Below are 115,343 nucleotides of genomic sequence, written 5' to 3'. Positions count from 1 at the left end.
CTGCCCTGCACGATGGCACGCACTTCTTTGCGCAGCACCTTGCCAACAGGGGTTTTGGGCAGCTCATCCCAGAACACCACTTTTTTGGGAACCTTGTAGGCGGCAAGCTCTGTTTTACAGTGCCGGATAACGTCCTTGGCGCTTAGCCCCTGTTCACGCAGCACGACGTAGGCGTGAACCGCTTCGCCTGTCTGATCGTCGGGGACACCAATGACGGCGGACTCTTGCACTTGAGGTAAGCGCGCAATGCTGTCTTCTACTTCGTTGGGGTAAACGTTAAATCCGCTGACCAGAATCATATCTTTTTTACGGTCGACGATTTGAAAGTGACCATCCTCTGACATGGTTCCCACATCGCCGGTGTAAAGCCAGCCACCTTTCAGCGTTTTGGCAGTCTCTTCCGGGTTGTTCCAGTAACCTTTCATGATTTGTGGGCCGCGCGCGATAATCTCGCCAGGCTCGCCCGGGGCAACCGTCACGCCCTGTTCATCGACGATGCGCACCTGAGTAAACGGCGCGGGAATGCCGATGCTGTTAGCACGCTCATGCCCAATCGGGTTGAAGCAGATCACCGGAGAGCTTTCTGTTAGCCCGTAGCCTTCGGCAATCGGTGTGCCGACCACCGCGCGCCAGCGCTCAGCGACGGATTTATGTAGCGCGGTGCCGCCCGCCATCGCCACTTTCATGTTTTTAGGCGGGTACACGGTGAACCACTCTTCGTTGAGCAGCGCGTTGAACAGCGTATTGACGCCTGCAATCCAGGAGATCGGGTAGTTATCAAAAGCGCGCTGGCAGTTCTGAATAGGCCGCGGGCTGGGCACGAGGACGTTGTGCGCCCCTTTGCTGTAGAACGCCAGCAGGTTCACCGTGAACGCGAAAATATGGTAGATGGGCAGCGCGGTGAGAACGCACTCTTTGCCAACCTCTATGTGGCTGCCAACCACCAGATCGACCTGTTCTAAATTGCTCAGCAGATTGCCGTGCGTCAGCTCTGCGCCTTTACTGACCCCGGTGGTGCCGCCGGTGTACTGCAACAGCGCGGTGTCTTCACGCGCGATAGCCTGCCAGTAGCGCGCCACGTCAATGCCTTGTTCGGCTTGCCGTGCACTGCCCGTTTGAATGGCCTGGCTCAGCGTCACGGCGTTCAGCGAGTGTTGGGGGATGGCTTTGTTCCAATATTTCAGTACGGCATCCAATACCGTGCGCACGACTGGTGAAAACCATTGCGAAAGCGAAGTGAGTACGACGTGCTGAATGCCAGTGTTGGGGAGCACGTCCTCCAGCTTGTCGGCAAACATATCCATGATGACAAGCGTCTTGACGCCAGCATCGTTGAACTGATGCTCCATTTCTCGACGCGTATAGAGCGGATTGACGTTCACCAGCACACAGCCCGCTTTCAAAACGCCGAAAATGGCCACCGGAAGCGCGAGACAGTTGGGCATTTGCACCGCAACGCGGTCGCCTTTGGCAAGCCCCAGGGTGTCACGCAGGTAAACCGCAAACGCATCGGAGAGAGTATCCGTTTGCCGATAAGCAAGCGTGCCATTCATGCCGTTGGGCATGCAGGTGGTGAACGCGGTGTGGGAGCCAAACTGCTGGGCTGCCGTAGTGACCATCGCGGGAATACTGGCAAAGCGCGGCTGCGGCTGGTCACCTATCGCGTGATGGTTGGTGCCATAAAGATGTGCCCACGGCGCGCTGTCATAGAAGTGATCATTTGACATGCACATTCTCTTCGTTGGGGCCCTTTCATGAAGGGGCCATTGTTTTTATTAGCTTTCTACATGTTTTTCTACCGCACAGGCTCTCCATGGAATAACGCAGCCGCTGAGTTTAAGTCAACCGTTTTAATTTTTGCTTTCGCCAGGTGGGGCGTCAAATAAAAAACGGGCCAAGCGCAAGACGCACTGGCCCCGTCAGTTCGGCCCTCACACAACCCTCTGACATCTAGTTCCCGCGCCTGCCCTCCGGCTGAACCTGCTGATTCAGAAACGCGATACCTGCCTCGATGGCACTGCCACGCAGCAGGAAGCTGGCGAAATGGCCTCGGCCACGCTGAAGATACAGCTCGCTGGGCGTACCTTGCGCCTGAAGCGCGGCATAAAAATCGGTGGCGTGATCGACGGGCACGAGCCGATCCCAGCGGCCGTGAAACAAGAAGAACGGCGGTGCTTGAGAAGTGATTTGCCGCGCGGGCGATGCCAGGGCATACGCGTCACGCTTCTCTGCGCGCGTACCACCAATGAAGTCCACCACCAGCCGCCCATCGTTGAACTTCAGCAAGTCGCTGGGCAAACCGCCGGCCAGCACCGCAGCAAGCCGGGCATGCTCGCCGCCGTAGGGGTCTGCCAGGGGGCCTTCACTGCCCGCCAGCGCCAACAGGCTCACCAGGTGAGCCCCTGAGGAAAAGCCCACGCCGACAATGCGGTTCGTATCCACTTGCCACTCGTCGGCATGGCGATGCAGCCAGGCCATGGCCTGCTGCAAGTCGTGCAGCTGGGCGGGGAAACGATATTCCGGTACGAAGCGGTGTTCGATATTGACGGTGACGTAGCCCTGTTCAGCCAGCTGCCGGGCAATGCCTGCCATGTCGTCACGGCTGCGGTTACGCCAACCGCCCCCATGCACCAGCAGGGCGGCTGGACGCAGGCCCGCGCCCTCGGTGCGGGGGAGCAGCACATCGGCCACCAGCGGCTCGGGCCAGTCGTCCGGGGTATAGCGCTGCTGGACCAGCGCCGTGAACGGCAGCGCCTCCCGCAGGCCCTGGCGTGCGATGGCCGGTTCACCCTGGCTGGCCTGATGGGTGGCGCCACAGCCACTGAGCAGCGCTACCAGCGCGCCCAGGCGCGCATAGCGGCCAATGAATCCAAGTTCTGGCATGGTGTTCTCCTGTTTCCTGTGCCCCTCACCCTGTGGCGTGATCCTTGCCCCTCCGCATAAGACCACGGTTGTTGCACACTTCCTGCAACCGATTTACACCAAGCCCCTGGATACTGCCATGGTCAACATTAGCCCATTAATGACCCATGAGGTATGCCATGAAAATGTCTCTTAGCCAACGTTTTGCTCCTGCCTTTCTGGCCATTGCCCTGATGCCCCTGGCGTTCACCGCACAGGCCGAGCAACATGAGCACCGTGGCATGGAACGTGAAGCCATGCACGAGCGCATGGAAGAGCGCCGCCAGGAAGTTTACCAGCGCGCCGAGCTGAGCGAAGAGCAGCAAACCGCACTGAATCAGGCCCATGCCGAGCATCGTGAAGCGGTCATGGCGCTGCGTGAGGAGCATCAGGCCCGCGTTGCAGACATTCTGTCAGATGAAGAGCAGCAGGCACTGCGGGATGCCATGCACGAGGTGCACGCCGAATACCGTCAGGAGCACGGCAAGCGTGGTGGCCGCCACGGTGATCAGGCCAATGCTGAATAAGCGTTGATTTAACGTTCGTCCTGCTACCCTGCGCCCAGCTCTGCTGGGCGCAGGGCTATCTATACTCCTGTTTCAACATTTTACGTGGTTGGCTCGTCACTTGAACTGGCGTAGCAAAGCGCGTATTTTATTTGAACGTTCATTCAAAAATAATTCTTCCCTTGTCTTAACAACAGGAGTCCGCCTCCATGGCGAAAGACAACTCGACCCTCCCCTCGCGGGATCGACTCAACCCCGTGGTTTTCCACGGCAGCGTCGCCGGTATACTCATCTTTCTGGTGATGACCATGCTGTTTACCGAGCAGGCAGGCGCTTTTTTCGACGCGGGCCTGGCCTGGGTCAGCACCACCTTCGGCTGGTACTACATGCTCGCCATCGTCGCCTACCTGGTGTTCGTGGTACTGATCGGCATGTCGCGCTTCGGCAGCATACGCCTGGGCCCGGACCATTCACGCCCGGAGTTCTCGCTGCTCTCCTGGTCCGCCATGCTGTTTGCCGCCGGCATTGGCATTGACCTGTTGTTTTTCAGCGTGGCAGAGCCGGTGGCCCACTACCTGGCCCCGCCGGACCTGACGCCTGAAAGCCAAGAGGCCATGCGCAACGCTGTCGTTCAGACTTACCTGCACTGGGGGCTTTCCGGTTGGGGACTGTACGTGCTGACGGGCATGGCGCTGGCTTATTTCAGCTACCGCCATCGCTTGCCGCTGGCTATTCGTAGCGCGCTTTACCCACTGCTGGGCAAGCGCATTCACGGCCCGATTGGTAACGCGGTCGATATTACGGCGGTGATTTCTACCGTGTTCGGTATCGCCACCAGTCTTGGGATTGGCGTTCTGCAGCTCAATTACGGCCTCAACTACATGTTCGACGTTCCCGAGACGTTGACGGTACAGATCATTCTGATTGGTCTGGTCGTGGTGCTGGCCACCATTTCCGTGGTGACCGGGGTCGAGAAGGGCATTCGCCGCCTCTCCGAGTTCAACATGCTATTGGCGCTGGCGCTGATGCTGTTCGTGCTGTTTTCCGGCGATACCCTGACCCTGCTCGACAAGGTGGTGAACAACGCCGGTGACTATCTCTCCGGGTTTGTTGCTGCCAGCTTCGATACCTACGCGTTTGCCGACGAAGGCGCCCAGGAGTGGAAAATGTGGTGGACCATTTTCTTCTGGGGCTGGTGGATTGCCTGGACGCCTTTCGTGGGCCTGTTCCTGGCGCGTATTTCTCGTGGCCGCACCATTCGCCAATTCGTCGCCGGTGCGCTGTTCATTCCGCTGTCGTTCATGATGGTGTGGATGTCCATTTTCGGTAACAGCGGTATCGAGCTGGTCGCCAATCAAGGCGTCGTCGAGCTGGGCGAACAGGCGTTGAGCTCGCCGCAAACCACCCTCTACACGCTGCTGGAGTACTACCCCTACGTCGGTATCACCGCCGCTGTGGTCACCGTGCTGGGCATTGTGTTCTTCATTACTTCCGCCGACTCCGGCGCTTTGGTACTGGCCAACTTCACCTCGATTCTGAGCGACGTGAACCATGATGCCCCGGTGAAGCTGCGCATTTTCTGGTCGGCCGTGATCGGCCTGATTACCGTGGCACTGCTGATGGCAGGCGGACTGAACGCACTGCAAAGCGCCGTGGTGATCACCGCCCTGCCGTTCTCGGTGGTGATTTTTGCCATCATGGTAGGCACCTACAAAGCCTTGAGGCTGGAAGGCAGCAAGGCCGATGCACGCCGCATGATTGCAGGTAGTGCGCCTGGCGGCGATTGGCGCGAGCGCCTGGACCGTGCGCTGGATACCTCCAACCGTGCCGGGGCAGCGGCCACCATCGAGCACGCGATCCGTCCCGCCATGACCCAGTTTGCCCAGGAGCTCGAAAGCCGTGGCCAAACCGCCAACGTGACCGAAGAGCAGGTGGAAGGGGAGTCGCTGCCCACCTTGACGCTGCAGGTCGACTTTGGCGAAGCCACCAGCTTTGTCTATCAGGTCTGCCCGCACCGCATGCGCACCCCGAGCTTCATCCCGGCAGACGATGACTTCTATGTGCGCCTGGATGTCTATCTGGCCGAAGGCGGCCAGGATAAAGATCTCAACGGCTACACCCGTGGCCAGGTGATTGGCGATCTGGTGGCCGAATACGAACGCCACCTGCACTTCCTGACCCTGGCCGGGGAGCAGATGGGCCATGTGCAGGCTATGCCAGGCACCATCGGCGAACCACCTGAAGATGCGCAGATGTAAGTAGCGCTTTACGTACAACGCGTAAAACGAAGAATCCCGGCCACGCGGCCGGGATTTTTTATGCGCGCTGGGCGTTTAACCCGCCATGTCTAGCACAATACGCCCTTCGATTTTACCGTCTATCATGCGCTGAAAAACATCGTTGATATTGTCCAGTGTATCCGTTGCGACGGTGGCTTCCACTTTACCTTCCGCCGCAAAATCGAGCGCTTCCTGAAGGTCGCTACGCGTACCGACAATCGAGCCACGAATAGTGATCCCATTGAGCACGGTACTAAAGATGGGCAGTGGAAAATCCCCTGGCGGTAAGCCATTAAGTACCAGCGTACCGCCACGGCGCAGCATATTTTGCGCCTGATCGAAGGCCTTCGGCGACACTGCGGTGACCAGCGCACCATGGGCACCGCCAATGGTCTTTTTAAGGTATGCCGCGGGGTCGGTTTTCATGGCGTTTACCGTAACCGTCGCGCCCAAGCGCTCAGCCAGCGCCAGCTTGCCGTCATCAATATCGACAGCCGCCACGTTAAGCCCCATGGCTTTGGCATACTGCACTGCCATATGGCCAAGGCCACCAATGCCCGAAATCACCACCCATTGGCCGGGGCGGGTATCGGTCATTTTTAAACCTTTATAAACCGTTACGCCGGCACACAGCACCGGAGCCAGCTCGACAAAGCCAACGTTATCCGGCAGCCGCCCCACATACCCCGCATCGGCCAAGGTATAGTCGGCAAACCCACCATTAACGCTGTAACCGGTATTTTGCTGGGACTCACATAAGGTTTCCCAGCCGCCTAAGCAGTGTTCGCAAAAACCGCAGGCCGAATAGAGCCAAGGAACACCAATACGGTCGCCCTCTTTGACATGGGAGACACCGGCCCCGACCGCCACAACATGCCCAACGCCTTCATGCCCTGGAATAAAGGGAGGTGAAGGTTTGACTGGCCAGTCGCCGTGCGCTGCGTGTAGATCCGTATGGCAGACCCCCGAGGCCGCCACCTTCATCAATACCTCCCCCTGCTTTGGGCGTGGAACATCGACTTCTTCTATGACTAACGGCTGTCCGAACTCGCGCACGACGGCCGCCCGCATTGTATTATCCATGATGCGACTCCTAATAATGGTTAACGGCAGTTCTAAGCTGCTCTTATCCGTAGAGTTAGCGCCAGAGGATGTGCAGCATCGCCCGGCCTAGGCCGGGCGATGGGACGACATAACAAGCGTTTAGAAGAACCCAAGCGGGTTGATATCGTAGCTGACCAGCAGGCTTTTGGTTTGCTGGTAATGTCCAAGCGCCATTTTATGGGTTTCACGACCAACGCCTGACTTCTTGTAGCCACCGAAGGCTACGTGGGCGGGGTACTGGTGATAGCAGTTTGTCCAGACGCGACCCGCTTGAATGCCACGCCCCATGCGGAAGGCCACGTTAATATCGCGGCTCCAAACGCCCGCGCCCAAGCCAAACTCGGTGTCATTGGCAATCGCCAGCGCTTCTTCCTCATCTTTGAAGGTGGTCACCGCCACCACTGGGCCGAAGATCTCCTCCTGGAACACGCGCATCTGGTTATTACCTTTCAACAGCGTGGGCTGAATGTAGTAACCACTGTTGATGCTGTCATCCAGCGTTTCTTTGTCACCACCGGTAAGGAATTCAGCGCCTTCATCCCGAGCGATATCCATGTACGACATGATCTTATCAAACTGCTCTTGGGATGCCTGAGCGCCCACCTGGACGTCGGTATCCAGCGGGTTACCCCGTTTGATGGTCTTGGTGCGCTCAATGACTTTCGCCATGAACTCGTCGTACATGCTCTCTTGAATCAGCGCCCGCGACGGGCAGGTGCACACTTCGCCCTGGTTAAAGAAGGCCAGCACCAGCCCCTCTACCGCTTTGTCGATGAACGTCGGCTCGGCGTTCATAATATCGGCAAAGTAGATATTCGGAGATTTGCCGCCTAGCTCCACCGTGGAAGGAATAATATTCTCTGCCGCGCACTTCAAAATATGTGAGCCCACCGGCGTCGAGCCGGTAAAGGCGATCTTAGCGATGCGTTTACTGGTAGCCAGCGCTTGGCCTGCCTCTGCGCCAAAGCCATTAACGATGTTCAGCACGCCTGGAGGCAACAGATCGCCGATCACTTCTACCACTTTCAAAATTGACGCTGGGGTTTGTTCGGCAGGCTTCAGCACCACGCAGTTACCCGCTGCCAGCGCCGGGCCTAGTTTCCAAGCCGCCATCAGAATCGGGAAGTTCCACGGAATAATTTGCCCTACCACGCCCAACGGCTCGTGGAAGTGGTACGCCACCGTGTTGGCATCAATATCAGCGGCGGTGCCCTCTTGGGAGCGCAGGCAGCCTGCAAAGTAGCGGAAGTGGTCAACAGCCAGCGGAATGTCCGCATTGAGGGTTTCACGCACCGCTTTGCCGTTATCCCACGTTTCGGCCACGGCCAGCATTTCGAGGTTTTGCTCGAGACGGTCGGCGATTTTGAGCAGAATGTTGCTGCGCTCTTGTACCGAGGTCTTGCCCCACGCCGAAGCGGCTTTATGGGCGGCATCCAGCGCTTTTTCGATGTCTTCGGCGCTGGAGCGGGGAATTTCACAGAACACTTTGCCATTGACTGGGCTAATGTTGTCGAAGTATTGGCCCTTCACCGGAGGTACGAACTCACCGCCGATGTAGTTGCCATAGCGTTTTTCGAACGACACGACTGAGCCCGATTCACCTGGGTTGGCGTAGATCATGGTGCTGCTCCTGAGTATTATGATTATTAAAAGGTGCCTGTTCAGTGTTGGTCACCGAAGGCAATCCCGATATCGCCCAATGGCAGGATGCACCCTCATTCCTTGGTAGGAGATGCCATGTATTCGCTACTAGTGGCCGATGACCACCCGCTGTTTCGCGACGCGCTTCAAGCGGTCATCCGCGGCGGGCTGGCCGACACGCGGCTGTTGGAGGCTGACAGCCTGGCGGCAGCCATGGCGCATATCGAGGCACACGACACGCTGGATTTGCTGCTACTGGACTTGAGCCTGCCGGATGCCGACGGCCTGGAAGGGTTGAAAACGTTGCGCAGCGCCTTTCCCTGGCTGCCGGTGGCCATCGTCTCGGCGCATCAGGAGCGCCAACTGGTGCTGGATGCCATCACCCAGGGCGCAGTGGGCTATATCCCCAAGTCCACACCCGGCGAGCAGCTATTGTCGGCGCTGGAGCAGATACTCCAGGGCCAGCTGTATCTGCCTGCCGATATCATGCGCCGCCCTCCTGCCCAACGTGCTCCTGCCGCGGCCAGCGTATCCTCGTCGGCCGCCCTCCAGGACGTCGAACGACCCGGGCGCCTACCGCGCTTGACCGACAAGCAGTTGGATGTATTGAGCTGCATGAGCCAGGGTATGTCGAACAAGCAGATCGCGCGTGAACTGACGATTGCCGAAACCACCGTCAAGACCCATGTTTCCGCCATCCTGCGCAAACTGGGCGCGTCCAGCCGCGTGCACGCCATCGTGCTGGCCAGCGAAGAGGATCTGAGCAGCCATATTGCCCAGCGTACGGCCAGCCTGTCGGGCAAACCCTCCCCTTGAGCCAACGCGCCCTATCCTGGCGGATGGTTCTCCAGTAGCGTTCCCAGCAGCATCTTGAGCCGCAGGGGCTTGAGAGGCTTCAGCAAGTAGTGCAGGCCTGCTTCCCGAGAGGCGCGCTTGACCGCGGCTTCGTGGTTGGCGGTAATGACGACGGTCGCCAGGCCGGGATAACGCCGCCGCAGTCGCGCGGCCAGATCGATACCATTTTCGCGATGCTCTCCCAGATGATAATCCACCAGCAGAACCGCAGGTCGTTCCCCGTCACTGGCCGCCTCCAGCGCACTCACCGTGGCGGCAGCACGCACGCGGCAACCCCAACCGCTGAGCAGCGCCTGCATGCCTGCGAGGATGGCCGGGTCATCGTCCACCACCCACACCACGCAGCCCTGCAGAGGGTCTTCATGCCACCAACCAGCGTTCACCCCGCTTGCAGACGCTTCACCGGCCGCTCCCGCATAGGGCACAAGAATGGAGAACAGGGAGCCACGCCCGGGCCGCGACATTAGCGCAACCGGGTGTTCCAGCATGGTACTGATACGGTCGACGATGGCCAGGCCCAGCCCGAGCCCGCGGCTGTGGTCTCCCTGAGGCTGGCTGGCACGACGAAATTCGAGAAAGATCGCCTGACGCTGCGCTTCAGGAATACCGGTGCCCGTATCTCCCACCATGATCTCGAGTCCGTTGGTTCGCCGCCGACATCCCAACAACAGGTGCCCCTGTTCGGTGTAACGCACGGCGTTACTCAGGAAGTTGCGCACCACTCGCGCCAGCAGTGCCAGATCCGAGTCCACCCAGGCCCGAGACGCCACGTAGTGAAACGACAAGCCGCGCACGGCAGCCACCTGACGATACTCTTCGGCCAGCGCATCCAGCAGGGTACTCACGGCAAAGGGTGCCTTGTCGGCGTGGAGCACCCCGGCGTCCAGCCTTGAAATGTCCACCAGCGTGCCCAGCAGGCCTTCGACATCCTTCAAGGAGCGGCCGATATGCCCCACCAACGCCTGGGAGGCATCGGGCAACGTATGCGTTTCCAAGGCGCTGGCAAACAGCCGTGCGGCGTTCAAGGGCTGCAGCAAGTCGTGGCTGACCGCCGCCAGAAAGCGGGTCTTGGAGAGGTTGGCGGCTTCGGCCTGCGCATTGGCCGCCAACAGCCGAGCATTCACGCGCCCAAGCTCATCCAGCGCGCGATGCAGGGCATCGGTGCGCTCGCGCACCTGCTCGGCCAGCAGTACCGAGCGTTCGAACGCGGCATACGGGGCGCCGCTGGGACTGCCGCCTGACTCCACGCGCTCCATCAACGCTTGGCATACTTTGCGCAAACGGCGATTTTCCTCCTGCAGCGTTGCCATAGTCGGCTGTTCACCGTGTTGCTCAGGAGGCTGGAAGAGCGCCAAAGGCCACCCCCGTAAACGTCTGATTCACATGCATGCCATGGTGCTGCTCACCATAGGTATTGAAACCGACCACGTTGGCATGGCGCAGCAGCATCGAGGCCTGAGCCAGCTGGCCCAACGACTCGAGCGCCATGCGCCGCAAAAAACAGTCACAACCAAGAATGGCCACTGGTGCCCCCAGGCGAGCTTCCACCCGTGCCAGCATGGTCGCCAGGTTCTCCAACAAGGGGGCTGGCTGCATGGCCGTGAGTACGATGCCATTTTCAACGGCACAGTAGAAACTCAGGCTGTCGTCGTCATTGACGCGCTGGATGGAGCGAATGTAGTGCTGGCCTCCCAACCGCACGGCCAGCGGGTGCTGGGCAAATACCACGGGGTCCAGTGCCGCCACCGGACGCCCTACCAGTTCGGCATAGAGCTGGGCCGCGGGCAACCCATTCAGCTCATGTACCCGCCGCTGCTCATGGTCGACCGCCGTCACCACCAGCTTGTGCGCCAGGGGCCGCAAATGGTGCGTGGAAAACACCTCGAACGGCAGCTGAGTATTGATCATCACCACCACGGCAGCCTGGGTGTGAAAGCGGCCATTCGCGTAGACATGGGTATGGGACAAGTGATTGTCGTCACCGGCCGAGCCTCCGAAGCTGGGAATGCGCCCCAGCGCGGCATCCAGCGTGGCCAGCACCTGCTCTTCTCGGCTCGACAAGCCATCCAGCAGCGTGAGCGCAAAGCTGTGTTCATTGACAGGCGCCACCGCCTGCTGCCGACAATGATCCAGCAAGGTGTCGACCAGTGACTGAGCCACGGCGAGATCAAAACCTTCGAGATCGTCGATCAATGCCGTTTCGACGGCGAAAAACCGCTGATCGAGACATATGGCGACAATGGACCCTCGCTCGTAACCTTGCGGAGTCAGCTCACCTGCCGTGGTACAACCGCTGATGGGCAGCTCACCAAAGGCCGCACCAAACGCCGTTGCCAATGCCTCCAATGGATACTCCGCGCTGCAAAAGAACAGCAAAAAGCCCGCATTGGGGTGGTGCAGTAGGGAAGCCAGCTCTGCGGCCGCCTGAGCGGGGTCGGCATGGCGACTTGCAGCCGTACGAATACCGCTGTCAGTAGAGTTGATGGTCACGACGCCATTTCTCCAGCGCTGCATGAGTACGACCTGCGCAGTGGCGTACGCTGCTGAATGCACGCATCAGTTGCTCACCTTCGGGCGCAGGCATATCGGCCATCAGCTCCAGGCTCTTGGCCTCGGCAGCCAACCGCTCGGCTCCGATGCTCAACGACTCGCCGCGCAGCTGGTGCGCAAGCCGCTTCACTTGCAGTGCCTGTTCGCTGCCCACGTGCCCTTCACGGGAGAAGTAGCCGGCTAGCTGCGCGGTATAGTCGCTGACTTGCTGGTGATAAAGCACAATCAGTTGGGTCACACTCTCGCTACCCAACGAGGCCAACAGCGTTTGCAGTGCGGTCTCGTCCAGCAGGCACGCGTCATCATGCTCTTCCCGTGTCTCAGGCATGCTGGGTAGAAGCTGCCCGTGCTGTTCGGTCAGGTGCAGTGCCAGCACATTGCTCAATGCCAGCAGCGATAGCGGCTTGGTGATGTAATCGTTCATCCCGGCGGCCAGACAGCGCTGACGGTCATCGTCTGCACCGCCCGCGGTCATGGCGATGATGGGCACCTGCTGACACCAGCCTGCCTGTTGGCGCAGTCGACGCGTTACCTCGATGCCGCTCATATCGGGCAGCTGGATATCCATGAACACCAGGTGTACTGGCTGACGCTTGACCATGTTCAGCGCTTCATGGCCATTTTCGGCACACACCACTTCACACCCCAGTCGCGAGAGCAAGCCCACGGCCACTTTCCGATTGACGGCATTATCTTCTACCAGCAGCAGCGAGAACCCCGCAAAATCCTTGGAAGGAACGACGGGCAAGGGAGCATCGATCGGGCTTGCTTCGACCAAAGGCAGCTCACACCAGAATGTACTGCCCTGACCAGGCTCGCTGTTCACTCCCATGCGGCCCTGCATGGCTTCGCACAAGCGCTTGCAAATCGCCAGCCCCAGCCCGGTACCCCCGTAGCGCCTGGCGACGCTCTCGTCGGCCTGCTGAAAGGGTTCGAACAAGGATGCCTGCTGTTCAGGGTGAATGCCGCACCCGGTATCGCGGATTTCAAATACCAGTGCGTTGACGGTAGAACTGACGCGGATGGTGACGCTGCCATGATCGGTGAACTTGATGGCGTTGGCGATCAGATTGAGCAGAATCTGGCGCAGCCGACCAGCATCGATCATGACCCAGGCGGGCACCAGCGCATCGATATCCAGCGAGAGCTGCACGCCCTTGGCCTGAGCCCTGGGTTCGAACAGTGCCATGACGCCTTCCACCAAGGGGGTGAGCGCCGTGGGGATCGTTTCCAACGTCAAATGACCTGCCTCGATCTTGGAGAAGTCGAGAATCTCGTTGATCATGGCCAGCAGCTGATTGGCGCTCTCGTGGATCGTTCGGGCGTAATCTTCTACCTGAGCAGGGCTGGCAGGCTCACGCAGCAGTTCGCTCATCCCGATCACGCCGTTCAGAGGCGTACGAATTTCATGGCTGACCATGGCCAGGAAATCGGATTTGGCATGGTTGGCCGCTTGCGCTTGGCGAGCGGTCACCTGAAGCTGTTTGCCCAGCTGCTCCTGTTCACGGCGCGCGGCCGCGCTTTCCCGCATTTCACGCACCAAAAACGCAATGACCAGCAAGACGGCCACGCTCATTCCGAACAGCAGCGTAATGAGCAGCTTGTACAGCGTGCTCAACAAGGCGCGCTCTTCTGTTGCCGACTCGGCGAGATAGCCATTGATCGCAATCACGAAACGTTCGGTCAGGCGAGTGAGGGCCTGCAGCTCTGTTTCCAGTTCCGTGATGGGCAGTGGGGTCAGCACGGCATACGGCTCGAACATGGGGTCAAGCCGATCCAGTTGCTGTTGAATCGACGCCAATAGCTCCCTCGCCGCACTGATACTCTGCAATAGCGAACTCACCTCGCCTTCTCGCAGCAGCGTGATGCGGCTGTAGAGCAGCTCGAACCTCAGGTTGAGCGCGTCTTGAGCGGTGGGAGAGAGCGAAGTACGCGTTTCTGCCAGCAGATGATTCAATAGCTGAACGGCATCGCGATCGAGTTTATAGACCACCCAGGCCGTATCTTCACGCAAGCTCTGGGTCAGGTTGTCCTGGCGCCACGCGGAGAGCCCTGCCACCACCAGTGCGGCGGCAAACAGCAGCACCGTGATGATGGCCAGCAGCTTGAGACGCCGAGGGTAACGCAGCAAGCGAGGTGCCCGAGGCGTAGACTCACTGGCGGACATTGATATGCATTACCTGCCAGACTGCCCTGAAGCGCATGCGCTCGCTCAGCAGTGCTTCGTCATGATCGAAAGGGTAAAGCACCCATAGCGGGCCATACTCACGAATCGGGATGGCTTGATCATCGCGCTCCAGCGCGAGAATGACATCGTAGTCGTAAAAGTCACTGATCGGGATTTCCGCCTCGTAACCATTCAGCGCGGCAACGTTGACGGTATCTCCCTCGCTCTCCAGGAACTCCAGCAACGTGCGCATCAACGGCCCACGGTAGTGGCTTTTGCCTTCTGTCCACGGTGTCCCGGTGGTAAACGAGTGCTGCGGCAACGCCAGCAGCATCTCATGGTCGAATTGTGCCTGTTGCTCTGCGTTGGTGGCTCCGATGCCACCGTCGACCGTGAGAATGACAGGCCCTTCAGGCGCTTCCAGCGGCTTTGTCGTCTCTGCCAGCACTGCATGAGGAATGCTGAACGCCAGCATGATCCACCCCAATAACATCGCTTTCACTACTATGCCCTCGTATCGTATTGCCCTGAGCGCACCACGCGAATCAAGCCTTGCGACAGGGACAAAATAAAAAGAGATGGCGCCTAGGGTACGCCATCTCGATTCACAGGTCAGGCTAATTACGATGTGTTTGGCCCGTCGCGAATGACATCCTCCTACCGAGGTGGCATTGCATCAACGTATCATCAGGTCTTCAGCTGCTCGATGGGCTCAAAGCGCACCAGCTCTTCGTAGGCGTGCCAGCTGGCATGCCCAAGTACGGGCAGAATCAGCGCCAAGCCGATATAGAACGTCATGACACCCACCAGCACACAGCCGGTCAGGATGGCGGCCCACAGCAGCATCGGGCGGAAATTGCGTGCCACGCAGCGCACGCTGGCTTCGATGCCTTCCATGAAGGTCAGGTCTTGATCCATCAGCGTTGGAATGGCCACCACGCTGATCGCGAACGCGCCAAAGGCAAGCACTCCTCCTGCCACTGTGCCAACGGCCAACATTCCCAGCCCCTCGGGCGTAGTGAGCAGCGCGGTATACAGCGTAGCGGGGCTCGGCACTTCAAAACCGAAGAATAGCGCGAACAGCAGCGTGGCCAAGCGAATCCAGGCGAGGAAGAAAATCATCATCATCACGCCCATCATGGCCAACTGACCCGCATGGGGCTTCCAACTGCCAAACGCATCGCCCAGGTTGGGGACACGTCCCTGCTCAAGGGCACGGCTGATACCGTAAGACCCAACGGCCACTAACGGCCCCACGAACATGAACCCGGCAATCATGGGCAGCAGCCAGTACCAGTAACCCAGCGTGAAGGCCCCAGCCGTAATGGCAATACTCAAGCCCACCCAGAACAGTCCGTACGCCAGACTGATGGCGGACGCACGACGAAAATCTTCCACACCAGCGGCCAGCCAGGCTCGTGGCCTGTCCATGCCCACCTTGTTGATAGTGATCTTGACGTTGGGCACACCTGCCACTGGCTGTGTTTTTGTTGTTGCATTCATGGCGTAACTCCCGTGATTTACCCCAGGTGGCGTTGTCGCACCAAACACTCAGGCAAATGCTTACCCTGTGTGATGACACCATTAATTCCACGTTAATGGCTTAATGCTCTTTTAATGTAGTTGAGTTGTTTCCGGGCGAAGCGCTTTCATGGAGTCACGTACAAAAAATCCTCAAGAGGGTCCATTACCAACGAATAATTCGATGCGTTAGCGCTGGGTAATATGCAAAAAAACGCGCCAGGCTAGATGCCTGGCGCGTTGCTTGGGTGCTTTCGAAGCGAGCGGTTAGCGCACGATCATGACCGACACTTTGGCATGATGCACGACGTGCTCGGCGTTGGGGCCCAGCACATAATCGACGAACTTGCGCTTGGTATGCGAGGCCATCACGATCAGGTCGGCATCGATTTTCTTGCCGACCTTGATGATGGCCTCCCAGGGCGAGCCATCGACGATCACGCTCTGGGTCTTGATCCCTTCAGGCACCTGCTCCTTGATGAACGTGTGCTGCGCCTCCTTGATGGCCGAGTGGGCTTTTTCCGAGAAATTTTTCGGAAAGTAGGCCCCCACCATGGGCATCTTGAACTCTGGCAGTACCGTCACGATATGCAGCGATGCTCCAAAGGTCTGGCACAATGTCACTGCCGTGGGCAGCGCCTTCTTCCATGACGCTTCTTCGTTCAGGTCCACCGGCAGCAGGATCTTCTGATACATGATCGTGGTCTCCTCAGGTGGTGGCCATGGCCGCACGCTCTTTCTCGCGACGACGGCGCTGCAGCATGACGACAAAGGCAAAGAGGACGAATCCGGGAATCCACATCCACTCTTTTGCCCAGCGGTCGACGGGCGCCAGCACCTCGAGGATTTCCTGATCGAAGTCAAAGCCCAGATCCTGTGCCAGACCGCCGAACTGCACGAAATCGACCGTGGCCTGATCACCGTCTACCCACAGCTCCATGCCCAGACGCTCCATGCGTTCTTCAGCAGAGTCGCCACGCGGCACGGGCACCAGAATATACGTGGTCATGGGGTCGCCGAAGTTGTCTTCTCCCGCGATTTGCACGCGCAGGTTACTGCCATCCTCGACTTGCCCAAGCGCTTCTGCAAACTGTGCTGGCGGCACCGACTCGTACGGATCATGGATGCGGTCCATCCAATAACCGGGGCGGAACAGGGTAAAGGCAACCAGTAGCAGCAGCAGCGACTCGTACCAGCGGCTGCGAACCAGCATGTAGCCTTGGGTTCCCGCCGCGAAGATCAACATGGCAATGGTCGCGATGATGAACACCACGATCCCCTGCAGGAACGAAACGTCGATCAGCAGCAGGTCGGTATTGAAGATGAACAGGAACGGCAGCGCCGCCGTGCGCAGGCTGTAATAGAACGCCTGGAAGCCCGTCCGCAGAGGATCGCCCCCCGACACCGCCGCCGCCGCAAACGACGCCAGGCCCACCGGGGGCGTCACGTCGGCCATGATACCGAAGTAGAACACGAACAGGTGCACGGCAATCAGCGGCACGATCAAGCCGTTCTGCTGGCCCAACAGGACGATGACGGGGGCCATCAGCGCCGATACCACGATATAGTTGGCGGTGGTCGGCAGACCCATACCCAGAATCAGGCTCAGCAGCGCCGTCAGCAGCAGGATCATCATCAGATTCCCGCCCGACAGCACTTCGACCACGTCGGCCAGCACCAGGCCTACGCCAGTCTGGGATACCGCACCGACCACGATGCCGGCAGTAGCCGTGGCAATACCGATCCCGATCATGTTGCGGGCACCGGCCACCAGACCATCCCACAAATCAAGGAAACCTTCCTTGATGTCGGCGGCCATCTTGCTACGACCACGGAACAGGGCAATGATCGGACGCTGGGTGAGCATGATGAAGATCATGAACACGGTTGCCCAGAAGGCAGACAGTCCCGGCGAGAGCCGTTCGACCATCAAGCACCAGACCAGCACCACGACCGGCAGGATGTAGTGCAGCCCGACCATGACCGTGGGACGCGTCTGAGGCAGCGTGACGACCTTGGAGTTGGGGTCGTCCATCTCCAGCTCAGGGTAGCCCGCCCCGATTTTCAGCAGGCCCACGTAGGCCACTGCCAGCAGCACCGCGACGACCCATGGGGTCGCATCACCCAACAGGGGTTTCAGCCACCCCAGGCCATAATAGACCGCAAACGAGAGAGCCATGATCAGAATCAGGCCGGTCAGGAAGCCCAGCACCTTGTTGATCAACGGGCGTGCCGGGTTGCTGGACGGCAGACCGGTCATGTTCGCCTTCAGTGCCTCGAGGTGAACGATATAGATCAACGCAATGTAGGAAATGATGGCCGGCAGGAACGCATGCTTGATGACTTCCACATAGGGAATGCCGACATACTCCACCATCAGGAAGGCGGCAGCCCCCATGACCGGCGGCATGATCTGGCCATTCACCGAAGAAGCGACTTCCACCGCGCCCGCTTTCTCCGAGCTGAAGCCGACGCGTTTCATCATGGGGATGGTAAAGGTACCGGTGGTGACCGTATTGGCAATCGAAGAGCCCGAAATCAGTCCCGTCATGCCCGAGGCCACCACCGCTGCCTTGGCCGGACCGCCCTTGAAGTGCCCCAGCAGCGAGAAGGCCACTTTGATGAAATAGTTACCGGCCCCGGCTTTATCCAGCAAGGCGCCAAACAGTACGAACAGGAAAACGAAACTGGTAGATACGCCGACCGCGATACCAAACACCCCTTGCGTGCCCAACCACTGGTGGTTGATCAAGCCGTTCAGGCTGACCCCACGGTGGGCAAGAATGCCTGGCATATAAGGCCCGAACAAGGAATAGGCGATAAACACCCCGGCCACGATCATCAGCGGTGGCCCTAACGCACGACGGGCGGCTTCCAGCAGCAGCACAATGCCGACGACGCCGACCACCACGTCCTGGGTGATGGGCCTGCCCGGACGCTGAGCCAAATCACCAAAGAACAGAAACAGATAGGCGCCGCAGAAGGCGGCAACCGCAGCCAATCCCCAATCCAGCAGCGGCACGCGATCACGCGGCGAGCGCTTGAACGCAGGATAGGCCATGAAGGCCAGAAACAGCGCAAATGCCAGGTGAATGGAGCGCGCTTCCGTAGAGTTGAAAACGCCGAACCCGAGCATGAAAGGAAGTGGCGATGCAATCCATAGCTGAAACAGCGACCAGGCAGCTGCAATACTTACCAGCAGCTTACCCGGCACGCCCAGGGGTTTCCTTGCCCCTGTATCGCTGGAAGCGACCATATCCTCCAGGTCGCTTCCCGCGGCTGCCGAAGGTTGTTTGTCATCACGCATACGCTTGCCCTGCCTAATGGTCAGCACTGTGAATCAGTACTTTCAACAAGAAGCGCGGACACCCAAGGTGCCCGCGCTTTATCACTCATCGCGAGGCTGCTCACCTTAGCCAGCAGCATCGCTTTTCAAGACTTATTCGATCCAGCCACGCTCACGGTAGTAACGTGCTGCGCCATCGTGCAGCGGCGCCGTCAGACCGTCGGAGATCATGTCTTCTTCGTTCAGGTTTTCGAACGCCGGGTGCAGACGCTTGAAGCGATCGAAGTTCTCGAACACGGCCTTGACCGTTTCGTAGGCCACCTCTTCATCTACTGCCGTGGAAGACACGAAGGTCGCTGCCACACCGAAGGTTTCGACGTCTTCGTCGTTACCACGGTAGAGGCCGCCCGGGATCACGGAACGGGTGTAGTAGGGGTACTCTTCGATCAGGCTGTCGATTTCATCGCCAGTGACCGATACCAGACGCGCATCGATAGTGGTGGTGGCTTCCTGGATAGAGCCGTTCGGGTGGCCTACCACGTACACCATGGCATCGATGTTGTTGTCAGACAGTGCAGCCGCCTGCTCGGCAGCGTCCAGCTGCGAGGCCAGAGCGAAGGTGCTCTCGTCCCAGCCAAACGCATCCATCACCACGTCCATGGTGTTGCGCTGGCCTGAACCGGGGTTACCGATGTTGACGCGCTTGCCGGGGAAGTCGGTGATGCTTTGAATGCCGGAGTCGGCACGGGCAACCACGGTCAGCGGCTCACCATGCATGGTGAAGAGCGCACGCATGTCTTCCCACGCGCCTTCTTCTTCGAAGTTGGCTTCACCGTTGTAAGCACGGTACTGAACGTCCGACTGGACAACGCCCATGTCCAGCTCGCCGCTCTTCATGCCGTTGACGTTGGCAACGGAGCCGCCGGTGGACGGTGCGTTACAACGAATGTTGTGCTCATCGCTGCCACGGTTGACCATACGGCACACCGACTGACCGACGACGTAGTAAACGCCCGTTTGGCCACCGGTACCGATGGTGATGTAGCGATCCTGAGCTACCGCCGGAGAGGCGAAGGAAGCCGCAGCAATGAACGCGCCCGAGAAGGCCGCAGTAGAAAATACATGGCGTTTCATGAATACACCTCTTTATCTTGATGTTGTGAGCGTTATGCGCCTTGCAACCACCTGCAGAACGGTTCCCTTCAGGTGCTACGATTGCAAAACGTTGTCAAGACAGTCTGTTATCGACCTCGGCAATTACTGCCGACGGTGACTACTTTAGCGAAAAAAAAACCACTTGGCGAAGCTCGCCGCTATTTCATGCTTGCCGCTGCGGCTACAGGAGACGTTTTTTCCGCCCCTAAGCACCCGCTGAGCATGCCGCGCAAGTAGACACCCCCTGGATGTCGAGGGCAACCCTGCAGCGAGTGCCTCCCTCGAAGGCTGGGCTGCTACGCGTTGCCACGAGACGCCACTGAGGAATAAGTTTAGCGGGGTTTGCGCATATGTAACGTTTAGTCACCGTTAAACATGCCTCTCCCAGCCATACCATTTTTGCATAGGGTATCCCAACCCGGCTGACCCGATTACCCATGCATCAAACGTTGTAGCCCAGCACCTGGGGTAGCCACAGGGCAATACTCGGGAAAATGGCAACCAGTGCCAGCGCGCAGCCCATGGCCAGCACGAACAGCATTGCCCAGCCTATCGTATGCTCCAGACGAATCTTGGCGACTTCGGTGGTCACCATGAGGTTGACCGCCACGGGCGGAGTGAACTGACCAATGGCGATATTCATGGCCAGCAGAATGCCGAACCATACCGGGTTCCACTCGAAATGCTGCATCACCGGAATCAGAATCGGCATCATGATCAGATAAATGGAGATCGCATCCAGCAGCATGCCCGCCACCAGGACGGCCAGCATCACCAGTATCAGCAGCAGTACGCCGTTATCCGTCAAACCGATGATCCACTCGGCCATGTGCCGGAACGTGCCCAGCATGGTGCCTGCCCAAGCGAAGATACCGGCCAGGGCAATGATCAGCATGACCACCCCCGAAATGATCGCGGCTTCGCCCAGCAGCTCCCATAAATCACGCAGCGTCAGCTCACGGGTCAGCAGCAGCCCCACCAGCGCCCCGTAGGCCACGGCCACGACGGCGGCCTCGGTAGGCGTGAACAAGCCTGAACGCAGGCCACCAAGTATCAAGATCGGCGCAAACAGGGCAGGCAAGGCGTCACGAAAGGTGCCGCGCACGGTCAGTTGCTCGGCTCCCTCCACCGGGGTGCCCTCCCAGCCGTAGCGCTTGGCGACCAGCATGGCGGGTACCAGCAGTGCCAACCCGGCCAGCACGCCTGGAAAAAGGCCAGCGGCAAAGAGTGCCCGCAGGTCCACTCCCGGCACGACGATGGAGTAAAGAATCAGCGCTACCGAGGGGGGGATCAGAATCGCGGTCGACGCAGAGGCCGCAATCAGCGTGGCAGAAAACGGCTTCGGGTAGCCCGCTTTGGTCATGCTGGGCAGCATGACCATGGCCACGGCGGCAGCATCGGCCGGGCCCGAGCCGCTCATGCCGCCCATGATCATGCACACCAGCACGGCCACCAGCGCCAGGCCGCCATGACGCGGGCCAATCAAGGCCTGAGCAAAGCGCACCAGACGCAGCGCGACCCCTGCCCGCTCAAAAATGAGCCCGGTCAATATGAACAGCGGAATGGCGATCAGCGGGTACTTGGCGATGCTGTTATAGGTGTTGGTGCCCAGGGTCGCCAGCATGTCGGGCGAGAGCCCCGCGACAATGCCCACAGAACCGGCCAGCGCCAGTGAGAAGGCCACCGGCACACCGGCGATCAGCAGGCCCGCGAACGCCAGAATCATCCAGATATCAGGCGTCATGAGGAAACTCCCCTTTCAAGCGCGCCCGGGTCTGTTGCACCAATCGCCAGCTCATGGCCAGCGTCAGTACTGGCAACCAGGCCAAGTACCACCATTGAGGCAACCCCAGCCCGGGAGAGAGCGATTGCCACTCTCGTTCCTGCCAGGCGAGCTTGCCAGCGTACCAGGTAATCAACGCAAGCACCGTCAAGCCACACAGCGCCTGAAACAGGATCAGGACACCCCGCCACTTTGGAGGCAAGGCGCGCTCCAGAAAGCCCAGGCGAATATGCCGGTCGTGGCGCAAGGCGACGGAGGCGCCCGCAAAAGTCAGCACCACCAGCAGAAACACCGAGAACTCTTCGGTAAACGAGAAAGAACCGCCGGTAATGTAACGCGTGATGACGTTCCCCAGGCTGATCAGCGAGATGATGATCAACGCCAGGGCGCCCAGCCAGCGTTCGGGCCGGGCATCAGGAAGGCCTTTCATGGCAACCTCACACAAATAGCCGCCGCTCGGGAGCGGCGGCAGCGGCTAGCGAAATATCAGCGTGCGTCGATTGCCGCTTGCGCAGCCTCTACCAAGGCTTCGCCGATGCGGGGCACCCACTTTTCATGGACGGACTGGGTCGCCTCCACGAACGCCTGGTACTGCTCGTCGGTCAGCTCGGTCACGGTGACCCCGCGTTCCTGGATGGCGGCCAGCCGCTCATGCTCCTGCTCTCGGGTCATGGCGATCTCCCACGCTCCGGCTTCCTGCGCGGTTTCACGCAGCATCGTCTGCTGCTCTTCGCTGAGCGTACGCCACACTTGCTGGTTCACCGCAAAAATCAGCGGGTCGTTCATGTAGTTCCACAGCGTCAAATGCGCCTGGCCCACCTGGTCGATGCGCGCCACGTCGAACACCGACAGCGGATTTTCCTGGCCATCGACCGCGCCGGTGGTCAACGCAGGCTGAGCGTCGGTCCAGCTCATTTGGGTCGGGTCTGCGCCCAGTGCCGAGAACGTGTCCTGGAACAGGGGCGAGCCCACCACGCGAATTTTCAGGCCGTCGAGATCATCCGGCTGGCTGATGGGGCCACGGGAATTGGACACCTGACGAAAGCCGTTTTCCCCCCAGGCCAACGGCATGACGCCACGCGACTCGATGGCCTCGAAGACCATGTCACCCGCTTCACCGCCAGTCACGGCGTCCACGGCGGCTTCGTCAGGAATCAGGAACGGCAAGGAGAACAGATTGAGCTCCGGCACTTGCGGCGACCAGTTGATGGTCGAACCGACGGCCGCATCGATCAGCCCAGAGCGCATGGCGGAAAACTCGCGGGTCTGGTCACCGGAGACCAGCTGGGAGTTGGGGTATACCCGCAGCGTCAGTTCACCGCCACTGCGCTCTTCCACCAGCTCTGCCCATTTTTCGGCGGCCTGCCCCCAAGGGAAGGCATCGGACAGCACGGTGGAGACAGAGAGTTCACGCGCCTGTGCAGAAAAAGCAGCGGAAAGGAGTGCAGCACCGGCCAAGCCAGCGGTCAAACGAGCCATGGAGCGTGTCAGCGTCATTGTTATCGATCCTTTTTTCATTTTTATGAGTCGTGAAGAACGCCGTGATCTGGCGGGCGCTCCGCGCCATACGGGAAAGCCCCGCCAGCGACACCCCATTGTAGGCGCTCACCGAGTGAAGGGAAGCGCTGGCCGCTGCTTTTGGCCATCGACTTTCGCCGCAGCGTCTTCACTCACTGCTGGCTGGTATGCGGGGTTACTCCGGGCGGCAGAAGCCGGCCAGCGCAGGCACGGAAACGCAGTCGCCTACCTGGATGCCACGCTCGGCAAAGTAGCCAGCGTTTACTTCCAGGGCGGCATGGTAGGCCACGCCTGCAGGATAGGAGGGGCACTCACGCGGGGTGCTGGACTCACAGGGCTGCATGGTATTGATCGCCACGATGCGGCCTTCGTCATCGATGTAAGCGATATCCAGCGGGATCAGCGTGCGATACATCCAGAACGCATTGCCTGCGGGCTGTTCGCTCTCGAAGCGGAACAGCATGCCGCGTGAGGTTGGCAAGTGTTCACGTCCCATCAGCCCACGCTGGCGCTGGGCGACCGTTTCAGCCACTTCCACTTCCAGACGATGCGGTCCGCCCTCGCTGTGAATCGCCAGCGGCAGGGTATCGACCATGGCCGACTCGGCGGCCATGGCGGTCACGAGCGACAGCGGCAGGCAGCTCGCCAGGGAGACCCCCAGGGTGGTTTTCAGCAGTTGGCGGCGGGACAGGGTCATGACAGATTCCTTCTTTCTATACAATGGCCTGCGGCGAGGTCATGAGGTGGATTCCCTCGGCCAGCAGCGAGACGGTCACAGGCTCCCCCAACGCCAGCTGGTTGCGTTTGGCCGCGTGGGTAGCGATATCGAAACGTAGCATATCCCCATGCGAAACGCGCAGCGAAACCGAGGTCATGCTGCCCAGCACCACCATTTCACTCACTGTGGCCGTCACCGGGTTTTCGCGCTCCCCCTGGGAGGGCCGCCCGCGTCGGTGCAAGACGATATCCGACGGCGGCAGATACCAGGTCACGGTCTCCCCCACCGAGCAGTGTTCGAGGCCGCGAGCGACTTCCAGCCACCACTCGCCCCACTGCAGCCGTGGCCCGCTGGCCGTGTTGACCACCTGCCCCTGAAAGACATTGTGGCGGTCGAGCAAACGCGCCACCAGGGGCGTGTCAGGCTGGCGAAACAGCCGCTCCGGGCCGCCCTGCTGCAAGCTGGTGCCGTTGTGCAGCACACAGATCTGGTCGGCCAAGGCCGTCGCTTCTTCGAGGTCGTGGGTGACCAGCAAGATGGGGATGGCAATTTGCTGACGCAACAGCGCAAGCTCCCGCTGCAAACGGCGCCGAGTGACCTGATCGACCGCAGAAAAAGGTTCGTCCAGCAGCAGCACGCGGGGCTCTCGTGCCAGTGCCCGCGCCAGGGCAACCCGCTGACGCTGCCCTCCCGAAAGCTGGCTGGGGTAGCGGTTCTCCAGCCCTTCCAGGCGCACCTGGGCCAGCCATTGCGCGGCGCGTGCGGGTCTTGCCACTGGGGGGAGGTGGCCCATGGCGACCTGGACGTTCTGCTGCGCGGTCAGGTGCGGGAACAGCGCATAGTCCTGAAAGACCATGCCCACTTTGCGCTGCTGGGGTGTCAGTGCCTGGCGCGGCCCCTGCCCGGCCGAAAGCCACCGCTCACCGGCGCAGCTGATGTGGCCCTGGGCAGGATGGTAGAGCCCGGCAATGGCGCGCAACAGCGTGGTCTTGCCGCTGCCCGATGGTCCCACCAGCGCCAGCAACTCCCCCGGCGCGCAGCGGAAGCTGGCGTTCAAGGGGATGGGCCCCGCCTGATGCACGGACACCGTCAAATCAGCCACGTGCCCACCTGCGCCTGCCCGCCAACCCATAGACCAGCCCCAAAGTAGCCAGCGAGATGGCCAGCAACAGCGCCGACATGGTGGCCGCGCCCTGCTCGTCGAAGGCCTGCACTCGGTCATAAATGGCAATGGAGAGCGTTCGGGTTTCGCCATCGATGGCGCCGCCCACCAGCAGAATCACGCCAAACTCCCCCAACGTATGGGCAAAGGTCAGCGCGGTCGCCGACAGGATGCCTGGCCACACCAGCGGCAGTTCGATACGCCACAGGGCCTGCCAGGGGCTGAGCCCGCTACACCAGGCCGCTTCGCGCAAATGCACGGGCACATGCTCGAAGGCCCGCTGAATGGGCTGAATGGCAAACGGCAGGTTGGCAATCAAAGAGGCCAGCAGAATCCCGGTGAAGGTAAAGTTGAGGCCGCTGCCGGTGAGCGCCGCCCAGGCGCTGCCCAGCGGCGCATCGCGTCCAAACTGCTGCAGCAGATAGAAGCCCAGCACCGTGGGCGGCAGCACCAGAGGCAGAGCAATCAGCGCTTCGCAGACGCCCTTGCCACGAAACCGAGCCGTGGCCAGCCACCGCCCGCACCAGATGCCCAGTGGCACCAGCAGCAGGCTCGTCAACGCCGCCAGCCGCAGCGAGACCCCCAGCGCCGTCCAGTCCATCACTCGGTACTGAAGCCGTAGGCGCGAAAGAGGGCCTGGGCCTCGGGCTGTTGCAGCCAGCCATAGAAGGCCTGGGCGGCTTCTCCGGCGTGAGGGGTCAGCACCATGCGCTGAGTCAGCGGCGTGTGCCACGCTTCGGGGATCAGCACGCTCTCGCTACGGGCCGCCAGCCCGGGCGCCAGCACCAGCGAATAGGCCACCAGCCCGCCCCTTGCGTCGTCGGACAGCGCAAACTGCATCGCCTGGGAAACGTTTTCCCCCTGTATGCGCAGCGGGCGACTGGCCTCCCAGAGCCCTGCCCTTTCCAGCACTTGCTGGGCGGCCACGCCATACGGTGCATGCTCGGGGCTGGCCATGGCAATCCGCAGGCGCTGGCCATTCTGCAACGCAGCCACGGCGTCTTCCACGCCGGCCAAGGGCGCCTGTTCATCGGGCGGAGGATAGCGGCCGGCAGGCTGTACCCAGGCCAGCCGCCCACGTGCATAGATCACGCCTTCATCCACGACGTGCCCATCCCGGTAGAGCGCTTGCACGAAGCCCTCATCAGCGGAAAGAAACAGCTCGAAGGGCGCCCCTTGGGCGATCTGACGGCGGAAGTTACCGGAAGAGCCCAGGTTGAGGCGCAGCGTATGCCCGGTTTGCTGGGTAAACCGTTCAGAAGCCTCTTCCAAAAAGAAGTGCAGACTGGAGGCCGCCGCTACGATGGGTGCGCCGGCCATGGCAGGCGCACCCAGCAGCAGGCAACCAAGGCACAGCAGCCAACGCATGCGCTTAGGCCTTGGCACTTTCCACATGCTGCTCGTTAATCACCATCACCTTCATGGTGTTGGTGCCACCGTGAGCATTCATGTGGTCGCCACGGGTGAGGATGACGTGGTCACCCAGCTTGGCGACCCCTTGCTTGACCAGCAGGGTCAACGCTTGGTCATTCAGCTCGGTGGCGCTCATCTCGGAGGTATCGAAAGGCAGCGATACCACGCCGCGATAAAGCGCCATGCGACGCTGGGCGATGGGGTTGTGTGCCAGGCCCACGATGGGCAGACCGGAGCGAATCCGCGATGCGATGAGCGGCGTATAGCCAGACGCCGTCATGCAGGCAATCGCCGCTACCCCTGTCATGTGGTTGGCAGCGTACATGGCCGACAGCGCAATGGTTTCATCCGGACGGGTAAAGCCTTCATGAATACGGTGCCCGGACTCTTGCGCCACCCGCTCCCGCTCGGCTCCCAGGCACACGCGCGCCATGGCCTCGACGGTTTCCAGCGGGTAGTCGCCCGCCGCCGTTTCTGCCGACAGCATCACGGCATCGCTGCCATCCAGCACGGCGTTGGCCACGTCGAACACTTCTGCTCGGGTGGGCAGCGGCGCAGAAATCATGCTTTCCATCATTTGGGTCGCCGTGATCACGGCCCGGTTGAGCGAACGGGCGCGCTTGATCATGCGCTTCTGCACGCCGACCAGCTTGGCATCGCCAATTTCCACGCCCAGGTCACCACGCGCCACCATGACCGCTTCAGAGGCTTCGATGATGCCATCCAGCGTCGCCTCGTCGGCCACGGCCTCGGCACGCTCGACCTTGGCCACCAGGCCAATCTCCTTGCCTTCCTCGCCCAGCAGCCGACGTGCTTCACGCATGTCTTCTGCCGAGCGCGGGAACGAAATCGCCAGGTAATCGACGCCGATCTCCACCGCCGTTTTCAGGTCGGCCTTGTCTTTTTCGGTCAAGGCCGGCGCGGAGAGGCCTCCCCCCTGCTTGTTGATCCCCTTGTGGTTGGAGAGCTTGCCCCCCACGACCACCTGGGTATGTACCTGCTTGCCTTCGACACGGGTCACGTCCAGCACCACACGGCCATCGTCCAGCAGCAGGCGGTCGCCGGCCGTGACGTCATCGGCCAGGGTCTTGTAGTCGCAACCGACGCCCTGCTGAGTACCGGCATCGCTGTCCATGGCCATGTCGAGCACGAAGTCCTGGCCCTCTTCCAGATACACGGCGCCCTCCTTGAAACGGGCAACGCGGATCTTGGGGCCTTGCAGATCGCCCAGCGCCGCTACGCTGCGGCCCAGTTGGGCAGCAATCTCACGCACCCGGGCCAGGCGACGCCGATGGTCGTCGGCGGTGCCGTGCGAAAAGTTCAAGCGCACCACATCCACCCCTGCCTTCAGCATGGCCTCCAGTACGCCTTCGCGGTCACTGGCAGGGCCAAGGGTAGCGACGATCTTGGTACGACGAAGGGGGATATGGGTGTTTGTGCTCATAAATGTCCTGACCAGTAAAAGAGGAAATGTTCGCGTATCAGCATACCCCAAGCAAGATGACACTCGCATGTACTTGTTGCAACGGCCAATGTCGGCGATTACGGCGCCACGTGCACGCACAAGGACAGCGGGTACTCGTCACAGTTGTTGCCATCTCCACCGCGATCCACCACGAGAAACTCGCCTTCCCGGTCCAGCACCGACTGAATGGCGTGCCAGGTGCCTGCTCGGTAGTTCACCCCCTGGCGACCATCCGTCACGAAGGCCCGAACGTCCTGGGGCGCGATGGTGTCGCCGGGCGGGGCGACCACCACGATGAAACGCTCTTCGTGCAGCGGCATGAAAGCCTGGCTGCCCAGCGGGTGGCGTTCCAGAAACGTCAGCGTCAACGGCAGCGACACCGGCTGGCTGACAAAAATGCTCACCAAGGTGCGCGGGTTGTCGCCCAGCGTCTCGACTCGCGCCAGATCGTGATGCCGCTGGGTACGCCCTGCGTTGATCGGAAACGATGGCGAGGTACGCGCATCGAGCACCTCGCCAAATGGTTCAAATGCTGCTTGTGTCAGGGGTTTTGCTTCGAGTGTCAGCATGATGGCTCCTGGTGGTCAGTGTGCTTGTGCGCCAGCGTCAGCGAGCGCCAAGGCGCAGCGCCGCGTGACGATTCACATCCTTGTACAGCAGATAACGGAACGGGCCAGGCCCACCTGCATAACAGGCTTGAGGGCAGAACGCCCGTAGCCACATGAAGTCCCCCGCTTCCACTTCTACCCACTGCTGGTTGAGGTGGTAGACCGCCTTGCCTTCCAGCACGTAGAGCCCGTGCTCCATCACGTGGGTTTCGTCGAACGGAATCACGCCACCGGGCTGGAACGTCACGATGTTGACGTGCATGTCGTGACGCACATCGCCAGGTTCGACAAAGCGCGTCGTTGCCCAGCGCCCTTTCGTGCCCGGCATCTCGATCGGTGCGATCTCCTGCTCGTTGGTGACGAAGGCCGGCGGTACGTCCAGCCCCTCGACGAACTCATAGGCCTTGCGCACCCAATGGAAGCGCACCGGCTCGCGGGACTCGTTGCGAACCTGCCAGTGGCTGCCGGGGGGAATGAAGGCGTAGCCGCCAGGGCCCATGAGATGACGCTCGCCAGCCAATGTCAGCGTCAGCTCTCCTTCCACGATGAACAGCACCCCTTCTGCCTGAGGGTCCAGCTCAGGCTTGTCGCTGCCGCCCTCGGGCTGCACTTCCATGATGTATTGAGAGAACGTCTCTGCAAACCCGGACAGCGGACGCGCCAATACCCACAGCCGCGTGCCTTCCCAGAAAGGCAGGTTGCTGGTCACGATATCGCGCATCACCCCTTTGGGGATCAGCGCATAGGCTTCCGTGAAAACGGCACGGTCGGCGGTCAACTGAGTTTGCGGCGGGTGTCCGCCGGTGGGCGCATAGTAATTGGCTGGCATGGCATGTCCTGTCGAGTGGTCAATGTTGATGATGTTCTTGTATACAAAATAAACCGCACTTTTTAAAGCTTATACCGACGGGCTTGTGAAACATACCTCCCAGTAGTAATGTTTTTGGCAACTTTCGTTTCATAACTCTAAAACATACGAACCGAGTTCTGCCGCCATCGATGGGTGATCGCGGCGCCCCGGCCCACTGCAATGGATAACAAGAGCCGTCCCCGGATGGCCCAACAATGCGAGGCTCCGCATGTCACAACATCGCCCCTCTTCTGCGGGTACCCCTGGCACCGCCAAGAGCTGGTGCCGCATCCCGGACATCTACGTGGTGCTGTTTGTCTTTATCGCCATGGCGGCCATTGCCACTCACTTCGTACCCGCAGGAGAATTCGAACGCGTTCCAGGGCCCAATGGCCGCATCACCATCGACCCCGACTCCTATACCACGATCGACCCCAGCCCCGTCGGGCTCACCGACTTCATGCTGGCCATTCCCAATGGGCTGATGAGCGCTGGCGAAGTGGTCTTTTTCACCTTCATGATTGGCGGCATGTTCATGGTGCTCAGGCGCACCGGCATCATCGAAATTGGCGTCGACAAGCTGACCCGACGTTTCGCTGGCCAGGGCCTGCTCACCCTGCCGGTGCTGATGACCGTGTTTGCCCTGATTGCCACCGTGATAGGCACGCAAGAGCTGGCATTGGTATATGTACCGGTCATCCTGCCGCTGATGATTGCACTACGCTTCGACTCGGTCACTGCAGCCGCCGTGGCCCTGTGCGCCACCACCGTGGGCTTTACCACGGGCGTGCTCAACCCGATCAACACCGGCCTTGGCCAGCAGCTGTCGGCACTGCCTCTCTACTCCGGGTACGGCTTGCGCATTCTGGCTTTCATCGTGATGCTGGCCGCGGCGATCTTCTTTGTGATGCGCTATGCTCGCCAGGTGAGCCACTCACCCGAGCGAAGCCTGCTGAACAGTGACCCCGGCGAAGCCGAAAAGCGTGCCCTTTACCAGCATGCCGAGAACAGCCGTGCGCTGGTAGCCTCCACTCGCCAGAAACTGGCGGCGCTCACCACCTTCGCCTTCTTTGCCCTGCTGGTTTACGGCGTCCTGCAGCAAGGGTGGTTCATGATGGAGATGGCCGGGCTGTTCATCATCATGGGCGTGGTCGTCGGCCTCGTTGCAGGCTTGAGCACCGACGACATCTGCGGAGGTTTCAATCAAGGGTTCCGCGACGTGCTGGTCGGCGCCATGATTGCCGGGGTTGCCCGTGGGGTCGCAGTCATGCTCGAAGATGGCCAGATCATGGACACCCTGGTGTATGGCCTGGGTAATCTGGTCGGTGGCCTGCCCACGCTGCTATCCGCCATCGGCATGTTCTTCGCGCAGCTTGGTTTCAACTTCATCATTCCTTCCGGCAGCGGCCAGGCACTGGTCACCATGCCGTTGATGGCCCCGCTCTCGGACATGATTGGCGTGACCCGCCAAACGGCGGTGCTGGCTTTCCAGTTGGGCGATGGCATCGGCAATATTCTTTACCCCACCTCCGGCTACTTCATGGCTACCCTGGCACTGGCCGGTGTCTCATGGCAGAAGTGGGTCAAGTTCTTCTTTCCACTCTTCTGCGTGTGGGTACTGATAGCACTGGGCTTCTTGATTTTTGCCCAAGCCACGCAGTGGGTCGGATAAGCCACGTTGCACCATACGTAAAGCGGCCAGCCCAGGCCGCTCACGTCAGCACCCCCTTCAGCCCCCTACAGCACCGCCGAGATAAACTGCTTCAGCTCGGCGGTCTGGGGGCGGCTGAACAGTTCGCCCGGCTCGCCCTCTTCATGGATGCGCCCCTGGTGCATGAAGACCACGCGATCTGCCACGTCTCTGGCGAAGCCCATTTCATGGGTGACCAGTATCAATGTCATGCCTTCCGCCGCCAGCGCCTCCAGCACGCGCAGCACCTCCCCCACCAGCTCCGGGTCCAGGGCAGAGGTCACTTCGTCGCAGAGCAGCACCTTGGGCCGCATGGCCAGCGCCCGAGCAATGGCCACCCGCTGTTGCTGGCCACCGGACAGCTGTGCCGGGTAGGCATCGTACTTGTCGGCCAGGCCGACCTTGCTCAGCACTTCACGGGCGATTTTCTCGACCTCGTCGCGCTTCTCGCCGCGCACCACGACGGGGGCCAGGCACACGTTTTCCCCCACCGTTTTGTGGGGGAACAAGTTGAAGCTCTGAAAGACCATGCCCACGTTTTCGCTCAGCTCACGGGGGGACATGACACCCGCATCCAGCGCTTGACCGGCAATGGTGATCTCGCCGCTGTCGTGCTGTTCGAGCTGATTGAGGCAGCGCAGCAGAGTACTTTTGCCCGAGCCGCTCCGGCCGATGATGGCCACCACTTCGCCCTGGGCAACGGAGAGGTCGATTCCCTTGAGCACTTCCAGGTCACCAAAGGCTTTGTGAACGTTATCAACGCAGACCAGCGTCATAGAGCTTTTTCTCCAAATGGCGCGCGTAGCAGGACAGCGGGTAGCACAGCGCGAAATACAGAAGGGCCACCAGGGCAAAGATGGTGAACGGTTCGAAGGTGGCGTTGTTGAGCATCGTGCCCGCCTTGGTCAGCTCGACGAAGCCAATGATCGAGGCCAGCGCGGTGCCCTTGATGACCTGTACCGAAAAACCGACCGTGGGCGGTACCGAAAGCCGCAGCGCCTGGGGCAGGATGACATGACGCATGGTTTGGAAGTAATTCATGCCCAGCACCCGAGCGGCATGCCACTGCCCCTTGGCAACGGCTTCCAGGCAGCCCCGCCAGATATCACACAGGAAAGCGCTGCTGAACAGCGTGAGGGCCACGGAGGCCGCCAGCCAGGCAGACACGGGATACCCCAGCGCCGCCGCACCGAAAAAGATCAGGAACAGCTGCATCAGCAGCGGGGTGCCCTGAAACACATCCACGTAGAGCGCGGTGAGGCGTTGCAGCCAGCGCGAGCTGGAGAGGCGCATAAAGGTCAACACCAGCCCCACCGTGGCCCCGCCGACAAAGGCAATCAACGACAGCACCACGGTCCAGCGGGCCGCCAGCAGCAGGTTGCGCAAAATATCCCAGAAGGTGAATTCGATCATCGTTGTTCTCCTTGCTGGTAGGCAAAGACTCGTTTACCCACTTGCATGAAGACGCGGCGCATCACGAACGCCAGCAGCAGGTAGATCAAGGTGATCAGCAAATAGACTTCGAAGCTTCTGAAGTTGCGAGACTGAATGAAGTTGGCCGCGTAGGTGAGATCGAAGACCGAAATTTGCGACACCACCGCCGACCCTAGCATGACGATGATCGACTGGCTGATCAGTGACGGATAGACACGCGCAAAGGCCGGGACCAGTACCACATGGCGATACCCCTGAAGGGTGTTCATGCCCAGCGCTCTGGCGGCTTCCAGCTGCCCCCTGGCCGTGGCACTGATGCCCGCACGCAGGATTTCGGCACTGTACGCGGCAAGGTTAAGGGTCATGGCGATAAACGCCGCCGTGATGGCGTCCAGCTTGATGCCCAGGCCAGGCAGACCAAAAAAGATAAAGAACAGTTGCACGATGAACGGAGTATTACGAATGACTTCGACATAACCGCCCAGCCCCCAGCGTACCCAAGGCTGACCGTTTACCCGCAGATAAGCTACCGCTACCGCCAGTGCCAAACCGGTCAAGGTGGTCACCACGGTCAAGATGACCGTGGTGGTCAAGCCTTTGATCAGCTCACCGACGTAGGGCAACAGGGTCAAGAAATCGAGTGTTGGCCCCATGACGACCCTCAGCTACCAAAGCCGTCGGGCAGGTCGGCACTGAACCAGCGCTGGGAAAACTCGTTCAGGGTGCCGTCCTCGAGCGCCTGAGCAATCAACCGGTTCACTTCAGCCTGCAGCGCTGCTTCGTTCTTGTTCAGGCCGATATAGCAGGGGGAATCACGCAGTTGATACAGCAGGGTCGGTGCGCGGCGACTGTTGCGCTCGGCAATTTCTGCGGCCACCACGTTGCCGGTCGCGACATAGTCCACCTGGCCAGACAGAAAAGCCGAGATGGTGGTGGCATTGTCCTCGAAACGACGGATGGTGGTCGAGCTGGGGGCGACCTCGGTCAGTTCCATGTCTTCCACGGCGCCCCGCGTCACGCCGATGGTTTTACCGGCCAGCTCGTCGGGGCCGGCGATGCTTTCATCGGCGTCAGCGCTGAAGACTCCCAGGAAGAAAGGCGCATAGGCCTCCGAGAAATCGATTGCCGCTTCACGCTCCGGATTTTTGCCCAGGCTGGAGATCACCAGGTCCGCCTGGCCCGTTTGCAGGTAGGGAATGCGGTTGGCACTGGTCACGGTAATCAGCTCCAGCGTCACGCCCATCTCATCGGCAATGTAGTTGGCCATGTCGATATCGTAGCCGCGCGGCTGCAGATCGGTGCCGACCGAACCAAACGGCGGGAAGTCCTGCGGGACCGCAATACGTATGGTGCCACGGGATTCGATGGCTTCCAGCGCATCCGCTTGCACGGCGGTGCTGGCACCCACGCCACCCACGGCCAGCGCAGCGGTCACACCGGTGGCCAGCACGCCGGATTGGCAACGTTTCAAGAAGTGCTGAATAGATTGTGTAAAGCCCTGAGGGGTCGTGCCCATGATGCTCTCCTGCAGTTATGCGATTGGCCAAGCCAGCGAGTGCGACAGTCGCGTATGAATAGCGCCGTGATGAAAGCTTCGTTGCAAGCAAGTACAGTCCGAAACTTTTGTTTCACAGCCTCAGCAGAGCAATTACAGGGCCACTCAGGCACAAAGTGCATGGATAACAGCAGTTTGAGATTTTTTCAGGCAGGCAGATGCCTGTCGAAGCAACGCTTCGACAGGCCTCAACGTTCGTGTTTGGTGCATCAAGAACCAGCACGCACCATTATTGGTGAGCGTCCCAATCCACGCTCATCACTGGCGCTGCCAGCTCACTCAGCGCCTCGTACTGGTCGCTGATGTCACTGATGCGCTCTCGCCCATCACTCAGGTTGTGATGCAGCACCGCATTGGCCAGCAGGCAAATCAGGCTATTGGCGGTGGCGTAGCTGTCGAAGGCCGACAAGCTTTCCAGAGGCACTTCCATGAACCACGACACTTGCGGCACGAAGGTAGCGGCGGTGGGGTCGGCGATCAGCAGCACCCTGGCGGGCGAGCGCTCCAGGGCCGTCACCAGTGCCGCAAAGGCCGTGGGCCGACGACGAAAGCCGAACAGCACGATGGTGTCCTGCTCGGTCAAATCGACGATCTCTTCCGCCAGCGACTGGTTGGGCTGAGGCGCCAGGCGTACTCGCCCACGCGCCTGAATCAACTGCTGGCGAAGATGTAGCGCCAGCGGATAGCTGTTGCGAAACCCCATGACCACGATCTGCTGGGCAGCCGCCAGCGCATCGACGCAGTCGGCAAACGTGGCGGGGGGCAAACTGGCCAGGCAGCGCTGGAGATTCTCCTGTTCGCGCTGCAGGTGGCGCTGAAACGGTGCACCGCCCTCCTCCTGCATCGCATCGTCATCGATGACCAGCGGCACCCCCAGGTTGCGCAGCTGCCGCGCGTGGGTCTTGACCGTGCGAAAGTTCTCGAACCCCAGCCGCTTGAACAGACGGCTCACCGTGGACTTGGATACCCCCGTCAGTCGCGCCAGATCGGCGGCGCTGTAGACCGCCAGATCATCGAAATGGTCGAGAATGAACGTGGCGACCCGCTGCTCCTGGGCCGTCAGCGCATCGAATTGGGCGGCAATCCGTTGTCCTATGTGGGGCGTCATGGTGTCCTATCGCATCCTTGGGTTACTGAGTCGGTGCGGGGTGGTGTTCGGCCCAGTGACGAGCGATATCGACCCGACGGGCGACCCATACTCGATCATGCGCTTCGATATGGTCCAGAAAGCGCTGAAGCGCACGGAAACGGCCCGGGCGGCCCAGCAACCGGCAGTGCATGCCAATCGAAAGCATTTTCGGCGCCTCCTCCCCTTCGGCATACAGTACATCAAAGGCGTCGCGCAGGTAGGTAAAGAAGTGGTCGGCGGTATTGAACCCCTGCGGCGCCGCAAAACGCATGTCATTGGTATCGAGGGTGTAGGGCACCACCAGATGCTGGTGCTCGGCACCCTGGCTGTCGCTCACGCGGGTCCAGAAGGGCAGGTCGTCGCCGTAGTAATCGCTGTCGTAGAGAAACCCGCCTTCATCCAATATCAGACGCCGCGTATTGGGGCTATCGCGGCCGGTGTACCAGCCTTGTGGCTTCTCACCGTACAGACGCTGGAAAATCTCCATGGCTTTTTGCAGGTGCTCGCGCTCTACGTGCTCGGGCGTTTCCTGATAGTGAATCCAGCGGTAGCCGTGACAGGCCACTTCATGGCCCAGCTCCTTGAACGCCTGCGCCACCTCCGGGTGGCGCTCCAGCGCCATGGCCACCCCAAACACGGTGAGCGGCAGCCCACGACGCTCAAATTCGCGCAGAATGCGCCACACGCCAGCTCGCGAGCCGTACTCGTAGATGGACTCCATGCTCAGGTGGCGGTCGGGATAGCTGGCTGCCCCGATGATCTCGGAAAGGAACTGCTCGGACCCCGCATCCCCGTGAAGCACGCAATTCTCTGCGCCCTCTTCGTAGTTGAGTACGAACTGCACGGCTATTTTGGCGCCGTTGGGCCACTGGGCATGAGGGGGCGTTTGGCCGTAGCCAATCAGGTCACGCGGGTAATGGGAAGACATGGTCGGGCTCCTTTAGCGAGGCAGCGCATTTTAGTTTGTATACAAAATAGTCATTTTAACCGGCGCCTGCAATGCAGCGCAGGGCTAATCATTTGAGTTCTCGACGCTTTGACGGCCCCTGCTGAGCCAAGCTATTGAAACCTGAATGATTGGTCAACCCGTATCGAGAGCATCAAGTGCATTAGCCCCTTGCACTTGGCTAAAAACCGCCCTATTTTTGTATACAAGATAGAAAATATTGTTCACACAAGAGTATCCGAACGTGCATATACGTCTGATCAACCCCAATACCACGGCGGCTATGACGGAAACCATTCGTCAAGCCGCCGACAAGCTGGCAGCACCGGGGACCCTCATCAGCGCGACGCAACCCGAGGCTGGCCCGGTCTCCATCGAAAGCCACTTCGATGAAGCGGTGAGCGCAGTAGGCGTTGCCGAAGAAGTTCTGAAAGGCGAACGCGAAGGCGGTATCGATGCGTACGTGGTGGCCTGCTTTGGCGACCCTGGCCTGCTGGCCGCCCGCGAGCTGACTCGCGCGCCGGTGATCGGCATTGCCGAAGCCGCCTTTCATATGGCCACGCTGATCAGCACTCGCTTCTCCATTGTGACGACGCTGGGACGCACCGGCATCATCGCCGAGCACCTGCTGGAGCAGTACGGCTTTCGCCACCACTGCCGCCGCATCCGCGCCGCCGAGATCCCCGTACTGGATCTGGAAGATCATCCGGACGCGGCGTTCAGCCGTATCGTGCAGGAGTGCTGCCGTGCCCGCGACGAAGATGGCATTGGCGCCATCGTGCTGGGCTGCGGGGGCATGGCCAACCTGACCCAGGCCATTAGCCACGAGGTAGGCCTGCCCGTGGTGGAAGGGGTGAGCGCCGCGCTGAAACTGGCCGAGTCGCTCGTCGGGCTGGGCTTGCAGACCAGTAAATACGGCGACCTGGATTACCCGCGCCGCAAAACCTTTACCGGCAAGTTTTCAGGTTTTTCCGACCTGACGCTGCCACCCACGCGCCAGTGAAGAGCTGACACCAGCAACCGGCCGTAAAAGAAAGCACGCCTACAAAAAATCATAACAACACGACGAATATCAGCATCAGCACGCCACGCCGCAAGCGTCTCCCGGGCAGCCTACTGCCCGGGTTACCAATAACATCGATAATCTTGCGAGGACGGTAACATGAGCACTTCTACCTCTGCTCTTACCTCAGAAGAAGCACCCAACGCGGCGCAGTCAGCCGCCAGCAAAGCCGTCGGCGCAGAAAGCCTGGCGCCGCAAAGCACCCGTATCATGGGGCGCACATCCTACTTTCTTGCCTGGTTTGGTGGCTGCGTGTCGATTGGCACCTTCGCCATGGGCTCCAGCGTGGTGGGCACGCTCAACTTGCTGCAAGCCACGCTGGCCATCGCCATCGGCTGCTTTGTGATCGGCGTGGCGCTGGCCATCAATGGTGCCGCCGGATACAAGTACGGCATTCCGTTCATGGTGCAGGCGCGCAGTGCCTTTGGGTTCACCGGAACGCGTATCCCCGGGCTGGTGCGCGCCGTGCCTGCCATCGTGTGGTATGGCTTCCAGAGCTGGATTGGGGCCGGTGCCCTCAACATGGTGTCGGCGACGCTGTTCGGCTTCGACAACCTGATCTTCTACTTCATCACCTTTCAGTTTTTGCAGATCGGCCTCTCGGTGCTCGGCTTTCAGGGCATCAAGTGGCTGGAGAATATCGGCAGCGCTTTTATTCTCTGCTCGCTGATGTACATGTTCTACGCCACCGTGCAGCGCTATGGCGATGAGCTGTCGGCCAGCCTGCTGACCATGGAAGGCTCCTGGGGCATGCCCTTCTGGAGCGCCACCATGCTGTTTCTGGGCATTTACAGCACCATGATGCTGAATGTAAGCGATTACTCGCGTGAACATAAAAAAGGCACCGGACAAGGGCTATTGACCACCATTTACGCCATGTCGATTCTGCCCTGCACGCTGTTCATGGGCTTGATCGGCTACATGGTGTCCCAGGCTACCGGCACCGCCGACCCCATTCAGGTATTCGCCAACGCCGTGGATAACACCCCGCTGTTGATGATCACCCTGCTCTTCATCGCCTTTGCCCAGGTGACCACCAGCGTGCTGAACAACGTGGTGCCGCCCACCTACGTGCTGATGGACGTCTTCAAGCTCAAATTTCCGGTGGCCACCGTGATCGTCGGTCTGCTGGCCTTTGCGACTTTCCCCTGGAAACTGGTGCAGCCGGAGTCGGCCGCAGGCCTGCAGCTGTTCGTGCAAACCTACTCGGCCTTCCTCGGCCCCATCTTCGCCATCCTGGTCGTGGACTACTACGTCATCCGTCGCCGCACGCTGGACATCGGCAAACTCTACGATGAAAACGGCCCTTATCAGGGCATCAACCAGGCCGCACTGATCGCCACGGTCGTCGGCATCGCAGCCGCCCTCGCTTTCTCATCGGTCTCCTGGTACGCCAGCCTGATCCCCGCCGGGCTGACCTACTACCTGCTGATGAAACACTGGCCCGCTTGCCAGCGCTTCACTCAGTAATCCGCCCTGCCCTTGCCTGCCACCTTGCGTGGCGGGCATCTTTCCGAAAGCATACTCCTTGCGTACCCTGAAGCGTTCAGGCGTCCACTTTCCAGCACGCGGCCCAATGCTGTTGGCCGAGCACTTTAGCGGGAGGCACGTGTTGTCGGCACTCCTCTGTGGCCAACGAACAGCGCGGTGCAAAGGCACAGCCCTGTGGTGGAAACGCCATGTCCGGCGGAGAGCCAGGAATTGCACTGAGTCGCGCACCTTTTAACTCACCAGAAGCACGCGACTGCATCAATCCTAAAGTGTAAGGATGTCGTGGTGCGCGAATAATTTCATCCACGCTGCCTGTTTCCACGACGCGGCCTGCATACATCACCGCGATGCGGTCGGAAATCTCATTGGCAACGCCCATATCGTGAGTCACAAAAATGACCGACATACCCAACTCACGCTGCAAGTCGCGTAACAACAGCAGGATCTGTATCTGAACGGTCGCATCCAAAGCCGTTGTCGGCTCATCCGCCAACAGCAGCCGTGGGCGGCATGACAAGGCCAGGGCAATCATGGCCCGCTGGCTCATCCCCCCCGACATTTCATGGGGATAATTGGACAAGCGTCGTTTGGCGGATGGAATCCGCACCAGCTCGAATAGTTCCAGTGCCCGCGCCAAGCCCTCTGCGTGACTTACCCCCTCATGGCGGCATACCGTCTCGGCGATTTGATCACCTATACGAAAGACAGGGTCGAACGCGAGCATCGGTTCCTGAAAAATCATCGAGGTGGTAAACCCCCGATAGGCCGACAGCTCACGCCGCGACATGGCGAGGATATCTTGCCCGGCTACTGTCACATGGCCTTCCATGGACGTTCTTCGTTCGGGCAGCAACCGCATCAGCGCGCGTAATGTCACACTCTTGCCCGAGCCACTTTCCCCCAGAATCGTCAGTACCTCGCCTTTGGCAAGGGTCAAATCAACGCCGTTCACCGCCTGCACGCAACGGCCAGGGGATTTGAAGTGCACTTTCAGGTTTTGTACCTCCACCAATGGCTCGCTAATGGAGGTCAGCGCCTGCGGGGATGGCTCAGAAGATGTCTGGCAGTTCAAAGGATCATGGGCCGTCATAGCGATGCTTCCTCAACACTCGATGTCGTTGCCAGCAACTGCACTTCGGTTGCCCGGCAACAAGCCGAACGGTGTTCGAAGTGGCGCGTCGCCCCCTCCTTCAACGGTCTCAGCTCTGGCTCTTCTGCACGACAAGCCTCCACCGCCATGCTGCAACGCGGGCAGAATCGGCAACCTCGGGGCAAATCAATCGGGTTGGGAGGATCACCCGCAAGTGGGGCTGCCTGGGTGCGATTATCGGGATCCATGGAGGGCATGGCCGACATCAAGGCGCGTGTATAAGGGTGAGCGGGTGCCTGATAGAGTGACTCACTCTCGCCCATTTCAGCGACTCGCCCTAAATACATCACCATCACACGATCACTGATGTATCGCACGACATTCAGGTCATGGGAAATGAAGAGATAGGTCAAACCGTACTCTTGCTTCAGGTCGACCAGCAAGTTGAGCACTTGAGCTTCTACCGATTTATCCAGGGCCGAAACGGCTTCATCAAGAATCAGTAGCCTGGGTTCAAGTGCCAACGCGCGAGCAATATTGACGCGCTGGCGCTGCCCCCCGGAAAGCTCATGAGGATAACGACTCGCAAACTGATTCGGGAGCAGGCCGACCTGGTCCAGCAGCTTGCGAGCCCTGGCAGTGGCTTCTTTCTTGCCAAGGCCATGTACCTGAGGCCCAAAAGCGATGGACTCCTCGACGCTCATACGGGGGTTGAGCGAAGCGTAGGAGTTTTGAAACACCATCTGAACCTGGCGACGCATGTCGCGCAGCGACAAGCCGCCAGGCGTACCGACGGGATCGCCATCGAAGATCACTTCACCCGCATCGGGGGTCAGTAGCTGCATCAACAGGCGTGCCGTGGTGGATTTACCACAGCCTGATTCGCCGACAATGCCTAACGTTTCACCTTTCAAAACGTCGAAATCGACACCATCAACGGCATGCACCTTACTGACAGGACGGCCGAAAAAATCTTTTTTGATAATGAAGTGCTTGCGCAGCCCTTTCACGCTCAACAGTGGCTGGGCAGCTCCTCCTCTATCACGGGGGTCCAAGGGTGCTGTCACGGCTGGAGAAGCGTCTATCGAAACACGTTCAGCATTCATAGTTTCACATCCATGGCAGAGCGCAGACCATCGCTGAGCGTGTTGAAACAGATCGATACCGTAAAAATCATGACGCCGGGCAGAATGGTAATCCATGGGTTGACGTAGATGGCATCGCGCAAGGTATTGAGCATAAGGCCCCACTCCGGCATCGGCGGCCTGGCCCCTAAACCAAGAAACGAGAGACCTGAGGCCAGGATCATGCTGACGCTGATGAGCGAGGTGGCATAAACGAAAATGGGGCTAAGTACATTGCCCAGTACATGGCAGCGGATGATTCTCAAACTGCCCGCCCCACTGGCACGGGCGGCTTCAATGTAATCGGCGCTGCGTATTTGCGTTGTCACACTTTCCGCGACCCGCGCAATGGGTGGTATGAACACCACGGTCAACGAGAATAGCGAGTTGATGATGCCTGCACCCAATGCCCCCGCTAACGCAATCGCCAGCAGCACAGCAGGGAAGGCATAAAACACATCGATAATGCGCATGAAGATGGTATTGGTTTTGCCTCCTACAAAGCCTGCGACAATACCGATCGCGCTTCCTATCACGAACGCGTTCACCACCGGCATGACGCCGATCAATAGCGATAATCGAGCGCCGTAGATCAATCGCGAAAGCATGTCGCGACCTAGCTCGTCGGTACCCAGCCAATGGCCTGATGTACCAATCGGCCGCAACCGCGACATCATGCTGGTTTTATACGGGTCCATGGGAGCCAACCAGGGAGCAAATATCGCCATGGCCAGGATACACAGCAGGATGATGCCTGCTACCAGTGCGACAGGGTCACGCCTCAGGCGCCGAAATACCGGCCCCCAGTACCCTTTGCTTGGGGTCACCTGCACGTCGGTCTTCGCCGAAGCATCAAGAGAGGTCGTTGTCATGAGATTCTCCTAGCCGATCAGCCGCGCTGAATACGTGGGTCAAGGCGCGCCTGGACGAGATCGACCATTAAATTGAGCGCTACAAAGAACAACGCCAGGATCAAAATCGTGCCTTGCAAGATGGGCAAATCGCGCTGAAAAATAGCGTTATTGAGCAACAACCCTGTCCCAGGCCAAGAGAACACGGTCTCGACGAGAATTGAGCCACCTAATAGATACCCTAACTGCAGCCCCATCACCGCTAACGCAGTAGGCGCGACATTCTTGATGACATGCAAAAAGATACGCCGCTCTGCCAAACCTTTAGCGCGCAGCGCTTCAACAAACTCGTGGGCCAGGATATCCGCCACCATGGCTCGCACCGTGCGCGTAACGACGCCCATGGGAATCACCGACAGCGTCACCGCAGGTAGAATCAAGTGGCGCAGGTAGGCCCACTCGAAACTCCAATCGCTGGAGCTTCCCGGCCCTGCACCGGAGGAAGGCAGCCAGCTCAGCTCCACTGAAAAGATGATCACCAGCAGCATGCCCAACCAGTAGTGCGGAATACTGACGCCACCCACGGCAACGCCCGTCACGATGCGGTCAAGCATGGACCCCTGGTAATAGCCGGCGAGTGCTCCAAACGTGCACCCCAAGGTAAAGCCAATCATTGACGCAGCAGCGGCGAGCAACAGGGTGTTTTTGAGGGCGCTGAACACTTCTGTCGTCACTGCCCTGCCATTGGCGGCCGACATGCCCAGGTCACCCTGCACGGCTCGGCTCACCCAACGCCCAAACTGCTCTGGCAATGGCCGGTCAAAGCCGTAGGCTCGCTGCACCATCGCGACGACGTCACTGGGCGCATCGGGAGAGACGACGGCGTCCATGGGGTCGCCCGGTGACAGATGGACCAATGAGAAACAGAAAAAACTCACCGCCAAGGTGATCGGAATGACATACAGAATTCGCTTGAGGAAGTAGGTGCTCATCGTGTCTCCTGGCTATGCGCGGAGTGGCTGACAAGCCACTCCGCGTGCATAACTCACTCCTCGATATAGACGGGGGTCAGGTCCTGGAACCAGTTTTTAGCCTGAACAAACCCTTTGACGTGGGGCTGCATCGCGCGCGGGCCAACGTCATGGGCTACCCACAGCCAAGCGGCATCATCGACCATGCGGGCATGGAACTCGGCGAGGATGGCGTCTTGCTCGGCTTGATCGAAGGTGACACGCGCTTCATCCAGCAAACGGTCATATTCAGGGTCATTCATATAGCCCCAGTTGAAGCCATTGGGGGGAGCCATACTAGAGTGCATGAAGCGGTAGAAAGCAGAGAACGGGTCCAACCAGGCGAAGGTGATGTTGGTCGCATGCGCTCCACGACTGCTGGCATCCGCAGCGCCACGACGCCAGTTTGGAAATAACGACTCCCAGTCCAGCACTTCAAACTCGAGGTCGATACCAACCTCCGCAAGGTTTTGCTGAATGTACTCATTCATGGCCAAGGGCTGCATTTGGCCGGAGCCGGAGGTCGAAATGAGCACTTTGATGTCGACGGGATTGTCGGGGCCAAAACCGCTCTCGGCCAATAGCCGCATGGCTTCTTCAGGGTCGTAGCGGGTTTCGAAGGTGGGCTCGCCATACCAGGGATGATCAGGCGCCACGATACCCACTGCGGGCACCATCAAACCACCCAGCATGGCTTCCAGACCTTCACGGTCCACTGCCAAGTTGGCCGCTTTGCGGACGTTGATATCACGCCAGGGGCTGCCTTCTTGCATGGAGAACTGATAAGGCCAGGTGTGCGGATAAGGGTTGCTGGTGATCTCCATACCTTGAGACTGCATACGAGGAATGGCATCTGGCGCCGGTGACTCGATCCAATCGACCTGCGACGAGAGCAGTGCGGAAGTGCGCGAGCTGGATTCAGGCATCGGGATCAGTTCGAGTCGTGTCAAACGAGGCACACGCGCTTCATCCCAATACTCCAGGTTGGGTTCCAGCACGGCACGCTCGCGAGGCACCAGGCGCGTCAGCTTGAAAGGCCCTGTACCCGAAGGAGCGCTGGCAAACGCATCCCAGTCACCGCCCAATGCTTCCCATTGCGCAGGGCTTGAGAAGAGCAGGAAGGAAAGCTGGTAGGGGAACCATGCATCTGGCTCGCTGGTGGTGAACTGAATGGTGTAGTCGTCTACTTTTTCGTAGCCATCCATGGAAGGAATACGGCCCCGGACGTTACCTGCCTGGCGGGCATCGAACTGCTCGGACGCTTCATCGTAAATTTTATCGAGGTTCCAGATGGCAGCGTCGGCATTCCACTCACTACCGTCATGGAAAAGCACACCCTCACGCAGATTGAAAACCCACACTCGCTGGTCTTCCGCATCGACCTCCCAGCTTTCCGCCAGCCCTGGCGTCAACCCACTTACCTCCTCTGCCGAGGACATGTCCCAGTTGATCAACGCATCATAGATGGTGTAACCGAGGAAGCGATAACCCTCGAAGCCGCTATCAGGCTGCCCGGTCGTCAGCGGAATATCGGAGGCCGTCATCGCGATACGCAGCACTTGCTCGTCCGACATGGCTGGGGCTGCGAAAAGCGCTACGCCCAGCGATAACAGCGCGGTACGTCGGGTTTGATGCATGAAACGCAGGGTCGCCACCATTTTCTTGTATACCATTTTAATCGTCCCCTTACTGTTTACTTAGCAGAAAGCAAAGCTCTTGATGCTTATACCGTGCTTAAGTAGTGCAAGAGGAGTGCCAAAAAGGAGGCCAACCATCAAAACGGTGCCAAAAGCAGCAAAAATCAATGTACAAAAAATATATTTTTCGTATACATGAGATATTTAGCGAGAGTTCTTCCTGACCCTCTTTTTATGAAAGACAACACAATCCTGCTATTGCTGCGCGACGCCTGTGCTGTACCTGTTGGCTTGAAGGCATTGCAACGGTGCAAGCGAGCACGCGTTCAACCCAAAATAGTGCGCCACAGCAGCCGACGCAGCCGACGCAGCCCATTCAAGGCCACTCATGAGCACACATCGAGGAAAATGGCATCACGGACAGCGCCAGCAGGCTTTAAAACGACTCGACGCCTACCCGGCACTGCGGTGATCAGGCCCTGCGGTGATAGAGTTCAAAGACGAAAGACTTCACGCAGGTCGGGCGTATCACTTTTCTCTTCGACTATCGACAGCGACGCTTCGATGGCCTTGAGGTGACGGCTCATGAAGGCCTTGGCGCGTTCGCCATTGCCTGCTTCCAGGTAGCCGATCAGATCGTCATGGTCGTGGGACTCGCAGCCCAGGTGGCCGCGATGACCATATACGGCGAGGATCAGTGAAGAGCGCGAGCAGAGGCGCTCGACGAATTCCGCCAGGGTGGCGTTGCCGGAGAGCTGCGCCAGGCGCACGTGGAAATCGGCCGAGAGACGGATGGCCACGCTTTGCTGGCCGCCGCGCAGGGCCTGTCGCTCCTGCCTGGCCATGTCTCGCAGCTCGGCAGCCGCCTTGGCATCCATGCGCCTTGCCACGTCGGGCATCAGGCCGCACTCGATGAGCTGGCGTGCATCGAACACGTCCTTGGCTTCATCGGCAGTAGGGCGCGTCACGCTGGCCCCACGGCGCGGCGTCAGAGTCACCAGTTGCTCCAGCGCCAGCCGCTGCAGGATTTTACGGATCCCCGTGCGGCTGATGCCAAACACCTCTGCCAGGGCATCTTCGCGCAGCCGGGCACCCGGCTTGAGGCGTTGCTCCACGATGGCATCGCTCACTGCTCGGTAAATGGCTTCGTGGCGCTCGTCACCCTCTTTTTCCGTGGGCCGCCGTTTCAACGCCGTCTGCGCTTCGCTCATGGGGTCTCCTCTCTGCGAACCGTTTTACTCCTCCCAGGCCGCTATGATATCGCGCTCTTCGTCACTCATGTTGGTGATATTGCCCAGCGGCATGTAGCGAGTGGCGACGACCCGCTGAATCTGTGCCTTGTGGCCCAGTATCTCTTCCCAGTGATCGAAGGCGTAGCCCGCAGGCGGCGCGGAGAACCCGGCGTGCTCAGGGTTACGCGCATGGCACAGGGTGCAGTGCTGCTCCACCAGAGCGGTGATCTGGGCCTGGTCGGGGGCCGCGCTGGTACTTTCCACGGCGGCGCGCGGGCTGGGGGCCGCTACCCAGAACGCCAGCAGAATGAGCCCTACGCCTATCGCAGGATAGGCAGGCTGGACCTTGCCCGCATGCATCAGCACGAAGAACTGACGAATCAACGCGCCAGCAAAGATGAACAGGGCCATGACGATCCAGGCCTGCTCATGGGAGTATAGAAAAGAGTAGTGATTACTCACCATCAGCAGCACCACCGGCAGCGTGAAGTAGGTGTTGTGCACCGAGCGCTGCTTGCCGCGCTTGCCGTCTAGCGGGTTGGGGGCCTCTCCGGCTTTCATGGCCTTGACCATGCGGCGCTGGCCGGGAATGATCCAGAAGAAGACGTTGGCCGACATGGCCGTGGCCATGACGGCCCCGGTGAGCAGAAAGGCTGCCCGCCCGGTGAACATCTGGGTGCTCAAATACGCCACGACCACCATCATCACCGCCACGGCAATGCTCAGCAGGCCGTCACGTTGCATATCCGGGCTGATACGCTTGCAGAGCTCGTTATAGACCACCCAGCCGCCCAGCAGGAAGCTCAATGCCAGCAGGTTGGCTTGCCATCCGGTGAGGTTGGCCGCCCAGGCCCAGTTGCTGTTGGGGTTGACCAGGTAGAAACCCGGATTGACCATATAAAGAATGACGAACAGCGCAAAGCCAGAGAGCCATGTGGTGTAGGCTTTCCAGAACGACCAGTGCAGGTCGTTGGGGAGTTTGGCAGGGGCCGTGGCGTATTTCTGGTTATGATAGAAACCACCGCCATGCACCGCCCACATCTCACCAAACACACCCTTGTCACGATCTTCCTGAGCCTTGGGCGTGCGCAGGCTGTTATCCAGCATGACGAAATAGATCGACTCTCCGATCCAGGCAATGGCGGCGATCACGTGGAGCCAGCGCAGCAGCAGGTTGGCAAATTCGATAGTGTACGCTTGCATGTGAAGCCCCCTCAGCTACCGCGATAGGTCGAGTAGCCATACGGCGAGAGCAGCAGCGGTACGTGGTAATGCTGGCTGGCATCGGCCACGCCAAAGCGCAGCGGGATGACGTCCAGGAAGCGGGGCTCGGCAGCCTCGCCCCCCTGCTGGCGTAGATAGTCTCCCGCATGGAACACTAGCTCATATTCGCCAGCGGTCAGCGCCTCGCCTTCCAACAGCGGCGCATCACAGCGGCCGTCGCTGTTGGTGACGGTGGTCGCTAACGGCTCGCGCTGGCCACCGGTCAACCGAAAGACCTCGATGATGATGCCCTGACCGGGCTGCCCTTTGGCGGTATCCAGCACGTGGGTAGTCAAGCGTCCCATCGTCACTCCTCATATTGGCAGGGTTATTGGTGTTGTTGGCAAGTTTGACCTATTGGTCAAAGAGTACCGTTGATGCTATTTATTGTATACAGCAATTCCCTTTTCGCACGCTTGGAGAACCCTTGTGCCGACTGAAACGCCTTTGCGACTGTCCCCTGCCCCGAGCCAAAGCAGCCTGGAAACCTTCGTGGCCCACTATGGCGATGTCTATGAACACTCTCCCTGGGTGGCCAAGGCTGCCTGGCAACACGGCCTGGAAGAGGCTCACGACGCCCCGGATGCGCTGGCCGAACTGATGGGCAAGATGCTTCAACAGGCATCTCCCGAGCAGCAGACGGCCGTCATTCAGGCACACCCTGACCTGGCCGGCAAAGCCGCGTTGGCCGGGGAGCTGACCCACGACTCTACCAGCGAACAGGCCGGTGCTGGGCTCGATCAGTGTTCACCGGAAGAGTTTGCCCGCTTCGAGCAGTTGAACGCCGCCTATCAGGAAAAATTTGGCTTTCCCTTCGTGATTGCCGTCAAGGGCCTGGACCGCTATGCCATTCTGGAGGCCTTTGAAAAGCGGTTGAACAACGATCCGGTACAAGAAAGAAAAACGGCCATCGAGCAAATCATCAGGATTGCACGGTTTCGGCTGAGAGCGCGTGCAGGCGACGCCACCTAACGCCCGCTCTTCGGATAAAAAAATGCCGCGCTTCAGGGCGCGGCATTTTCATGGAGCAACCGTTACGATTTGGCAGTATCGGCTGCTTTCTTGGTGGTCTCTTCCGCCATTTTCTGACTTTCCTGCAGGAAGCCCTGGCTGATAGAGGTCACTTTTTCGGAGTCACCTTTCATGCGCTCCATCATGTCGCTGGCCGCTTTCTGCTGGCTTTCCATGGCTTTCTTGAAACTATCGGCGTCTTTGACGTCGAGCCAGGTGCGCGCCTGGGCGATGGTCATGTCGGAATAGGCGCGTGCAGCATCCATTTGAGCGCCGACCAGTTGCTCGTAGTAGTCCAGCGCTGCCAGTGTGTAAGAGCGCATGGGGGAAACAAACACGGACTCGAACTGCTGGCTGGTTTTTTCTGCTGTCTTGTTCATCACTAAATCTCCTTGAGTGAGCTAGCGGTACGATGCGCTCGACGGCGCATCTTGATAGGCGGTTGCCGTTGCTAATATCAAAGCTAGCAGCGCTTTTTGTGCAGCGCAACATGATTTTTTTCACCTTCATGCACGCTGCATCGCCATTATCGATGACTCACTCGCGGTTAATCATTATTAGCGGTTTCCGAACAAGTGCTTACGCGCCAGATCATCCATGGGCGCTCCTGCCTGGGGGTTCACATCCTCGACCAATGCATAGGCTTTGCGAATGGCGGGACGCTGGGAAAGCTCTTCGAACCAGCGCTCCAGGTCGGGAAACTCCTCCAGGGTCTGGCGCTGTTTTTCCCAGGGCACGATCCATGGGTAGATGGCCATGTCGGCAATCGAGTAACGGTCGCCGCCCACATAGTGCTGCTGGGAAAGACGCTGGTCCAGCACGCTATAAAGCCGATTGGTTTCACGCACGTAGCGCTCGATGGCGTAGTCGATCTTGTGGGGCGCATAGTGGCAGAAGTGATGATTTTGCCCGGCCATGGGGCCTAGCCCACCCATCTGCCAGTGCAGCCACTGCAGTACCACATAACGCTCGCGCCCTTCTGCTGGCAGGAACTGGCCACTCTTGTCTGCCAAGTACTCCAGAATCGCCCCTGACTCGAACAGCGCCATGGGCTGCCCCCCGTCGCGCGGGGCATGGTCGACGATGGCAGGAATACGATTATTGGGCGCAATGGCCAGGAACTCGGGGTCGAACTGCTCGCCACGCCCGATATTGATGGGCTTTACGCGATAAGCGAGCTTTGCTTCTTCAAGCATGATGGAGACTTTGTGGCCGTTGGGCGTTGTCCAGTAATACAGGTCAATCATTGCCATCTCCTTGTCCATGAAGGGCGTCCCCATACAGGGCCTGCCCCTTCATGTTGCCTGTGAGTGTCAGCGGCGAGTACCGCTTAGCCTAGTATAGATCACGAATGGTAATGGCCTTGCCCGCCACGCCATCGTGCACCGCCAGCATGCGCTGGAACCAGCCGGCCACGGGGTCACGCTCCTCCACCAGCGTTTCGGTCGAGACGCTATAGGCCCACATCATGCTGCCGAACAGCAGGTAATCTGCCCCAGCGGGGGAGTCACCATCGAGGAAAGGGGTTTCCTTGAGTTGTGCACTGACGGGCACCAGCGCCTGATGCAGTTGCTGGCGGCCTTTCTCAGGGTCGTGAACCGCCTCGAGGCTGGCCCCAAAGCGCGCTTCACGGGTGGTGCGGAAGTACTCCCTATCCTCCGGGTGGATGGCTTCCAGCAGATCCAGCACCACGATACGAAACAGCGCGGGCGTAATGCTGCGGTCCACCAGTTGCTTGAATAGCGTGACACGCTGCAAGCCCAGTCCATCGCCCAGCACCGGAGCCTCAGGGTAAGTGGTATCCAGGTAGCGCAGGATGTCGAAGCTGTCGGTGACCACCGTATCGCCATCGGTCAACACCGGCACCTTGTCGTAGTGGGCAAATGCCAGCGCCTCTTTCTGCTGAAACCGCCAGGCCACCGTAGTGTATGCCAGCCCTTTGTGGGCCAGCGCCATGCGCACGCGCCAGCAGTAGGGAGAAAATCTCAAGCGATCATCGCGACCGCACAAATCATAAAGCGTGATGGCCATGGTCGAACGACTCCTGAAAAGAGGTAAAGAGTGCACCTACACTATACGCCGTCACAGCATACGCGATAGGCCTAGAACATCCCTCCTCTGTGTACTGCCTTTCTCCTCCTTGACTGAACTGTCTATTAGTCTAATAACGGTGTCGACTCGGCGCTTCTTTGCAGCGCTAAAAAAGCAATGAATAACAGTCACTTGATATTAAAAAAACGCCTCGATACGCGGCCGAAAAAGCCCCTTTTACTGGTAAGACCAATTTTCCAATATAGTCATTCCAGGCGCCTGACCGTATCTTTCACGCTGTCCCAACTATCATTGAAAATGATGCGTTGGCTTTCGCGGAGCACACCAAATCAATAACAAGGGGCCGTTCCTCCCATGAATGAAAATATACTAGCTCTTCTGGCATTTCTGCCGCTGTTGCTGGCCGGGATATTGCTCATAGGCTTTAAGATTCCCGCCAAGATAGCGATGCCGATCGTTTTCCTCACCGCTGCCATTATCGGCCTGACTGCATGGGACATGTCGTTCAGCCGTGTCGCGGCATCCACCGTTCAAGGGTTGATCCAGACCGCTGGCCTGCTGTGGATCATCTTTGGCGCCATCCTGCTGCTGAACACCCTCAAGCACTCTGGGGGCATCACGGCCATCCGTAACGGCTTTTCAGGCATCAGCCCGGACCGCCGCGTGCAGGCGCTGATCGTCGCGTGGCTGTTTGGCTGCTTTATCGAAGGCGCCTCAGGCTTTGGCACCCCCGCTGCGGTGGCTGCACCGCTGATGGTCGCCCTGGGCTTCCCGGCGCTGGCGGCCGTCGTGGTAGGCATGATGATTCAGTCGACCCCGGTATCGTTTGGCGCAGTGGGCACCCCGATTGTGGTGGGCGTGGGCAGCGGCCTCGACCGTGCCGGCATCACGGCGCAACTGGAAGCCAACGGCTCCACCTGGGAAGCGTTCTTCCAGCAGGTCACCAGCACCACGGCAATCACTCACGGCATCGTGGGTATTCTCATGCCGCTGATTCTGGTGCTGATCATGGTGCGCTTCTTTGGCGCCAACCGCTCCTGGAAAGAGGGGCTGTCCATTGCTCCGTTCGCCATTTTCACGGGCATCGCGTTCGTCGTACCTTACATGCTGGTAGGCGTCTTCCTGGGGCCAGAGTTCCCCTCGATGATCGGTGCCATGGTCGGCCTGGCCATTGTCGTTCCTGCTGCGCGTAAAGGGTTCCTGCTACCGAAAGACACCTGGGACTTCCCGGAAGCCACCTCCTGGCCGGACGAGTGGATCGGCAACCTGCAAATCAAGCTGGACGATGTCGCAGGCAAGGCACCGATCTCGACCCTCAAGGGCTGGATTCCCTATGTGCTGTTGGCGCTCTTCCTGGTGGCCTCTCGCACCATCGAGCCGCTGCGCGTGGCGCTGACTTCCGTGAACCTGAACTGGGCCAACATCTTCGGTGAAGCAGGCGTCAGCGGCGGCATACAGCCGCTCTATCTGCCGGGCGGCATCATTCTGGCCGTGGTGTTCATCACCTACTTCCTGCACAAGATGAACCCGCGTCAGATGAGCGCAGCCGTCTCGGAATCCACCAAAACCATTTTTGGTGCGGGTTTCGTCCTCGTGTTCACCGTGCCGATGGTGCGTATCCTGATCAACTCGGGCGTCAACGGCGCAGACCTGGTGTCCATGCCTGTCATGATGGCCCAGGCGGTTGCCAACAGCGTTGGCGGTGTCTATCCCTTCTTTGCGCCCGCCGTGGGTGCCATGGGTGCTTTCATCGCCGGTTCCAACACGGTTTCCAACCTGATGCTGGCCGAGTTCCAGTTCAGCATTGCGCAAACTCTGGGGCTCTCAACGGCCGTCATGGTCGCGCTTCAGGCGGTGGGTGCTGCTGCGGGTAACATGATCGCGATTCACAACGTGGTCGCCGCCTCGGCAACCGTTGGCCTGCTGGGCCGCGAAGGCACCACGATTCGTAAAACGATCATTCCGACCATCTACTACCTGGTATTCACCGGTATCATCGCGCTGGTCGCGTTCTATGTGCTGGGTATCACTGATCCGCTGATGTAACAACCTCAGCTGGGCTCAGACACCCTCTCCCACCCCTAGGCCACGCCTGGGGGTGGGCGTTTTCAGGTACAGGCAGGCTCAATCGATGCGCTTGAGCGAGTCAGCGTGCTGCTTGCCCCGTATCACATAGCTTTGTGCATTCAGCTTCAGCGCTTCCACCGCCTCTGCCGACAGCTCCCTGACCACTTTGGCAGGTGAGCCGACAATCAACGAGTTTGGCGGAAAGACCGCCCCTTCCTTGATGAAGGCTCCCGCGCCTACCAGGCTGTTCTCGCCAATCACGGCGCCGTTGAGCACTACCGCCTGAATGCCGATCAAGCAGCCATCCCCCACGGTACAGCCATGCAGCATCGCCTGGTGCCCGACGGTCACCCCTTTTCCCACCTTCAGCGGGTAGCCGGGGTCCGCGTGCAGCACGGCGCCATCCTGAATGTTGCTCTCTTCACCGATTTCCAGATGATCGCTGTCGCCGCGCAGTACCGCCTGATACCACACGCTGGCGCGTGCCTTCAGGGTAACCTGACCGATGACGTCCGCCGTGTCGGCAATGTATACGTCTTCATGAATAGCGGGCTGATGCTCGCCAAATTGATAGATGGCCACGTAACGCTCCTTTTGTTGGTTGTCGCTATCAGGCTAGCGCCTGAGCCAGCAGGCGAGCAACGTGAATCGCTTCGCGCCCGCTGCCATCCTGAATTTGATGACGACAGCTGGTGCCATCGGCCACTAACACCGCCTCCTTGTTTGCGCTTCGCACGGCAGGCAACAGCGTCAGCTCTGCCATTTTCATCGAGGCTTCGTAGTGTTCGGCTTCATAGCCAAAGCTGCCCGCCATGCCGCAGCAGGACGACTCGATCGTCTCGACTGACACGCCAGGAATCCAGTTCAGCACCTGCTCTACCGGGCGCAACGCATCAAACGCTTTCTGGTGGCAGTGCCCATGCAGCATCACGCGCCGGCCTTCCATGGGCTTGAGCGTTAACGACAGCTCTCCTGTCGAGTGAGCATGTAGCAAAAATTCCTCAAACAGATAGGCAGCTTCCGACAGTGCCTGCGCCTGTTCACCAAAGCCATACTGCAAGAATTCATCACGCATGCTGAGCAAGCATGAGGGTTCCAACCCCACCACGGCCACGCCACGCTCCACGAACGGCATCAGGAAGTCCAGCGTGCGCTGTGCCTCGGCCTTGGCTTTCTCGAACTGGCCCGAAGAGAGGTAGGTGCGGCCACAGCAGAGCGGCCGCTGGCCTTGGGTCACATTGAGATGCACGCGATAGCCAGCGGCTTCCAGCACTCGCTTGGCAGCGGACGCATTGTCGCCCTCCATGTAGTTATTGAAGGTATCCACAAACAGCAGGACTTCTTTCTCTGCAATTGACCTCTCTGCAATTGGCCTCTCAGCGGTTGACGAAGAGTCCGCCGTCGCCAGAAAGTTGCCGTTAAACGCGGGAAGCGCTCTTTTCGGGGCCAGCTTGAGCGCCTGCTTGATGCGCTTCGCCAGCCAGGGAGCCCGTTCGATACCGTTCACCAAACCTGAGAACCGGCTAGCCCAAGGGGCGTAACGGGGCATTTCGCCAACCATGCGATCACGCAACGTGAGGCCTTTGGCGCGCACCCGAGCCGCCCGTGCTTCTATCTTGAATTTGGCCATATCAACGCCCGTGGGGCAGTCGCGCTTGCACCCTTTACAGGAAACGCATAGATCCAGCGCCTCTTTCACCTCATCGCTGGCAAGTCCTTCATCCCCCAACTGCCCCGAGAGCACCTGCCGAAGCGTGTTTGCCCTACCCCTGGTCAGGTGCTGCTCTTCTTTGGTGATGCGGTAGCTTGGGCACATGGTGCCTGCATCGAACTTGCGACAGTGGCCGTTGTTGTTGCACATCTCGACCGCCATGGCCAAGCCATGGGTGGTGTCTCCGGCACTGCCAGGAGGCGTCTGCTCCCCCGTGAGCGGATCTCGCTTCACGTTCCAGGAGGACCAATCGAATACCGGCGTCATCGGAATACGCTGATAGGTGGAGGGAAACCGGAAGTAGCGCTCGTCATCCATTTTCGGGGTATCGACGATTTTTCCAGGATTGAGCAGGTTCTGCGGATCAAAGAGCTGTTTCACTTCGCGGAAAGCGTCATTGATGGTCTCGCCAAACTGCCAAGCAACCCACTCGCCACGGCAAATACCGTCGCCGTGCTCACCCGAGTACGCGCCCTTGTACTCACGCACCAGCGCAGAGGCCAGCTCTGCGATTTCACGCATTTTTTGCGCCCCGTCGCGGCGCATGTCCAGAATGGGGCGAACGTGCAGCGTGCCGACCCCCGCATGGGCGTACCAGGTGCCCTCCGTGCCATAGCGATTGAACACCTCGGTGAGCTTTGCGGTGTACTCGGCAAGGTGCTCGAGGGGAACGGCGCAATCTTCGATGAAAGAGACCGGCTTGCCATCGCCTTTCATGCTCATCATGATATTGAGCCCAGCCTTGCGCACGTTCCACAGCGCTTTCTGCTCGGCCGCCTCCGGCATATTCACCACGCTGCCGGGCAGTCCTAAATCACTCATCAACTCATTCAGGCGGCCTAGCGCTTCAAGCTGGGCATCTCGGTCTTGCCCGGCAAACTCCACGAGCAAAATGGCTTCCGGCTTGCCGATCAGCGCTTTTTCGATCACCGGCCTGAACGCCGGATTCTCAAGCGAGAGCTCGATCATCGTGCGGTCGACGAGTTCGACCGCCATCGGCCCCAGCTTGACGATATGCTGAGTAAAATCCATGGCTTGGTAGAACGTGGGGAAGTTGACGACCCCCAGCACTTTTTGTTCGGGGAGCGGCGACAGCTTCAGCTTGATACGGCGGCTTACCCCGAGCGTCCCTTCAGAGCCAATGAGCAAGTGCGCCAAATTCGCCCGCCCATTCGGGTCATAAGGGATAGGGTTTTGGCAGTCGAACAGGTCGAGGTTATAGCCCCCCACGCGACGCAACACTTTGGGAAAGTGGTCGCGAATATCATGGCCGACCCGCTCGGCTATGGCTTTTACCTGCTGGGCGAGTTGCTGCTCCCGTGAGCCCTCGGCAAAGCCATCCACAAAGCTGAAATTCACGTCGCATCCATCGGCCAGGGTGGCTTCGATGCCCTCGACGTTGTGCACCATGTTGCCGTAGTAAATAGAGCGCGATCCGCAGGAATTATTGCCTGCCATTCCGCCAATGGTGCACTGGGCACTGGTGGATACATCCACCGGATACCACAGCCCGTGGGGCTTGAGCCAAGCATTGAGGTGATCCAGCACCATGCCGGGCTCCACCACCACGGTGCGTGCGTCGGGGTCGAACTCCACCACTTGGTTCAGCCAGCGCGTGGTATCGAGAACCAATGCCTCACCAACGGTTTGACCACACTGGCTGGTGCCTGCCCCACGTGCCAACACCGGCACGTGGGCATCACGGGCAATGTCCAGGGCAATTTTCAAATCTGCCTGATGGCGTGGGATCACCACGCCAACGGGGGTTATCTGATAAATGGATGCGTCAGTGGCATAACGCCCCCGAGTCGCCTGATCAAATAAGACATCGCCTGCGAGCTCTCGTGAAAGCCGTTCAGCCAGACCGCTGATCGGCTTGATCTTGGCATCTCTTGGCGCATGTTGGCTGGTCAGTGACGTCATGACACTCCTCCCCTTTTTAAAGCGCCTGATGGTCGCTTGAAGCTTGCAACGGGTTCGCTGCGAAGTACTCCAACGCTGCCAAGACACCGCTGCCGCGCAGTGAAACGCCTGCCAGCTTCATGCCCGCTTCGCAGCCGCCCAGCGTGGCAATCAGGGTCAGGTCGTTGCAATCCCCCAGGTGCCCGATACGGAACATCTTGCCTTTCGCCTTGCCAAGGCCCATTCCCAGCGACAGGTCAAAACGCTCATAGATGATCTTGCGCACGGCATCCGCATCCACGCCTTCCGGCATCACCACCCCTGTGAGTACCGGCGAGTACAGCGCGGGGTCCTGGCACTGAATCTCCAAGCCCCACGCTTGTACCGCCGCACGCACCCCTGCCGCCCAGCGCTGGTGGCGGGCCAGTACCTGTGGCATACCCTCATCCAGCAGCATGTCGAGTGCTTCATTAAGGCCGTACAGCAAGTTGGTGCTGGGGGTATAGGGCCAATAGCCGTTCTGGTTGGCTTCTAGAATTTCATCCCAGGCCCAGAAACTCTTGGGCAGCTTGGCCTGCCTGCTCACCTCGATCGCCTTGGGTGAGAGCGCATTGAAACTAATGCCCGGCGGCAGCATCAGGCCCTTCTGTGAGCCGGACACCGTGACATCCACGCCCCACTCATCGTGGCGGTAATCGGCACTGGCCAACCCGGAAATGGTATCCACAATCAACAAGGCCGGGTGATTAGCCTCATCGATGGCTCGACGAACCGCCGCAATGTCACTGGTGACCCCCGTGGAGGTTTCGTTGTGCACCACACAGACCGCTTTGATCTCGTGCTCAGGGTCGTCTTTTAGCCGCTCTTTGATCATCTGGGCTTGCACGCCTTGGCGCCAGCCTTCATACCCCGGCAGGCCAATGAATTCCGGCGTCAGATCCAGGCGCAGCGCCATCTTGTGCCATAGCGTGGCAAAGTGGCCCGTTTCGAACATCAGCACCCGGTCGCCAGGCGACATGGTATTGGCCAACGCAGCTTCCCAGGCGCCCGTGCCAGAGGCGGGGTAGATCACTACCGGGTGTTCGGTCTTGAACACCTGCTTGGTCTTGGCCAACAGTTCACGGCCCAGCGCGCCAAACTCCGGCCCACGGTGATCGATCGTTGGCAGGCTCATGGCGCGCAGAATGCGGTCTGGCACCGGCGATGGGCCAGGAATCTGCAGAAAATGACGACCGGAGGGGTGAAAATCGAGCTTCAACATGATGTCGCTTCCTCTTTGTTGTTGTAATGCAGTTGTTGTAATGCGGTTGTTGTGATGCGGTTGTTGTGATGCGGTTATCGCGAAACAGCACGGCACTAAATTGGATAATGAATTCAAACCATGTTTTTAAAAAACTACTTTATGCACCCTTCGGCACGCAACGTGTCGCGCTCTTCATCCGACAGGCCCAATTGCTCGAGCACCTCATCGGTATGTTGAGCAAAGAGCGGCGCTGCAGAACGGATCTGGGCAGGCGTACGTGAGAACTTGCTGGGAAAACCGATGGTTTTCATTTTGCCGATCACCGGATGATCCATCTCCTCCACCATGCCACGGGCCAGATAGTGCTCATCCTGCATGGCCTGGGCGAAATCATTGATAGGCCCTGCCGGTACGCCGGCGGTATCACACAGCGCCAGCCACTCATCGACGGTCTGGTGGGCCATCAGCTCTTCGAGCAGCGCCTCCAGTTCATCCACATGCTGGCCACGATCATGGTTGGTCAGAAAGCGGGGGTCTTCCATCAGCGCGGGCCGTTTCAATACATCGCCGCAAAACCGCTCCCAGGTCCGTTGATTGGCGCAGCCCAGCATCAAATAACCATCCTCGGCCTTCACCGCCTGATAAGGCGCAGACACCCGATGGCGCCAGCCAGTAGGGCCAGGCACCGTGCCTTCAGAGAAGTAAGCTGCCGCTTCCCAGGTAAACCAGGGCAACCCGCATTCGGTAATGGCGATATCGATATGCTGCCCTTCCCCCGTCTTCATCTTGTGGATGTGGGCGGCCAAAATCGAATAGACCGCCGTGATGCCACCGCCAATGTCGTAGACCGCGATGCCGGTCTTCAAGGGGCGCCGCCCGGCTTCGCCGGTCATCGACATCAGCCCCGTCATCCCCTGCGCCACCAGATCGAACCCGCCTTTGTGGCTGTAGGGCCCGGTCTGGCCATACCCCGAAATGGAGCAGTAAACGATACCTGGATTGATGGCTTTGATGGTGTCGTAGTCGATCGACAGTGACTGGGTGACCCCAGGCCGATAGTTCTCGACGATGACATCCGCATCGGCTGCCAGTCGATAAAAGATCTGGCGGGCACGCTCGTCTTTCAGGTTGAGTGAAATGCTTTTCTTGTTGCGGTTGATTTGCGAAAAGCAGGTCGACTCGCCGTTCACATATGGCCCCATCTGGCGGCTGTCATCGCCGCCATTGAGTTTCTCTACCTTGATGACCTCGGCACCCATATCCGCCAGCACCATGGTGCAGTAAGGACCAGCCATGATCTGTGATACATCGAGGACTTTTATATCTTGTAAAGGAAGCATGCGCTTTCCTCCTCAAGCCTGTGATAGGCATCTACTGAGCAGAGCGGCAGCCTTACTGGCCGCGCCACTCAAAAGGCGTTTTATTGACGAATTTGTTCACCGCTGCCGAGAAATCCTGGCTCAGGTAGCAAGTGGCCACCCAATCGTCGCTGGCATCGGGCGGGAGCCGCCGTTGGGCCTGCACGCGATTGATCAGCGCCTTGCTGGCCTGCAGGGTCAGCGGTGCACGTTTGGCAAATTCGGCGGCAATGGTGGCGACTTCGGCGTAGATGTCCGCCCCATCGAACAGCTGATTGACCAAACCCGCGCCCAGCGCTTCTTCTGCCGTCACCAGTTTCGCCATCATCAACACTTCTTTCGTGCGCGGGATACCGACCATATCCACCAGCCGAGACACGTTGGTAATGGAGAGCGTATTGCCCAGCGTCTTGGCAATAGGCACCCCAAATTTCAGCGTGTCGGTGGCATAGCGAAAATCACATACCAGCGCCAACGCCGCGCCGCCGCCTACACAGGCCCCTTCGATCAGCGCCAGCGTGGGTTTCGGAAAGGTTTCCAGCTTGCCCACCACACGGTCGATGCGCCGCTCGTAGCCAATGGCATCCTCCGCTTCCGCAAAATGTGCAAACTGGGTGATGTCGGTACCCGCCACGAAGGCTTCCCCGCCAACACCGTGAAGCACCAGGGCATGGATATCGGTATCGTCGGCTAACGTGTCGCAGTAGTACTCCAAGGCGTTGTACATTTCCCACGTCATGGCATTGCGGCTTTGCGGACGGTTGAACCCTAACCAGGCCACACCGTCTTTCACTTCGCAGCGCAGACTATCGGTGGTGGGTGCTTGTAGTTGCTGTGTCATGGAGCACCCCTTATCCGTAGATGAAGTTGACCAATGCCAAGGCAAAGGCAGGAATGTAGGTATTGATCATCAAAATCGTGAACAGCACGGCAATGAACCAGAGATTGGTTTTGGACGTTGCCCAGATGTCTGATTTCGCAATGGAGCAGGACGCAATCAATACGCTGGCAACCGGCGGGGTCTGCTGCCCGATGGCCAGGTTCAGCGTGACGATCAGACCGAAGTGCAGCGGATCGATACCCACTTCCAGTACCAGCGGCAGCACGATAGGTACGACCAGAATGATGGCGGCTGCCGAGTGCAGGAACACACCGAGAATCAGGAAGATGATGTTCAGCAGTGCCAGGATCACATACTTGTTGCTGGTCAGGTCGCTGATTTGCAAAGCAATGGCCTGAGGAATACGGGTTTCGGTCAGATACCCGCCCACTACCGCAGACGCCGCCACGAGCAGCATGACGACGGCAGTTTGCACACCAGCGCTTTTGCACGAGTCGATGAAGTTCTTGAGGGTAAACTCGCGATAGACCACCGCACTGATGAAGATAGCGACACACACTGCCAGCGCAGCACCTTCCGTCGCCGTCACGAAGCCGCCGAAAATCCCACCCAGAATGATGACCGGAATCAACAGCGCCCAAACGGCCTCTTTCAGTGCCTTCCAGAGTTGCGACACCCGGAAACGACCTTCAGAGGGGAAGTTGTACTTACGCGCCAGGTAGTAGCACATGGCCGCCAAGCCCATCGCCCCCAGCAGGCCAGGAAAGATACCGGCCACGAACATCTGAACGACCGACTCCCCCGACATGACCGCGTACAGAATCATGGGTATGGAAGGCGGAAGGATAATTGCCAGACTGGCCGCCGAAGAGGAAATCGAGGCGGCAAACTCTTTGGAGTACCCCTTCTTGCGCATGGCAGGAATCAAGATACTGCCAATCGCCGACACGCCCGCTACCGATGACCCGGAAATTTCGGCAAAGAACACCGACGCACCGATGGTCACCATCGACAGGCCACCCTTGATGAACCCCACCATGGCCATGGCCAGATCGATCAAGCGTCGCGAGATGCTGGAGGCGTTCATGATGGCACCTGCCAGAATGAACAGCGGGATGGCGATCAACGGAAAGTTGGTTGCCCCCTCGAACATCGTCATACCCACCGTCGGCATCGCCATGCTGCCGTAGGTGATGAAGGTGGCTATCGTCCCTACCAACGCCAGAGCGACCGCCACTGGCACATTGATCAAGATCAGCGCGATCAGAGCAATGAAGATATAGAGAATGATCATGATGGTTACTTATCCCCGCTGCTGTGTGCTGACGGCTTCGACCTCATCGGCATCGATGCCGACCTCTTCAAGCTCATGGTCCACAAAGCCTTTGCCTCGGGCACTTTTCAAAATATCGGGCAGCCGCAGCAGCTCGGCGATAATGAACAGGACAGAAGCGATGGGAATGGCGGACTGAGTCACCTGCATGGAAATGGACGGCAGGCTCACCATGTTCATGCCTTCCAGAATCATCATGACCTGGTAGCTCGCCAACCCTAGAAAGACGAAGAAACCAATCGTGATGGCTTCGGCCAGCAGGGCAACGGGCACCCGTACCGCCGGAGGGCACATGTTCAGCACGCTGGGGCAAGTGATATGCGCCCCTTTTGCAGCCGCCAGGGCAGCGCCGTAATAGGTCACCCATGCCAGCAGTACGGCCGCCAGCTCGTCGTACCAGCTCAGCGGAGAACCCAGGTAACGAGAAACGAAGCCAATCGTGACGACCCCGGCCAACGCAATCACCAGCACCACCACGATGCCTTCAAGAAACGCAAAGTAGGCGTTCTTGAACTTGGTATAAGTGCTCATTGAAACCTCCTGTTGGTAGAGGCGTCCGCCGACAAGGGCAGCCGCCTCCAAGAAATGGTGGCGACGTTACTCACGCAGGGCGGCAACGGAGTCCAGCATTTCCTGACCACCGGCAACATCGCTTGCGAACTTGTTGTAGATGGATTGAGAGGCCTCAACGAAAGCATCGAAGTCCACTTCATTGACTTCCATACCGGCATCACGCATGCGCACCAGGGTCTCGTCATCGAGGCGCTGGCCCTCTTCCAAGGCAAAGTCTTCCATTTCCAGCGCGACTTCTTGCAAGACCGTGCGTACTTCTTCCGGCAGCCGATTCCAGCTTGCGCCAGCCGTCAGGTAGGCAGGGGTATAGACGTGATTGGAGATGGACAAATAGTCCTGAACTTCATGAAAGCGAGAGGAGAAGGTTTGAATCAGGGGATTCTCCTGGCCATCCATCGCACCCGTCTGAAGGGCGACGAACACCTCGGAGAGGGACATCGGGGAAGGCGCAGCCCCATAGCTGCGGAACATCTCTATCCGCCACACACCGCTGGGCGTTCTCAGTTTGATACCGCGTAGATCCTCGGGCACGGTAATGGGGCGAACGTTATTGGTGATTTGGCGGAAACCGTTTTCCCACACGCCAATGATTCTGAAGCCACGCGCTTCGGCTGCCTCATACAGGGGGCCACGCACTACCTCGTCGCGCACTCGCTTCATGTGCTCGCGGTCTTCGATCAGGTAAGGCATTTCGAACAGCGCAAACTGCTCTGACTCCGAACTCATGACCGTCGAGGGAATGGAGAGATCCAGTGACCCCAGGCGCAGGCGACGCATCATGGATTCGTCGCTGCCTAGCTGGCTGTTGCCGTAGACGTTCACCTCCGCAATACCGTCGAGGCGTTCATTGGCCAGCTCCGCAAAGCGGTTGGCCGTGATTTCGAACAGGGATCCTGGCCCGCCTACATGCCCAAGGCGTACCTCGACGTTGGCCTGCGCCAGCGAGGCGCTCAGCCCCAGGGTCACGGCCGTTGCCAAAAAAGCTGTTTTGATGAATTTCATGGGAGTGCTCCAAGTGAACCGTTGTTGTTATTGAATCTTCACCCACTCAATTTGAATTCAAAATTCAAAATTAGGTATTAAACTTTCGTATCGAGCCGCTTTGCGAAATTTCAATGCTCTGAATAAGCAGGCATTTATGGCGATGACGGGCAAAAAAAAGCAGCGCCTGACAGGCACTGCTCGTACGAACGTTGCGCATTTTTTCAGCGCGGCTCCCCTCCTGGCGCCAACCCCCAGTGCAAACCCGCCGCCTCGATACCGGCAATGGCTGCCTGCTGATCTTCATCAGAAGAGGCACCGCTCACCCCCACGGCCCCCACCACACGTTGCTGGGCATCCAGAATCGGTACCCCGCCGGCAACCGGAACGAAGTGCCCCCCAGAGGCCGCCGCCACACTGGCCAAAAAGGCAGGCCGCTCGCTGTTTCGCTCGCCGATGATGCCACTCGAGATTCCCATGCCGATTGCTGCGTATGCCTTGCCCTGGGCGACAGGAAAGCGCAATGGCGCGCATCCATCCTCGCGCTCGGCACATACCACATGCCCTCCCGCATCCAATACCACGATGGTCAGTGGCGTGAGTTCAGCCCCCCGCGCCTGCTGTATGGCACCGTCCACGATGCGCCTTGCCTGCTCTCGTCCAAGCTGCACGCTGCACGTAAATACACTTCCCGCCATGGCTCAGCTCCTGTTTATTGTTGAATGATGGATCGCCGCCCTGCTGCGACGGCTTTTTGAGAATAGCCCAGACAGCAAACTGCATTCATAATTACTTTTGCAGATCATACAAAGAAGCGTCACTATGTCTGTAAAGCGTTACTGCCTGTAAACCCCTACTGGGCTTGGCATGACGCGCCGCATGACCAACCGCTTGGGGAGCAACAGGCGGGCTTACCAAAAGGGACAGCACCATGACTAAAATCCTGCAGCGAAACCTCTATCGCGAAGTCGCTGATCGCATCGGCGAGCTGATCGAACATGGCGAGCTTGCGCCTGGTGAGCGTATTTCAGAGAAACAGCTGTGCGAACGGTTCGGCGTATCGCGCACGCCCCTGCGGGAGGCCCTGAAAGTATTGGCCACCGAAGGGTTGATCGAACTGCTGCCCAACCGTGGCGCGCGTGTCGTGCGCTTGACGTTCAAAAAGGTCAAGGATACCTACGACCTGATGGCGGCTCTGGAAGGGCTGTCAGGTGAACTCGCCTGCCAACATATCAGCGATGCCGAAATCAAAGCGGTGCGCAAACTGCACGACACCATGCTGGAGCACTACCATCAACGCGATCTGGCGAGCTATTTCATCGTCAACCAGCAGATACACGAAAGCATCCTGGCAGCGTCGCGCAATGAAGTGCTCCAGGAGATGTACAGCAATCTCAGCCAGCGGGTGAAACGGGTCCGCTACTCCAAGAAGATGACTCAGAAGTTCTGGCGCCAGGCCGTACAGGACCACGAAAACATGATCGAAGCGCTCGAAGCACGCGATAGCCCTCGGCTAGGGCAGATTCTGCGCGATCACCTGTGCAACAAGCTCGAAGTCGCCACCCTGGCGGGGGTCATCGAGGATGACAGCCTCAACGTAGCCAACTGCTAACCCGCACCCTTCACTACCACTGTTCCAGACGCATGGCGGAGCGCTCCAGGCGATCGTGCTCCGCCTCCAGCTCTCTCAGCAGTTCACTGATGCTGGTGAGGTGCTCCAGCGCAATCTGCCGCGCCTGCTCGGCGTGGCCGCTGACTACCGAGTCATGCAGGCGTGCGTGCTGCTGATTGATCATTTCTCTGGGCCCGGGCCGGTGGTAGAGGTGCTTGACCGATGCAAAGACCGAGCTGAGCAGCAGATCGGTCAACCCTTGCAGCGTATGCACCAGCACGGGGTTGTGGGAGGCCTGGGAGATGGCCAGATGAAACGCGTGGTCCAGCCGCGCCAACTGCTCGACTTCCAGGGTATCCGTCTGGGCAGCGTATTCGGCCATCTCACGATAGCGGCGTGTGATCAGCACGCGGTCCATGGACGTGCCACGCCGAGCCGCCAGATAGGCAGACTCGCCCTCCAGCAGCGCGCGCACTTCCAGCAGGTCGAACAGCGTCCGCGGATGGTCACGGAACAGATGCATCAGCGGGCTCTGGTGCTGGCTCGGCAACAGCGACGCCACGGTGGAACCATGGCCCTGGCGAGTGTTGATGATGCCCTTGCTGCGCAAGATCCTCAGCCCCTCACGCAGGGAGGCACGAGAAACACCCAGACGCTCACATAGCCGCCGCTCGGAAGGCAGCAGTTGCCCCGGTCGAAAGACTCCCTCGAGAATCAGCTCTTCCAGCTTGGCCGCCACGTGCTCGGGCGTGCGTTTGCCCATGGCGATGTCATCGTTGTTGAGTACCACTTGCCCTCCTCTCTGCTTGAGCCACAACGCCTCCTGGCGGTAAGACCAAGTAGCTGCTTGGGGTGAGTATGCCACGAACCTTGCGACTATCGACCAATTACTGGTCAGACCACTGCACCACAGGCTGGACAGGCGCCTGAAAAAAGCTCAGATTGGCGTCAAGCGGCGGCGACCTGCTGCTCTGTTCAACGATAAAAATGAAGGATGTCGCGATGAATATCCTGTTCGACGAGCGCCTTGATGGCGAGCTCGTCCACCGTGATAAAGCCGAAGTGCTCAGCGACCTGCAAAGCGCTGTGCCTACCTTGACCCTGCTGCACCGCGAAGAAGACCTGCGCCCATTCGAATGCGATGGCCTGGCGGCTTATCGGGTGCTGCCCATGCTGGTCGCCCTGCCGGAAACGCTGGCCCAGGTGGAAGGCCTGCTCAAGCGCTGTCACGCCCTGGGCGTGCCGGTGGTGACCCGCGGCGCGGGCACCGGGCTTTCCGGCGGCGCCCTGCCCCTGGAACAAGGTGTGCTGCTGGTCATGTCGCGCTTCAATCAGATCATCAGCGTCGACCCCGATGCCCGTCTGGCCAGGGTACAACCCGGCGTTCGCAACCTGGCGATTTCCGAGGCAGCGGCACCCTATGGCCTGTATTACGCGCCCGACCCGTCTTCCCAGATTGCCTGCTCCATTGGCGGTAACGTCGCCGAAAATGCCGGCGGCGTGCACTGCCTCAAGTATGGCCTGACCGTTCACAACGTGCTGCGCGTGGACGTACTGACCATCGAAGGCGAGCACATGACGCTGGGCTCCGAAGCGCTGGATGCGCCAGGCTTTGATCTGCTCGCGCTGATGAATGGCTCCGAAGGCATGCTAGGGGTGGTCACGGAGATTACCGTCAAGCTGTTGCCCAAGCCGGAAACCGCCAAGGTCCTCATGGCCAGCTTCGACGATATCGAAAAGGCAGGCCGCGCAGTGGGTGACATCATTGCCGCAGGGATCATTCCCGGTGGCCTGGAAATGATGGACAAGCTCGCCATTCAGGCCGCAGAAGACTTCATCAAGGCGGGCTATCCAGTGGATGCCGAAGCCATTCTGCTCTGCGAGCTGGACGGCGTCGAAGCAGACGTGGACGACGACTGCGAGACCGTTCGCCGCGTACTGGAAACGGCCGGGGCCACCCATATTCAACAGGCCCGGGACGAAGCCGAGCGCGCCAAATTCTGGGCCGGGCGCAAGAACGCCTTCCCGGCGGTAGGCCGCATGTCACCGGACTACTACTGCATGGATGGCACCATTCCCCGCCGCGAGCTGCCCCGGGTACTCAAGGGCATTGCCGCGCTTTCCGAGGAGAGTGGCCTGGCTGTGGCCAACGTGTTTCACGCGGGCGATGGCAATATGCACCCGCTGATTCTGTTCGATGCCAACAAAGAGGGTGAGCTGGCCCTGGCGGAAGACGTCGGTGGCAAGATTCTGGAGCTGTGCGTTGCCGCAGGAGGCTCGATTACCGGCGAGCACGGCGTAGGGCGCGAGAAGATCAATCAGATGTGCAGCCAGTTTCAGCCCGACGAACTGACGGTCTTTCACGCTCTGAAAGCGGCCTTCGACCCGCAACGGCTGCTCAACCCGGGGAAGAACATTCCGACCCTGGCGCGCTGCGCCGAATTTGGCGCCATGCATGTACATAACAACGAGTTACCGCATCCGGAGCTGCCACGCTTCTGATGCCACAAGGACCGACCATGACCGAACTAGCGATACACGCTGACCAGGATATCGCCGCTGAACTGTGCGAACAGGTGCGCAGCGCCTACGCCGAGCGCACCCCGCTACGCATCGTGGCGGGAAACACTCGGGCTTTCTATGGCCGCCCGGTAGAAGGCGCGGAGCTCAATGTCGCGGCCCATCGCGGCATCGTCTCCTACGACCCCGTGGAGCTGGTGGTGACCGTGCGGGCCGGCACACGGCTTGACGCGCTGAACGCAGCACTTGCCGAGAAGCATCAGATGCTGCCTTTCGAGCCACCGATCTTTGGCGAAGCCAGCACCATTGGCGGTGCTGTCGCCACCGGCATGTCCGGCCCCCGTCGCCCCTGGGCCGGGGCTGCCAGGGATTTCGTGCTGGGCACCCGGGTGATCACCCAGGAAGGCAAACTGCTGCGCTTTGGCGGCGAAGTCATGAAGAACGTGGCGGGCTACGATCTCTCCCGCATGATGACCGGCGCCCAGGGCACGCTGGGCGTACTGGCCGATATCTCTTTCAAGGTGCTGCCGATTCCCACCGCCAGCCATAGCCTGCGCCTCTCCATGGGTCTGGAAGACGCCCTGGCGAAGCTCTCCGAGCTGGGCCGCCAGCCGCTGCCGATCACCGCCGCGGCCTGGCACGCGGGCGAGCTGTTCATTCGCCTGGAAGGCGGCGAAAGCTCGGTCAAGGCGACCAAAGAGCGGCTGGGCGGCGACGCCCTCTCGGCAGACTTCTGGCAGCAGCTACGCGACCTGCAGCACGCCTTTTTCAACCTGGCCGAGGGCCAAGCTCTGTGGCGCCTGTCGCTACCACCCCATACACCGCCGTTGGCACTGGCCGTCGATGAAAGCGATATCTTCTACGACTGGGGCGGCAGCCAGCGCTGGGTGAAAACCCCACTGCCCGCGCAAACCCTGCGCGATGCCTGCCAGCAGGCAGGCGGCCACGCCACCTGCTACACCCCGCATCATCAGGGCGGTGCGGAGTCACCGTTCACGCCACTGAATTCAGTCGTGGAAAAGTATCATCGCAACCTGAAGACCGAACTGGATGCCTACGGCATTTTCAATCCTGGTCGTCTTTATGCGGCATTTTAATCAGGAGAGCTGACATGCAGACGCACTTTACCGATGCCGACCGCCAGAAACCGCATATTCAGGAAGCCGAGCGCATTCTGCGCACCTGCGTACACTGCGGCTTTTGTAACGCCACCTGCCCCACTTACCAGCTGCTGGGCGATGAGCGAGACGGGCCACGCGGGCGTATCTACCTGATGAAAGAGCTGCTGGAGAGCCGCGATGACGATGACCAGGTCACCGAAGAGACTCGCCTGCACCTCGACCGCTGCCTGACCTGCCGCAACTGTGAAACCACCTGCCCCTCGGGCGTCGAGTATCACAAGCTGCTGGATATAGGACGCGCCGAGATCGAGCGCCGCGTGCCCCGCTCGGCCGCCGAACGCGCCCAACGCTACGCCCTGCGTAAAATGCTGGTGGACCCCAAGCGCTTCAAGGCGCTGCTGAGTCTGGGGCAAACCTTCAAACCGCTGGTGCCTGGCAAGCTGCGCAGCAAAATGCCGCCCGCTCCGGTGGATGCAGGCCAACGCCCCGACAGCCAGCGCCATACGCGCAAGGTATTGATCCTGGAAGGCTGTGTGCAGCCTGGTCTCTCGCCCAACACCAATGCGGCGACGGCTCGCTTGCTCGACCGCCTGGGCATCAGCGTCACACCGATCAGTGAAGCGGGGTGCTGCGGTGCCATCGACTTCCACCTCAATGCACAGGAAGCCGGTCGCCAGCGCATGCGCGCCAATATCGACGCCTGGTGGCCGCAAATCGAGCAAGGGGCCGAAGCCATCGTGCAAACCGCCAGCGGCTGCGGCGCCTTCGTCAAAGAGTATGCCGACATGCTCAAGGACGACCCTGCCTACGCGGCAAAGGCCCAGCGTGTCAGCGCACTGGCCAAGGATATCGTCGAGATTCTGCGCGACGAGCCTTTGGAGGCCCTGCAGCTCAAGGAGCATCAGCGTCTGGCATTCCACTGCCCCTGTACGTTGCAGCATGCCCAGAAGCTCAACGGCGCGGTGGAAAGCGTGCTGGGCAAACTCGGCTTTACGCTGGCCCCGGTCAAGGATGCCCACCTGTGCTGCGGTTCGGCAGGCACCTACTCGGTGACGCAGCCGGAGCTCGCCACCCAGCTGCGCGACAACAAACTCAATGCTCTGGAAGCAGGCAACCCCGAAGTGATCGTGACCGCCAATATCGGCTGTCAGACGCATCTGGCCAGTGCCAATCGCACGCCAGTCCGCCACTGGGTAGAAGTCGTCGACGCTGCCCTGGTATAACCTCGATACTCGCGGCCCCTGGCATCACGCCTTGCCCGTCAGGCGCCGCGCCTCACCCCCCATGATAAGAAGGATACTTTGATGCAAACCAAAGCCGTTCTGGGCCAAGCCGACGTCATTCAAGTACTGGACGCCGCACAGCAAGAAGCCGACAACAACAGCTGGCCCGTGACCATTGCCGTCACCGACGATGGCGGCCACCTGCTGGCCCTGCGCCGGCTGGATGGCGCCGCCCCGTTCAGCGCCGAAGTAGCGACCCAAAAAGCGCGCAGCGCAGCGCTCGGCCGCAAAGAGACGCAAATCTTCGAGGAGATGATCAACGGTGGCCGTACGGCGTTTGTCTCGGCACCGTTGCAGGGGCTGCTGTCCGGCGGCGTACCGATCATCGTGGATGGCCAGGTCGTGGGTGCCGTGGGGATTTCTGGCGTCAAGCCGGACCAGGATGTCCAGATCGCCAAAGCCGGTGTCAGCGCTATCGCCTGACCACTGAGCACCGCATGACGCCGTGACAAACGGCGTCATGCGCGCCTGAACATAGGCATCTGGAAATAGAAACGACAAAAAAGCCCGGATCGAAGATCCGGGCTTTTGGAATGTGTTCGGTTTTATCGACGTGCTTGCANAGATCCGGGCTTTTGGAATGTGTTCGGTTTTATCGACGTGCTTGCATGCACATGCATAACCGATAAGTGCTTAATGGCGGACCGGACGAGACTCGAACTCGCGACCTCCGGCGTGACAGGCCGGCATTCTAACCGACTGAACTACCGGTCCACGTTAAGACACTTCAAGACCATTGCAAGGGCGTTATCAAAGCGGTTCAGTCGCTATGCACGCTACTTGAATGGTGGGTGGTACTGGGTTCGAACCAGTGACCCCCAGCTTGTAAGGCTGGTGCTCTCCCAACTGAGCTAACCACCCGATCATTGACAGCCAATGGCTGATCAATCGACTGCTTCAGGTTATCGTGGCGGACCGGACGAGACTCGAACTCGCGACCTCCGGCGTGACAGGCCGGCATTCTAACCGACTGAACTACCGGTCCGAATTACGATAACTGATGTGCAACATTGAGCGATGATGGCGGACCGGACGAGACTCGAACTCGCGACCTCCGGCGTGACAGGCCGGCATTCTAACCGACTGAACTACCGGTCCGAATTACGATAACTGATGTGCAACATTGAGCGATGATGGCGGACCGGACGAGACTCGAACTCGCGACCTCCGGCGTGACAGGCCGGCATTCTAACCGACTGAACTACCGGTCCACAAATGCATCACTTGCTGCTTACGTTTCCAGGGCACCATGTCAATGGTGGGTGGTACTGGGTTCGAACCAGTGACCCCCAGCTTGTAAGGCTGGTGCTCTCCCAACTGAGCTAACCACCCGCTGGTCACGTGGCGCTGCATTCTACAGAAGCCCGTTCAAATGTCAACACGAAGCGTTTAAATTCTGCATTTAAACCAGTGTGCTGCACGTATCACCGACTTCCGCTCCTTGAGCGCGGACGAAGGATGCCGCAATCCGGGCAGCCTCGTCAATCAAAACCTTTTGATTCAGGCCGGATAATTTCCGTGGCTTGAAATCATGGTCCCCATCGGCAAGCCATTCCACCTGCACGCGCCTCGGTAGTCGGTAGCTCTCTACCTCAGCACGGGTGCCAAAAGGATCTCGCTCGCCCTGGATGATCAACGTCGGGCAGGACAACGACGCAAAGTGCTCCGTTCGCAGCACGTCCGGCTTTTTAGGAGGATGGAACGGATACCCCACGGCCATCACGCCTGGGCACGTCCGCTCACTGGCAAATAACGACGCCAGGCGCCCGCCCATGGACTTGCCCCCCACCCATAAAGGAAGTGGGCCCAACGGCTCGATCAGGGAGTACCAGTCAGCGACACAGGCCACACTTTTCAGCACGGGTGGTGGCGGGCGACGCTTGCCCTGCTCGTGCATCTGCTGCATGTAGGGCAAATCGATAGCCCATACCTGTATGTCATGCGCCGCCAGCGTCGCGGCAAATTGCCGCATAAAATCGCTCAGGTGCCCTGCTCCCGCACCGTGCAGCAGCAGCAAGCGCCCCTGCCGGGGCATGCCGGAAACACTCACCGGCCCATATCCTTCCACGTAAAAGCGCTGAACAGCGGGGCTGGCAATACCCTTGAACAATGCCTGTGGCGCAAGCGGCTCGAACCCCAGGCCAGCGTAATAGGACAACGTCGACTCCTGCTAATTCAGCGTTACATCCATTGGCGTGTTCAGCTTAAGCCTCGGCTGCGATAGAATCTAGGCCGGATCTTGACCTGCATCATCAAGCGGGTGGCCGCACCCAGGCAAAATGCTAATGCACAATGCTACGGGTTACCCCCTAACCGCGTTCGATGGGAACATGAAATGAGCACAGCACTGGAACACCCGACCTACAATTACAAGGTAGTTCGGCAGTTCGCGATCATGACCGTTGTGTGGGGCATCGTGGGCATGACGATTGGCGTCATCCTCGCCTCCCAGCTGGTTTGGCCGCAACTGAACCTCGGCTTACCTTGGACTAGCTTCGGGCGTCTTCGTCCGTTACACACTAACGCCGTCATCTTTGCCTTCGGTGGCTCAGCGCTGTTCGCGACGTCGTATTACGTCGTTCAGCGTACCTGTCAGACACGTCTGTTCTCTGACAAGCTCGCCGCGTTCACCTTCTGGGGTTGGCAGGCGGTCATCCTTTCTGCCGTGGTCAGCCTGCCATTGGGGTATACCACCACGAAAGAGTACGCAGAGCTGGAATGGCCAATCAACATCCTGATTGCCGTTGTCTGGATCAGCTACGCCATCGTGTTCCTGATGACGATCAAGAAGCGCGCCACGTCCCACATCTATGTGGCCAACTGGTTCTTTGCTGCGTTCATCCTGACCGTGGCCGTGCTGCACATCGTCAACAACGCCGCCATTCCTGTCACCATGATGTACTCCACCTCGATCTATGCCGGTGCCGTGGATGCCATGGTGCAGTGGTGGTACGGCCACAACGCGGTGGGCTTCTTCCTGACGGCAGGCTTTTTGGGCATGATGTACTACTTCGTACCCAAACAGGCCGAGCGTCCGATCTACTCCTACCGTCTGTCCATCGTCCACTTCTGGGCGCTGATCATGATCTACATGTGGGCAGGCCCGCACCACCTGCATTACACCGCACTGCCCAACTGGGCGCAGTCGCTGGGCATGATCATGTCGATCATCCTGCTGGCACCTTCCTGGGGCGGCATGATCAACGGCATGATGACCCTGTCGGGCGCCTGGCATAAGCTGCGCACCGACCCGACCCTGCGCTTTCTGGTCGTGGCTCTGTCGTTCTACGGCATGTCGACCTTCGAAGGCCCGATGATGGCCATCAAGACCGTCAACGCGCTGTCTCACTACACCGACTGGACCATCGGCCACGTGCACTCTGGTGCCCTGGGCTGGGTAGCGATGATCACCATCGGCTCCATGTACCACCTGATTCCGCGGGTCTTCGGCCGCACCGAAATGTACTCCGTCAGCCTGATCGCCGTGCACTTCTGGCTGGCCACCATCGGTACCGTACTGTACATCGCCGCCATGTGGGTCAATGGCATCATGCAAGGCCTGATGTGGCGCGCCATCAACGCCGACGGCACGCTGATGTACACCTTCGTTGAGTCTGTCGAAGCCAGTGGCCCAGGCTACTTCGTTCGTCTGATAGGCGGCCTGTTCTGGGTAGTCGGCATGCTAATCATGGCGTTCAACGTGTACATGACCGTCAAGCGTCGTGAAGCCATCAGCTACTCGGCACCACAAGCCGCTTAAACCGGGGAAGTTCAGACCAATGAAACATGAGATTGTCGAAAAGAACGTTGGCCTACTCGCCGTCTTGATCCTGGTTGCGATCAGCTTCGGCGGCTTGGCCGAAGTCGTGCCACTGTTCTTTCAAAAGGATACGACGGAGCCCGTGGAGGGGCTGCGCCCGCTGAGTGCACTGGAGCTCGAAGGCCGGGACATCTACCGCCGCGAAGGCTGTGTGGGCTGCCACTCCCAGATGATTCGCCCGTTCCGTGCGGAAACCGAGCGCTACGGCCACTACAACGTGGCTGGTGAGCAGGTGTACGAGCACAACTTCCTGTGGGGGTCCAAGCGTACGGGGCCAGACCTGGCGCGCGTAGGCGGCCGCTACAGCGATGACTGGCACCGCGCCCACATGTACAACCCGCGCGATGTCGTGCCCGAGTCCATCATGCCGGCTTACCCCTGGCTGTTCGAGCGCACCCTGGATGGCGAAGCGACACCGCGCAAGATGCGTGTGCTGCGTCAGCTGGGCGTTCCCTACACCGATGAAGATATCGCCAACGCCACCGCCGAAGTACGCGGCCAGCAGGAAATCACTGCGCTGGTGGCCTATCTGCAACAGTTAGGAACCGTGCTCGAGGGCACTCGTTAAGTTATGGATACGGGAACTTTCCGCGGACTTATCACGTTCATTCTCATTGTCGCTTTCGTAGGCATCTTCTTCTGGGCCTACTCCAAGCGGCGCAAACCCGACTTCGATGAAGCGGCCAACCTGCCCTTTGCCGACGATGAAAACGATAAGCAACCGACCCGTGACAAGCATGCTTCGCCAGAGGGCGAAGCGGATTCCCGCCACGACAGGGGAGATAAGAATAGATGAATAACTTATGGGGTGACTCCCTATCCAGCTTCTGGAGCGCCTGGATCATCGTCATCACTCTGGGCACGATTGCGCTGAGCGTTTGGATCCTGATCTCCAACCGCCGCACCGACAAGACCCCGGATGCTGATGGTAATGTAGAGACCACTGGCCACGCGGCTGATGGCATCGAAGAGTACGATAACCCCCTGCCCCAGTGGTGGTTCAAGCTCTTCATCCTGACCGTGGTCTTTGCGCTGGGCTATCTGGTGCTGTACCCAGGTCTGGGCAACTACGCGGGCGTGCTGGGCTGGTCTCAGGAAAGTCAGTGGGAAGAAGAAGTGGCGCAGGCCAACGAGCGCTTCACACCGATCTTTGCTCAGTACCAGGAAGTGCCGATTCCCGAACTGGCGCGTGATGCCGAGGCCATGCAGGTGGCCGAGCGCATTTACCTGAACAACTGCGCGGTGTGCCACGGCTCCAACGCCCAGGGCGGCTACGGCTTCCCGAACCTGACCGATGACGACTGGCTGTACGGCGGCGAACCCGAGAACATTCTGACCACCTTGAACAACGGTCGGAATGGTCTGATGCCCTCCTGGCAGCAGCTCGGTGAGAACAACATCGAGAACCTGACCCAGTACGTGCTGTCGCTCTCCAACCTGGAGCACGACGAGGAGCGCGCAGCCAGCGGTGAAAGCACCTTCCTGGCCGCTTGTGCCGCCTGTCACACGCCTAGCGGCACCGGCAACACGGCACTCGGCGCGCCCAACCTGACCAACGATATCTGGCTGTACCAGGCACCGGGGCAGAGCGTTGCCGACTCCATTCGCCAAACGCTGCGCAACGGCCGTAACGGCCACATGCCTGCCCAGGCGGCGTACATTGGTGAAGAGCGCGTCCACCTGGTGGCCGCTTACGTGTACAGCCTGCGCTTCCGCGACTGATCTCGTTGTCAGGCGTTTGACGCCAGCGTGTACCAAGGGTGCGGTTTCATACCGCACCCTTTCTACATCCAGCAACCGCTCAGCCGCTCGGCGATCCGTTACACTATCGTTTATCGAAACAGGTTTAGCGACACGGCATAACGCTACTACGCCAGCGACCACCCTTCGGCTGCCGCCCACATCTGCCTCACTGAGCTGCGATCACCGCCATGGAAAAAATACCTAGCCACGATATTACGCCGCCAACCGTTGGGCACCACACGCCTGGCCAGAACGAAACCCAAGAGATGTACGCCAAGCGGCGGCACATCTACGTGCGTGAAATCAAAGGTCTGTTCCAAAAGGTTCGGCGCAGCGCCAACTGGGCGCTGATGATGGCCTTCTTTCTGCTTCCCTGGTTGAACTGGGGGGATCGACCGGCCGTATGGTTCGACCTGCCGGGGCGTGAGTTTCATATCTTTGCGGCGACTTTCTACCCACAAGAGTTCGTGCTGCTCTCGTGGCTATTGATCATCTGTGCCTTTGGGCTATTTTTCATCACGGTGTTTGCTGGTCGTGTCTGGTGCGGCTATACCTGCCCGCAGAGCGTCTGGACCTTCCTGTTCATCTGGCTGGAACACCGTATCGAAGGCAGCCGCCTTCAGCGCATCAAGCTGGACAAACAGGCCATGGACGCCAGCAAGGCGTGGCGCAAGGCCGCCAAGCACAGCGCCTGGCTGCTGATCGCTCTGGCCACCGGCGTGACCTTCGTGGGCTATTTCACGCCCATTCGTTCACTGGTGGTCGAACTGCCCACACTGGAGGCCCACGGCTGGTCCTACTTCTGGGTCGGCTTCTTCCTGGTGTTCACTTACCTGAATGCGGGCTGGCTGCGTGAGCAGGTGTGCATCTACATGTGCCCCTACGCCCGCTTTCAGTCGGTCATGTTCGACCGTGATACGCTGATCGTTTCTTACGACGCCACCCGGGGAGAACCGCGCGGCAGCCGCAAGAAAACCCTCACCCATTCCCAGGCTCAGGCGGCAGGATACGGTGACTGTATCGACTGCGAGCTGTGCGTGCAGGTGTGCCCCACGGGGATCGATATTCGCGACGGCCTTCAGTACGAATGCATTACCTGCGCCGCCTGTATCGATGCCTGCGACAGCGTCATGGATCGCATGGGCTACCCGCGCGGGCTGATTCGCTATACCACGGAAAATGCGCTCGAAGGCAAGAAGAGTCATGTGCTGCGCCCCCGCCTGCTGGGCTATCTGGCCGCGCTGCTGGTCATGATCGCCACGTTCGCCTGGGCGGTGAATGAGCGCATGCCGCTGGGCTTCGAGGCCGAGCGAGAACGCACACAGCTTTACCAGATCACGCGAGAGGGTCAGGTCAGCAACGTCTATAACCTGACGATTCGCAATCTGGACAATACGGCCCATACCTATCAACTGAGCGCGACCGGGCTCGAGACACTCACCCTGGACCGCACGTCGATAGAAGTGCCTGCCGGTGAGACACGCACCCAGATCGTGACCGTCCTGGCCGACCCGACTGAGCTGCAACAGCCCAGCCAACCGATCACTTTCATCTTGCAGTCTCAGCAAGACGACACCATTCGCTCGGAGCGTGAAACGCGCTTCCTGGGCGACGTTAGGAGATAAGTCCCCATGTCCGACACCCCGATTCAGCCCTGGTACAAGCAGTTCTGGCCATGGTTCCTGCTGGCGCTGCTCTCCTCGTCCATCGTAGTCAGCATCACTTTTGCGGTCCTGTCGATCAAGACTGCCGACGGCATGGTGGTCCAGGAGGACTACTACGAACACGGCAAAGCCATCAACATGGTGCTGGCCAAGCAGGAGCGTGCCAACGAGCTGGGGCTTTCCGCCGAGCTGCGCATCGATCCGCTCACCAGCGATATCGTGCTGGACCTGACCGGCGACGACCGCCCGGAGACCCTCTACCTGACGCTGATCTTCCCGACCCAGGATGACCGTGATCAGGAGTTCGTGCTGCAGCACGTGCGCGAAGGCCGCTACATCACCCAGGGCCCAGACAATCTGCGCTACCGCTGGTACATTCAGCTACAGCCCCAGCAAACCGACGCCGACTGGCGGCTGATCGGTGAGGCGCGCTTCCCCAATGAAGAGAGTGTCGCCCTTCTACCCGGAGGCCGCACGCAGAGCGAATGAGTACTGCATCTCTAGCCAGCTGCTACCACTGCGGCAACGCGGTGCCTGATGGGGCACCGTGGAAAATCGTCATTGACGAAGCGCCCCAGCCGCTTTGCTGCCCCGGCTGCGAAGCCGTCGCCCACGCCATCGTGGAAGGCGGCCTGGAGAGCTACTACCGCTACCGCACCGAGCTGCCGGAGCGTCCCGACGAGCGTCAGGCCAGCAAAGCAGACACCTGGTCGGTGTTCGACGACCCGGCGCTGCAGGCCCAGTTCACTCACCCGGAAGGGGATGAAGGCCAGCTGCGGGCAACCCTGGCCGTAGAAGGGATCACCTGCGCCGCCTGCGCCTGGCTCATCGAACACCGCCTGAACACCCTGGAAGGCGTCAGCTCCAGCGCGGTCAACCTGTCGCACCACCGCCTGCGCATATGCTGGGACCCGACACGTATCAAGCTCTCCCAACTGTTTGCCGAGCTGGCCAGCATTGGCTACGACGCCCAACCCTACGAGCCCGATCAGGCCCAGGCACGCCTGCAGCACGAAGAGCGCATGAACGTGCGGCGCCTGATCGTAGCCGCCGTGGGCATGATGCAGGTGATGATGTTCTCGATACCGATCTATGTGTCGGACCCCGGGGAGCTGAGCGCCGACTTCTATGCCCTGTTCCACTGGCTATCGTTTGCGCTGGCAACGCCAGTGGTGCTGTTTTCGGCACAGCCCTTTTTCCGCAATGCCCTGCGCGACCTGAAAAGCGGCGTGCTGGGCATGGACGTGCCGGTCTCGCTGGCCATTGGCGGCGCTTACCTGGCCAGCAGCTATGCGGTGCTGTTCGATGTCGGCGAGGTATATTTCGACTCCGTGGCCATGTTCACCTTCTTTCTGCTGTTTGGCCGCTACGTGGAAGGCCGCGCGCGGCGCCGTAGCGGCCACAGCGGCAATGCGCTGAGCGGCGTACTGCCGGTCTCGGCCATTCGTCTGGAGGAGGATGGCAGTGAGCGTATTCTGCCGGCCAGCGAACTGACGGTAGGCGACCGCGTCTTGATCAAACCTGGCCACGGCGTCCCTGCCGATGGCGTGATCGAAGAGGGCGAATCCAGCCTCGACGAATCCATGCTGACCGGCGAGTACTTGCCGGTAACCCGGCGTATCGGCGATAGCGTGGTGGGCGGCAGCCAGAACATGGAAAACCCGCTGACCATGCGCGTCACCCACCCCGGCAATACGGCTCGGGTAGCAGGCATCGTCGACCTGACCGATCGCGCCTTTGCCAGCCGCCCCCGCCTGGCGCAAATGGCCGCCCGCATGGCCCACCTGTTCGTCCTTCGGCTACTGCTGGTGACGGCCTGTGTCACCATCACCTGGTGGATCATCGACCCTTCGAGAGTGCTCTGGATCATGCTGTCGGTACTGGTGGTCACCTGCCCCTGTGCACTGGCTCTGGCCACGCCCACGGCGCTGACCGCCGGCCACGGCCAGCTGCGCCAGCGGGGCGTGCTGATTACCCGCGCCGATGCCATCGAGTCGCTGTCCAACGTTACCCGCGTCATCTTCGACAAGACCGGCACGCTGACCCGCGGTGAAATGCAGCTCACCCAGACCCAACCGCTGGGACATCACGATAGCGAGCATCTACGCGCCATTGCCGCCGCGCTGGAAGCCCACTCCGAGCATCCTATCGCCCGCGCCTTCCGCCCCTTCCGGGATGCCACGCTTCAGGCCCGACATGTGAAGAGCCATACCGGTAGCGGCCTCGAGGGTACTCTTGATGGTGCCGTCTGGCGGTTGGGCAAGCCCGACTTCGCCAGCCAGCAAAGCATCGCGGTGCCGGGCAGCGGACAGTGGCTGCTGCTGAGCGAAGATCACCAGCCGCGCGCCTGGTTCAAGCTGCATGACGGCATTCGGGAAGACGCCGCGCAAACCGTGGCGGCCCTGCAAGCACGCGGTCTGGCGGTGGAGCTGCTCTCCGGGGATACCCGGGAAGCCGTGGAAAGCCTGGCCGATCAGCTCAATATCGAGACCTGGCACGCGGGCCAGTCCCCCGAGGACAAGCTGAACCGGCTGCGCGAGCTGCAGACCCAGGGCGAACGGGTGGTGATGATTGGTGATGGCATCAACGATGTGCCCGTGCTGGCCGGGGCCGATGTCGCGATTGCCATGAACGGTGCCACCGACCTGGCGCGTACCCGCGCCGATGCAGTGCTGATGAGCCCACGCCTGATGCGCATCCACGATGCCGTGGATATTGCCCAGGCCACCCGCCGCATCATGCGTCAAAACATGATCTGGTCGGTATGCTACAACTTCTCGGCCTTGCCGCTGGCCGCCATGGGGCTCATTCCGCCCTGGCTGGCCGCCATCGGCATGTCGCTGAGTTCGCTGGTGGTGGTGGGCAACGCCCTGCGTCTATCGCGTTGGCGCAGCGCTCCACCCCCCAGCATCGCCCCCGCCACACCGGTGACTGCATGAGCATTCTGTACCTGTTGATTCCGCTATCGCTGATCCTGCTCGGCCTCGCGGTCTGGGCCTTCTTCTGGGCGGTGAAGCACGACCAGTTCGAAGACCTGGAAGGCCCTGCCCACCGCATCCTGTTCGATGACGACGACAACGACCTGACCCCCGAACAGCGCGCCGAGCGAAACAACAGGGCCAGGCCGCCTCGCGACCAAGAGCCCCCGCCATGAACCCGACCGGGCTGGACCTGCCGCCGCTGCTGGCGGCCTGGGTATTTGGCCTCATGGGCGGGGCACACTGCATCGGCATGTGTGGTGGTATCATGAGCGCCCTCACCTTCGCCGTGCCGCCCAGCATGCGCCACCCTGCTCGTCTGAGCGGGCTGCTGTTGAGCTACAACCTGGGGCGTATTCTCAGCTACATGGTGGCCGGTGCGCTGGTGGCCGCGCTGGGCACGCTGGTCTCGCTCTCCCCGGCCGCCCGAGTGGGCTTGCAGGTGGTGGCGGCGGTCATGCTGATTCTGATGGCGCTGTACATCGCCAACTGGTGGAAAGGCCTGCTCCGAGTCGAGGCCGCCGGGCGCTACCTGTGGCGCTATCTCGAACCTCTGGGCCGACGGTTGATGCCCGTCGTGCACCTGCCCCAGGCGTTTGCCCTGGGCGCCATCTGGGGCTGGCTACCCTGTGGGCTGGTGTACTCCATGCTGGCCTGGAGCCTGGCCACGGCCGACCCGCTGCAAGGCGCTTTGCTGATGGGCGCCTTCGGACTGGGCACGCTGCCCGCGCTGCTGGCCACCGGCCTGGCGGCTCGCCAGATGGGCCACCTCATTCGCCACCCCGCCACGCGTACCGTGGCTGCCTTGACCATCATCGGCTTTGCCCTGTGGCAACTTTGGTCGCTGCTGCCGACGGCGCATCACTCATAGCTTGATATAGCTCAACGCTTTGCCCGCTTCGATGCCTTAGCATGCAAGCATATGTCGGCCGGTGGCCCACCACCTGGCTACTTTGCCCTGTTACCACGGAGCGTCTCTTCATGCCCCTTGCCTCTGCTGCCACCGCAACTCCTCACCTCGCAGCGGCCGAGCCCCCTGCCTGGGACGAGGCCCTGCTGCGCCGTTACGATACCAGCGGCCCACGCTATACGTCCTACCCCACAGCACTCTCCTTTGACGCAGGCATCGGTGCCGACGACGTCACTGAAGCCCTGGCGCGCAGCAATGACAGCCAGCGGCCGCTCTCCCTGTACGTGCACGTGCCCTTTTGCCGCAAGATCTGCTTCTACTGCGCCTGCAACAAGATCGCCACCAAGAACACCCAGCTGGCCGAGCCCTACCTGTCGCGCCTCGATCGTGAAATGGTGTTGACCTCGCGCCACCTGGATACTCGGCGGCCCGTGCAACAGCTGCACTGGGGCGGTGGCACACCGACATTCCTGACCCTGGCGCAAATGAGCGACCTGATAGACAGGCTGGACGCGAGGTTTGGGCTCTCCAACGCTTCTGACCGCGATTACGCCATCGAGATCGACCCCCGCGAGGCGGATGTCTTCACCCTGCGCCACCTGCAGTCGCTGGGCTTCAATCGCCTCAGCCTGGGCGTCCAGGACCTGAACCCCAGGGTGCAGGCGGCCATCAACCGCGTGCAGCCCAAGGTCATGACCGAAACCCTGATGGACGAAGCGCATCGGCTGGGCTTTCGTTCCCTCAATCTGGATCTGATTTACGGGCTACCGTTTCAGACCGAGCAGAGCTTTGCCGACACGCTTGGCCAGGTCATCGACCTCAACCCGGCCCGCTTGTCGGTGTTCAATTACGCCCACATGCCCAGCCGCTTTGCCCCCCAGCGGCGCATCAGCGAAACAGACCTGCCCAGCGCCGACGAGAAGCTGGCGATCCTGCGCACCACCATCGAGATGCTCACTCAGGCAGGCTACGTGCATATCGGCATGGACCACTTTGCCCGCCCGGACGACAGCCTCGCCCAGGCCCAGCGCCAGGGCACTCTGCAGCGTAACTTCCAAGGCTACTCCAGCCACGCCCAGTGCGACCTGATTGGCCTGGGCGTTTCGGCCATTTCCCGTATCGATGATCTGTATGCCCAGAACCCCACCCAGCTGGCCGCTTATGAAGCGGCATTGGATGAAGGTCGGCTGGCAACCGTCAAAGGAGTACGTTTAAATAAGGACGACCTAATACGGAGAGACGTCATCGAGCGCCTGATGTGCGATATGGAAATTGACCTGGCCAGCGTTGGCCAACGTTGGCACATCGACGCGCCCGCCTACTTCGCCAGCGCGCTGGAGCGCCTGCAGCCCGCCGAGCGGGATGGCCTGCTGCAGCGCGAAGGGAACCGCCTGCGGGCAACACCGACCGGGCGGCTGCTGATTCGCCACCTGGCCATGGCGTTCGATGCGCGCCTGCCGGGGCAACCCTCCCAGCGTTACTCGAAGATCGTATAAACGGCACCTTGAGACATCCACCCCCTGACCCTATGATGGCTAATGAAAAGGGAGAACAACATGCCATATCCTGCCAGCCAACGACGTTCACTGCTGCAAGAGGCGCGCTGCCAGACCTGCAGCCTCAGCTCGCTGTGCCTACCGCTCGCCCTGGAGCTGGAGGATATGAGCCAGTTCGACGCCATCATCCGCCGCCGCGCACCGCTCAAGAAGGGCGAACCGCTGTTTCGCCAGGGCGATGCGTTCACCAGCGTCTATGCGGTACGTTCCGGCAGCCTGAAACAGGTGACCAGCGAAGGCAACGGCAACGATCAGTTGACCAACTTCTATCTGCCCAGCGAGCTGGTGGGGTTGGATGGTATCGATGAAGAGCAGTATCCCGGCAGCGTGATCGCCCTGGAAACCACCACGGTGTGCGAGATTCCTTTCGACCGCCTGGACACCCTATCGGAAGAGCTGCCGGAGCTGCGCGGCCAGCTTTACCGCAGCATGAGCAAAGAGCTGCGTGATGATCGGCGCATGATGCGCCTGCTATCGCGCAAGACCGCCGACCAGCGGCTGGCCAGCTTCCTGATTACCCTCTCTGATCGCTTCCGGAGACGCGGCTACTCGCCCTACAGCTTCCGGCTCTCCATGTCTCGCGCCGACATGGGGAACTACCTGGGGCTGGCCGTCGAAACCGTCAGCCGTATCCTGAGCCGCTTTCAGCAACAGAACGTAGTGGCCGTCTCGGGCCGAGAGGTCAATATTCTCGACCTGCAGCGGCTCATCACCCTGGCCGAAGAAGAGGAGCAGGCAATCAGCTCACGTTGAACGCCTGAATCCGCCCTTCCATCAGCGCCGCCTGTTTGGCTTCCAGCCCGACGAAGTCGAACAGCGCCCGGTCGGCCAACTGGGAAGGCGCTACATTGGTGACGGCCTTGAACATGCTCTCCAGCCGCCCCGGGTGCTTCTTGTCCCATTCGGCCAGCATGTCCTTGACGATCTGACGCTGCATATTGGGCTGCGACCCGCACAGGTTGCAGGGAATGATCGGAAACTCCATCAGCCGTGAGAACTCGGCAATGTCCGCTTCCTTGCAGTAGGCCAAGGGGCGGATCACGATGTTCTTGCCGTCGTCGGACAGCAGCTTGGGCGGCATGGCCTTCAGGGTTCCGCCAAAGAACATGTTGAGAAACAGCGTCTCGAGGATGTCTTCCCGGTGGTGGCCCAGGGCAATCTTGTTGGCGCCGATCTCCTCGGCAAACCCGTAGAGCGACCCGCGACGCAGTCGCGAGCAGAGCGCGCAGGTGGTCTTGCCTTCCGGGGTTTTCTCCTTCACCACCGAATAGGTATCCCGCTCCAGAATGTGGTACTCCACACCCAGCTGATCCAGGTAACGGGGCAGCACGTGCTCGGGAAAGCCCGGCTGTTTCTGGTCGAGGTTGACCGCCACCAGGGAAAAATTGACCGGCGCATTGCGCTGCAGATTGCGCAGGATTTCCAGCATGGTGTAGCTGTCCTTGCCGCCCGACAGGCATACCATGACCCGATCCCCCTCATCGATCATGTTGTAATCGATGATGGCGTTGCCCACTTCACGACGAAGACGCTTCTGCAACTTGTTGAATTCGCGCTTCTGTTTGGCATCCTGAAGTTCAGGCTGCTGTTCAGACGCCGCTTTGGTGGCACGCGTCGCCGAGGAGGGGTCGAAAAAATCAGGTGATAACATGGTCGTTGTACTGCCGATGGGTGAAGGAGCAGCGGCTATTCTACAAGACTCGCAGGCGCGACCCAATACAAACCCATCGTCGGCCTCTGGCCACACCGAGCGGCAGCGCGTCGGCTCACACCGTGAAAAGGCGCTCACTCTGCAGGCGTTGATAGAGCAGCGCCGCCGCCGTGGCCTCGCTATGCACCGAGGGCCAGGCCAGCGGCAGAGACCAGCATGACAGCGCTTCGTTGATGCTCGGGCCGACCTCCGCCTGGGGATGCAAACGGCGTAGCTGACGAGCGTGCAGCCTGGCCAGGTCGACCTGAGCATTGGGTAGCCCAAACCCCAGCGAGGCCTTGAACATCCGGCCAAGCGGCGCCAGCAGGGCATCCAACTGCCACCCCACCACGGGCCGATTACCGATAAACTCCGCCAGCGCTTCGATCCGAGCTCCCGAGTCAACTGACGAAGCCGGTGCGTCGTCTCGCTCCTGACGATGAGGCATCTGTTCGCCTTTCGTGGTCAGCGTGTCGCTCCAGGCATGGCTGGTCAACACCCGGCGCGGCGTCAATACGACAGCGGCCACGCGCAGCTCGCCCGGGCGAGCCTGGCTTTCACGACACGCCAACGCCACGGCTTCTTCGCCCATATAGGGCTGAAATAGCCAGCCATGCGGCGTGTCCGCGAACCGCCGTCGATCGCTTTCACGCTGCACCAGGGTTCTCAGTGAACCGCTCAAGAGACCCACGTGCCTATCCAATAGCCGCATTCCGCTCACGAATACTCCAGATGATAACGATGGGAAAGCCGCTGCTTGAAGTCCTTGACGATGTGCAGCGCTTCGCGCAGCAGGTCGCGCTCCAGCGATGAAAGCTCCTGGACCACGACCCGGTTGGTGCGTTTGCCGGTATCGGCATCGCGGGCGCACGCGCTTTTCAGCTCCTGCAACTGCTGCTTCAGACGCAGCTCGGTAAACAGCGCCAGCGCCTCACCCAGGTCGTCGGCAAAGCGGCGGTCCAGACGGCCATCAGCGGCCAAGGCATCGAGCCGATCCAGCGTAGAGGTCGCCTTGATGCGCCGCTCCAGCGCCATGGTGCGCACTCCATGAACAATCGGAAAAATGCCGCCTTTCTTGATATCGATGCCGTGCTGGGGCTTTTTCAGCGAGCCAAACAGCGTCAACGGCGTCGAGAAACGCAGCGCCGCGCGGGCGAAATAGGAGAGCAGCAGCTCATCATGGGAACAGCGCGCAAACAGCGCCTCGCGCACACGGTCCAGCAGCGCGGGGTTGCCCGCGACGCCGTGGGCATCCAGCAAAATGGCCAGCTTCATCAGACTGTCGCCATCCCGGGCCGACACCCACCTGGCGATGTTCGACTCCCACGTCGACACCGTGCCCACCCACTCAGGGTTACACACCATGATATTGCCAGGGCACGGCGGGTAGCCCAGCTGCACCAGCGTCTCTGACAAGGTGTTCATGCACTCGGCCACGTCCGGCCACTGGCAATCGTCAGCCAGGATCAGTCCGTTGTCCTGATCGGTTTTGAGAATCTGCTCGCCACGCCCCTCACTGCCCATGACCATCAGGCAGCTTTGCGGGTGGTACTGCTCGGGCACGGTCAAGGTCCACGCCTTGCTCATGATGCGGCCATTCAACGCGGCCAGCAGGTCCATGGCAAAACGCAGCTTGACCCCCTGGGCCATGAGCGCCTTGACCAGCTCGGGCGTGCGCTGACTGGCCGATGCCAGGGCAGGCAGGCTATCGGCTTGCTCCACTTGCAAGCTCACCACATAGCTACGGCTGGAGAAGAACCCCAATACATCCGTCAGCTCCACCACCCCTTGCACCTGATCCTCTTCCATCACCACCACCCGCGAGACCTGATGGCGGGTCATGGTGATCAAGGCATCAAACAGGTACTGCCCAGGAGCAACGGTGACCAGTGACCGATTGGCCAGTGACGCCACCGGGGTCTCCAACGAGGCGTTTTCGAGCACCAGGCCATTGAGCAGGTCCGTCTTGGTGACCATGCCCGGCCCGTCGTCGGTGGCCACCAGCAGGCTGTCGGCATGGCTATCTTTCAACTGTTGGACGGCCTGTTGAACAGAGGCCTGGGCATCCATCATCAGCGGCAAACGCATGCACTCGCTCACCCGGGCCAACATGAACCCTGCCATGGTGACTCCCCCATCGGCACGCTTTTCGGTCAACAGGCGCGCCTTGTGAGACAGCGACTGTTTGAAGAATTGCTCGAACGCCGGGTAGTGCCGACACAGCTGGCTGAACAGCGCCTTGGGCATGACGTAACACAGGCACTCGTCTTCGGCCTGAAAGCGGTAGCGGCTCTTGCCATTCAGGATGCTGATCGCACCAAACAGATCACCCGCCGTATAGTGGCCGATACGCGCACTGGCAGCCGGCAGCGAGGGGTCCAGCTCGGCCACCTCGCCCTTGTGAATCAGAAACACCGAGGCGCCAGGCTGGCCCATTTCCAGAATGACCTCATCACGTTCGAAATAGGCCAAGTCCATGCCCCGGCGCACGTGATCCCGACCCTCCTCGTCCAGCAGGGTGAAGGGCAGTTGAGACAGCTCTACTTCTACCATGTAGCAACCTCGATCAAGCGCCTTGTCTCGCGCCACGCAATGGCTTTTGTGATTATTATTAACCTGTCACTCTCTTTGACCTGCTTTACAACCTGCTACTTTCCGCTATAAAGCTAACGTCTTAACGACCTTTGTTTAGCGACTAAAGTCGCGCTTTTTATTTTCTCTTTAACGCTCTTTGGTCACTTTTACCAAGGTAGCAAACATTGGTTTAGCCAGAGCCATAGACCATTGTCCTATCGTCATACCCCAGCTTGCAAAAAAGGTCGCTTATCCTCTAAAAAACAGTAAGATAAAAAAACAACACAGGTTCAAAAAAAGCCCTTACCAAGACGTGATACCAAAGTCTGGGATTTATTTTTTGTATTTATTGCCCAGTATTATTAGTGAGTCATACAGGGTTAAAGCACACCACCCTAGCCATGTATCCAGAGCCGCTGACAACCACTCGAGAACACCTCAACGCTGACGGCTTAACAATAATAAGGTGACGTGCCTGGTAACGCCATTCAAGGAATCCACCACCGACAGGATCTCTTGTCTACGTTGCCCTGATGGATCACACGCTATCTTGAGTTCACTTTCCAACCCTAAAAATCACAACTGGAGAGCAACACAATGGCAGACGACAAGACCAATGCTGCTGAGTACTGGAAGGCCAACGTACGCCTGATCTTCGGGTGCATGATCGTTTGGGCCTTCGTCTCTTACGGATGCGCCATCCTCTTCCGCCCCCTGCTGGCCAGCATTCCCGTTGGCGGTACGGACCTGGGCTTCTGGTTCGCTCAGCAAGGCTCCATTCTTACCTTTATCGGCCTGATTTTCTTCTATGCCTGGAGAATGAATCAGCTCGACAAGAAATTTGGCCTGGGGGAGTAAGCAAGCATGAGCCAATTTGCCATTAACCTTCTGTTCGTAGGCGCATCGTTCGCGCTCTATATCGGCATTGCGATATGGGCGCGGGCCGGGTCTACAAAGGACTTTTACGTGGCGGGGGGAGGTGTTCACCCCGTGACCAACGGTATGGCCACGGCCGCCGACTGGATGTCTGCCGCGTCGTTCATCTCCATGGCAGGCCTGATTGCCTCGGGTGGCTACGCCAACTCCACCTTCCTGATGGGTTGGACGGGCGGCTTCGTTATCCTGGCGATGCTGCTGGCACCTTACCTGCGCAAGTTCGGCAAGTTTACCGTGCCGGACTTCATCGGTGAGCGCTTCTACAGCCGCACCGCCCGCGTGGTAGCGGTGGTGTGTCTGATCATCGCGTCAGTGACCTACGTTATCGGCCAGATGACCGGCGCTGGTGTGGCGTTCTCTCGCTTCCTCGAAGTGCCCAGCACCTGGGGTATCTGGATCGCCGCAGCGATCGTTTTCCTGTACGCCGTGTTTGGCGGCATGAAAGGCATCACCTACACCCAGGTGGCTCAGTACATCGTACTGATCGTGGCCTACACCATTCCTGCGGTGTTCATCGCCATGCAGCTGACCGGCAACCCGATCCCGATGTTCGGCATGTTCAGCACCCACACCGAGTCGGGCGTACCGCTGCTGCAAAAGCTGGATGACGTCGTCAACGCGCTGGGCTTCCGCGACTACACCGCAGATGTGGACAACAAGCTGAACATGGTGCTGTTCACCCTGTCGTTGATGATCGGTACGGCGGGTCTTCCCCACGTCATCATTCGCTTCTTCACGGTGCCCAAGGTGGCTGACGCGCGCTGGTCGGCTGGCTGGGCATTGGTATTCATCGCCCTGCTCTACCTCACCGCGCCTGCGGTGGCCTCCATGGCACGTCTGAACCTGATGACCACCGTCTATCCCGAGATGACCGGACAGGTAGAGGATTACGAAATGGCAGCGGCCGAGCCTCTGCTGTATGAAGACCGTCCCACCTGGTTCAGAACCTGGGAAGATACCGGCCTCATCACCTTCAATGACTTGAACAACGATGGCCGTATCCAGTTCTACAACGACACCAACACGGAGTTTGCAGCCACCGCCGAAGCACGCGGCTGGGAAGGCAACGAGCTGAACGTCAACAATGACATTCTGGTACTGGCCAACCCGGAGATTGCCAACCTGCCCGGCTGGGTCATCGGTTTGATCGCGGCAGGGGGTATCGCTGCAGCCCTTTCCACGGCCGCAGGCTTGCTGCTGGCGATCTCCTCGGCCATCAGTCATGACTTGATCAAGAACACCATCAACCCCAACATTTCCGAGAAAAACGAGATGCTGGCGGCACGTATCTCGATGGGGGGTGCCATTCTGCTGGCCACCTATCTGGGCTTGAACCCTCCCGGGTTTGCGGCACAGACGGTCGCCCTGGCCTTCGGTATCGCGGCAGCCTCACTGTTCCCCGTGCTGATGATGGGTATCTTCTCCACCCGCATGAACAGCACTGGCGCAATCTGCGGCATGCTGGCAGGCCTGGTGGCCACCCTGCTGTACATCTTCACCTACCTGGGCTGGTTCTTCATCCCCGGTACCAACATGCTGCCGAACACGCCTGACAACTGGTTCATCGGCATTTCACCGCTCTCCTTCGGTGCCGTCGGCGCATTGATCAACTTTGCGGTCGCCTTCGCTGTCTCCAGCGTCACGGCAGCGCCGCCCAAGGAGATTCAGGAGCTTGTCGAGAGCGTGCGTTACCCGAAAGGGGCTGGTGCCGCTGTCGATCACTAAGCCATAATCGTTCCTGGCTAGCCAATGGGCTAGCCCTGGAACCCATCACGCATCGGGCTTCCCATGGGAAGCCCGAGTTGTTTTAGGAAGCATCGTTATGATCTGGCACTTGATTGCCGCTGTCTTCGCCGCCTTGGCGGCGGCGGGTATTGCTCTGATACTGCGCCACCTGTCAGGGCGGCGTCTGCCCAAATGGATCGTGCCGGTCTTTGCCGGACTCGGCATGCTGAGCTACCAGATTCACGTGGAGTACTCCTGGTTCGATCACAAGCAGCAGCAGCTGCCCGCCTCGGCGGTGATCGTGGACAGCAGTACCGGCACCGAAATATGGCGCCCATGGACCTTCGTGTTTCCCATGACCACGCGCTTCAGCGTGCTCGACCGCGATAGCCTGCAGCGCACCCAGCACGAAGGCGCCCTGCTTGCCGAGTTCATGCTCTACCACTTCGAGCGTCACCATACGGACCTGGTAATTCCCCAGGCCTACCTATTGAACTGCAGCAGCCGTGAGCTGGTGCCGGTGGATATCGACACCCGTTCGCCGGATATCACCGGCATCCGCACGTTGCGCACCTCCTCCACGCTGCTCGAACAAGCCTGCGCAGAGCCTGCTCATTCATCTTGAGCACTGGCGCTGCAGGGCAATTCCCCTAGAATGGAGCCTCACTGAACGCACCGCCGCATGGGGCGCAGATAACAAGACAGGGAGAGAAGCATGTTTCACGGCGGGCTGCTGGTAGCCGTATCACTACTCTATATTGCCGTGCTGTTCGGCATTGCCTGGTACGGCGACCGCCGGGCGCGCACCCATGGCGCCAGCCGCCGCCGCCCCATCATCTACAGCCTGGCGCTGGCAATTTACTGTACGTCCTGGACGTTTTACGGCGCGGTGGGCCAGGCCGCCACGGCAGGCTGGTCGTTTGCCAGCATTTTCGTCGGGCCAATTCTGACGTTCCTGCTGTTCTGGCCGGTACTGGCCAAGATGATTCGCGTTGCCAAGCACCAGAACGTCACCTCCATTGCCGACTTCATTGCGTCGCGTTACGGCAAGACGCAGTCGCTGGCCGCCTTCGCCAGCCTGGTGGCGCTGATCGGTACGCTGCCCTATATCGCCCTGCAGCTAAAAGCCGTCTCGACCAGCTTCAGCGTGTTGACCGATGCACAGGACCTCACCCACACCCCGCTGTTTGCCGATACGGCGTTTTATGTGGCCATCGTCATGGCGATCTTTGCCATTCTGTTTGGCACACGCCATACCGATGCCACCGAGCACCATGAGGGGCTGATTCATGCGGTCGCCTTCGAGTCACTGGTCAAACTGCTGGCCTTCCTGGTGCTGGGGGCCTTCGTCACGTGGGGCATGTTCGGCGGGCTGGGTGAGTTGATGGGCCATGCGGAAAGCCAGCTGGAGCTGCAGCGCCAGTTGGCTAACCAGGATTTCGGCCAGAGCTTCTGGGCACAAACGCTACTGGCCATGCTGGCCATCCTCTGCCTGCCACGTCAGTTTCACGTGGCGGTAGTCGAAAACATTCACCCGGACGACGCCAGCAAGTCGCGCTGGCTATTCCCGCTCTACCTGCTGGCCATTGCCTTCTTCGTGGTGCCGTTGGCCGCCGCGGGACTGATGCTGTTCTCGGAAAGCGGTGTCGAGCCCGACACTTACGTGCTGGCGCTCTCCATGGCCTCCGGCCAGCAGTGGCTGACTCTGCTGACCTTCATTGGCGGCTTTTCCGCAGCCACCGGCATGGTCATCGTAGCGGCGGTGGCGGTGTCCATCATGATCTCCAATGAAATCGTCATTCCGGCCCTGTTCCGGCTGCGCTGGTTCGACACCAAGGCCCGAGACTACGGACGGCTGGTGCTGCGCGCCCGCCGCCTGACCATCATCGCCGTGCTGGCCATGGCCTACGGTTTCTATCAGCTGATTGGCGAGTTCACCTCGCTGGCCTCCATCGGCATGCTCTCGTTTGCCGCGGCTGGGCAATTTGCGCCTGCCTTGATCGGCGGGCTGTACTGGAAGCGCGGCAACCGGCTGGGCGTCGTCATCGGCATGAATGCCGGCTTTGCCATCTGGGCCTATAGCCTGCTGATGCCGGCCATGATCAACGCCGGCGTGCTGCCCCAGGCATGGCTGTTTGGCGGGCCACTGGGCATCTCCTGGCTCTCGCCCACGGCCCTGTTCGGCCTCAACCTGGGCGACCCGTTCACCCATGGGGTGATGCTCTCGCTGGGCATCAATCTGTTCTGCTATATCTTCGTCTCGCAGATCACCTCCCAGCGCGTGGTCGAGCGCATTCAGGCGTCGCTGTTCGTCGACAGCGTCGAGACCCGCCAGACCTCGGTGAACCGCCCCTGGACGGGTGCGACCACGGTAGGCGACTTGAAGGTACTGTGTGAACGCTTCCTCGGTGCAGGCCAGGTGGATCGCGCTTTCGAAGACTACGCCCGCCGGGCGGGCAAACCGCTGGACGATGGCACCCGCGCCTCCATCGACGTCATCCAGTTTACCGAACGCTTTTTGGCGTCGGTGCTGGGCGCCTCGTCGGCGCGTATCGTGGTGAACTCGGCGCTGCAGGGGCGCGGCATCGGCATTTCCGATGTGATCTCCATCGTCGATGAAGCCTCCCAGGTGCTGGAGTTCAACCGCGCCCTGCTGCAGGCGACCATCGAAAACATCAACCAGGGCATCAGCGTGGTCGATCAGAACCTGCGGCTGGTGGTGTGGAACCAGCGCTATCTGGAGCTGTTCCGCTTCCCCGACCACCTGATTCGGGTCGGCGCCCCCATGGACCGCATCTTCCGTTACAACGCCCATAATGGCGAGTATGGCCCCGGCGACCCGGAGGAGCATGTCCAGCTGCTGATCGACAACATTCGGGCAGGCCAGCCCCACCGCTACGTGCGTTACCGCCAGGATGGCAGCGTACTGGAAGTGCAGGGCAACCCCATGCCCGGGGGCGGCTTCGTCTACACCTATCAGGACATTACCCAGCAAAAGCGCATCGAAGAGGCGCTGATTCGCTCTGAAAACAATATCCGTATCTATACCGATAACGTACCGGCGCTGATTGCCTACTTCGATAAGGAGAGCCGCTACCTGTTCACCAACCGCGCCTACGAGCAGGCCTTCAGCATCGATCGTAACGCGGTCATCGGGCGTCGCTATGAAGACGTTCTGCCGGTCAAGCAGGCCGAAGAGCGGCTGCCCTGGGTACAGCGAACGCTGGCCGGTGAGCGTGTCAGCTTCGAGGTCTCCATGCGCGTCAATGATGCCATGCGCTACATGCTGGTGACCTATACGCCCCACTTTGGCGACAGCCAGTCGATTCTGGGCTTTTTTGCGCTGTATCAGGATATTACCGAACGCCGCCAGGCCGAGATTGCGCTCAAGGAGACCAATGAAACCCTGGAGGAGCGCGTCAGGGAGCGCACCCAGGCGCTTTCAGAGGCCAACGCCGCCCTGCGCCAGGAGAACCGGGTGCGCGCAGAAGCGGAGCAAGCGCTGCGCCAGGCCAAGCAGCTGGCCGAGGATGCCAACGCCTCGAAAACGCGCTTTTTGGCCGCCGCCAGCCACGATCTGCTGCAGCCGCTGAACGCTGCGCGCCTGTTTACCTCGGCGCTGATGCAAAACGTCACCGCCAGCGATACCCAGCGCACCATTGGGCATATCGACAACTCGCTGCAGGCCGCCGAAGAGCTGCTGGGAACGCTGCTGGATATCTCCAAGCTGGATGCGGGCGCGCTGACCCCACGCCGCAGCCACTTCGCGCTGGCCGACATCTTCCGCCCGCTGCGGGCCGAGTTCGAAGTCATGGCCGACGACCGCGGTCTGGACCTGGACGTCGTCCCCACCCAGAAGTGGGTCGACTCTGACCCGCAAATGCTGCGCCGTATCGTGCAGAACTTCCTCTCCAACGCCATTCGCTACACTCAGGAAGGGCGCGTGCTGCTGGGCTGCCGCCGCCAGGGCGAACGGCTGCTGATCGAGGTATGGGATAGCGGCCCCGGCATTCCCGAGTCCAAGCTCACCGAGATTTTCCAGGAGTTTCGTCGTCTCGATCAGGTGTCGCGTCACAAGGAGAGCGAAAAAGGGCTGGGGCTGGGACTGTCCATCGCCGACCGCATGAGTCGCGTGCTGGACCACCCCATCAAGGTACGCTCCTGGGAAGGCATCGGGACGGTCTTTTCGGTGAGCGTGCCCATCGTGGCGGCCAAGGAGATTGCGCCGATAGAGCAAGAGGCTGGTCATCGCCGCAGTGGCAACAAGCTGGCGGGCACCCGCATCGTCTGTATCGACAATGAAACCCTGATTCTGGAGGGCATGACCGCCATGCTGAGCGGCTGGGGCTGTGAGGTCTTCACCGCCACCAGCATCGGAGGGGCCAAGTCGATTCTGCGCAACATGGATGGCGACCCGGATGCCATTCTGGCGGATTACCATCTGGATAACGAAGTCACCGGCCTGATGGCTCTGGAAGCCCTCAGCGAGCGCTTCGAGGGCGCCGTGCCGGGCATCGTGATCACCGCTGACCGCACCGAAACCGTGGCCGAGGAGATCAAGCGGGCGGGGTACCACATGCTCCTGAAACCCGTGAAACCCGCCGCCCTGCGTGCTCTGCTGACACGCACCCTGCAGGCCAGTCGGGCCAAACCCTGACCCTGGCCCTGACCCTGACAAAGCAACACCTAACAAAACGCCGCGCCTGGAGAACTCCAGGCGCGGCGTTTTGGTTGCCTACCGTCGCGATCAGGACTCGACTTTGGGCGGCTCCACTTCCAGCTTTTGCGCGGCGATGACCGCCTGGGTGCGCGAGTGAACGCCCAGCTTGCGCAGAATTGCCGTGACGTGCGCCTTGATCGTGGCTTCCGAGACATTCAGCTCATAGGCAATCTGCTTGTTGAGCAGACCTTCGGTGAGCATGTTCAATACCCGGAACTGCTGGGGAGTCAGCGACGCAATCGCTTCGGCAAAACGCGACTCCTCTTCGCTGGTCTCTTCCAGTACGTTGGCCAGCGCTTCAGGCAACCAGACTTCCCCCTGCAGAATTTCGCCCACGGCTTCGGCAATCAGCTGCAGTGAGGAGGATTTGGGGATGAACCCGGACGCCCCGTAGTCGATGGCGCGCCGCACCACGTAAGGCTCATCGCTGCCGGACACCACGGCAACGGGAATATCGGGCATCTGCCCGCGCAGCTGAATCAACCCCGAAAAGCCGTGGGCTCCCGGCATGTGCAGATCCAGCAGGATCAAATCCGCATCGGGATGTCGGTTGACGACCTCCGTGGTGGCTTCCATGGTGTCGGCTTCGACGATCTCGGCCTGGGGGGCCAACTGGCGCAACGCCTGGGTAAGCGCTGCGCGAAACAGCGGATGGTCGTCAGCGACGATAAACTTATGGGCTACTGCCATGGATTTTCCTCCGGTTCCTCGAGCAGCGGGGTTGCCTGCCGCCGCGACGCTAGGCTCATACGGTTGAGGCATGGTACCCCATGGGCTTCATCATGCCCAAGCATCACATGCACAATTTGTCATTGGAACGTCATTCAAACAGAAACAGCGGTGCCGGCTCATGGCCGGCACCGCGACAGACTAACGCAGTTTGCCCTGATTTAATAAATCCAGGCGTGACGCTGGTCATTGAAAACAGCCCCCACAAGACGATTCATGGGGGTGCTTCCCTTACTGGTTGGCACGATGTTCGATCAGGTCATCGACCACCGACGGGTCTGCCAGGGTACTGGTATCGCCCAGCCCATCACACTCGTTGGCCGCAATCTTGCGCAGGATGCGTCGCATGATCTTGCCCGAACGGGTCTTGGGCAGCCCCGGTGCCCACTGGATGACGTCCGGCGACGCAATGGGGCCGATATCCTTACGCACCCACTGGGTCAGCTCTTTCTTCAGTTCGTCGGTGGGATCCATGCCATCGTTCAAGGTCACGTAGATATAGATGCCCTGACCCTTGATGTCATGGGGGAAGCCCACCACGGCGGCCTCGGCCACGGCGGAATGAGCGACCAGCGACGACTCGATTTCGGCGGTGCCCATGCGGTGGCCAGAGACGTTGAGCACGTCGTCCACACGGCCGGTGATCCAGTAGTAGCCGTCCTCGTCGCGGCGGCAGCCGTCACCGGTAAAGTACATGCCGTCGTAGGTGGAGAAGTAGGTCTGCACGAAGCGCTCGTGATCCCCCCAGATGGAGCGCGCCTGCCCCGGCCAGGAGTCGAGAATCACCAGGTTACCTTCATTGGCCCCCTCCAGCGTCTGGCCCTCGTTGTCCACCAGTGCGGGCTTGACCCCGAAGAACGGTGTCGTGGCCGAGCCCGGCTTGAGGTCGGTGGCCCCCGGCAGCGGCGCAATCATGATGCCGCCCGTCTCGGTCTGCCACCAGGTATCCACGATGGGGCACTTCTCGTTGCCGATGACCCGGTAGAACCACTCCCAGGCTTCCGGGTTGATCGGCTCACCCACCGAGCCCAGCAGGCGCAGCGAGTCGCGCTTGCTGGAATCCATCACGCGGTCACCATGGGCCATCAGTGCACGAACGGCGGTCGGCGCGGTATAGAGGATGTTGACCTGGTGCTTGTCGACGATGTCGCCCATCCGACCATGGGTCGGATAGCTGGGCACGCCTTCGAACATCAGCGTCGTGGCGCCGTTGGCCAGCGGCCCGTACACGATATAGCTATGCCCGGTGACCCAGCCCACGTCGGCGGTACACCAGTAGATCTCGCCTTCCTGGTAGTCGAAAATATATTGATGGGTCATGGCAGCATAGGTCAGGTAGCCGCCAGTGGTATGCTTCAGCCCTTTCGGCGCGCCGGTAGAGCCTGAGGTATACAGAATGAACAGCGGATCTTCTGCGTTCATGGGTTCAGCCGGGCACTCGGTCGACTGCTGATCGACCAGCTCGTCGAACCACAGGTCACGGCCTGCCTGCCAGTCGATATCGCCCCCGGTGCGCTTGACGACCAGCACGTTCTTGCACACGTCGGTGCCATCACGGGTCAGCGCCGAGTCGACGTTCTCTTTCAGCGGCACATGCTTGCCACCGCGCACCGACTCATCGGCGGTGATCACCAGCTTGGAGTCCGCACCAATCACGCGCTGAGCCACGGCGTCCGGGGAGAAGCCACCAAAGACCACCGAGTGCACCGCGCCGATCCGCGCACAGGCCAGCATGGCCATGGCGGCTTCGGGAATCATCGGCATATACAGCGTGACCGTATCGCCTTTCTGAATGCCCAGCGATTTCAGGCCATTGGCCAGCTGGTTAGTACGCTCGTACAGCTCACGGTAGGTGATGTGTTTGGATTCGCTGGGATCATCGCCTTCCCAGATGATCGCCGTCTGGTCGCCACGCGTGGCCAGATGGCGGTCCAGGCAGTTGGCGCTGACGTTCAGCTCGCCATCTTCGAACCAGCGAATATCGACGTTGTCGCGGGCGAACGAGGTATTCTTGATCTTGCTGGGAGTCTTGATCCAGTCGAGACGCTTGGCTTGCTCGGCCCAGAAGCCTTCAGGGTCCTCCATGGACTGCTGATACATTGCCGCATACTTGTCTTTGTCGGCCCATGCCTTGGCTGCGATGCTATCGCGCACTGGATAGACGTTCTGATGCTCGCTCATGAAATTGCCTCTGTCCGTGAAAATGCACTCTCGTGGAAGTTGTGTCGGTCTTGTTATTGGTGGCACCGACCCGGCTAATCTTTACCTAGCATAAACCTCCCGATGACGGCTTCCCCTTAGACATTGGTATTAACATTTTTATTTTAAAAAACATACACTTAAAACATATTTCCGGGATTCATCAAGTACTGTAGACCAAGGTCTGATGACAATGTCGGCAGCGATATCGCTGCCCTTTTACCACTAAGGCATGACGTCTGGCCGTAAAGGCGTGGGTCTGGCAGGCGCACTGGTAGCGGTAGGGCCGCGACTGCGCTTGCCCGATATCGAAACGGTGGGTAACCCGGGGTTCCAGCCCAAACAGGTCACGCATGACGGTCTGCCACTCCCGGCCATGGGGTTTCAAACGGGTGCCGTTGGCCAAGTGAAAGACCAGCCAGTGGGCCATTTCATGAGGAATCACCTCATCGAAGAAGGCCGTGCGGTTGGCCGCCATCAGCACGGGATTGAAGCGCAGTCCTTGTCGGCCCCAGTGGGCCTGCCCAGCCCCTGCGCCCTTCAGATCGAACCAGACCCCGGGAGTCGGTAGCGTCGGATACACTTCCCGACAGCGAGCCAGTGCTTCCATGACCCGTTCACGGGCGGCGGAAGCCAGCGCGGGTGGTGACAACGCTTCCAGCTCATCAGCAGGCCAGGAAGGCAGTGGTGTGGTGTTCATTAGTGATAAACTAACCGTCAAGATGTTGTTCGATTCAAGATACCCCGATGAGGCTTTTCATGGCAGAGCGCAACAACGAGCCCCCCGCAACCGCTTCCGACAGCGTGCCTCCCCAGCCGCTGCTGGAAGATGAGCAGCTGGACAGGCTGGACGATTTTCTCGATTCGGACCGCGTGGGCGAAGATGCCCTGGACCTGATCTCGGCCCATGGCTTCCTGGTGGCCCTGGCCGTGGCGCCCAGCGAACAGCCACGCGACGCATGGCTTGCCGAGCTCTTTCAGGGCGAGCCCAACTACCAGGACGACGCTGAACGCGACGAGGTCACGCACCTCCTCTGCCTGCTGCGTGATAACGCCATGGCGGTGCTGGAGCAAGGCGGTCTGCCAGAGCTGCCCTTCGAGCTGACCCTGGATGGCCTGCCCGCCGAAGAGACGCCCATCGGCGACTGGTGCGCAGGCTTCATGGAAGGCGTGTTCAGCGACGAAAGCGCCTGGTTCCAGGAGGACGAAGAGGCTGCGGCCACCCTGCTGCTGCCCTTCATGCTGCTCTCGGGTCTGTTTGACGACGAACCCGACATGGCCGAGATGGCCAGCGACCAGGCCAATCAGGAAGCGCTGGTGGCCCAGCTACCCGAACTGGTGCTCGACCTCTACCTGCACTACCGCGTGCCCCCGGAAACGCCCAAACCCAAGCCCCGCAAGAAAACCCCTGCCAAGGGTAAAAAGCGCAGGTAAACCGCTACTTGAGCCGCGTGACCAGGCCATCCAGCGCGCCATATACCCACTCCCGGGCGCGCTGCCACCAGGGCCGCGCGGCCCAGGCCTGGGCATCCACCTCGTCACTGGCAGCAAAGTTGCGCTCGAACAGCTCGCGCACGTCGTTGGCGAAGGCTGCATCTTCCACCTCCTGGTTGGCTTCCAGGTTCCAGTGCAGGTTCCAGTGGTCAAAGTTGCAGGAGCCCAGGCTCACCCAGTCGTCTGCCAGAGCAAACTTGGCATGAATGAAGGTTGGCTTGAATTCGAAGATACGCACGCCCGCCTTCAGCAAGCTGTGATAAAAGCGCTGGCCTGCGTAACGCACGCCGGGGTGGTCATGCTTGGCACCGGGCAGCAGCAGGCGAACGTCCACCCCGCGCCGGGCCGCGCGCACCAGCCGCCGACGCAGTGAAAAGGTCGGCACGAAATAGGGCGTACATAGCCACAGCCGTTGGCGAGACTGGTGGACCCGCGCGTAGAGTGAGTGCCGAATGGCCTGGTAGCGATAGCCACGGCCCGACATCACGCGGCCACTGACGCCGGCATCATAAGGCTCGGCCACTCGCGCTTCCGGCAGCGCCAGGCGCGGCCCTTGCGGGGAGGCATAGCGGGTCAGCCGCGAACGCCACAAGCGACGAAACAGCGCCTCCCAGTCGGCCACCACGGGCCCTTCGACCCGGGCGGCGATTTCGTACCAGGCCTCCAGGAATTCATCCACCGCGCCAAACCCGCCCGTGAAGGCTACCTCGCCATCCACCACCACGATCTTGCGGTGGTCACGGCTCAGGTTGCGTGCCAGCGAGTGGAAGCCAATCGGATTGAACAGCTGCAAGGCTACACCGGTCTCCTGCAGCCGTTCACGATCCTCGCGCTTCAGCCCCATGGCGCCATAGCCATCCAGCAGCACATACACCTGCACGCCACGCTCGGCCGCGGCCACCAGCACGTCGATCATCTGGTCGGCCAACGCCCCCGACTCCATCAGGTAAAGCTCTACGAAAACATAGTGCTGGGCCTGATGGACGGCGTCGAACATGGCTGGCAGAAAGCGCGATGCTTCCGGCAGAAGCGCCACACGGTTACCTTCTCGCCACGCGTACTGCATAGAGACTCCTTCTCTTGCGCCCTGCCTGCAGGCCGCCTTAGCGGCTCAAGGAGCGGTGAACGTACAGGTCATAGCGGCTGGTTTTGCCTTCGATTGTATGCTGTGGCGCAGGACCTGCAATAGGCGGTGCCTTGCGCGGGCGCTTGACCACCACCCGGTGAGTGGCCACCGCCAGCGCCGCTTCCAGCAGGCGCGGGGCGTCATCGTCCGTCCCGGCCAGTTCACGAAACAAGCGCATTTCCTTCTTAACCAGCGCCGATTTCTCGCGATGGGGAAACATGGGGTCCAGGTGCACGACCTGCGGGGTGAACGCGGCGCTGGCCACCAGCGCCGCCAGCGCCTCACAGGCATCGCCATGACGCAGCTGCATGCGCGCGGTGATGGGCGCCGTCTCGGCGTCTCTGGCGGCCCGGTCCAGGCCATCCTCCAGCAGCGCGGCAATGGCCTGCACGCGCTCGACCATCAGCACCTCGGCACCCAGGCTGGCCAACACGAACGCGTCACGCCCAAGCCCTGCTGTGGCATCCACGATGCTCGGCGTCACGCCTTTGGAAAGCCCGCACGCCTTGGCCACCAGCTGGCCGCGCCCACCGCCGAACTGACGCCGATGGGCTGCCTTGCCGGACACGAAATCGACGCTCAAGGGCTTGCCGTACTGGCGCTCGTCGCCGACCAGCGCCAATCGGCCATCGCTCTCTTCCAGCGTCAGCCCGGCGGGCAGCGCTATCGGTGGGCGCGCCGGGCTCATGCCGGCTTTTTCCATGCCACGTCGTTACGCAGGTAGACGGGCTGCGCTTCGTGGGCGGCGACACCCAACCCCGCGTCCAGGTCCCGCGCGGCCAGCCAGGCCATCTCTTCGGCGCGCGGCTCCAGGTCGTCGCTGAGGTGCTGGGTCATGCCCACATGCACTCCCACATCGAAAGCGTCCCAAAGCGCAAAGCCCGAGCCGACTCCGACCCAGTCGGTTTCATCGGATGGCAGTCTAAAAGCGCCTGGGGCCAGTACTCGCTCATCGCTTTGCGGGCTGACCACGTCATTCAGGCAGTGCCAGCTGGCCACGTAAATTTCACCCATTCGGGCATCCAGCGCGGTCACCACATGGCGAAAGTGATAACGGCGATGCACCTGCAGGGCCAGCGCTTCCAGGGTAGAGATACCCAGCAGCGGGCGCTCCAGGCCGAAGGCCAACCCCTGGGCCGCCCCGGCGGCAATGCGCAGGCCGGTAAAGGAGCCCGGCCCACGGCCAAACGCGACGGCGTCCAGCTGCCCGGGCGCAATGGCGGCGGTAGCCAGCAGCTCGTCGACCATCGGCATCAAGCGTTTGGTATGGGCGCGCGGCGTCATTTCGTAACGCGCCAGACACTCGGACTGATCACTCTCCTGACGCAGCAGCGCGGCAGAGCAGGCACTGGAGGAGGCATCCAATGCCAGAAGATATCGCGACGACATAACCGTGTGGCACTCCGAAAAAAATAGGCCGCCAGTATACCGTCTGGCGGCCTTGACGACGATGGCCCGCAGGGAACCTGCGGGCCATCGTCAGTCGAGCAGTCTTTACCAGGCTCAGTTCAGCGCTTCTTTCACCTGGCGGGTGATATCGGCCACGCTGCCCACCCCTTCCACACGGTGGTACTGGGGTGCAGCGGCCGGGTCCTCTTTGGCCCACTGCTGGTAGTAGTCCACCAGCGGAGCCGTTTGGTCGTGGTACACCGACAGGCGGTTGCGCACGGTAGACTCCTGATCGTCTTCCCGTTGGATCAGGGCTTCCCCGGTGACATCGTCCTTGCCCGGCTCTTTGGGCGGATTGTGATCGATGTGGTAGACACGGCCCGAGGCGGGGTGAACACGACGTCCGGCAAGGCGGCTGACGATCTCTTCGTCCGGCACGGCGATTTCCAGCACGTGATCGAGTTTCACGCCGCCTTCTTTCATGGCATCGGCCTGAGGAATGGTGCGGGGGAACCCGTCAAACAGGAAACCGTTGGCGCAGTCCGGCTGGCTGATGCGCTCCTTGACCAGGTCGATGATGATCTCGTCGGACACCAGCCCACCACTGTTCATGATCTCCTTGACCTTGAGCCCCAGCTCAGTGCCGTCCTTGATGGCGGTGCGCAGCATATCCCCGGTGGAAATTTGGGGAATCTTGAACTGCTCACAAATAAACTGAGCTTGAGTCCCCTTCCCCGCGCCGGGGGCACCCAACAGGATTAAACGCATGGCACTGCTCCTTGAATGTTCGTACTTGATTGGTGGTGATCGAATAAATCAATGAATCGACAATAACCGTGCCGTTCAGGCGACACAACTCCCCAAAAGCCTGAAAGGCCGATTATTTTGCGTTTTTTCAAGCGAAAACAGCAAAGTGGCGATGGCTAGTACTTTGGTCACGCTGGTTTTCTGCTGACGCCACAGAAACACAAGCGGCGCCCATAGGGGCGCCGCTTGTGGCTTGCTCGTGGTCTGATTACAGCAACAGACGACGGATATCGGTGAGCACGTCTGCCAGGAAGGCAGTGAAGCGTGCCGCATCGGCACCGTTGATCGCCCGGTGGTCATAGGAGAGCGACAGCGGCATCATCAAGCGCGGCTGGAAGGCACTGCCATCCCACACCGGCTTCATTTGCGCTTTCGACACGCCCAGGATCGCCACTTCAGGCGCATTGACGATAGGCGTGAAGGCCGTGCCACCGATCGAGCCCAGGCTCGAAATGGTGAAGCAGCCACCGGTCATCTCGTCGCGCTTGAGCTTCTTGGTCTGCGCTTTCTTGCCCAGCTCTGCCATTTCCTTGGCGATCTCGATCAAGGATTTCTTGTCGGCATCGCGCAGTACGGGCACCATCAGGCCATCCGGCGTATCCACCGCGATACCGATATGCACGTACTTCTTCCAGACCAGCGTATCGCCGTCGCCTTTCAGGCTGACGTTGAACTGCGGGTACTTGCGCAGAGCAAAGGCGCACGCCTTGACCAAAAATGGCAGCGGCGTGAGCTTCGCCCCCTGGGCTTCGGCCTCGGCCTTCATCGCCTTGCGGAAGTCTTCCAGCTCGGTGATATCGGCTTCGTCGAACTGGGTGACGTGAGGCACGTTGAGCCAGCTGCGATGCAGATTGGTCGCGCCCATCTTGAGCAGGCGGCCCATCGGCTTCTCTTCCACTTCACCGAACTGGCTGAAGTCGACTTCCGGCACGGCAGGAATACCCGCGCCACCTGACGCTGCCGGTGCGGCGGCCTGGGCGCTGCCCTGGTTGGCCAACACCTGCTTGACGTAGGCCTGCACGTCTTCCTTGAGCACGCGCTCTTTCGGGCCGCTGGGCTTCACCAGCCCCAGGTCGACACCCAGCTCGCGGGCCAGCATGCGTACCGCCGGGCCAGCATGTACCAGCTTGCCGTCACGGGGCTTGTGTGCTGCCATTTGCGCTTCTGGGCTCGGCGTGCCGCCACTGGCCACAGGCTTGGCGCTGGCCGGGCTGGCACTGCTTTGCGATGCCTTTTCAGGCGCCGCTTTCTTCGGCGCGGCCTTCCTGGCGCCCGCCACTTCCATGTAGCCAATCACGTCGCCTTCGGAGACGGTATCGCCCTCCTTGACGGTCAGCTCGACGAGCTTGCCCTTGTAAGGGCTAGGCACGTCCATGGAAGCCTTGTCGGACTCCAGGGTGATCAGCGGGTCTTCGACGTCGACTTCGTCGCCTACCGACACACCTATCTCGATGATGGGCACGTCTGCAGAGCCGGAAAGATCCGGCACGCGGATCTCCTTGCGCTCTGGCTCACCGCTGCCACTCTCTTCTTCAGCCGCTTCTTCTTCGGCGGGCTCGCTGGCAGGGGCAGGCTGTTCGGCCTTGGCAGGCTCTTCCTCGGCAGCGTCATCGCCACCGGCGATTTCCATCTTGCCGATGACATCGCCTTCCGACACGGTATCGCCTTCCTTGACGGTCAAGGAGACGATTTTCCCGCTATGCGGGCTGGGCACGTCCATGGAAGCCTTGTCGGACTCCAGCGTGATCAGCGTGTCTTCGGCGTTGACGTCGTCGCCTTCGCCAACGGCCACTTCGATGATCTCGACGTTGTCGGAACCACCCAGGTCAGGCACCTTGATGTCAACGGTCTGCTTGCCACCGCTGGCTTTTTTCGCTGCCGGTGCAGGGGCCTCTTCCTGCTTGGGCGCAGGGGCTTCCTCGGCGGCGCTGTCAGCCTTGGCTTCCGGTTCGGCATCGCCGCTACCTTCCACTTCCAGCTCGACGATGTCGTCGCCTTCAGAGACCTTGTCGCCCTCTTTCACCAACACTTTGACCACCTTGCCGCCTTTCGGGGCCGGTACATCCATGCTGGCTTTGTCGGATTCCAGAGTGATCAGGGTGTCTTCCGCTTCAATGACGTCGCCTTCTGACACCGCAATCTCGATGATTTCGACATCGGTATCGCCACCGATATCGGGAACTTTGATGATTTCGCTACTCAAGGTCGCGCTCCTTCCAAATCGGATCGAGCCGGCGGGCAGTGGCCCGCCGGGCAGCGGTTTAGCTGGTCAGCGGGTTGGGCTTGTTGGCATCGATGCCGTACTTCTTCAGCGCTTCGCCAACGTGCTTGCGATCAATTTCACCGCGATCGGCCAGCGCGCGCAGCGCCGCAACGGTCACGAAGTAGCGATCCACTTCGAAGAAGTAGCGCAGCTTCTCGCGGGTATCGGAACGGCCAAAGCCATCGGTGCCCAACACGGTGTAGTCGTTGGGTACCCAGGCGCGTACCTGGTCCGCATACAGCTTCATGTAGTCGGTAGAGGCAATCACCGGGCCATCACGACCTTCCAGGCACTGGGTCACGTGAGGCTTGCTGGCCTCGGCGTCCGGGTTCAGGAAGGCTTCGCGCTCCAGCAGCAGCGCTTCGCGGCGCAGCTCGTTGAAGCTGGTGACGCTCCAGATATCGGCCCCGATGTCCCAGTCGTTGGCCAGCAGCTCGGCAGCGGCTTCGACTTCACGCAGGATGGTGCCCGACCCCAGCAGCTGAACGCGGCCCTTGTCGCCCTGAGTCTCCTTGAGCAGATACATGCCCTTGACGATATCGTCGGCGGGGACGTTCTCGAGCTCGGGATGCTCGTAGTTCTCGTTCATGACGGTGAGGTAGTAGAAGCAGTTCTCTTTGTCCGTGAACATGCGCTTCAGACCATCCTGCACGATGACCGAAACTTCGTGAGCATAGGTCGGGTCGTAGCTGCGGCAGTTGGGGATGGTAGACGCCTGGATCAGGCTGTGGCCATCCTGGTGCTGCAGACCTTCGCCGTTCAGCGTGGTGCGCCCGGCGGTACCGCCGACCATGAAGCCGCGTGCCTGCAGGTCGCCTGCGGCCCAGGCCAGATCACCGATACGCTGGAAGCCGAACATCGAGTAGTAGATGTAGAACGGCAGCAGCGTGACGTTGTTGTTGCTGTAGGAAGTGGCGGCCGCAATCCACGCGGACATGGCGCCAGCTTCGGAAATACCCTCTTCGAGAACCTGACCTTTCTGGTCCTCGCGGTAGTACATGATCTGGCCTTTATCGACCGGCTCGTACTTCTGACCTTCCGAGGTGTAAATACCCAGCTGACGGAACATGCCTTCCATACCGAAGGTACGCGCTTCGTCGGGGATGATCGGTACGACCTGCTTGCCCAGCTGCTTGTCCTTCACCAGGCCGTTCAGGATACGCACGAAGGCCATGGTGGTAGAGATTTCGCGGCCTTTGGAACCGCCCATCTGGGAAGCAAACGTCTTGTCTTCCAGGCTGGGGATTTCCAGCGCTTCGAAATCGCTGCGGCGGCTCGGCAGGTAGCCGTTCAGACGCTCGCGCTGCAGGTGCATGTACTTGAGCTCGGGAGAGTCTTCTTCCGGCTTGTAGTACGGGACTTCCTTGAGCTGTTCGTCGGTCAGCGGAATGCCGAAGCGGTCGCGGAATTTCTTCAGCGCTTCGTATTCCATGCTCTTGACCTGGTGCGCTTCGTTGGCCGCTTCGCCATCGCCGCTACCCATACCGTAACCCTTGACGGTATGCGCCAGGATCACCGTGGGCTTGCCGTTGGTGGTGTTGACCGCTTCGTGATAGGCCGCATAGACCTTGAACGGGTCGTGACCGCCACGGTTGAGCTTCCAGATATCTTCGTCGGAGAGGTCCTTGACCATCGCTTCGGTTTCCGGGTACTTGCCGAAGAAATGCTCGCGGGTGTAAGCGCCACCGTTGGCCTTGTAGTTCTGGTACTCGCCGTCGACCGCTTCGTCCATGCGCTTCTGAAGGATGCCTTTCTTGTCCTTCTCGAACAGCGGATCCCAGTGACGACCCCACACCACCTTGATGACGTTCCAGCCGGCACCGCGGAAGACGCCTTCGAACTCGTCCATGACGCGGGAGTTGCCGCGTACCGGGCCGTCCAGACGCTGCAGGTTGCAGTTGATGACGAAGATCAAGTTGTCCAGATTTTCGCGGCCAGCCAGCGAGATGGCACCCAGCGATTCCGGCTCGTCGCACTCGCCGTCGCCCATGAAGCACCAGATCTTGCGGTCCTTCATGTCTTTCAGTTCACGGTGATGCAGGTACTTCATCACGTGAGCCTGATAGATGGCCTGAATCGGGCCAAGGCCCATGGACACCGTGGGGAACTGCCAGTAGTCAGGCATCAGCCAGGGGTGGGGGTATGACGACAGGCCGTCACCATCCACTTCACGGCGGAACTTGTCCATCTGCTCTTCGGTCAGACGACCTTCCAGGTAGGAACGCGCGTAGATACCCGGTGCCACGTGGCCCTGGATATAGATCAGGTCGCCTTCGAAATCCCCCTTGGGGGCGCGGAAGAAGTGGTTGAAGCCCACATCGTACAGCGTGGCCGACGACATGAAACTTGCAATGTGACCACCCAGCCCAGGATTGGCACGGTTGTTACGAATGACCTGAGCAATGGCGTTGTAACGGATCAGGGAGCGAATACGACGCTCCATGAACAGATCGCCAGGCATCGGGGCTTCGCGATGAACCGGTATCGTGTTGCGGTGGGGGGTTGTCACCGAGAAGGGCACCTTCATCCCGTCCCGGCGCAGGCGATCCGCCAAGCGGGTCATCAGGTAGCGGGCGCGATCTTCGCCCTCACGATCCAGCACCGATTCCAGGGATTCCAGCCACTCCGTGGTTTCGACCGGATCGAGATCTTCTCTTGTCTCCAGACTCATAGAGGTCTCTCCGAATGACGATAAATGACAATGAGCCCCGCCAACCCTTCGGGCCTGGGGCGGCTGCGGTGTATGGCCACCACAGGCCTGTGAATAGCCGACGCGATGCATCGAGCAGGGGATTTTCACCCTACATTCAATGAGCTACGCTTTCATGAATGTAGTTAAGCTACAGTTTTTTGGTAAAAATTAGCCTTTTGTATATGCGAAGATACCGCAAAGTCGTCACGCTGCCAATTGCGGCACGCCGCAAAAAGCCATCGAAAACAAACTATTGCACTGCAACATAAGCGCTTTATAGGACCTTGGTCGCTACGACTTAGGATACCTTCCTGTAACCAAACTACCGTTTCATTTGTTGCTAAAAGAACCACTTATTTGCCCCGTTTAACCGTCTATTGGGTGGGTGCCATCAAGCGCTGGCGGAAATAGGCCCAGTCGAAGGCGGGCCCCGGGTCGGTCTTGCGCAAGGGGGCCACATGAGCATGACTGGTGATCCGTTCAGCGGTCAGCGCCGGGTAACGCGCCATCAGCCAGTGCGTGGCCTCGGCAAGCGCCACATACTGCGCCTTGCTGAACGGCGTCTGGTCATCGCCCTCCAGCTCGACTCCTACGGAGAAGTCGTTCAAGCGTGTCCGCCACGCCTGTTCAGCCGGGTCCCACCAGCGCGATTGCCCGGCGTGCCAGGCGCGCTGGTCGATGTCGACGAACTGAACGCACTCGCCATCGCGGCGAATCAGCAGGTGCGCCGACACCCGCAGGTGCGCAATCGTAGCGAAGAAGGGGTGCTCGTCGGGCACCAGCCGATTGGTGAACAGCGCCTCGATGGCGTGACCCGAGAACTGCCCGGGGGGCAGGCTGATCGCGTGAAGCAACAGCAGCGACACTTCCTGCTCGGGCCGCGCATCCTGGTTGGGTGACACGACCTGTCGAGCCTTGGCCCATTGGCCCTGGGATGCGAGCTGGTTCATTCGGCTTACTTGCTCCTCTACGTTCGCGTTGTGTTTCACTATAATGTCTTTCACCCAAGATCACGCTTCGAGAACCCACTGCTATGCATTATCAAACCGCGCTTGATGAAGAGATTCGCACCTGCGTACCCCGCTGGCTGGCGGAAGACCTGGGCACCGGGGACATCACCGCACAGCTAATCCCTGAAAACCAGTGGGCCACCGCCAGGGTGATTACCCGCGAACCGGCGGTCCTCTGCGGCGTTGCCTGGGTCGAGGAAATTTTCCGCTGTCTGGACGAGCGGGTCACGCTGCGCTGGCAGGCCAGCGATGGCGAGTTGCTGGAGGCCCAGCACTGCTTTCTGGAGCTCGAAGGCCCCGCCCGCAGCCTGCTGACCGGCGAGCGCGCCGCGCTGAACATTCTGCAAACGCTGTCTGCCACGGCCACCGCCACCCGCCGCTACGTGGACCTGATCGAAGGTACCAGTGTGCGCCTGCTGGACACCCGCAAAACGCTGCCGGGGCTACGCCTGGCACAAAAATACGCGGTCACCTGCGGCGGTGGCCATAATCACCGCCTGGGCCTATGGGATGCCTTCTTGATCAAGGAGAATCATATCGCGGCCTGTGGTGGCATTCAGGCCGCCGTGGCGCAGGCCCGCAAGCTGGCCAGCGACGTACCGGTGGAAGTGGAAGTCGAGACCTTCGAAGAGCTGGACCAGGCGCTGGCGGCGGGCGCTGATATCGTCATGCTGGACAATTTCGACATCGAAGACCTGCACGTAGCGGTAGAGATCAATGGGGGTCGCGCCACCCTGGAAGCCTCCGGCAACGTCGATGACTCGACGCTGAAAGCCATTGCGGACACCGGCGTGGACTGCATTTCCAGCGGCGCCCTCACCAAGGATGTGGCCTCCGTCGATCTGTCGATGCGCATCACTCAAACCTTCAACGTTTGATCGTCAGGTTTCCACCGCGCTGAGCTGCTTGACCAGCCGGTAGCGCTGGAGCATCTCACCACTGCGCTCGACCCACTGCTCGCCGAGGTTATCGTAGCCACGGCGCTGCAGTCGTTCGAGCAGCATCCGGCTGGCCTCGATTTCCACCTGCGCCACGCCATGCTCCAGCAGAATGCGCTCGGCATGGATCAACAGCGTGGTGCCGATGCCACGCCCCGCCAGCGACGGCCAGATGTAAAGCGTTTCAATGCGCCCACCGCTCACGTCCAGCTCGAGAAAGCCAACGCAGCGGCCATCGCAGGCGGCCACCAGCGTCGTGTAGAGCGCCTGACGCGCCGCCCAGGCGGTGCCTTCACGGGGCAGCGCATGGGCCCAGGCGCGCCGCTCGGCCAGCCCATAATGGTTGGCCGCGCCTTGCATGACGGCATGATAGAACACTTCGGCCTGGTCGGCGGCGTCCTTGGCCAGCGCCGCGCGATACGTGACGCGGGCCGTTGGCGTGGATGCCGGTGAAGAAGGGTCGATGTTGGACATACGTTGCCTCAATGGGGTGACCGCTGGCCGTCAAGCGCAGCGCTGTGTCGGTTCCGTTGGCTAGTCTATACTCATCGCCCTGGCGGGCAACCCGTGCCAGCCGAGCTTGAATTCATCGAGCGTGCGGCGCCATGTCACCACGCAACAGTGCGCTCACACGCAAAAGGGAGTGCCATGCACGATTCTCGGGGCCACGGGCCGTTTTCGATCACGCCCATTGGCCATATCATCAGCGACTACCCGGACAAGTTTGGCGTGCCTCGCCAGCCTGGCTTGGCCCCGGCAGCCCATGCGCGCCTGGTACTGGCCCACCCTTTCGACGACCCACTGACCGTACGCGGGTTGGAAGACTTCAGCCACCTGTGGCTATCGTTCATCTTTCACCAAAGCCCCGAACGCTGGTCGCCCCTGGTACGCCCGCCTCGGCTGGGGGGGAATCGCAAAGTGGGCGTCTTCGCCAGCCGCAGCACCCATCGCCCTAACCGGCTGGGGCTGTCGCTGGTCGCGCTCTCCGGTATCGAGACCGGGCCCGGCGTGACGCTTCACCTGGCGGGCTGCGATCTGGTCAGCGGCACCCCCGTGGTGGACATCAAGCCATACCTGCCCTGGGCAGAGGCCATTCCCAGCGCCCAGGCGGGGTTTGCCCCTCAACCGCCGGAGACGGTGGCCGTGGTGTTCTCGCCAGAGGCTCACGGCGTGCTATCTCTACGCCAGGATGGCGCGTCGCTGCGGGCGCTGATCGAGCAGGTGCTGGGCCAGGACCCCCGCCCTGCTTATCAGCGGGGCGGACAGGCCGAACGTCTTTACGGGGTGCGCCTGCGCAATGTCGATGTGCGCTTTCGGGCGCTGACCGCCGCCGAAAACGACGCCACCACCCTGGAGGTGGTGGCGATAGAGCCCGAAGACCGCAAGTGACCATGGCGCCAGCGAGCGGCCCCATGGCAAGCCTGACGGATCAGGCGGGGAAGGTGATACCCAGGCGACGGCCGACTTCTTCATAGGCCTCGATGACCCCGCCCAACCCTTGACGGAAGCGATCCTTATCGAGCTTCTCACGGGTATTGGCATCCCACAGGCGGCAGCCGTCCGGGGAGAACTCGTCACCCAGCACGACCTCACCCTTGAAGAGGCCGAACTCCAGCTTGTAGTCCACCAGCAGCATATCGCCTTCGGCGAACAGCTGCTTGAGGATGTGGTTCACCTTGAAGGTGAGCGCCTTCATCTTGCTCAGCTGTTCCGGCGTGGCCCAGCCAAAGGTTTCGGCCAGCGACTCGTTGATCATCGGGTCGCCCTTCTCGTCGTTCTTCAGGAACAGCTCGAAGGTAGGCGGATTGAGCGCAATGCCCTCTTCCACGCCCAGACGCTTCACCAGCCCACCCGCAGCAATGTTACGCACGACACACTCGACGGGAATCATCTCCATCTTCTTGACCAGACTTTCGGTGTCGGAAATCTGCTGCTCGAAGTGGGTGGGGATGCCGCCCTCTTCCAGGCGCTGCATGATGTAGGCATTGAAGATGTTGTTCACCATGCCTTTACGGGCGAGCGCCTCTTTCTTCTTGCCATCGAAGGCACTGGTATCGTCACGAAAATGCAGTACCAGCAAGTCAGGGTCGTCGGTGGTGTATACGGATTTTGCCTTACCGGCATAGAGTTCCTGGCGCTTTTCCATGGGGGCTCCGTCTAAAATCAAGGTCTAAGAGTTAACGTAAGTAGCCGGAGACACGCTCAAGCAACTCGCGCTGGTCATCAGCGCTGAATCCACGCTCGCTGGCATTGATGGCGCGCAGCACGGTCTGGTTGCCCTCCGGCTGGAGCACGAGGCGAATATTCTGAGACATGCGGCGCACGTCCTGGCTGAACACGATCTGCAGCGGGTTACGCCCACGCTCGGTCTCGGTCATGTATTCAACCAGGAACTCGTAGTCATCAGCCGAGGCCTCAAGCAGGTCACGCTGGCCTTCCTGAGTGAAGTCCAGTGCCAGGTAGTGGTTCATTTCGGCCCACACGCGTTCGATGGGCTGCGGAATCAGAACTTCCCACTCATCGCCCTGCTGACGCATTTGCAACGTTTGCTCACTGGCAAGTCGTTGAGCGGTCCAGGAGGATGCGCTGGCCGTTGCGCTACGCGCACCGAGGTACTGCTCCAACGCGGCCACACAGCTCTCGACACTCTGGCCACCCTGCTCGCAGCGCACTTCGCTGCTGCCGGCACGCAATGCGCTCTGCAAGCGCAACGTGGCTTGAGGCGTGACGATGACGCCCTGAGTAGCGCTGCTTTCCTGAACGCCCAGCTGGCGACTGCGCACGAATGCCTCGAGCTGCGGCCATACCGCGCCCGTATCCGCCGCGACTACCAACCAGACCTGATCACCCGCCTGGCGACGCTCGACGTACTCAGGCTCCAGCCCACTGCCCAATGCCAGCGACTGAGGAGGCCCAATACGCGCTGCTTCATCGACACGAGCACCTTGAAGACCCGCCTGAGGAATCGGCATGGCATCACGATAACGCTGAGCATTGCGCGTTTCCGGCAAAACGAGAGGCGGCGCTGGGGCGGCTTCGGTGTAGTCCAGGTTGCGGTCGTGGTAGTAACCGTCACGCGCGCAGCCCGCCAGCGTGACGGTTGCGGCCAGCGCCAGCGGAATCCATTTCAGCGCACGTTTTTCTAGCACAGAGCTCATCAAGCCACCTTAACAGTCAACAGGTCATTTACCCGGCAAGGCACGTTGTCACCGGGTAGCAAATGCGTTCGCAGCGCCTGGGGTTACTCCTTGATCACACCCGCCAGTTGCAGCGCTTCGTTTACCGTACCGTGATACTTTTCGGACAGCCAGGTCAGCGGCAGACGAATGCCCTGCTCCATGTACCCCATACGGTTCAGGGCCCATTTGACGGGGATCGGGTTGGACTCGATACCCAGATTGGTATGCAGCGGCATCAGGCGCGTATTGATCTGATGGGCCTTGTCGGCATCCCCCGCCACCGCGGCGACACACAGCTCGTGCATCGCCTTGGGCGCCACATTGGCGGTGACCGAAATGTCGCCATGTCCGCCCATCAGCATGAAATCACAGGCCGTGGCATCGTCACCGGAGTAGAGCATGAAGCCGCTGCCTTTCAGGCGAGAGATTAGATCCTCGGCGCGCTCAAGGTTCCCGGTGGCATCCTTCAAGCCGATGATGTTGTCCACCTCGGCCAGGCGAATCACGGTTTCGTTGTAAAGATCCGAGCAGGTGCGCCCCGGCACGTTATAAAGAATGACCGGCAGTTTGCTGCCCTTGGCCACTGCCTTGAAGTGCTGGTACAGGCCTTCCTGAGTAGGCTTGTTGTAGTAAGGGCACACGGAGAGGCAGTAGTCGGCGCCTACTTCGCTGGCATAGCGCGCCAGCTCGACCGCTTCGGAGGTGGCATTCGCGCCGGTACCGGCAATGACCGGGATACGCCCATTGACCTCTTCCACGACGCTGCGGATCACATCGAAGTGCTCGGCAAACGACATGGTGGTGGGCTCACCAGTGGTGCCCGCGGCCACGATAGCGTCGGTGCCGTTCTCGAGATGGAAGTTCACCAGGCGACGAAGCGCCTCCCAGTCGATGTCGCCATTGACCTTCATCGGGGTCGCCAGGGCGACAATGCTGCCTGTGATCATCCGTATTTTCCTCACCTGCAAAAAGTGGAGCTCGACCGGCCAAGCGGGGTGGCATGGTCAATGATCGAGTAAAAGACGCGGCGCGGATACCTCGAAGGACACGATGACCCCGCCTGTAAAAAGCAAATGGTACTCAGGCGATTCGAGCCTGTACAGCGTAAAGCACGTAGAGTTTACCACCGAGACTTGCCAAACCAGAACGATTCGCTTTGACAGCACGGCGGCGCATGCGTGTAATCTTGATGAACCCCTATCTGTGAGGAGCTTGTATGTCACTCGAAATCGGCCAACCCGTTCCCGACTTTTCGGCCAGCGCCACTGGCGACACCACCATTACGCTGTCCGAACTGCGCGGCCAGCAGGTGGTGATATTTTTCTATCCCAAGGCCAGCACACCGGGCTGCACCACCGAAGGTGGCGACTTTCGTGATCGCAAGGCGGCCTTCGATGCCGCGAACACCGTGGTCATCGGCATTTCCCGAGACGGCCTGCGCGCCCAGGAGAATTTCAAGGCGAAGCAGGACTTCAATTTTGCGCTGATCTCGGACAAGGACGAAGCGGTCTGTCAGCTGTTTGACGTCATCAAGCTGAAGAAGATGTACGGCAAGGAGCACCTGGGCGTCGAGCGCAGCACGTTTCTCATCGACAAGGACGGCAAGCTGGCCAAAGCGTGGCGTGGCGTCAAGGTGCCCGGTCATGCGGAAGAGGTGCTGGCAGCAGCTCAAGCACTGCATGCCGAATAACCGGCCCTGAAGGCTCGTTGAGCCATGGCACCGGGACAGCATCCGGTGCCACTTGGCAAGCCCTCGTCAATCGGCCTTCAGCTCTATCTGCTCACGCAGCTCCTGATGCTCCTCCAGCCCTCTGGGCCAGGCAAAGACCAGCGCCTTGAGCAGAGTCGCCAACGGAATGGCGAAAAAGACCCCCCAAAACCCCCAGATGCCGCCAAAGAACAGCACGGCCACGATGATCGAGACCGGGTGGATGTTGTTGGTCTCGGAAAACAGCACCGGCGCCAGCACGTTGCCATCCAGGGCCTGGATGATGCCGTAGGCCAGCAGCACGTAGGCAAACTGCTCGCTCACGCCGAAGTGGAAGACCGCCACCGCCGCCACGGGAATGGTGGCCACCGCAGCACCGATGTAAGGCACCAGCACGGAAAAGCCCACCAGCACGGCCAACAGCGCCGTATAAGGCAGCCCAAACAAGGCAAAGGTCAGGTACGAGACCGTACCGACAATGACGATTTCGATGGCCTTGCCACGGATGTAGTTGGCGATCTGGCGATCCATCTCCTGCCAGATACGCGTCAACAGCGAGCGCTTTTGCGGCAGCAGCGAGAGCGCAAACCCCACCAGCGCCTCGCGATCCTTGAGCATGAAAAACACCAGAATGGGCACCAGCACCAGATAAATGATCAGCGACATCACGTTACCCAGCGACGACAGCGACAGCGTCAAGGCGCGCTGCCCTACCTGGCTGATCTCGCGTCCGGCCACCCCGATCCAGCTCTGCATCTGATCAGGCGTGATCAGGTTGGGGAAGCGCGCCTGCAGCTCATCCAGCCATATCTGCGCCGTGGCAAACATGCGTGGCGTCTCCTGCACCAGCCCCACCAGCTGGTTCCATATCAACGGCATCAGGATGAACGCCATGGTCAGCAACACGCTGACGAAGGCCACGAACACGATGATGACCGCCAACAGGTGAGGCACACCTCGCCGAGTCAGCCCGTTGACCAGCCCCTGCAGCAAAAACGCCAGCACCAATGAGGTGAAGAACGGCGCCAGCATGCGGCCAAACATGATGATGGCCGCCAATCCTGCGATCAGCACCACCAGCAGAACCAGTGCTTCTTCATCGGAAAAATAGCGTTCGATCCAGCTCCTGAGAATGGCGCGCATGGTCATGAGCAAGCCACCCCGGCTTTGCGTAGCCAGAACACGTAGATCTCGCCCTGCTGGGCTCTGGCTTCCAATCGATGGTCACTCAGCTCGGCGAAGGAAGCAACGTCGCGCCAGGAGCCCGCATCGGTGGCACGAATCTCCAGCAGCTGCCCGGCAGACAAGCCAGCCAGCGCCTGCTTGGCTTTCAACAGCGGCAACGGGCAGTGCAGCCCGGTAGCGTCCAGTACCGCATCGGGCTGCACCCCCTCGGCCAGCGCGGATGCTATTTGCTCAGACATACCCTCTCCCTTGTGAAAGCGCTATCACACATGACGAAAACAGTTCATCGCTACATAACCGCCGTATTGTTGCATACACTGTTCGGACGATGACCAACCTGACTCGATTTAACGGCACTTCCTTGCCCGAATCAATGTCACACGCTGTGTTTGCAGCGACGCATTTGCAACAACTGCAGCAACCAACCACCACGAGGGATGCCATGGCGCACCTTAAGACTGCTACGCCACGCCTGGCCTGCGTACTGGCCCTGCTGCTGGGCACTGCTGGCCTCAGCGCGCCAGCGCATAGCACCGACAGCTACCAGCTGCCCACTTTGGGGGGGGCCTCTACCTCGGTGAGCAACGAGGAGTATCGCCTGGGCCGTGCCTGGCTGCGCCAGTTCAGGGCCCATGCACCCCAGTGGCAGGACCCGATCGTCAACGACTACCTGGAAAGCCTGGTGGCCAGGCTGGCACCCCATAGCCAGCTGGGCAGTCTGCAGACGACCACGGTAATGGTCGATAACCGCTCGCTCAACGCCTTTGCCGTGCCCGGTGGCGTGGTAGGCATCAACTCGGGGCTATTTGCCTTTGCCGAGGATGAAGGCGCCTTCATTTCCGTCATCGCCCACGAGCTGGGGCACCTCTCCCAGCGCCACTTTGCGCGCGGCAGCGCCCGGGCAGAACAGACGCAACTGCCCGCCATGGCCGCCATGCTGGCGGGCATGCTGATTGCCGCCAGCGGCGGTGGCGATGCCGGTATCGCCACCGCCATGGGCTCCCAGGCGGCACTGATTCAGGACCAGCTCAGCTACTCGCGGCGCTTCGAGCAGGAAGCCGACCGTGTGGGCCTGCAAGCCATGGCCGCCGCCGGTTACGACCCCGAAGCCATGGTGCGCATGTTTGGCGCCATGCAGCGCATGGCGCGCCTGCAGGGCGGCACGCCCCCGGAATTTCTGCTGACCCACCCGGTCTCCGACAGCCGCTTGAGCGATGCTCAGGCACGGGCAGCACAGCTCAGCGTCGCCAACCGTTATACCAGCGACACGCTGTACGACATGATGCGCGCCCGAGCACTGCTCAGCATTCATCGTAACAGCCCTCAACAAGCAGCTTCTCGCCTCACGCAAGAGGGCGCCGAGGAGCCCGCCCTGCGCTACGTCTCGGCCCTGATCGATGCGCAAAACGGCCAGACCGACCAGGCGCTCCAGACCCTGGATCGGCTGGCCAGCGAGCTGCCGGATTACGCAATGCTGCCCGCCTCGGCCGCCCAGGTAGCCCTGCAGGCCCAGCGCTACGACGATGCCATCCAGCGCAGTCAGCGGCTGCTGCGACTGATGCCCAACTACCTACCCGCCCAGCTCACCCTGGCAGAAGCGCAGCTGCAGCGCGCCCCCCAGGCAGCCTACACGCTGTTGCGAGAGGTCACGGCGCGCCACCCGGACAACCCTCAGGGGTTCAACCTGCTGGCGGAAGCGGCTG

General features: G+C 60.3%; 102 protein-coding genes and 6 tRNA genes (2 of these 108 running past the window's edge). 33 read left to right on the top strand and 75 right to left on the bottom strand.

From position 1 onward, the window contains the following. Both IE061_RS04435 and IE061_RS04430 read right to left on the bottom strand, forming a co-directional pair. Positions 1 to 1,727 carry the 5' portion of an AMP-binding protein gene (locus IE061_RS04435; protein WP_193461064.1) on the bottom strand. Its footprint begins 25 nt before the window's first position, so the window shows 1,727 of its 1,752 coding nt (coding positions 1–1,727); it begins with the start codon at positions 1,725 to 1,727; its stop codon lies off the left edge, out of view. A gap of 223 nt (positions 1,728 to 1,950) precedes the next feature. Continuing rightward, positions 1,951 to 2,883 (bottom strand): alpha/beta hydrolase, encoded by a 933-nt coding sequence (locus IE061_RS04430; RefSeq protein WP_193461063.1) that lies wholly within the window; start codon positions 2,881 to 2,883, stop codon positions 1,951 to 1,953. Positions 2,884 to 3,041: 158 nt separating this feature from the next. Between IE061_RS04430 and IE061_RS04425 the strand changes: the two genes are divergently transcribed. Beyond that, positions 3,042 to 3,428 carry a hypothetical protein gene (locus IE061_RS04425; RefSeq protein WP_193461062.1) on the top strand — a complete coding sequence of 129 codons (387 nt, stop codon included), beginning with the start codon at positions 3,042 to 3,044 and terminating at the stop codon, positions 3,426 to 3,428. Between the two features lie 188 nt (positions 3,429 to 3,616). Further along, complete coding sequence (betT, locus tag IE061_RS04420) at positions 3,617 to 5,665, top strand: choline BCCT transporter BetT (RefSeq protein WP_193461061.1); 2,049 nt, start codon at positions 3,617 to 3,619, stop codon at positions 5,663 to 5,665. 75 nt (positions 5,666 to 5,740) lie between these two features. On the opposite strand, the gene adhP is transcribed toward betT, so the two are convergent. Together adhP and exaC are read right to left on the bottom strand one after the other, a co-directional pair. Then, the gene (gene adhP / locus IE061_RS04415; RefSeq protein ID WP_170968122.1) at positions 5,741 to 6,769 is read right to left on the bottom strand and encodes an alcohol dehydrogenase AdhP; all 1,029 of its coding nucleotides are present in this window, start codon (positions 6,767 to 6,769) and stop codon (positions 5,741 to 5,743) included. A 120-nt stretch (positions 6,770 to 6,889) separates the two neighbouring features. Beyond that, on the bottom strand, positions 6,890 to 8,410 hold the full coding sequence (gene exaC / locus IE061_RS04410; protein WP_144979632.1) for an acetaldehyde dehydrogenase ExaC: 1,521 nt from the start codon (positions 8,408 to 8,410) through the stop codon (positions 6,890 to 6,892). 117 nt (positions 8,411 to 8,527) lie between these two features. Between exaC and IE061_RS04405 the strand changes: the two genes are divergently transcribed. Continuing rightward, positions 8,528 to 9,247, top strand: coding sequence for a response regulator (locus tag IE061_RS04405; protein WP_193461060.1), 720 nt, complete (start codon positions 8,528 to 8,530; stop codon positions 9,245 to 9,247). A gap of 11 nt (positions 9,248 to 9,258) precedes the next feature. Here IE061_RS04405 and IE061_RS04400 read toward each other — a convergent pair whose 3' ends face one another. The 18 genes from IE061_RS04400 to IE061_RS04315 form a co-directional block, all read right to left on the bottom strand. Further along, positions 9,259 to 10,596, bottom strand: a complete 1,338-nt coding sequence (locus IE061_RS04400) for an ATP-binding response regulator (RefSeq protein ID WP_144979626.1) — start codon at positions 10,594 to 10,596, stop codon at positions 9,259 to 9,261. 22 nt (positions 10,597 to 10,618) lie between these two features. After that, positions 10,619 to 11,800 carry a nitric oxide-sensing protein NosP gene (gene nosP, locus IE061_RS04395; protein WP_373294939.1) on the bottom strand — a complete coding sequence of 394 codons (1,182 nt, stop codon included), beginning with the start codon at positions 11,798 to 11,800 and terminating at the stop codon, positions 10,619 to 10,621. Beyond that, positions 11,757 to 14,003, bottom strand: a complete 2,247-nt coding sequence (locus IE061_RS04390; protein WP_039175454.1) for an ATP-binding protein — start codon at positions 14,001 to 14,003, stop codon at positions 11,757 to 11,759. The genes nosP and IE061_RS04390 overlap by 44 nt, the downstream gene beginning before the upstream one ends. Further along, positions 13,990 to 14,496 (bottom strand): putative pterin-binding protein, encoded by a 507-nt coding sequence (locus IE061_RS04385; protein WP_230478378.1) that lies wholly within the window; start codon positions 14,494 to 14,496, stop codon positions 13,990 to 13,992. The genes IE061_RS04390 and IE061_RS04385 overlap by 14 nt, the downstream gene beginning before the upstream one ends. A 194-nt stretch (positions 14,497 to 14,690) precedes the next feature. Beyond that, on the bottom strand, positions 14,691 to 15,506 hold the full coding sequence (locus IE061_RS04380) for a DUF2189 domain-containing protein (protein WP_039175452.1): 816 nt from the start codon (positions 15,504 to 15,506) through the stop codon (positions 14,691 to 14,693). Between the two features lie 285 nt (positions 15,507 to 15,791). Then, complete coding sequence (locus IE061_RS04375) at positions 15,792 to 16,220, bottom strand: universal stress protein (RefSeq protein ID WP_039175450.1); 429 nt, start codon at positions 16,218 to 16,220, stop codon at positions 15,792 to 15,794. A gap of 13 nt (positions 16,221 to 16,233) precedes the next feature. Continuing rightward, the gene (locus IE061_RS04370; RefSeq protein ID WP_144979623.1) at positions 16,234 to 18,831 is read right to left on the bottom strand and encodes a TRAP transporter permease; all 2,598 of its coding nucleotides are present in this window, start codon (positions 18,829 to 18,831) and stop codon (positions 16,234 to 16,236) included. 132 nt (positions 18,832 to 18,963) lie between these two features. After that, positions 18,964 to 19,944 carry a TAXI family TRAP transporter solute-binding subunit gene (locus IE061_RS04365; protein ID WP_144979621.1) on the bottom strand — a complete coding sequence of 327 codons (981 nt, stop codon included), beginning with the start codon at positions 19,942 to 19,944 and terminating at the stop codon, positions 18,964 to 18,966. A gap of 463 nt (positions 19,945 to 20,407) precedes the next feature. Further along, positions 20,408 to 21,709: a TRAP transporter large permease gene (locus IE061_RS04360; protein WP_039175444.1), complete on the bottom strand. Its 1,302-nt coding sequence runs from the start codon at positions 21,707 to 21,709 to the stop codon at positions 20,408 to 20,410. Next, positions 21,699 to 22,178, bottom strand: coding sequence for a TRAP transporter small permease (locus tag IE061_RS04355; protein ID WP_039175441.1), 480 nt, complete (start codon positions 22,176 to 22,178; stop codon positions 21,699 to 21,701). Before IE061_RS04355 ends, IE061_RS04360 begins: the two co-directional genes overlap by 11 nt. Before the next feature lie 56 nt (positions 22,179 to 22,234). Beyond that, positions 22,235 to 23,245: a DctP family TRAP transporter solute-binding subunit gene (locus IE061_RS04350; RefSeq protein ID WP_096921426.1), complete on the bottom strand. Its 1,011-nt coding sequence runs from the start codon at positions 23,243 to 23,245 to the stop codon at positions 22,235 to 22,237. Positions 23,246 to 23,441: 196 nt separating this feature from the next. Further along, positions 23,442 to 23,963, bottom strand: a complete 522-nt coding sequence (locus IE061_RS04345; protein WP_016916220.1) for a DUF192 domain-containing protein — start codon at positions 23,961 to 23,963, stop codon at positions 23,442 to 23,444. Between the two features lie 16 nt (positions 23,964 to 23,979). After that, a complete protein-coding gene (locus IE061_RS04340) occupies positions 23,980 to 25,086 on the bottom strand; it encodes an ABC transporter ATP-binding protein (RefSeq protein ID WP_230478374.1) in 1,107 nt (368 codons plus the stop codon). Beyond that, positions 25,079 to 25,747, bottom strand: a complete 669-nt coding sequence (gene modB, locus IE061_RS04335) for a molybdate ABC transporter permease subunit (protein ID WP_193461057.1) — start codon at positions 25,745 to 25,747, stop codon at positions 25,079 to 25,081. The genes IE061_RS04340 and modB overlap by 8 nt, the downstream gene beginning before the upstream one ends. Next, on the bottom strand, positions 25,747 to 26,514 hold the full coding sequence (gene modA, locus IE061_RS04330) for a molybdate ABC transporter substrate-binding protein (RefSeq protein WP_193461056.1): 768 nt from the start codon (positions 26,512 to 26,514) through the stop codon (positions 25,747 to 25,749). Before modA ends, modB begins: the two co-directional genes overlap by 1 nt. Positions 26,515 to 26,518: 4 nt before the next feature. Then, positions 26,519 to 28,003 (bottom strand): pyruvate kinase, encoded by a 1,485-nt coding sequence (gene pyk / locus IE061_RS04325; protein ID WP_096921429.1) that lies wholly within the window; start codon positions 28,001 to 28,003, stop codon positions 26,519 to 26,521. A gap of 98 nt (positions 28,004 to 28,101) precedes the next feature. Beyond that, the gene (locus IE061_RS04320; protein ID WP_193461055.1) at positions 28,102 to 28,593 is read right to left on the bottom strand and encodes an ureidoglycolate lyase; all 492 of its coding nucleotides are present in this window, start codon (positions 28,591 to 28,593) and stop codon (positions 28,102 to 28,104) included. Positions 28,594 to 28,630: 37 nt separating this feature from the next. Continuing rightward, a complete protein-coding gene (locus IE061_RS04315; protein WP_193461054.1) occupies positions 28,631 to 29,461 on the bottom strand; it encodes a bifunctional allantoicase/(S)-ureidoglycine aminohydrolase in 831 nt (276 codons plus the stop codon). A 250-nt stretch (positions 29,462 to 29,711) separates the two neighbouring features. Here IE061_RS04315 and IE061_RS04310 point away from each other — a divergent pair, with 250 nt between their 5' ends. After that, positions 29,712 to 31,154 (top strand): YfcC family protein, encoded by a 1,443-nt coding sequence (locus tag IE061_RS04310; RefSeq protein WP_052196313.1) that lies wholly within the window; start codon positions 29,712 to 29,714, stop codon positions 31,152 to 31,154. A 65-nt stretch (positions 31,155 to 31,219) separates the two neighbouring features. Here IE061_RS04310 and IE061_RS04305 read toward each other — a convergent pair whose 3' ends face one another. The 6 genes from IE061_RS04305 to puuE form a co-directional block, all read right to left on the bottom strand. Next, positions 31,220 to 31,948: an amino acid ABC transporter ATP-binding protein gene (locus tag IE061_RS04305; protein WP_016916213.1), complete on the bottom strand. Its 729-nt coding sequence runs from the start codon at positions 31,946 to 31,948 to the stop codon at positions 31,220 to 31,222. Next, positions 31,929 to 32,585, bottom strand: coding sequence for an amino acid ABC transporter permease (locus tag IE061_RS04300; RefSeq protein ID WP_016916212.1), 657 nt, complete (start codon positions 32,583 to 32,585; stop codon positions 31,929 to 31,931). The genes IE061_RS04305 and IE061_RS04300 overlap by 20 nt, the downstream gene beginning before the upstream one ends. Then, entirely contained in the window at positions 32,582 to 33,259 is a 678-nt protein-coding gene (locus IE061_RS04295; protein WP_039175427.1) for an amino acid ABC transporter permease, read from the bottom strand. The genes IE061_RS04300 and IE061_RS04295 overlap by 4 nt, the downstream gene beginning before the upstream one ends. An 8-nt stretch (positions 33,260 to 33,267) precedes the next feature. Continuing rightward, positions 33,268 to 34,122, bottom strand: a complete 855-nt coding sequence (locus IE061_RS04290; protein WP_016916210.1) for a transporter substrate-binding domain-containing protein — start codon at positions 34,120 to 34,122, stop codon at positions 33,268 to 33,270. Positions 34,123 to 34,390: 268 nt separating this feature from the next. Further along, positions 34,391 to 35,269, bottom strand: a complete 879-nt coding sequence (locus tag IE061_RS04285; protein ID WP_193461053.1) for a MurR/RpiR family transcriptional regulator — start codon at positions 35,267 to 35,269, stop codon at positions 34,391 to 34,393. Between the two features lie 22 nt (positions 35,270 to 35,291). Further along, positions 35,292 to 36,218, bottom strand: a complete 927-nt coding sequence (gene puuE, locus IE061_RS04280; protein WP_039175422.1) for an allantoinase PuuE — start codon at positions 36,216 to 36,218, stop codon at positions 35,292 to 35,294. A gap of 262 nt (positions 36,219 to 36,480) precedes the next feature. Here puuE and IE061_RS04275 point away from each other — a divergent pair, with 262 nt between their 5' ends. Further along, a complete protein-coding gene (locus IE061_RS04275; RefSeq protein WP_039175418.1) occupies positions 36,481 to 37,239 on the top strand; it encodes an aspartate/glutamate racemase family protein in 759 nt (252 codons plus the stop codon). Between the two features lie 159 nt (positions 37,240 to 37,398). After that, complete coding sequence (locus IE061_RS04270; protein ID WP_193461052.1) at positions 37,399 to 38,769, top strand: NCS1 family transporter; 1,371 nt, start codon at positions 37,399 to 37,401, stop codon at positions 38,767 to 38,769. Between the two features lie 76 nt (positions 38,770 to 38,845). On the opposite strand, the gene IE061_RS04265 is transcribed toward IE061_RS04270, so the two are convergent. The 8 genes from IE061_RS04265 to uraH form a co-directional block, all read right to left on the bottom strand. Continuing rightward, a complete protein-coding gene (locus IE061_RS04265) occupies positions 38,846 to 39,880 on the bottom strand; it encodes an ABC transporter ATP-binding protein (protein WP_193461051.1) in 1,035 nt (344 codons plus the stop codon). After that, positions 39,877 to 40,986 carry an ABC transporter ATP-binding protein gene (locus IE061_RS04260; RefSeq protein WP_193461050.1) on the bottom strand — a complete coding sequence of 370 codons (1,110 nt, stop codon included), beginning with the start codon at positions 40,984 to 40,986 and terminating at the stop codon, positions 39,877 to 39,879. The genes IE061_RS04265 and IE061_RS04260 overlap by 4 nt, the downstream gene beginning before the upstream one ends. Then, entirely contained in the window at positions 40,983 to 41,876 is an 894-nt protein-coding gene (locus IE061_RS04255) for an ABC transporter permease (protein WP_144979602.1), read from the bottom strand. Before IE061_RS04255 ends, IE061_RS04260 begins: the two co-directional genes overlap by 4 nt. 17 nt (positions 41,877 to 41,893) lie before the next feature. Beyond that, on the bottom strand, positions 41,894 to 42,847 hold the full coding sequence (locus tag IE061_RS04250) for an ABC transporter permease (RefSeq protein WP_039175412.1): 954 nt from the start codon (positions 42,845 to 42,847) through the stop codon (positions 41,894 to 41,896). 53 nt (positions 42,848 to 42,900) lie between these two features. Next, the gene (locus IE061_RS04245; RefSeq protein WP_096921435.1) at positions 42,901 to 44,538 is read right to left on the bottom strand and encodes an ABC transporter substrate-binding protein; all 1,638 of its coding nucleotides are present in this window, start codon (positions 44,536 to 44,538) and stop codon (positions 42,901 to 42,903) included. Positions 44,539 to 44,996: 458 nt separating this feature from the next. After that, positions 44,997 to 45,713: a GntR family transcriptional regulator gene (locus IE061_RS04240; protein WP_096921436.1), complete on the bottom strand. Its 717-nt coding sequence runs from the start codon at positions 45,711 to 45,713 to the stop codon at positions 44,997 to 44,999. A 24-nt stretch (positions 45,714 to 45,737) separates the two neighbouring features. Further along, entirely contained in the window at positions 45,738 to 46,937 is a 1,200-nt protein-coding gene (locus IE061_RS04235) for a urate hydroxylase PuuD (protein ID WP_193461049.1), read from the bottom strand. Between the two features lie 11 nt (positions 46,938 to 46,948). Beyond that, positions 46,949 to 47,302: a hydroxyisourate hydrolase gene (gene uraH / locus IE061_RS04230; RefSeq protein WP_096921438.1), complete on the bottom strand. Its 354-nt coding sequence runs from the start codon at positions 47,300 to 47,302 to the stop codon at positions 46,949 to 46,951. A 124-nt stretch (positions 47,303 to 47,426) separates the two neighbouring features. On the opposite strand from uraH, the gene uraD reads away from it, so the two are divergent. Further along, positions 47,427 to 47,969, top strand: coding sequence for a 2-oxo-4-hydroxy-4-carboxy-5-ureidoimidazoline decarboxylase (uraD, locus tag IE061_RS04225; RefSeq protein WP_193461048.1), 543 nt, complete (start codon positions 47,427 to 47,429; stop codon positions 47,967 to 47,969). Positions 47,970 to 48,031: 62 nt separating this feature from the next. Here uraD and IE061_RS04220 read toward each other — a convergent pair whose 3' ends face one another. From IE061_RS04220 to IE061_RS04210, 3 genes are all read right to left on the bottom strand, one after another. Continuing rightward, entirely contained in the window at positions 48,032 to 48,388 is a 357-nt protein-coding gene (locus tag IE061_RS04220) for a phasin family protein (protein WP_016916200.1), read from the bottom strand. Between the two features lie 177 nt (positions 48,389 to 48,565). Further along, the gene (locus IE061_RS04215) at positions 48,566 to 49,255 is read right to left on the bottom strand and encodes a glutathione binding-like protein (RefSeq protein ID WP_039175401.1); all 690 of its coding nucleotides are present in this window, start codon (positions 49,253 to 49,255) and stop codon (positions 48,566 to 48,568) included. Between the two features lie 88 nt (positions 49,256 to 49,343). Then, complete coding sequence (locus tag IE061_RS04210; protein ID WP_193461047.1) at positions 49,344 to 50,039, bottom strand: glutathione S-transferase N-terminal domain-containing protein; 696 nt, start codon at positions 50,037 to 50,039, stop codon at positions 49,344 to 49,346. A gap of 375 nt (positions 50,040 to 50,414) precedes the next feature. Between IE061_RS04210 and IE061_RS04205 the strand changes: the two genes are divergently transcribed. Then, complete coding sequence (locus IE061_RS04205) at positions 50,415 to 52,106, top strand: L-lactate permease (protein ID WP_039175398.1); 1,692 nt, start codon at positions 50,415 to 50,417, stop codon at positions 52,104 to 52,106. A gap of 78 nt (positions 52,107 to 52,184) precedes the next feature. On the opposite strand, the gene IE061_RS04200 is transcribed toward IE061_RS04205, so the two are convergent. The 9 genes from IE061_RS04200 to IE061_RS04160 form a co-directional block, all read right to left on the bottom strand. Next, on the bottom strand, positions 52,185 to 52,709 hold the full coding sequence (locus IE061_RS04200; RefSeq protein WP_039175395.1) for a gamma carbonic anhydrase family protein: 525 nt from the start codon (positions 52,707 to 52,709) through the stop codon (positions 52,185 to 52,187). A gap of 28 nt (positions 52,710 to 52,737) precedes the next feature. Continuing rightward, positions 52,738 to 55,761 (bottom strand): FAD-binding and (Fe-S)-binding domain-containing protein, encoded by a 3,024-nt coding sequence (locus IE061_RS04195; protein WP_193461046.1) that lies wholly within the window; start codon positions 55,759 to 55,761, stop codon positions 52,738 to 52,740. 16 nt (positions 55,762 to 55,777) lie between these two features. After that, on the bottom strand, positions 55,778 to 57,001 hold the full coding sequence (locus IE061_RS04190) for a pyridoxal-phosphate-dependent aminotransferase family protein (RefSeq protein ID WP_193461045.1): 1,224 nt from the start codon (positions 56,999 to 57,001) through the stop codon (positions 55,778 to 55,780). A gap of 134 nt (positions 57,002 to 57,135) precedes the next feature. After that, entirely contained in the window at positions 57,136 to 58,323 is a 1,188-nt protein-coding gene (locus IE061_RS04185) for a CaiB/BaiF CoA transferase family protein (RefSeq protein WP_039175388.1), read from the bottom strand. A gap of 52 nt (positions 58,324 to 58,375) precedes the next feature. After that, a complete protein-coding gene (locus IE061_RS04180; RefSeq protein ID WP_039175386.1) occupies positions 58,376 to 59,182 on the bottom strand; it encodes an enoyl-CoA hydratase in 807 nt (268 codons plus the stop codon). A gap of 10 nt (positions 59,183 to 59,192) precedes the next feature. Next, positions 59,193 to 60,476, bottom strand: a complete 1,284-nt coding sequence (locus IE061_RS04175) for a TRAP transporter large permease (RefSeq protein WP_189462532.1) — start codon at positions 60,474 to 60,476, stop codon at positions 59,193 to 59,195. 9 nt (positions 60,477 to 60,485) lie between these two features. Beyond that, entirely contained in the window at positions 60,486 to 61,046 is a 561-nt protein-coding gene (locus IE061_RS04170; protein WP_039175383.1) for a TRAP transporter small permease, read from the bottom strand. 66 nt (positions 61,047 to 61,112) lie between these two features. Then, positions 61,113 to 62,090, bottom strand: coding sequence for a TRAP transporter substrate-binding protein (locus IE061_RS04165; protein ID WP_193461044.1), 978 nt, complete (start codon positions 62,088 to 62,090; stop codon positions 61,113 to 61,115). Between the two features lie 203 nt (positions 62,091 to 62,293). After that, the gene (locus IE061_RS04160) at positions 62,294 to 62,767 is read right to left on the bottom strand and encodes a GlcG/HbpS family heme-binding protein (RefSeq protein ID WP_189462529.1); all 474 of its coding nucleotides are present in this window, start codon (positions 62,765 to 62,767) and stop codon (positions 62,294 to 62,296) included. A gap of 233 nt (positions 62,768 to 63,000) precedes the next feature. Between IE061_RS04160 and IE061_RS04155 the strand changes: the two genes are divergently transcribed. Next, positions 63,001 to 63,681, top strand: a complete 681-nt coding sequence (locus IE061_RS04155; RefSeq protein WP_039175376.1) for a GntR family transcriptional regulator — start codon at positions 63,001 to 63,003, stop codon at positions 63,679 to 63,681. 13 nt (positions 63,682 to 63,694) lie between these two features. Here the strand turns inward: IE061_RS04155 and glcC are convergent, their stop codons facing one another. Continuing rightward, a complete protein-coding gene (gene glcC, locus IE061_RS04150) occupies positions 63,695 to 64,471 on the bottom strand; it encodes a transcriptional regulator GlcC (RefSeq protein WP_084123720.1) in 777 nt (258 codons plus the stop codon). Positions 64,472 to 64,683: 212 nt separating this feature from the next. Here glcC and glcD point away from each other — a divergent pair, with 212 nt between their 5' ends. The 4 genes from glcD to IE061_RS04130 all read left to right on the top strand — a co-directional run bounded on the left by glcD (position 64,684) and on the right by IE061_RS04130 (position 69,028). Beyond that, the gene (gene glcD, locus IE061_RS04145) at positions 64,684 to 66,183 is read left to right on the top strand and encodes a glycolate oxidase subunit GlcD (RefSeq protein WP_039175374.1); all 1,500 of its coding nucleotides are present in this window, start codon (positions 64,684 to 64,686) and stop codon (positions 66,181 to 66,183) included. Between the two features lie 17 nt (positions 66,184 to 66,200). Beyond that, a complete protein-coding gene (glcE, locus tag IE061_RS04140; protein ID WP_193461043.1) occupies positions 66,201 to 67,298 on the top strand; it encodes a glycolate oxidase subunit GlcE in 1,098 nt (365 codons plus the stop codon). A 14-nt stretch (positions 67,299 to 67,312) separates the two neighbouring features. After that, positions 67,313 to 68,545 carry a glycolate oxidase subunit GlcF gene (glcF, locus tag IE061_RS04135; protein ID WP_039175370.1) on the top strand — a complete coding sequence of 411 codons (1,233 nt, stop codon included), beginning with the start codon at positions 67,313 to 67,315 and terminating at the stop codon, positions 68,543 to 68,545. 81 nt (positions 68,546 to 68,626) lie between these two features. Continuing rightward, a complete protein-coding gene (locus IE061_RS04130) occupies positions 68,627 to 69,028 on the top strand; it encodes a heme-binding protein (RefSeq protein WP_039175367.1) in 402 nt (133 codons plus the stop codon). A 214-nt stretch (positions 69,029 to 69,242) separates the two neighbouring features. Here the strand turns inward: IE061_RS04130 and IE061_RS04125 are convergent. From IE061_RS04125 to IE061_RS04095, 7 genes are all read right to left on the bottom strand, one after another. After that, positions 69,243 to 69,319 (bottom strand) — tRNA-Asp (locus IE061_RS04125). A 71-nt stretch (positions 69,320 to 69,390) separates the two neighbouring features. Then, positions 69,391 to 69,466, bottom strand: a tRNA-Val gene (locus IE061_RS04120). Positions 69,467 to 69,513: 47 nt separating this feature from the next. Next, positions 69,514 to 69,590, bottom strand: a tRNA-Asp gene (locus tag IE061_RS04115). A gap of 36 nt (positions 69,591 to 69,626) precedes the next feature. Next, positions 69,627 to 69,703, bottom strand: a tRNA-Asp gene (locus tag IE061_RS04110). 36 nt (positions 69,704 to 69,739) lie between these two features. Further along, a tRNA-Asp gene (locus IE061_RS04105) sits at positions 69,740 to 69,816 on the bottom strand. Between the two features lie 45 nt (positions 69,817 to 69,861). Continuing rightward, positions 69,862 to 69,937 (bottom strand) — tRNA-Val (locus IE061_RS04100). 70 nt (positions 69,938 to 70,007) lie between these two features. Continuing rightward, on the bottom strand, positions 70,008 to 70,763 hold the full coding sequence (locus IE061_RS04095; RefSeq protein ID WP_193461042.1) for an alpha/beta fold hydrolase: 756 nt from the start codon (positions 70,761 to 70,763) through the stop codon (positions 70,008 to 70,010). 177 nt (positions 70,764 to 70,940) lie between these two features. On the opposite strand from IE061_RS04095, the gene ccoN reads away from it, so the two are divergent. From ccoN to fnr, 11 genes are all read left to right on the top strand, one after another. Next, entirely contained in the window at positions 70,941 to 72,365 is a 1,425-nt protein-coding gene (ccoN, locus tag IE061_RS04090) for a cytochrome-c oxidase, cbb3-type subunit I (protein WP_039181509.1), read from the top strand. Between the two features lie 19 nt (positions 72,366 to 72,384). Then, positions 72,385 to 72,993 (top strand): cytochrome-c oxidase, cbb3-type subunit II, encoded by a 609-nt coding sequence (gene ccoO, locus IE061_RS04085; protein ID WP_016916188.1) that lies wholly within the window; start codon positions 72,385 to 72,387, stop codon positions 72,991 to 72,993. Positions 72,994 to 72,996: 3 nt separating this feature from the next. Continuing rightward, the gene (locus IE061_RS04080; RefSeq protein ID WP_039181513.1) at positions 72,997 to 73,221 is read left to right on the top strand and encodes a CcoQ/FixQ family Cbb3-type cytochrome c oxidase assembly chaperone; all 225 of its coding nucleotides are present in this window, start codon (positions 72,997 to 72,999) and stop codon (positions 73,219 to 73,221) included. Beyond that, entirely contained in the window at positions 73,218 to 74,147 is a 930-nt protein-coding gene (ccoP, locus tag IE061_RS04075) for a cytochrome-c oxidase, cbb3-type subunit III (RefSeq protein ID WP_193461041.1), read from the top strand. The genes IE061_RS04080 and ccoP overlap by 4 nt, the downstream gene beginning before the upstream one ends. Before the next feature lie 209 nt (positions 74,148 to 74,356). Continuing rightward, a complete protein-coding gene (gene ccoG, locus IE061_RS04070; RefSeq protein WP_193461040.1) occupies positions 74,357 to 75,793 on the top strand; it encodes a cytochrome c oxidase accessory protein CcoG in 1,437 nt (478 codons plus the stop codon). 6 nt (positions 75,794 to 75,799) lie between these two features. Continuing rightward, positions 75,800 to 76,321 carry a FixH family protein gene (locus IE061_RS04065; protein ID WP_096921449.1) on the top strand — a complete coding sequence of 174 codons (522 nt, stop codon included), beginning with the start codon at positions 75,800 to 75,802 and terminating at the stop codon, positions 76,319 to 76,321. Beyond that, positions 76,318 to 78,771 (top strand): heavy metal translocating P-type ATPase, encoded by a 2,454-nt coding sequence (locus tag IE061_RS04060; protein ID WP_193461039.1) that lies wholly within the window; start codon positions 76,318 to 76,320, stop codon positions 78,769 to 78,771. The genes IE061_RS04065 and IE061_RS04060 overlap by 4 nt, the downstream gene beginning before the upstream one ends. Beyond that, positions 78,768 to 78,986 (top strand): cbb3-type cytochrome oxidase assembly protein CcoS, encoded by a 219-nt coding sequence (gene ccoS, locus IE061_RS04055; protein WP_193461038.1) that lies wholly within the window; start codon positions 78,768 to 78,770, stop codon positions 78,984 to 78,986. Before IE061_RS04060 ends, ccoS begins: the two co-directional genes overlap by 4 nt. Beyond that, positions 78,983 to 79,681: a sulfite exporter TauE/SafE family protein gene (locus tag IE061_RS04050; protein ID WP_193461037.1), complete on the top strand. Its 699-nt coding sequence runs from the start codon at positions 78,983 to 78,985 to the stop codon at positions 79,679 to 79,681. The genes ccoS and IE061_RS04050 overlap by 4 nt, the downstream gene beginning before the upstream one ends. Before the next feature lie 110 nt (positions 79,682 to 79,791). Further along, complete coding sequence (gene hemN, locus IE061_RS04045) at positions 79,792 to 81,216, top strand: oxygen-independent coproporphyrinogen III oxidase (RefSeq protein WP_193461036.1); 1,425 nt, start codon at positions 79,792 to 79,794, stop codon at positions 81,214 to 81,216. 60 nt (positions 81,217 to 81,276) lie between these two features. Next, positions 81,277 to 82,029, top strand: a complete 753-nt coding sequence (fnr, locus tag IE061_RS04040; protein ID WP_016916179.1) for a fumarate/nitrate reduction transcriptional regulator Fnr — start codon at positions 81,277 to 81,279, stop codon at positions 82,027 to 82,029. On the opposite strand, the gene ttcA is transcribed toward fnr, so the two are convergent. From ttcA to IE061_RS04025, 3 genes are all read right to left on the bottom strand, one after another. Further along, the gene (gene ttcA, locus IE061_RS04035) at positions 82,016 to 82,927 is read right to left on the bottom strand and encodes a tRNA 2-thiocytidine(32) synthetase TtcA (protein WP_016916178.1); all 912 of its coding nucleotides are present in this window, start codon (positions 82,925 to 82,927) and stop codon (positions 82,016 to 82,018) included. The two genes, fnr and ttcA, sit on opposite strands and share 14 nt — an antisense overlap. A 115-nt stretch (positions 82,928 to 83,042) precedes the next feature. Then, complete coding sequence (locus tag IE061_RS04030; RefSeq protein ID WP_308429499.1) at positions 83,043 to 83,657, bottom strand: 3'-5' exonuclease family protein; 615 nt, start codon at positions 83,655 to 83,657, stop codon at positions 83,043 to 83,045. Positions 83,658 to 83,683: 26 nt separating this feature from the next. Then, entirely contained in the window at positions 83,684 to 85,519 is a 1,836-nt protein-coding gene (locus IE061_RS04025; RefSeq protein WP_193461035.1) for a DUF294 nucleotidyltransferase-like domain-containing protein, read from the bottom strand. 618 nt (positions 85,520 to 86,137) lie between these two features. On the opposite strand from IE061_RS04025, the gene IE061_RS04020 reads away from it, so the two are divergent. The 4 genes from IE061_RS04020 to IE061_RS04005 all read left to right on the top strand — a co-directional run bounded on the left by IE061_RS04020 (position 86,138) and on the right by IE061_RS04005 (position 92,858). Further along, positions 86,138 to 86,398 (top strand): DUF4212 domain-containing protein, encoded by a 261-nt coding sequence (locus tag IE061_RS04020; RefSeq protein ID WP_016916175.1) that lies wholly within the window; start codon positions 86,138 to 86,140, stop codon positions 86,396 to 86,398. A 6-nt stretch (positions 86,399 to 86,404) separates the two neighbouring features. Continuing rightward, positions 86,405 to 88,201 carry a sodium:solute symporter family protein gene (locus tag IE061_RS04015; RefSeq protein WP_193461034.1) on the top strand — a complete coding sequence of 599 codons (1,797 nt, stop codon included), beginning with the start codon at positions 86,405 to 86,407 and terminating at the stop codon, positions 88,199 to 88,201. A gap of 97 nt (positions 88,202 to 88,298) precedes the next feature. Beyond that, the gene (locus tag IE061_RS04010) at positions 88,299 to 88,826 is read left to right on the top strand and encodes a hypothetical protein (protein WP_193461033.1); all 528 of its coding nucleotides are present in this window, start codon (positions 88,299 to 88,301) and stop codon (positions 88,824 to 88,826) included. 90 nt (positions 88,827 to 88,916) lie between these two features. Next, positions 88,917 to 92,858, top strand: a complete 3,942-nt coding sequence (locus tag IE061_RS04005) for a hybrid sensor histidine kinase/response regulator (protein ID WP_193461032.1) — start codon at positions 88,917 to 88,919, stop codon at positions 92,856 to 92,858. Between the two features lie 90 nt (positions 92,859 to 92,948). Here the strand turns inward: IE061_RS04005 and IE061_RS04000 are convergent, their stop codons facing one another. The 3 genes from IE061_RS04000 to IE061_RS03990 all read right to left on the bottom strand — a co-directional run bounded on the left by IE061_RS04000 (position 92,949) and on the right by IE061_RS03990 (position 96,549). Further along, complete coding sequence (locus IE061_RS04000; RefSeq protein ID WP_016916171.1) at positions 92,949 to 93,611, bottom strand: LuxR C-terminal-related transcriptional regulator; 663 nt, start codon at positions 93,609 to 93,611, stop codon at positions 92,949 to 92,951. Between the two features lie 270 nt (positions 93,612 to 93,881). Further along, positions 93,882 to 95,831, bottom strand: coding sequence for an acetate--CoA ligase (gene acs / locus IE061_RS03995; RefSeq protein WP_100730976.1), 1,950 nt, complete (start codon positions 95,829 to 95,831; stop codon positions 93,882 to 93,884). A 181-nt stretch (positions 95,832 to 96,012) separates the two neighbouring features. Further along, a complete protein-coding gene (locus tag IE061_RS03990) occupies positions 96,013 to 96,549 on the bottom strand; it encodes a SprT family zinc-dependent metalloprotease (RefSeq protein WP_193461031.1) in 537 nt (178 codons plus the stop codon). A 59-nt stretch (positions 96,550 to 96,608) separates the two neighbouring features. Here IE061_RS03990 and IE061_RS03985 point away from each other — a divergent pair, with 59 nt between their 5' ends. Continuing rightward, positions 96,609 to 97,283, top strand: coding sequence for a YecA/YgfB family protein (locus tag IE061_RS03985; protein WP_189462520.1), 675 nt, complete (start codon positions 96,609 to 96,611; stop codon positions 97,281 to 97,283). Between the two features lie 4 nt (positions 97,284 to 97,287). On the opposite strand, the gene IE061_RS03980 is transcribed toward IE061_RS03985, so the two are convergent. From IE061_RS03980 to ampD, 7 genes are all read right to left on the bottom strand, one after another. Further along, entirely contained in the window at positions 97,288 to 98,409 is a 1,122-nt protein-coding gene (locus IE061_RS03980) for a phospholipase D-like domain-containing protein (RefSeq protein ID WP_193461030.1), read from the bottom strand. Positions 98,410 to 98,446: 37 nt separating this feature from the next. Further along, positions 98,447 to 99,172 carry a class I SAM-dependent methyltransferase gene (locus tag IE061_RS03975; protein ID WP_373294937.1) on the bottom strand — a complete coding sequence of 242 codons (726 nt, stop codon included), beginning with the start codon at positions 99,170 to 99,172 and terminating at the stop codon, positions 98,447 to 98,449. Beyond that, positions 99,154 to 99,858 carry a tRNA (adenosine(37)-N6)-threonylcarbamoyltransferase complex dimerization subunit type 1 TsaB gene (tsaB, locus tag IE061_RS03970; RefSeq protein WP_193461029.1) on the bottom strand — a complete coding sequence of 235 codons (705 nt, stop codon included), beginning with the start codon at positions 99,856 to 99,858 and terminating at the stop codon, positions 99,154 to 99,156. The genes IE061_RS03975 and tsaB overlap by 19 nt, the downstream gene beginning before the upstream one ends. Positions 99,859 to 99,972: 114 nt before the next feature. Continuing rightward, complete coding sequence (gene adk / locus IE061_RS03965) at positions 99,973 to 100,626, bottom strand: adenylate kinase (protein ID WP_016916164.1); 654 nt, start codon at positions 100,624 to 100,626, stop codon at positions 99,973 to 99,975. A 247-nt stretch (positions 100,627 to 100,873) separates the two neighbouring features. Beyond that, positions 100,874 to 102,868, bottom strand: a complete 1,995-nt coding sequence (gene aceF / locus IE061_RS03960) for a pyruvate dehydrogenase complex dihydrolipoyllysine-residue acetyltransferase (RefSeq protein ID WP_193461028.1) — start codon at positions 102,866 to 102,868, stop codon at positions 100,874 to 100,876. A gap of 58 nt (positions 102,869 to 102,926) precedes the next feature. Further along, positions 102,927 to 105,599: a pyruvate dehydrogenase (acetyl-transferring), homodimeric type gene (gene aceE / locus IE061_RS03955; protein ID WP_193461027.1), complete on the bottom strand. Its 2,673-nt coding sequence runs from the start codon at positions 105,597 to 105,599 to the stop codon at positions 102,927 to 102,929. 395 nt (positions 105,600 to 105,994) lie between these two features. Continuing rightward, positions 105,995 to 106,570, bottom strand: a complete 576-nt coding sequence (gene ampD, locus IE061_RS03950) for a 1,6-anhydro-N-acetylmuramyl-L-alanine amidase AmpD (protein ID WP_193461026.1) — start codon at positions 106,568 to 106,570, stop codon at positions 105,995 to 105,997. 83 nt (positions 106,571 to 106,653) lie between these two features. On the opposite strand from ampD, the gene nadC reads away from it, so the two are divergent. Continuing rightward, positions 106,654 to 107,508, top strand: coding sequence for a carboxylating nicotinate-nucleotide diphosphorylase (nadC, locus tag IE061_RS03945; protein WP_081136322.1), 855 nt, complete (start codon positions 106,654 to 106,656; stop codon positions 107,506 to 107,508). Positions 107,509 to 107,511: 3 nt separating this feature from the next. Here the strand turns inward: nadC and IE061_RS03940 are convergent, their stop codons facing one another. Continuing rightward, positions 107,512 to 108,042 carry a GNAT family N-acetyltransferase gene (locus IE061_RS03940; protein ID WP_081136324.1) on the bottom strand — a complete coding sequence of 177 codons (531 nt, stop codon included), beginning with the start codon at positions 108,040 to 108,042 and terminating at the stop codon, positions 107,512 to 107,514. 174 nt (positions 108,043 to 108,216) lie between these two features. Here IE061_RS03940 and tsaA point away from each other — a divergent pair, with 174 nt between their 5' ends. Further along, positions 108,217 to 108,957 carry a tRNA (N6-threonylcarbamoyladenosine(37)-N6)-methyltransferase TrmO gene (gene tsaA / locus IE061_RS03935; protein ID WP_016916158.1) on the top strand — a complete coding sequence of 247 codons (741 nt, stop codon included), beginning with the start codon at positions 108,217 to 108,219 and terminating at the stop codon, positions 108,955 to 108,957. A 40-nt stretch (positions 108,958 to 108,997) separates the two neighbouring features. Here the strand turns inward: tsaA and purC are convergent, their stop codons facing one another. The 3 genes from purC to dapA all read right to left on the bottom strand — a co-directional run bounded on the left by purC (position 108,998) and on the right by dapA (position 111,694). Then, entirely contained in the window at positions 108,998 to 109,714 is a 717-nt protein-coding gene (purC, locus tag IE061_RS03930; RefSeq protein WP_016916157.1) for a phosphoribosylaminoimidazolesuccinocarboxamide synthase, read from the bottom strand. 31 nt (positions 109,715 to 109,745) lie between these two features. Beyond that, positions 109,746 to 110,726, bottom strand: coding sequence for an outer membrane protein assembly factor BamC (gene bamC, locus IE061_RS03925; protein WP_039181603.1), 981 nt, complete (start codon positions 110,724 to 110,726; stop codon positions 109,746 to 109,748). Between the two features lie 83 nt (positions 110,727 to 110,809). Further along, positions 110,810 to 111,694, bottom strand: coding sequence for a 4-hydroxy-tetrahydrodipicolinate synthase (gene dapA / locus IE061_RS03920; protein ID WP_039181608.1), 885 nt, complete (start codon positions 111,692 to 111,694; stop codon positions 110,810 to 110,812). A gap of 269 nt (positions 111,695 to 111,963) precedes the next feature. Between dapA and IE061_RS03915 the strand changes: the two genes are divergently transcribed. Beyond that, positions 111,964 to 112,437, top strand: coding sequence for a peroxiredoxin (locus IE061_RS03915; RefSeq protein WP_096921463.1), 474 nt, complete (start codon positions 111,964 to 111,966; stop codon positions 112,435 to 112,437). Positions 112,438 to 112,503: 66 nt separating this feature from the next. On the opposite strand, the gene IE061_RS03910 is transcribed toward IE061_RS03915, so the two are convergent. Next, positions 112,504 to 113,604 (bottom strand): AI-2E family transporter, encoded by a 1,101-nt coding sequence (locus tag IE061_RS03910; RefSeq protein ID WP_039181613.1) that lies wholly within the window; start codon positions 113,602 to 113,604, stop codon positions 112,504 to 112,506. Further along, complete coding sequence (locus IE061_RS03905; RefSeq protein ID WP_039181616.1) at positions 113,601 to 113,879, bottom strand: sulfurtransferase TusA family protein; 279 nt, start codon at positions 113,877 to 113,879, stop codon at positions 113,601 to 113,603. Before IE061_RS03905 ends, IE061_RS03910 begins: the two co-directional genes overlap by 4 nt. 203 nt (positions 113,880 to 114,082) lie before the next feature. On the opposite strand from IE061_RS03905, the gene IE061_RS03900 reads away from it, so the two are divergent. After that, positions 114,083 to 115,343, top strand: the 5' portion of a protein-coding gene (locus tag IE061_RS03900; protein WP_193461025.1) for a M48 family metalloprotease. Its footprint extends 200 nt past the window's final position; only the first 1,261 of its 1,461 coding nucleotides appear in the window; its start codon is at positions 114,083 to 114,085; its stop codon lies beyond the right edge, outside the window.

It is taken from the genome of Vreelandella hamiltonii (genome assembly GCF_014651795.1).
GTDB lineage: Bacteria > Pseudomonadota > Gammaproteobacteria > Pseudomonadales > Halomonadaceae > Vreelandella > Vreelandella hamiltonii.
Note: the sequence above shows the minus strand (reverse complement) of the source record. Positions and strands in the feature narration are given on the sequence as shown.

Coding starts and splice junctions, on each gene's coding strand:
- IE061_RS04375 (WP_039175450.1), bottom strand. CDS start 16,220: ATGTATCAGAAGATCCTGCTGCCGGTGGACCTGAACGAAGAAGCGTCA.
- betT (WP_193461061.1), top strand. CDS start 3,617: ATGGCGAAAGACAACTCGACCCTCCCCTCGCGGGATCGACTCAACCCC.
- IE061_RS04220 (WP_016916200.1), bottom strand. CDS start 48,388: ATGAACAAGACAGCAGAAAAAACCAGCCAGCAGTTCGAGTCCGTGTTT.
- IE061_RS03985 (WP_189462520.1), top strand. CDS start 96,609: ATGGCAGAGCGCAACAACGAGCCCCCCGCAACCGCTTCCGACAGCGTG.
- IE061_RS04010 (WP_193461033.1), top strand. CDS start 88,299: ATGATCTGGCACTTGATTGCCGCTGTCTTCGCCGCCTTGGCGGCGGCG.
- IE061_RS04345 (WP_016916220.1), bottom strand. CDS start 23,963: ATGACCCTGTCCCGCCGCCAACTGCTGAAAACCACCCTGGGGGTCTCC.
- IE061_RS04180 (WP_039175386.1), bottom strand. CDS start 59,182: ATGACACAGCAACTACAAGCACCCACCACCGATAGTCTGCGCTGCGAA.
- IE061_RS03980 (WP_193461030.1), bottom strand. CDS start 98,409: ATGCAGTACGCGTGGCGAGAAGGTAACCGTGTGGCGCTTCTGCCGGAA.
- modB (WP_193461057.1), bottom strand. CDS start 25,747: ATGGACTGGACGGCGCTGGGGGTCTCGCTGCGGCTGGCGGCGTTGACG.
- IE061_RS04300 (WP_016916212.1), bottom strand. CDS start 32,585: ATGATCGAATTCACCTTCTGGGATATTTTGCGCAACCTGCTGCTGGCG.
- IE061_RS04185 (WP_039175388.1), bottom strand. CDS start 58,323: ATGCTTCCTTTACAAGATATAAAAGTCCTCGATGTATCACAGATCATG.
- glcD (WP_039175374.1), top strand. CDS start 64,684: ATGAATATCCTGTTCGACGAGCGCCTTGATGGCGAGCTCGTCCACCGT.
- IE061_RS04350 (WP_096921426.1), bottom strand. CDS start 23,245: ATGACGCTGACACGCTCCATGGCTCGTTTGACCGCTGGCTTGGCCGGT.
- bamC (WP_039181603.1), bottom strand. CDS start 110,726: ATGAGCTCTGTGCTAGAAAAACGTGCGCTGAAATGGATTCCGCTGGCG.
- IE061_RS04210 (WP_193461047.1), bottom strand. CDS start 50,039: ATGGCCATCACGCTTTATGATTTGTGCGGTCGCGATGATCGCTTGAGA.
- IE061_RS03990 (WP_193461031.1), bottom strand. CDS start 96,549: ATGAACACCACACCACTGCCTTCCTGGCCTGCTGATGAGCTGGAAGCG.
- ccoO (WP_016916188.1), top strand. CDS start 72,385: ATGAAACATGAGATTGTCGAAAAGAACGTTGGCCTACTCGCCGTCTTG.
- IE061_RS04265 (WP_193461051.1), bottom strand. CDS start 39,880: ATGACGGCCCATGATCCTTTGAACTGCCAGACATCTTCTGAGCCATCC.
- IE061_RS04405 (WP_193461060.1), top strand. CDS start 8,528: ATGTATTCGCTACTAGTGGCCGATGACCACCCGCTGTTTCGCGACGCG.
- IE061_RS04195 (WP_193461046.1), bottom strand. CDS start 55,761: ATGACGTCACTGACCAGCCAACATGCGCCAAGAGATGCCAAGATCAAG.
- uraH (WP_096921438.1), bottom strand. CDS start 47,302: ATGGGACGCTTGACTACCCACGTGCTGGATACCGCCAAAGGGCAGCCC.
- IE061_RS04270 (WP_193461052.1), top strand. CDS start 37,399: ATGAGCACTTCTACCTCTGCTCTTACCTCAGAAGAAGCACCCAACGCG.
- fnr (WP_016916179.1), top strand. CDS start 81,277: ATGCCATATCCTGCCAGCCAACGACGTTCACTGCTGCAAGAGGCGCGC.
- tsaA (WP_016916158.1), top strand. CDS start 108,217: ATGCACGATTCTCGGGGCCACGGGCCGTTTTCGATCACGCCCATTGGC.
- IE061_RS04130 (WP_039175367.1), top strand. CDS start 68,627: ATGCAAACCAAAGCCGTTCTGGGCCAAGCCGACGTCATTCAAGTACTG.
- IE061_RS04255 (WP_144979602.1), bottom strand. CDS start 41,876: ATGACAACGACCTCTCTTGATGCTTCGGCGAAGACCGACGTGCAGGTG.
- IE061_RS04080 (WP_039181513.1), top strand. CDS start 72,997: ATGGATACGGGAACTTTCCGCGGACTTATCACGTTCATTCTCATTGTC.
- IE061_RS04385 (WP_230478378.1), bottom strand. CDS start 14,496: ATGTTATTGGGGTGGATCATGCTGGCGTTCAGCATTCCTCATGCAGTG.
- glcE (WP_193461043.1), top strand. CDS start 66,201: ATGACCGAACTAGCGATACACGCTGACCAGGATATCGCCGCTGAACTG.
- nosP (WP_373294939.1), bottom strand. CDS start 11,800: ATGCAGCGCTGGAGAAATGGCGTCGTGACCATCAACTCTACTGACAGC.
- IE061_RS04165 (WP_193461044.1), bottom strand. CDS start 62,090: ATGAAATTCATCAAAACAGCTTTTTTGGCAACGGCCGTGACCCTGGGG.
- IE061_RS04025 (WP_193461035.1), bottom strand. CDS start 85,519: ATGGTAGAAGTAGAGCTGTCTCAACTGCCCTTCACCCTGCTGGACGAG.
- IE061_RS04245 (WP_096921435.1), bottom strand. CDS start 44,538: ATGGTATACAAGAAAATGGTGGCGACCCTGCGTTTCATGCATCAAACC.
- purC (WP_016916157.1), bottom strand. CDS start 109,714: ATGGAAAAGCGCCAGGAACTCTATGCCGGTAAGGCAAAATCCGTATAC.
- IE061_RS04160 (WP_189462529.1), bottom strand. CDS start 62,767: ATGGCGGGAAGTGTATTTACGTGCAGCGTGCAGCTTGGACGAGAGCAG.
- IE061_RS04305 (WP_016916213.1), bottom strand. CDS start 31,948: ATGACGCTGGTCTGCGTTGATAACGTTCACAAAGCCTTTGGTGACCTG.
- IE061_RS04205 (WP_039175398.1), top strand. CDS start 50,415: ATGAATGAAAATATACTAGCTCTTCTGGCATTTCTGCCGCTGTTGCTG.
- IE061_RS04235 (WP_193461049.1), bottom strand. CDS start 46,937: ATGCAAGCGTACACTATCGAATTTGCCAACCTGCTGCTGCGCTGGCTC.
- IE061_RS04310 (WP_052196313.1), top strand. CDS start 29,712: ATGTCACAACATCGCCCCTCTTCTGCGGGTACCCCTGGCACCGCCAAG.
- adk (WP_016916164.1), bottom strand. CDS start 100,626: ATGCGTTTAATCCTGTTGGGTGCCCCCGGCGCGGGGAAGGGGACTCAA.
- IE061_RS04360 (WP_039175444.1), bottom strand. CDS start 21,709: ATGACGCCTGATATCTGGATGATTCTGGCGTTCGCGGGCCTGCTGATC.
- IE061_RS04065 (WP_096921449.1), top strand. CDS start 75,800: ATGTCCGACACCCCGATTCAGCCCTGGTACAAGCAGTTCTGGCCATGG.
- IE061_RS04240 (WP_096921436.1), bottom strand. CDS start 45,713: ATGAGCGAAGCGCAGACGGCGTTGAAACGGCGGCCCACGGAAAAAGAG.
- IE061_RS04060 (WP_193461039.1), top strand. CDS start 76,318: ATGAGTACTGCATCTCTAGCCAGCTGCTACCACTGCGGCAACGCGGTG.
- IE061_RS03910 (WP_039181613.1), bottom strand. CDS start 113,604: ATGACCATGCGCGCCATTCTCAGGAGCTGGATCGAACGCTATTTTTCC.
- IE061_RS04380 (WP_039175452.1), bottom strand. CDS start 15,506: ATGAATGCAACAACAAAAACACAGCCAGTGGCAGGTGTGCCCAACGTC.
- IE061_RS04175 (WP_189462532.1), bottom strand. CDS start 60,476: ATGATCATTCTCTATATCTTCATTGCTCTGATCGCGCTGATCTTGATC.
- IE061_RS03915 (WP_096921463.1), top strand. CDS start 111,964: ATGTCACTCGAAATCGGCCAACCCGTTCCCGACTTTTCGGCCAGCGCC.
- IE061_RS04215 (WP_039175401.1), bottom strand. CDS start 49,255: ATGATTGACCTGTATTACTGGACAACGCCCAACGGCCACAAAGTCTCC.
- nadC (WP_081136322.1), top strand. CDS start 106,654: ATGCATTATCAAACCGCGCTTGATGAAGAGATTCGCACCTGCGTACCC.
- IE061_RS04365 (WP_144979621.1), bottom strand. CDS start 19,944: ATGAAACGCCATGTATTTTCTACTGCGGCCTTCTCGGGCGCGTTCATT.
- IE061_RS04320 (WP_193461055.1), bottom strand. CDS start 28,593: ATGCTGACACTCGAAGCAAAACCCCTGACACAAGCAGCATTTGAACCA.
- IE061_RS04400 (WP_144979626.1), bottom strand. CDS start 10,596: ATGGCAACGCTGCAGGAGGAAAATCGCCGTTTGCGCAAAGTATGCCAA.
- IE061_RS04285 (WP_193461053.1), bottom strand. CDS start 35,269: ATGACGCCCCACATAGGACAACGGATTGCCGCCCAATTCGATGCGCTG.
- ccoN (WP_039181509.1), top strand. CDS start 70,941: ATGAGCACAGCACTGGAACACCCGACCTACAATTACAAGGTAGTTCGG.
- IE061_RS04050 (WP_193461037.1), top strand. CDS start 78,983: ATGAACCCGACCGGGCTGGACCTGCCGCCGCTGCTGGCGGCCTGGGTA.
- IE061_RS03940 (WP_081136324.1), bottom strand. CDS start 108,042: ATGTCCAACATCGACCCTTCTTCACCGGCATCCACGCCAACGGCCCGC.
- IE061_RS04015 (WP_193461034.1), top strand. CDS start 86,405: ATGAGCCAATTTGCCATTAACCTTCTGTTCGTAGGCGCATCGTTCGCG.
- pyk (WP_096921429.1), bottom strand. CDS start 28,003: ATGAGCACAAACACCCATATCCCCCTTCGTCGTACCAAGATCGTCGCT.
- IE061_RS04190 (WP_193461045.1), bottom strand. CDS start 57,001: ATGTTGAAGCTCGATTTTCACCCCTCCGGTCGTCATTTTCTGCAGATT.
- adhP (WP_170968122.1), bottom strand. CDS start 6,769: ATGGATAATACAATGCGGGCGGCCGTCGTGCGCGAGTTCGGACAGCCG.
- IE061_RS04250 (WP_039175412.1), bottom strand. CDS start 42,847: ATGAGCACCTACTTCCTCAAGCGAATTCTGTATGTCATTCCGATCACC.
- IE061_RS04290 (WP_016916210.1), bottom strand. CDS start 34,122: ATGGGCACGACCCCTCAGGGCTTTACACAATCTATTCAGCACTTCTTG.
- IE061_RS03905 (WP_039181616.1), bottom strand. CDS start 113,879: ATGTCTGAGCAAATAGCATCCGCGCTGGCCGAGGGGGTGCAGCCCGAT.
- IE061_RS04425 (WP_193461062.1), top strand. CDS start 3,042: ATGAAAATGTCTCTTAGCCAACGTTTTGCTCCTGCCTTTCTGGCCATT.
- dapA (WP_039181608.1), bottom strand. CDS start 111,694: ATGATCACAGGCAGCATTGTCGCCCTGGCGACCCCGATGAAGGTCAAT.
- IE061_RS04355 (WP_039175441.1), bottom strand. CDS start 22,178: ATGAAAGGCCTTCCTGATGCCCGGCCCGAACGCTGGCTGGGCGCCCTG.
- ccoS (WP_193461038.1), top strand. CDS start 78,768: ATGAGCATTCTGTACCTGTTGATTCCGCTATCGCTGATCCTGCTCGGC.
- IE061_RS04170 (WP_039175383.1), bottom strand. CDS start 61,046: ATGAGCACTTATACCAAGTTCAAGAACGCCTACTTTGCGTTTCTTGAA.
- exaC (WP_144979632.1), bottom strand. CDS start 8,410: ATGATCTACGCCAACCCAGGTGAATCGGGCTCAGTCGTGTCGTTCGAA.
- IE061_RS04020 (WP_016916175.1), top strand. CDS start 86,138: ATGGCAGACGACAAGACCAATGCTGCTGAGTACTGGAAGGCCAACGTA.
- IE061_RS04005 (WP_193461032.1), top strand. CDS start 88,917: ATGTTTCACGGCGGGCTGCTGGTAGCCGTATCACTACTCTATATTGCC.
- IE061_RS04315 (WP_193461054.1), bottom strand. CDS start 29,461: ATGCCAGCCAATTACTATGCGCCCACCGGCGGACACCCGCCGCAAACT.
- ccoP (WP_193461041.1), top strand. CDS start 73,218: ATGAATAACTTATGGGGTGACTCCCTATCCAGCTTCTGGAGCGCCTGG.
- hemN (WP_193461036.1), top strand. CDS start 79,792: ATGCCCCTTGCCTCTGCTGCCACCGCAACTCCTCACCTCGCAGCGGCC.
- IE061_RS03975 (WP_373294937.1), bottom strand. CDS start 99,172: ATGGAAAAAGCCGGCATGAGCCCGGCGCGCCCACCGATAGCGCTGCCC.
- glcF (WP_039175370.1), top strand. CDS start 67,313: ATGCAGACGCACTTTACCGATGCCGACCGCCAGAAACCGCATATTCAG.
- IE061_RS04155 (WP_039175376.1), top strand. CDS start 63,001: ATGACTAAAATCCTGCAGCGAAACCTCTATCGCGAAGTCGCTGATCGC.
- IE061_RS04430 (WP_193461063.1), bottom strand. CDS start 2,883: ATGCCAGAACTTGGATTCATTGGCCGCTATGCGCGCCTGGGCGCGCTG.
- modA (WP_193461056.1), bottom strand. CDS start 26,514: ATGCGTTGGCTGCTGTGCCTTGGTTGCCTGCTGCTGGGTGCGCCTGCC.
- IE061_RS04000 (WP_016916171.1), bottom strand. CDS start 93,611: ATGGCAGTAGCCCATAAGTTTATCGTCGCTGACGACCATCCGCTGTTT.
- IE061_RS04260 (WP_193461050.1), bottom strand. CDS start 40,986: ATGAATGCTGAACGTGTTTCGATAGACGCTTCTCCAGCCGTGACAGCA.
- IE061_RS04390 (WP_039175454.1), bottom strand. CDS start 14,003: ATGTCCGCCAGTGAGTCTACGCCTCGGGCACCTCGCTTGCTGCGTTAC.
- tsaB (WP_193461029.1), bottom strand. CDS start 99,858: ATGTCGTCGCGATATCTTCTGGCATTGGATGCCTCCTCCAGTGCCTGC.
- ampD (WP_193461026.1), bottom strand. CDS start 106,570: ATGAACCAGCTCGCATCCCAGGGCCAATGGGCCAAGGCTCGACAGGTC.
- IE061_RS04370 (WP_144979623.1), bottom strand. CDS start 18,831: ATGCGTGATGACAAACAACCTTCGGCAGCCGCGGGAAGCGACCTGGAG.
- puuE (WP_039175422.1), bottom strand. CDS start 36,218: ATGTCTTCCCATTACCCGCGTGACCTGATTGGCTACGGCCAAACGCCC.
- acs (WP_100730976.1), bottom strand. CDS start 95,831: ATGAGCGAGCATCAGAACGTCTATCCAGTGCGCGATAGCATCGCAGCC.
- aceE (WP_193461027.1), bottom strand. CDS start 105,599: ATGAGTCTGGAGACAAGAGAAGATCTCGATCCGGTCGAAACCACGGAG.
- ttcA (WP_016916178.1), bottom strand. CDS start 82,927: ATGTTATCACCTGATTTTTTCGACCCCTCCTCGGCGACGCGTGCCACC.
- ccoG (WP_193461040.1), top strand. CDS start 74,357: ATGGAAAAAATACCTAGCCACGATATTACGCCGCCAACCGTTGGGCAC.
- IE061_RS04295 (WP_039175427.1), bottom strand. CDS start 33,259: ATGGGGCCAACACTCGATTTCTTGACCCTGTTGCCCTACGTCGGTGAG.